This is a genomic window from Pantoea sp. X-Soil-TKNS-1280 (assembly GCF_059730475.1).
In genome coordinates, this window is record NZ_AP035962.1 from 3272539 (window position 1) to 3387881 (window position 115343).

Below are 115343 nucleotides of genomic sequence, written 5' to 3' on the forward strand. Positions count from 1 at the left end.
ACCGCTTTCCGAGCCGATCAACTCAGCAACGATCACATAGGTCCATGCCCAGCCCAGCACCAGCCGCAGCAGCTCGGCAATGCCGGGAGCGGCTCCGGGGATCAATACCCGACGCACGATGGAACGATTGCTGCAGCCCAGTGTATAGGCCGCCTCAACCAAATCACGCCGCGCGCTGCTGACGGTCACCGCCACCATCAATACGATCTGGAAAAAGGAGCCGATAAAGATGACGAGGATTTTCTGCATTTCACCAATACCGGCCCACAGGATCAGCAACGGCACAAAGGCCGATGCCGGCAGATAACGACAGAAGGAGACGAAGGGTTCGAGAAAGGCTTCCCACATTTTGTACGCGCCCATCATGATACCGAGCGGCACCCCGATCAGGGCCGCCAGCAGGAATCCAGCCAGCACGCGCATCACCGTCATGCCAATATCCAGCGAAAAGTTATATTCGGTGAATAGTGACACGCCCTGTTGCAGCATGGTTATCGGATCGGCAAGGAAGGTTGGCGATACCATGCCACTGAAGGTCACCAGCGCCCACACCGCGACGAACAGCACAAAGAAAGCCACGCCAAGGCCGATACGCAACCGGGTTGAGATCGCTTTTAACGGCACCATCAGCGGATTGTGCCAGCGGCGAGGTGCATCTGGCAGCGCTTCGGGCGGCGTTACGGGTTGGCTTTTACTCATCTCCATCTCCTGTCTCCCTGATTACTGCACGAAGCTGGCGTCGTACAGGCTCTTCACGTCCGGCATTTTTTTAATCACGCCCGCGCGCAGCAGCAGTTTGCCCGCTTCATCACTAAAGGTTTCAATTTCACCGCTAAAGAATTTTTTGTTCTCTTCAGGACCGGCCCAGCGCAGGTAGCTGGCGGATTCAGCAAACTCTTTGCCGGTGGACTTCACCGCTGCCCCCATGATTTCGTTGGATTTATCCGGCTGCTGTTTGATCATCTCCAGCGCATCGTAGTAGCTGGCCACCAGCGCTTTCGCCGCCTGTGGATGCTCTTTCAGGAAGGTGGGAGTACAACCGAGCGTATCCATCACCATCGGGTAATCCAGCGTGGTGGCGAGGATTTTGCCCGCTTTTGGCTGGTTACGAATCACTGACAGGTAAGGTTCATAGGTCACGGCCGCATCGTTTTGCCCGGCAGCGAACGACTGGGCTGCCGCCTGGGGTGCCATCGTCGCCAGCTTAACGTCTTTCATGGTCAGGCCGTTTTTATCCAGCATCCACGCCAGCAGGAAGTATGGTGACGTGCCCGGCGCATCGACGGCGATGGTTTTGCCTTTCAGATCTTTGATGCTGGTGATATCGCTGCGGGTTGCCAGGCCATCAGCCCCGTAGGATTTATCCAGCTGGACGATTTGCTTGATCGGCACACCGGCCGCGTTCCATGAAATATAGGTTTCGACTGTGGTGGCCGCACATTGAATGGTGCCGGAAGCCACCGCCAGATGACGGCTGCTTTGCGGGATCATTTTTACATCGACATCAAGGCCATGCTTTTTGAAGATACCGGCTTTATCTGCCAGCGTCAGCGGAGCAAATCCGGTCCAGCCGGAAATACCGATCGCCACTTTAGTATCCGCAGCCTGTGCGCCGAGCGCAGACCCCAACATAACGGCTACGGTTAACGCACGAACTGCATGTTGCACTGGCTTACCCATCTTCCACTCCTGTCAAAAGGTGATGAAAAACTACAGTTGTATAGGCTTATCTATACAAGCAAAGCAATGGCTGTGCCAGAAAGCAGATCGAGACTGTGCGGCAGCGCACGCGATGATCGGAAAATGCGTTGCACCGTCGCGGAGCAAGCCAGGGAGCGCATTAACCACTTTGGTGCGGTTATACTCTCCGCATCTTAGTTGAAGAAGGAATGCCGTATGACGGTTAAATTACGTCCGCTGGAGCGGGAAGATCTGCACTTTGTGCATCAGTTAGATAACAACGCCAGCGTGATGCGTTATTGGTTCGAGGAGCCGTATGAAGCCTTTGTCGAGCTGTCGGACCTGTACAACAAGCATATTCACGACCAGACCGAACGTCGTTTCGTGGTCGAGCATGATGGACAGAAAGCCGGGCTGGTGGAGCTGGTCGAGATTAATCACGTACATCGCCGCGCCGAGTTTCAGATCATTATCGATCCGGCTCATCAGGGCAAAGGACTGGCAACCCAGGCGGCGAAGTTAGCGATGGACTATGGCTTTTCGGTGCTGAATCTCTACAAGCTCTATCTGATTGTCGATCAGGAGAATGAGAAGGCCATCCACATCTACACCAAACTGGGTTTTGAAGTGGAAGGCGTGTTGAAACACGAGTTTTTCATCAACGGTGCGTACCGTAACACCATCCGCATGTGTATCTTTCAGCATCAATATCTGGCGCAGCATAAAACGCCAGGCGCGATGGTGAAGCCAACCGCGCAATAAGCCCGGCTCTGGGGTTTACCCGCGTGCGCCCACCCGGTTAAGAAATGCTTTGGGGTGCTCAGGCTTCAGGTCATACATGCCGCCGTTGAACGGATCGACCAGCAACCAGCCGGGAAAACCGAGCAGCGGAATGTTCCCCAGCAAATACCACAGGTTGGCGCTGCCTTCGATCGGCATCGTCACCGGAACATAACCCGGATTCTCCAGCATCACCAGATAGTGTTTCTTACCGAAATAGCTGCCGGTGGATTTCGCCAGTTCAATGGTTTGGGGCGTAAAGCCCTGCGCCACGGCATGCCCGGTCTCATCCTGCACGGTGAAACGCGCGCCCTGTGGCACGGAGTCAATTCTTACCGATTGCGTTTGGGTGCCTACAATGGTCGCACAGCCGCTTAACAGCAGCGCGCAGGCAGGAAGGAGATGTCGCAGGTTCATAGCAGGTCCGCTTCAGGGTCAGAAGGAACAGTCTAAACTGCCCTTCCGCCCTTTTCACTCGCCTCAATCGCGCTATCAGTGGCGCTTTTCGGCGTCTTATTGCGGTTGACAACAGGCGGCAATCGCCGCGATATCCTGCGGCGTGGTGCGACAGCAGCCGCCAATCAGGCGGGCACCGGCCTGCTGCCACTCCGGGAATTTGTCATGCAGCGTGCAGCCCGAGGGTGCCGAGTGCCAGGTTTTACTGCTGGCATCGTACTGTTCGCCCGAGTTCGGATAGACCAGCAGCGGCTTATCACACAGCGCCTGCAAGCTACGCAGCGCCGGGGTGACGCTCTCCAGTGCGACACAGTTGATTCCCAGCGCCACCACCTGCGGGGCCGTATTGAGCAGCGCCGCGACTTTGCTGAGCGGGGTGCCATCGCTGATATGCTGCGCATCACGCAGCGTGAAGGAGAACCAGGCACTGCTGTCCGGGAACTCCGCCAGCAGGCTGACCAGCGCCTCGGCTTCCGCAAACGACGGCAGCGTCTCACAGGCCAGCAGATCGACGCCCGCCTCGAGCAAGGCCGCGATGCGTGGACGATGGAACGCCTTCATCTCGTCTTCAGGCAATGCATAATCGCCCCGGTATTCCGCCCCATTGGCGAGAAACGCGCCATAAGGCCCTACCGACCCGGCCACCAGCAGTGGCGCGCTGCTGCCAGACGCCGCACGATAATCATCCCGCGCACGTTTTGCCAGCGTGGCACTCTGGCGGATCAGCGCCAACGCCTGAGTTTCATCCAGGCCACGCTGAGCAAAGCCCTGTGGCGTCGCCTGGTAGCTGGCGGTAATGGCGCAATGGGCACCGGCAGCAAAATAATCGTAATGGACCTGATAGATCAGTTCAGGATTTTCCATCAGCACCTTCGCCGACCATAACGCATCGGCCAGATTACAGCCGCGTGCTTCCAGTTCGGTTGCCAGCGCCCCATCAAGGATCAGGGTGTCGGTTTGAGATAGCGCCTGCGCTATCGGGTTACGCCACATCGTTGGCCTCCTCAGCCTGCAAAGATGATTTACGTCGTTGCGTGACATGGTATGCGGCATAACAGAAGAGAACAAACGGAATCCCGCACCACAGCGCAATCCGTTGTGACGGGTCAAAAGCCAGCCCGACACAAGCCAGCCCGCACAGCAGGAAACCGAGAATCGGCGTCAGCGGATAGAGCGGCGCACGATACACCAGATCCTTTAAGGTTCCCCCCTGCTGGAGGTGGCGGCGGCGGAACATATAATGTGAAGCACAGATACTGAGCCAGACTGCCACCACGGCGAAACCGGAGATGGCAGACAGCGCGACAAACACCGTATCCGGGGCAATCACGCTGGAGAACAGCGCCAGCAGGCCACCTATCATACTGATGGTAAGCGCCAGCACTGGAATGCCGCGGCGATTCACCCGGGCAAAACAGCGCGGCAGGGTGTTCTCATTAGCCAGCGACCACAGCATCCGCCCCGACGCATACAACCCGGAATTTGCCGCCGACAGGATCGCCGTGAGAATCACGAAGTTGAAGATATCAGCCGCCCAGGGAATGCCGATCTTCTCAAACACCAGCACAAACGGACTTTTCACGATCCCGGCTTGATCCATCGGGATCAGCGCCGCCAGCACCAGCACCGTGCCGATAAAGAAGATGATCAGACGCGCCACCGTGGTACGGATCGCCAGCGGCAGGGCTTTTTGCGGCTGCTCGGTTTCCCCGGCAGCGATACCGATCAATTCCGTGCCCGAGAAGGCAAAGTTGACCGCCACCATCGTCATCAGAATCGGCAAAGTGCCGTGCGGTAACCAGCCCGATGCGGTGAGATTATGCAGGCCGGGCGCTGCGCTGCCGTCCTTCATCGGGATAAAACCAAACATCGCCCCTGCGCCGAGAATAATAAAGGCGACAATGGTGATCACCTTGATAATCGAGAACCAGAATTCCCCTTCGGCAAAGAAGCGGGTCGAGACGATATTCAGCAAATAGATGGCGATACAGAACACCAGACACCACACCCAGACCGGGATGGTCGGAAACCAGTACTGCATGCAAAACCCGGCTGCGGTGAGGCTGGATCCCAGCGCTACCGTCCACGTCAGCCAGTAGAGCCAGGCAACGGTATAACCGGTGGCCGGGCTGAGGTAACGCGCAGCATAGACATGGAAAGCCCCGGTTTCCGGCATCGCCACCGCCAGCTCACCGAGACACACCATCACCAGCCACACCACCAGCGCACCAATCAGATAGGCCAGCAGCGTACCAGCGGCACCGGTGGTTGAGATGATGTAGCCGGTATTAAAGAACAGGCCAGTACCGATAACGCCCCCCAGCGACAGCATCACCAGATGCCGCACTTTCATGGTGCGTTTAAAGTTTTCCTGCGGAGGATTTTGCTCGGATTGCATTATTTTTATCCATATGGACGTCTAAACATCTACATGGATACAGGGTTATACGCGCCAGCGCCGGGAAATGCAACGTGGTAAAAGGTAAGGATTTTATCAGGTGGGTGCGGCCCCGCACGGGCGGGGCACTGCGTCAGCCGCCGAAAACGCCCTGCAAATAACGCTCCAGCGCGATGCGTGAGCTAAAGCCATGGGGAATCCCGTAATGTTCCTGAGTATCGCCCGCCAGATAGAGAGGAAATTGCGTGTAATGATCGCAGGTTTTCATTTCTGATGCCGGTTCAGCGAAGTTCAGGCTTTTCTCTTTCAGCGTGGGGTGAATGATCAGTGCCGTGCGCCCCATACGCGCTTCACGGTTGACGTAAACATAGTTGTCGCCACGACGATAGCCATAGATTTTCGGCGTCAGGGTATCCATTTCGAACCCTGCTTTCTCCAGTACGCGCGCAACCTCATCCGGTCGTAAATACATGCTTGCTCCTCTCTGCTCTAGCCTCGCAACCTTACAACAGCGGTGTGGCACAAGGCTTTCGGAATTTTCCATAAAGCCAGGCGAAAACCAGCGTTTGATGATGGCTCGTCTACACTAAGTATTACTTTTTAAATCAAAGGGAGCGAAAAATGTTTAATCGAACCAGTAAAAACGATGACATTGATATCAATCAGGATGTGAACGAGCTGGCAGATTCGCTGGAAGCGTTACTGAAATCTTACGGCAGCGAAGCCAAAGATGAGGTAGAAGGCGCGCGCAGCAAAGCCCAGTCACTGCTGAAACAAACCCGCGCCAAACTGAATGGCAACAACCGGGTTTCACAGGCTGCGCGCGATGCGAGCTATCAGGTTGATGCTTATGTTCATGATAAACCCTGGCACGGTGTCGGCATCGGTGCCGCCGTCGGCCTGGTCATTGGGGCGTTGCTGGTATCACGCCGCTAACCATCACATCCCTTCAGAGAGCCTCGCACAGTGCGGGGCTTTTTTATTCGCCCGTAGCAGCATCAACGTCAAAAGCGCGCGATGAATCGCGCCGCTACGAGACCATGCAATGGTCCAGTGATTGTGCAAATTCACGTCAAAATTTGCCTTAAATGCCCCACCCTCACCTTGCTCAAAATTTTTTTTCGCTCGCCAGGGCGCATGATCCCTGGCCTTAGGCGAAATCTGAGCTTCGAAATCACAAAACCCTATATCTGGTGGGCTTGACCGCCACAACCACTACATCTAGTATTCACTCCATCAACTCGCTACCAGATATCAGCAAGGATGAGGCTCGCAGCAGAAGGATTTTTGCTTCGTATCTCGCATCCTGACCACAACCAGAGGGAAATACGAATCATGCGCATTATTATTTACACCAAAAACAACTGTGTCCAGTGCAACGCCACAAAAAATGCCATGGACCGTAATGGCATCGATTACCAGCTGATTAACCTCGACTCACAACCTGAAGCCATCGACAGCCTGAAATCCCTCGGCTATCGCCAGGTGCCGGTGGTCATGACCCAGGATGATCACTGGAGTGGTTTCCGTCCCGATAAAATCGCCAGCCTGCGCCAGCTCGCTGCTGTCGGGGGATAAGGCGATGTTTCCACTGGTGTATTTTTCCAGCCAGTCGGAGAACACGCACCGATTCATCACCCGTCTGGGCCTGCCTGCACAACGCATCCCCGTTGATAGCACGCAGCAACTGCATATTGACCAACCCTATATCCTGGTGGTGCCCAGCTACGGCGGCGGCAGCACGCGAGGTGCGGTGCCCAGACAAGTGATCCAGTTCCTCAATGATGAAGCTAACCGACGCGGTATTCGCGGGGTGATTGCTGCCGGTAACCGCAACTTTGGTGCAGGGTTCTGCCTGGCAGGCGACATCATTGCGCAGAAATGTCAGGTTCCCTATCTCTACCGCTTTGAGTTGATGGGAACCCCCGACGATATCGCTAATGTAAAAGCGGGAGTAACCCAATTTTGGCAACGACAGACACCCTCAACGGCACCGGGCTTGATTACCACGCCCTGAACGCGATGCTGAACCTGTATGACGCTGATGGCCGCATCCAGTTCGATAAAGATCACGAAGCCACACAGCAATTTTTCCTGCAACACGTTCAGCCGAATACCGTACCCTTCGCCTCAGCGGCGGAGCGTCTGCGCTATCTGGTGGCCGAAGGCTACTACGAAGCGGCAGTGCTGAATCAGTACGATTTCACCTTCCTGTGCCAGCTGCACGACGAAGCCGATGCCTGGGGTTTCCGTTTTCATACCTTCCTCGGCGCGTGGAAGTTCTATACCAGCTACACGCTGAAAACTTTTGACGGCAAACGTTATCTGGAAACCTTTGAACAGCGCGCCTGCATGGTGGCGCTGACGCTGGCACGCGGCAACGAGCAGCTGGCGCGTGAGCTGCTGGCAGAGATGCTGAGTGGCCGCTTCCAGCCCGCCACGCCTACCTTCCTTAACTGCGGTAAACAACAGCGCGGTGAGCTGGTCTCCTGCTTCCTGCTGCGTATCGAAGACAATATGGAATCGATTGGTCGCGCGGTGAACTCGGCGTTGCAGCTTTCCAAGCGTGGCGGCGGCGTGGCCTTCCTGCTGTCAAACCTGCGTGAATCCGGTGCGCCGATTAAGCGCATCGAAAACCAGTCTTCCGGGGTGATCCCGGTGATGAAAATGCTGGAAGATGCGTTTTCTTACGCGAATCAGCTGGGTGCACGTCAGGGGGCGGGAGCGGTATGGCTGAACGCCCATCACCCGGATATCCTGCGTTTCCTCGATACCAAACGCGAAAACGCCGACGAGAAGATCCGTATCAAAACGTTGTCGCTCGGCGTGGTAATCCCCGATGTCACTTTCCGTCTGGCGAAAGAGAACCGCGAGATGGCGCTGTTTTCGCCCTATGATGTGGAACGCATCTACGGCAAAGCATTTGGCGATATCAGCATCAGCGAGCATTACGATGAAATGCTGGCCGATGACCGTATCCGCAAAACCTTTATTCAACCGCGTGATTTCTTCCAGACGCTGGCGGAGATTCAGTTCGAATCCGGCTATCCCTACATCATGTATGAGGACAGCGTAAACCGCAGTAACCCAATCGCTGGTCGCATCAATATGAGCAACCTGTGTTCGGAGATTTTGCAGGTCAATAGCGCCAGCGAGTACCACGACGACCTCAGCTATCGCCGCGTTGGCAAGGATATTTCCTGTAACCTCGGCTCACTCAACATCGCCCATGCCATGGATTCCCGCAATCTGGCACAAACGGTGGAGGTGGCGGTACGCGCGCTGACCGCCGTATCCGATATGAGCGAAATAAATTCAGTGCCGTCAGTGGCGGAAGGTAACCGTCGTTCACACGCGGTCGGTCTCGGTCAGATGAACCTGCACGGTTATCTGGCGCGTGAAGGGATGGCCTATGGTTCGGAAGAGGCACTGGACTTCACCAATCTCTATTTTTACTGCGTCACTTATCACGCGGTACGTACTTCGAACCTGCTGGCGCAGGAGCGTAAACAAAGTTTCGATGGTTTTGCGCAGTCAACCTATGCCAGCGGCCATTATTTCGACAAGTACACTGAACGCGCCTGGCAGCCGCGTACCGCACGCGTGGCGCAGCTGTTTGCCGATGCCGGTATCGCGTTGCCGACCCAGGCCGACTGGCAGGCTCTGCGTGATGCCGTGATGACACATGGTTTGTATAACCAGAACCTGCAGGCGATCCCGCCAACCGGTTCCATCTCTTATATCAACCACGCCACCTCAAGCATTCACCCGATTGTGTCGCGTATTGAGATCCGTAAAGAAGGCAAAACCGGCCGCGTTTATTACCCGGCACCGTTTATGACCAACGACAATCTGGATTTCTATCAGGATGCGTACCAGATAGGGCCAGAGGCGATTATCGATACCTACGCTGAAGCCACGCAGCATGTGGATCAGGGGCTGTCGTTGACGCTGTTTTTCCGTGATGACGTCACCACGCGCGATATCAACAAAGCGCAGATTTATGCGTGGAAGAAAGGTATCAAAACGCTTTATTACATTCGACTGCGCCAGATGGCGCTTCAAGGCACAGAGGTGCAGGGCTGCGTTTCCTGCGCCCTGTGATGAAAACTATGCGATTAAATCAAATTCAAGCGATTAACTGGAACCGCATTCAGGACGAGAAAGACCTTGAGGTGTGGAACCGTCTGACCAGCAACTTCTGGCTACCGGAAAAAGTGCCGTTATCTAACGATCTGCCCGCCTGGCAGACGCTGGATAAACAGCAGCAGCAGCTGACCATTCGCGTGTTTACTGGCCTGACACTGCTCGATACCATTCAAAACGTGATTGGCGCGCCAGGGCTGATGGAAGATGCGCTGACGCCCCATGAAGAAGCGGTGCTGTCCAACGTCAGCTTTATGGAAGCAGTGCATGCGCGCTCCTACAGCTCGATTTTTTCCACCCTGTGCAACACAGCGGATGTGGATGCCGCCTATCGCTGGAGTGAAGAAAACGCAGCGCTGCAAAACAAAGCGAAAATTGTGCTGGAGCATTATCGCGCTGACGATCCGCTGAAAAAGAAAATTGCCAGCGTGTTTCTCGAATCGTTCCTGTTTTACTCCGGCTTCTGGTTGCCAATGTACTGGTCAAGCCGCGGTAAGCTGACTAACACCGCCGATTTGATTCGTCTGATCATCCGTGACGAAGCGGTGCACGGTTATTACATCGGTTATAAGTATCAGAAAGCACTGGAAAATGTGGATGATGCGCGCCGTGAAGAGTTACAGCAATTTGCCATCGAACTGCTGCTGGCCCTGTACGAAAACGAGGTGGTGTATACCGAAGCGCTGTATGCCGATGTGGGCTGGGCGGAAGAGGTGAAAACCTTCCTGCATTACAACGCCAATAAGGCGCTGATGAACCTCGGTTATGAAGCGTTATTCCCGGCTGAGCTGACCACGGTCAACCCGGCGATTCTGTCTGCGCTGTCACCCAATGCCGATGAAAACCACGATTTCTTCTCGGGTTCTGGCTCCTCCTACGTGATGGGTAAAGCGGTCGAAACCGAAGACGAAGACTGGAACTTTTAATCCTTTCATATCGGGCTGGCCTCAGCCCGATATTTCCCCTTGCTGCTGTTGGTTATTTTCCCGTTATTTACCCTTTATAACTTCATTCTATTGTCATTTTATCGTCATTCAAATGGTCCATATATCGCCAGCTAAAGCGTGATTTATCGCCTTTCAGCCAATTATTTCCGTCCAGATGGCATAAATTCGGCAAAAAATTAGGAAAAAATTGATCCTCCCTCATCCCTTGTGAGCACTGGAATTGCACGCCATTTCATCCAGCAGCGTACGCCGAATATCGGCCGAAAGGGTTGTCAGATATTCTCATTATGTTACGGTATAGGCCGCTTAATTTTAATCAGGGCCACAACAAGAAATAGCGAAACATCAATTAACCAGGAATTTAATTACTGCATGGCAATTAAACTCGAAGTAAAGAATTTATATAAGATATTTGGTGATCACCCGGAAAGGGCATTTAAACATATTGATAACGGTGAGGGTAAAGAGGCAATCCTGGCGAAAACCGGACTCTCTCTCGGTGTTAAGAATGCCAGTCTGGCCATTGAAGAAGGCGAGATCTTCGTCATCATGGGGCTTTCAGGTTCAGGTAAGTCCACCATGGTTCGCCTTCTCAATCGTCTGATCGAGCCGACACGCGGCCAGGTGATTATTGACGGTGTCGATATTGCGAAAATATCGGAAGCCGAACTGCGCGAAGTGCGCAGAAATAAGATCAGCATGGTATTTCAGTCATTTGCCCTGATGCCACATATGACGGTATTAAATAATACCGCCTTCGGCATGGAATTAGCGGGCGTCGCATTGCAGGAGCGTCAGGAAAAAGCGCTGGAAGCATTGCGTCAGGTTGGATTGGAAAATTATGCCCATGCGTACCCGGATGAGCTTTCCGGTGGTATGCGTCAGCGTGTTGGATTAGCCCGCGCACTGGCAATCAATCCCGATATATTGTTGATGGATGAAGCCTTCTCCGCACTCGATCCGCTTATTCGTACTGAAATGCAGGATGAGCTGGTGAAATTGCAGGCAAAACATCAGCGTACCATTGTGTTTATTTCCCACGATCTCGATGAAGCGATGCGTATTGGCGATCGTATTGCCATTATGCAGGGCGGCGAAGTGGTGCAGGTCGGCACGCCGGATGAAATTCTTAATAATCCAGCCAACGATTATGTCCGTACCTTCTTCCGTGGCGTCGATATCAGCCATGTATTTAGTGCCAAAGATATTGCGCGTCGTACTGCCGGGGCACTGATCCGTAAAGCGGCCGGTCTTGGTCCACGCTCAGCGATTAAGCTGCTGCAGGATGAAGATCGCGATTTTGGTTATGTGCTGGAAAAACAGAAATTTATTGGCGTGGTTTCAACTGATTCGCTGAAAGCGGCGTTAGCGGCTGGCGATGGGCTGGACAGCGCACTGCTGGACATTCCGGCGGTTCCTGCGGACACCTCACTGAACGATTTGCTCTCCCATGTGGCTCAGGCACCTTGTGCCGTGCCGGTAGTGGGTGAAGAAAATCAATATGTTGGTGTTATTTCGAAAAGCACGCTGCTGCGCGCTTTAGATCGTGAAGGAGCCTGAGAATGAGTGAACAAAACAGCAATCCGTGGGATAGCGCCAGCCAGGCAACCCCTGATAACAGCGCGGCGGCCAGCAGTAGCGATCCCTGGTCAACCGGTGCCAGCAGCACGCCTGCCGATAGCGGTGCTGCCGCTGCCAGTAGCGGTGGTCACGACGCAGCCAGCAGTGCAGCAAGCAGCGATTGGCTGAGCAGTGCGCCTGCGCCGCAGCCCGAGCATTTTAATATCATGGACCCGTTCCATAAGACCATGATCCCCCTCGACAGCTGGGTGACCGAGGGCATCGACTGGGTGGTTAACCACTTCCGTCCGGTGTTCCAGGGTATCCGCGTCCCGGTGGATTACATTCTCAGCGCCTTCCAGCAATTGCTGCTGGGGATGCCGGCGCCGGTAGCGATTATCGTGTTTGCTCTGATTGCCTGGCAGATCGCCAGCCCGGCAATGGGTATCGCCACCCTGATTTCGTTGGTGTTAATTGGCGCGATTGGCGCCTGGTCGCAGGCAATGGTGACGCTGGCGCTGGTACTCACCGCCCTGCTGTTCTGCATCATTATTGGTTTGCCACTCGGTATCTGGCTGGCACGCAGCGAACGTGCTGCCCGTATCATCCGGCCGCTGCTTGATGCGATGCAAACCACCCCGGCCTTCGTCTATCTGGTGCCGATTGTGATGTTGTTCGGTATCGGTAACGTCCCGGGAGTGGTAGTGACCATTATCTTTGCGCTGCCGCCGATTGTGCGTCTGACCATTCTGGGGATCAAACAAGTCCCGGCTGATCTGATTGAAGCCAGTGAATCCTTTGGTGCCAGCCCGCGTCAGATGTTGTTCAAAGTGCAGCTGCCGCTGGCAATGCCGACCATTATGGCCGGGGTTAACCAGACGCTGATGCTGGCGTTGTCGATGGTGGTGATCGCCTCGATGATTGCCGTCGGTGGTCTTGGTCAGATGGTACTGCGCGGGATTGGTCGTCTTGATATGGGCCTCGCCACTGTCGGCGGTGTCGGTATCGTGATTCTCGCCATTATTCTCGACCGTCTGACCCAGTCAGTCGGACGTGACAGCCGCAGCCGTGGCAATCGCCACTGGTACAGCACCGGCCCGATCGGCCTGCTGATGCGTCCTTTCAGTAAAAACAAGTAATTCATTTGGGCGGCACCTTGTGGCCGCCCGTCTCCGACGCCACACGTAAAATAAGGAATGACTATGCGCAAGACAGCCCTATTCGCTGCCGTCCTGACGACGTTCGCCGTGACGCACGTGTCCGCCGCCGACCTGCCGGGTAAAGGCATTACCGTTAAGCCGGTGCAGAGCACCATCTCAGAAGAAACCTTTCAGACGCTGCTGGTAAGCCGCGCGCTGGAAAAACTGGGCTATACCGTAGATAAGCCAAGTGAGGTCGATTACAACGTCGGTTACACCTCAATTGCCGAAGGTGATGCCACCTTTACCGCCGTGAACTGGCAGCCGCTGCACGATGATATGTACAAAGCCGCCGGTGGCGACCAGAAGTTCTACCGTGAAGGCACCTATGTGACGGGCGCGGCACAGGGCTATCTGATCGACAAAAAGACGGCAGAAAAATATCACATCAACAATTTTGCCCAGTTAAAAGATCCGAAGATTGCGAAATTGTTCGATACCAATGGTGACGGCAAGGCTGACCTGACCGGATGTACGCCGGGCTGGGGCTGCGAAGCAGTGATTAATCACCAGATCAATGCCTATGGCCTGAGCAATACCGTGGAACATAACCAGGGTAACTACTCCGCGATGATCGCCGATACCATCACCCGCTTTAAGCAGGGTAAACCGATTCTGTACTACACCTGGACGCCGTACTGGGTGAGTGACGTACTGAAGCCGGGTAAAGATGTGGTATGGCTACAGGTGCCGTTCTCATCACTGCCAGGCGAGCAGAAGAATGTCGATACCAAGCTGGCCAACGGTGCCAACTATGGCTTCCCGGTGAATACCATGCACATCGTTGCTAACAAAGCCTGGGCTGAGAAAAACCCGGCGGCAGCGAAACTGTTTGCTGAGATGAAACTGCCGATCACCGATATCAATGCGGAAAATGCCGCGATGCATAGCGGGCAGGCTTCGGAAGATGACATCAACCGTCATGTCAACGGCTGGATCAAAGGCCATCAGGCTGAGTTCGATAAGTGGGTGCAGGATGCACTGGCCGCCGCGAAATAAATGTTGCAGGCCGTAGCAGCGCAATTTATTGCGCGTTTTTATCCCGGCGTTGTTGCCAGAGAAGCGCGATAAATCGCGCCGCCACACGGGAGCCGAATCACCCTATTGGTGATTCGGCTCCCTAATCGATTCGGACGTTATAGCGTACTGGTACGTCCTGTTAATTAACACAACAATGAAATAGTTTTTTGGGTTACTATTACCCTATTATGATTATTTGCCTGCTCATCTCGCTATGAATGCTTCCCATCAGGGCCTCAATTCTGCCCTGGTCGCACTGATGTCGGTCGCGACTGGCCTTGCCGTCGCCAGTAACTATTATGTCCAGCCGCTGCTGGATACCATCGCCCACCAGTTTAATCTCTCCGTCAGCCTTGCCGGTTTTATCGTCACCACTGCCCAACTGGGTTATGCCTGCGGCCTGCTACTGCTGGTGCCATTGGGGGATATGCTGGAACGCCGTAGTCTGATCGTGTCGATGAGCCTGCTGGCCGCCGGTGGCATGATGATCACCGCGCTCTCCCCTTCTCTGCCCTTCATGCTGCTGGGCACCGTTGTCACCGGGTTATTTTCCGTGGTGGCGCAGATGCTGGTGCCCCTCGCCGCCACCCTGGCTGCGCCCGAAAAGCGCGGCAAGGTGGTCGGGACGGTGATGAGTGGTTTGCTGCTGGGTATCCTGCTGGCACGTACCGCCGCTGGGGCACTGGCACAACTGGGCGGCTGGCGCTGCGTCTATTGGACTGCCAGCGTATTGATGATCCTGATGGCGCTGGCGCTGTGGCGCTTTCTGCCACGCTATAAACAGCATGTGCCGCTGAATTATCCGCAGCTGCTGCGCTCCATCTTTAGCCTGTATGCCGGTAATCGGGTGATCCGTACCCGCGCATTAACTGGCTGCCTCAGCTTTGCCAACTTCAGCATGCTCTGGACCTCAATGGCGTTTCTGCTCTCTGCCCCACCTTATGGCTTTAATGAAGGTGAAATTGGCCTGCTGGGGCTGGTCGGTGCGGCGGGCGCGCTGGCGGCACGTCAGGCGGGTGGCCTCGCCGATAAGGGCAAAGCCAAACTCACCACCAGCGCCGGATTGCTGATTATGCTGGTGGCCTGGCTGGTGACCGCACTGGGCGCACAGCATTTGCTGGCGCTGATTATCGGTATCCTGCTGCTCGATTTAGCTGTTCAGGCAGTGCATATCACCAACCAAAGCGTCATTTATCGCCACAAACCCGAGGCACGTAATCGCCTCAATGCCGGTTATATGACCAGTTATTTTATTGGCGGCGCACTGGGTTCCATCATCTCAGCGAACGCATTTCATCATGCAGGCTGGTATGGCGTTTGTGGGGCTGGTGTGCTGTTCACCATAATTAACCTATTGATTTGGTGGCGCAATGCGCGTTTCGAAAGTGTTTAGAAAACGTAAAGACCGGACCAAATCAATGAGCGATACTGTTCATCAATGATTGGGTTTGTTATGGTTAGCCAGAGAGTTATTCATCAGGGTTATTTTTTCTCGCGAAATTATTCAACAGTAAAAAGATTTCGCGAGGCGAATTGATAGCATCCCTTGTCTGCGAATCTGCAGCCATAGGATCGGGCCATGTGCCCGGGGTCAGGGAGCGGCCTCGAATCGCCTGGTGTTGACAGTGTGATCCTGCTAACAATCACATGCGGGAATTATGACTACGCTTAATCTGTCACCATCATTACTATACCAGTTGCAACTAGTGAGGTTTTTTTAGAATGGAAAGTTCGTTTACTCCCATTGAGCAGATGCTAAACATCCGTGCTACTCGCCACAAAGATTTTCCACTGCAGGAAATCATCCTGACGCGTCTGTGCATGCATATGCAGGGCAAACTGCTGGATAATCGCAACAAAATGTTGAAGGCGCAGGGAATTAACGAAACCTTATTCATGGCGCTGATCACCCTGGACGCGCAGGAAAACCAGAGCATCCAGCCATCAGAACTGAGTTCCGCACTGGGTTCTTCCCGTACCAACGCCACGCGTATTGCTGACGAACTGGAAAAACGCGGCTGGATTGAGCGTCGTGAAAGCGATAACGATCGCCGTTGCCTGCATCTGCACCTGACAGAAAAAGGTAACGAATTCTTACGTCAGCTGCTGCCACCGCAGCACCAGAGCCTGCAATATCTCTGGTCCTCCCTCTCCTCAGACGAGCAGGGCCAGCTGGAAGCCATTACCCGTAAGCTGCTTAACCGCCTCGACAAAATGGACGAAGACCAACTCATCGCCTCTCTGTCGCGCTAATAGCAAGAAGTGCGACACAATCACCTGTCGAAACCGATATTTTAATCCCCTTTTATCCGGCCAGCGTGTTAAACGCTGGCTTTTTTCGACTCGGGACCCCGTGTTGATGGATCAGCACATCCCGAAAAAATGGAAAACGTGGAGAATCAAATGAGTGCGACAGCGGAAGCCCAAAGCCCGCAACAGCCAGCAAATAAAAAGAAGAAGCGCAAAGGTGTGCTGATCCTGCTGGCAATCGTGTTTGTATTAATTGGTGTGGCATATCTGGCTTACTGGTGGGTGGTACTGCGGCATTTTCAGGAAACCGATGATGCTTATGTCTCCGGTAACCAGGTGCAGGTGATGGCACAGGTTTCTGGTAGCGTGAATAAAGTCTGGTTCGATGATACCGACTTCGTAAAAAAAGGTGATGTGCTGGTATCGCTCGATAAAACCGATGCCGAACAGGCATTCGAGAAAGCCCAGACGGCGCTGGCCACCAGCGTTCGTCAGACGCATCAGTTGATGATCACCGGCAAGCAGGATCAGGCCACCATTGCATTGCAGAAAACTGCGCTGGAACAGGCGGAGGCGGACCTGAAACGCCGTGAGCCGCTGGGTGCGGCTAACCTGATTGGCCGTGAAGAGTTACAGCACGCCCGTGATGCTGTGGCAACCGCCAAAGCACAGCTCGATGTGGCAGTGCAGCAGTTCAATGCGAATCAGGCGATGATCCTCAACACCTCGCTGGAAAACCAGCCCGCTGTCAAACAGGCATCTGCTGAACTGCGCGATGCCTGGCTGGCACTGCAACGCACCGATATTCGCAGCCCGATGGATGGTTATGTCTCCCGTCGTAGCGTTCAGGTAGGTTCGCAAATCTCCACCAGCACGCCGTTGCTGGCGGTGGTTCCGGCTACCAATTTGTGGGTGGATGCTAACTTCAAAGAGACCCAGCTGGCAGACGTTCGTATTGGACAGCCTGCGACAGTGGTCAGTGATATCTACGGTGATGATGTGGTGTACCAGGGGAAAGTGGTTGGCCTCGATATGGGCACCGGTAGCGCCTTCTCGTTGCTGCCAGCCCAGAACGCCACCGGTAACTGGATCAAAGTGGTTCAGCGTCTGCCGGTGCGTATCGAACTGGATGCCAAAGAAGTGGCGGATCATCCACTGCGTATCGGTCTGTCCACCCTGGTGAAAGTGGATACTTCGAATAAAGAGGGTGCAACCCTGGCCAGCAGCGTACGTGCTCAGGCCGCTTATGAAAGCAATGCGCTGGCAATCGACCTGACACCGGTTAACCAGATGATCACTGACATCGTTCGTGCCAACGCCGGCTGATAACGCGGGAGGCTGTTATGGCACAAAAACCGCTTGAAGGCGCGCCGTTAGTCCTGATGACCATCGCCCTGTCGCTGGCGACGTTCATGCAGGTACTCGACTCGACTATCGCCAACGTGGCGATTCCGACCATCGCCGGTAATCTCGGTGCCTCGAACTCGCAGGGCACCTGGGTGATCACCTCCTTCGGGGTGGCAAACGCCATCTCGATCCCGATCACCGGCTGGCTGGCGAAACGCGTGGGTGAAGTGAAGCTGTTTACCTGGGCGACCATTTTGTTCGCCCTCGCCTCCTGGGCGTGTGGTATGTCAGAAAGTCTGTCGATGCTGATTTTCTTCCGTATCATCCAGGGGGTCGTGGCAGGCCCGTTAATTCCTCTGTCGCAGAGCCTGCTGCTGAACAACTACCCACCCGCAAAACGCAGCGTGGCGCTGTCGTTATGGGCAATGACGGTGATCGTCGCGCCGATCTGTGGACCGATACTTGGTGGCTGGATTAGCGATAACTATCACTGGGGCTGGATCTTCTTCATCAACGTGCCGATTGGCGTGGTGGTGGTGATTCTGACGCTGCAAACCCTGCGTGGTCGCGAAACCGCAACCGCCGTCCGGCCGATTGATATGGTCGGTCTGGTGCTGCTGGTGGTGGGTATTGGCTGTCTGCAGGTGATGCTGGACCGTGGCAAAGAGCTGGACTGGTTTAGCTCGACGGAGATTATCGTGCTGACGGTCGTCGCCGTGGTCTCCCTTTTGGTGCTACTGGTGTGGGAACTGACCGATGACCATCCGATAGTCGATCTTTCGCTATTTAAATCGCGTAATTTCACCATCGGTTGTTTGTCGATCAGCCTCGCTTACATGCTCTACTTCGGCTCGATCGTGTTGTTGCCCCAGCTATTACAGGAGGTGTACGGCTACACCGCCACCTGGGCTGGGCTGGCCTCAGCACCGGTCGGGGTGATTCCGGTGATCCTGTCGCCGATTATCGGGCGCTTTGCGCATAAGCTGGATATGCGCCGTCTGGTGACCTTCAGCTTTATTATGTATGCCGTCTGTTTCTACTGGCGCGCGTATACCTTTGAGCCGGGGATGGATTTTGGTGCGTCGGCGTGGCCGCAGTTTATTCAGGGCTTCGCAGTGGCGTGTTTCTTTATGCCACTGACCACCATCACGTTGTCGGGCTTACCGCCGGAACGTATGGCGGCAGCGTCCAGTCTGTCCAACTTCGTGCGTACGCTGGCGGGTTCCATCGGAACCTCGATCACCACCACCATGTGGACCGATCGCGAATCGATGCATCACAGCTATTTGTCGGAGTCGGTCAATCCGTACAACGCCAATTCGCAGCAGATGTACGATCAGCTGGAAAGTCTCGGTATGACCCACCAGCAGGCCTCTGCGTATATCGCGCAGCAGATCACCAACCAGGGCCTGATAATCTCAGCCAACGAGATTTTCTGGGCCTCAGCCGGGGTGTTTATCATTCTGCTGGTGTTGATCTGGTTCGCGCGTCCGCCTTTTGGGGCGGGCGGTGGCGGCGGTGGCGCACACTAAGCCAGAAAGCAAAACGGGCCATTCGGCCCGTTTTTTTATGCATTCTGTCGCCACCATTCGGCAAGCAGTATGCCGGTTGCCACCGACACGTTAAGGCTTTCCACGTTGCCGGTGCCGCCAATCGACAGGCTCATGTCGCCCTGCTGGAATGCGCTGTCGGACAAACCTTCACGCTCCTGACCCAGCACCAGCACCATTTTGGCGGGCAATTCAGCCTTCGCCAGCGGCGTACCTTCATGGCTTGAAGTGGTCACAATGGTGTAGCCCGCTTTACGGAACGCTTCCAGGCCCTCGGAGAAGCTCTCACCACTGATCGCCTGGACATGCTCGGCACCGCCTTCTGCGGTTCGTACCGCTGCACCTGATTCCAGCAGCGATGCGTCATTGACCAGCAGGCCTTTCACACCAAAGTGCGCGCAGCTACGCATGATGCCGCCGAGGTTATGCGGGTTGCTGACATCTTCCAGCGCCAGCACGCAATCTTTGGCTTCGGCCTGACTTAACCATTCAGAAACCGCCATGCCCATGCGTTTTTTGATAATGAAGCAAACGCCGCCATGATGTTCAGTGCCTGAGGCTTTCGCCAGTTCGGCATCTTCAACCACGTGATAGGCTTTACGATTGGCCGCCAGCCAGCGCAAGGTTTCGCGGAAGCGCGGCGTCACGCTCTGCACAAACCAGGCACGTACGATGCTTTCAGGACGACTCTGGAACAATGCCTGACAGGCATTTTCACCGTAAACGCGCGTCTCTTCCTGACGCTGACGGCGAATCTGCTCCGGATCGATGGCAGGCTTGCTGCTGCCCGCCTCATCAGACAGGCTTTCTTCGCTAACCGGTGGACGCGAAACAGTGCGCCACGGAGAATCTTCATAGCCACGCGAGGGTTCGCGGTCGTTACGACGACCGGCGCTGCGGCCACCTTCTTCACTATTACGTCCGCCACGAGGACCGGCGTTACGGCCACCCTCTTCATTATTACGTCCGCTACGAGGCCCGGAACGACGATTATCTTCCTGGCGCGCAGCAGTACGGCCGCCTTTGCCGGTACGGGGGTTTGGCGCACGCGAGCCTTTCTGGCCCTCATCCTCACCACGTACATACATCACTTTTACCTTGCCGCTTTTGCCTTTAAATTCGTCGTTCATCTGTTCCTCCAGCATTGAGAGCGCGAAGATTACCTGATGTGTAGGCGCTTAGCTATCAACTATTGAACCTATTGGGCAATCCAGATTGAGCATAGCACTCAACCCTTTCATAATGCTCGGCAATCGTAAGTTTTACAGGTCCGGTTGAGGTAACTATGAATACGGTATGCGCCTCCTGTCAGGCAACCAATCGCGTGCCCGATGCACGCATTGCCGATGGAGCCAAGTGTGGCCGCTGCGGCGGTGAGTTGTTCAACGGTGAAGTGGTCAGCGCGACGGCCGCGACGCTGGATAAATATTTGCAGGATGATCTGCCGGTAGTGGTCGATTTCTGGGCACCGTGGTGTGGTCCTTGTGTCAACTTCGCACCGGTGTTCAAAGATGTCGCCGATGAGCGGCGTGGTAAAGTGCGTTTTGTAAAGGTTAATACCGAAGCAGAACCGGCACTCAGCTCGCGTTTTCGCATTCGCAGCATTCCCACCATCATGCTGTTTAAGAACGGTGAAATGGTCGATATGCTCAATGGTGCCATGCCCAAAGCACCCTTTAATGAATGGCTCGACGAATCGCTGTGATCCTGCCCCTGGCCAGCCTTGCGCTGGCCATATTACCTTTCTGCGGCAATTCCATTACAATTGCGTTTTTTCTGCCCGCCTGAGTGTTATGTCTGAAAATGCTGTCCTGCGTTTGCGTTCGCAACGCCTTGCCCGCGCCACGCGCCCCTTTCTGGCACGAGGAAATCGTGTTATCCGCTGTCAGGGCTGTCTTCTGCCGCATAAACATTGCGTCTGTGCCAGCTTGCAACCGCAAACCGCGCGTAGCCGTTTCTGTCTGGTGATGTTTGATACCGAACCAATGAAGCCGAGCAACACCGGACGCCTTATCGCCGACATCTTGCCAGATACGCTGGCATTTGGCTGGTCGCGTACCGAGCCGGATGCTGCATTATTACAGGCGGTGCAGATGAGTGAATATCAGCCTCTGGTGGTGTTCCCCGCTTCCTATGCCGATCCTGGCCGTGCGGTATTGACCGAACCGCCAACCACCGGCAAGCCACCGCTGTTTATTATGCTCGACGGCACCTGGACTGAAGCCCGCAAAATGTTCCGCAAAAGCCCATGGCTGGATGCATTTCCGGTGATGTCACTGAATGTCACCACGCCTTCGCGTTACACGCTGCGTGAAGCACATGGTGAAGGCCAGCACTGCACTGCTGAAGTCGCCGCCGCCTTGCTGGAGCAGGCGGGTGATGCAGCAGCGGCCAACGCTTTGCAACAGCATTTCGAACAGTTCCGTCAGGCATATCTGGCCGGAAAGCCGCATCATCCTGTACACGCCCTGGACGAAGCCCTGTAGCAGACTGCGATCGGTGAATCGGCAAACGCCACCAAAAGCGTTTACAATCATGCAAATCCCCATGTCAGGAGTGCATGATGAGCCAACGCGGACTGGAAGCGCTGTTACGACCTAAATCCATTGCGGTAATTGGTGCCTCGGTGAAACCCGGTCGTGCGGGTTACTTTATGATGCGTAACCTGTTGGCGGGGGGCTTTAGCGGCCCGGTATTACCGGTGACGCCCAAATATAAAGCCGTGAGCGGTGTATTGGCCTGGCCGGACATTGCCAGCCTGCCCTTCGCCCCGGATCTTGCTGTCATCTGCACCCATGCCCGACGCAACCTCGAACTGCTGCAACAACTGGGCGAAAAAGGCTGTAAAGCCTGCATTATCCTCTCTGCACCGGCCAGCCAGCTGGAAGAACTGAAAGCCTGCGCCAGCCAGTGGCAGATCCGCCTGCTCGGCCCCAACAGCCTTGGATTGCTTGCGCCCTGGCAAGGTCTGAATGCCAGCTTTTCCCCGGTGCCGATCGCGAAAGGCCGCATCGCCTTTATTTCGCAATCGGCGGCGGTGTCGAACACCATCCTCGACTGGGCACAACAGCGTAACCTTGGGTTTTCCTGGTTTATTGCCCTCGGTGACAGCCTTGATATTGATGTTGATGACCTGCTCGATTTTCTCGCGCGCGACGGCAAAACCAGCGCCATTCTGCTGTACCTGGAACATCTCAGCGATGCGCGCCGCTTTGTTTCTGCCTCGCGCAGCGCCTCGCGTAATAAACCCATTCTGGTGATCAAAAGTGGCCGCAGCCATCAGGCCCAGGCGATGATAGGCACCCATAGCGGGCTGGATGCCGCCTGGGATGCGGCCATCCAGCGTGCCGGTCTGCTGCGCGTGCAGGATACCCATGAACTGTTTTCTGCCGTTGAATCACTCAGCCATATGCGTCCGCTACGCGGCGATCGTCTGATGATCATTAGCAATGGTGCGGCCCCGGCAGCCCTGGCGCTGGATGAGCTTTACGCGCGCAATGGCAAACTGGCGACACTGAGCGAAGAGACCTTGCAGGCGCTGGCGGCGCTGCTGCCGGAGGGAGTGGGACGCGGCAATCCTCTTGACTTGAAAGATGATGCCACTCCGGAACGCTATGTCACCTGCATTGAGAAGCTGCTTGATAGCCACGAGCTGGATGCGCTGATGATCATCCACGCACCAAGCGCGGTCTCACCTGCCAGCGAAACTGCCGCGCAAATCATTGAGGCAATTGCCCGCCATCCGCGTGGCAAACAGGTGACATTGCTGACTAACTGGTGCGGCGAGTTCTCCTCGCAGGACGCACGGCGTGCCTTCACCAGGGCGGGCATCCCCACCTGGCGCACCCCGGAGGGGACTGTCACCGCGTTTATGCATCAGGTGGAGTATCGTCGCAATCAGAAGCAACTGCGTGAAACGCCCGCGCTACCCCCAGGGCTAACGCAGAATAGCGCTCAGGCGCACCAGCTGATTCAGCAGGCGCTCGATCAAGGCATCACCACGCTGGATACCCACGAGGTGCAGCCCGTGCTGGAAGCCTATGGTCTGGCAACTTTGCCGACCTGGATTGCAGCTGACAGCGCTGCGGCAGCCAATATTGCCGGACAGATTGGCTATCCCGTGGCACTCAAACTTCGTTCGCCAGATATCCCGCATAAATCCGAGGTGCAGGGGGTGATGCTTTATCTGCGCAGTGCCGCAGAAGTGAAGCAGGCTGCTGAAGCCATTTTTGACCGTGTGCGCCAGACCCATCCGCACGCGCGTATTGATGGCCTGCTGGTACAGAGCATGGCGAATCGCGCTGGTGCACAGGAGCTGCGCGTGGTGGTCGAACAGGATCCGCTGTTTGGCCCGATTATTTTGCTGGGCGAAGGCGGCGTTGAATGGCAGCCAGATAAACAGGCCGCCGTTGCCCTGCCGCCACTCAATATGACGCTGGCGCGTTATCTGGTGATCCAGGCGATGAAGAGTGGCAAAGTGCGTAGCCGCAGCGCCCTGCGGCCGTTAAATATTCCGGCGCTTAGCCAGTTACTGGTGCAGGTTTCTAACCTGGTGGTGGATTGCCCGGAGATTCAGCGACTGGATATTCATCCACTACTGGCCGCCGGTGATGAATTTACGTTGCTGGATGTCACGCTCCAGCTGGCCCCTTTCCACGGCGATAACGAAGCCCGGTTGGCGATTCGTCCCTATCCTCATCACCTAGAGGAGCAGTTCGCGTTGAAGGATGGTCAGCATTGCCTGTTCCGCCCCATCCTGCCTGAAGATGAACCGCTGCTGCGTGACTTTATTGCGCAGGTGACCAAAGAAGATCTCTACTACCGCTATTTCAGTGAGATCAACGAATTCACTCATGAGGATTTGGCCAATATGACGCAGATCGATTATGACCGTGAAATGGCGATTGTGGCGGTGCGTCAGCAGGCAAATCAACAAGAGATTATTGGGGTGACGCGTGCCATTTCTGATGCCGATAACATTGATGCTGAGTTTTCCGTCCTGGTGCGTTCGGATCTCAAAGGGCTGGGCATGGGCAGACGCCTGCTGGAGAAGATGATTCGCTATACCCGCGATCACGGTCTGCAACAATTGAACGGTATCACCATGCCACACAATACCGGCATGATTACGCTGGCACGAAAACTTAACTTTCGTGTGAATATTCAATTGGATGACGGAATTGTCAGCCTCAATTTACCCTTAAATGATGGCATCGACTAACCTTGTAGAGAAAGGTAAAAATCCCCCCGGGCCCGCCGGTTGATGTTATTATCGCGCGTTAGGATCATGATTTGATGGCAAAAGGCCATGCGATGAACAGAGAAGAAGTGCACCGTGATGTTGTCTAAATTCAAACGCAATAAACACCAACAACACCTCGCACAGCTGCCTAAACTGTCACAATCCGTGTCGGATGTGACCACGCTTTACTCGCCTGCTGAATTTCGCGAAACCCTGCTGACGAAAATTGCCGCTGCAGAAAAACGTATCTGTATCGCTGCGCTTTACCTGGAAAATGATGATGGTGGACGTGGCATTATGCAGGCACTCTATGCTGCGCGTCAGGCACGTCCTGAACTGGATATCAGTATTCTGGTGGACTGGCATCGTGCGCAACGTGGCCGCATCGGCGCAGCACGAGGCTTCACCAATGCCGACTGGTATTGCGAGATGGCGACGCAGCATCCGGATATCGCCATTCCGGTGTATGGTATTCCGGTGAACACCCGTGAAGCGCTGGGCGTACTGCATTTGAAAGGCTTTATCATTGACGACACGCTGTTGTATAGCGGTGCCAGCCTGAACGATGTCTATCTGCATCAGCATGATAAATACCGTTATGACCGCTATCAGCTAATCCGCAACCCGCAGCTGGCCGATACCATGTATCAGTGGATCTGTGAGAATCTGAAGCAATCAGATGCGGTGCACCGTCTTGATCAGTCAGAACGCCCTTCCAGCCCGGAAATCAAAAATGAAACCCGCCAGTTCCGCCAGGATCTGCGTGGCTTCAACTATCAGTTTACCGGTAATGCGGGCAACGAAACGCTGACAGTCACACCATTGGTGGGCCTGGGCAAACGTAGCCTGCTGAATAAAACCATCTTCCATTTAATGCCCTGTGCCGAGCGTAAACTCACCCTGTGTACGCCTTATTTCAATCTGCCCGCTATCCTGGTGCGTAATCTGATCCATTTACTGCGTCAGGGAAAAGAGGTTGAGATCATCATCGGGGACAAAACGGCCAACGACTTTTATATTCCACCTGAGCAGCCCTTTAAGATTATCGGTGCGTTGCCTTATCTCTACGAGATTAACCTGCGCCGTTTCCTCAGCCGCCTGCAATATTACGTCAACAATGGTCAGCTGACGGTGCGCCTGTGGAAAGATGGTGAAAATAGCTACCATCTGAAAGGCATCTGGGTGGACGATGAATGGATGATGATCACCGGCAATAACCTCAATCCACGCGCCTGGCGGCTCGATCTGGAAAATGCGGTGTTGATCCATGACCCGCTGAATCAGCTGGCTGAACAACGCGAACGGGAACTGGCATTGATCCGTACACATACCACGGTGGTGCAGCATTTCCGTGAACTGGAGAGCATTGCCGACTATCCGGCAAAAGTGCGCAAGTTGATTCGTCGTCTGCGCCGGATCCGAATCGATCGTCTTATCAGCCGTCTGCTGTGAGACCCTGGCCGCTCAGTGAGGAGCGGCCAGCCATGTTATAACTTAATCCCCTTCCCTTTGCGATGCAGCATCAGTGACACCAGAAACGCTAATGCACCCATTGCTGACACATACCAGAAGAAACTGGTTTCCACGCCTTCTTTTTTCAGCAGCAACGCAATGTACTCGGCAGAACCACCAAAAATAGCATTTGCCACTGCATAAGATAAGCCGACACCCAGTGCTCGCACCTCCGGCGGGAACATCTCTGCTTTAAGTATGCCGCTGATAGCGGTATAGAAGCTGGTGATGATCAACGCTACCATCACCAGAAGAAATGCCAGCCAGCCACTCTGCACATTTTGTAGCAGCGTCAGAATCGGTACGGTACAAATCGCTGCACCCGCACCAAAAATTATCATGGAAGCACGGCGGCCGATTTTATCGGATAACGCGCCGATAATCGGCTGAATCAACATAAATACCAGCAACGCCCCGGTCATTAATGCACTCGCGCTGCGTGCATCCATCCCGGCGGTATTGACCAGGTATTTTTGCATATAGGTAGTAAAGGTATAAAAACTGAGTGAACCACCGGCAGTAAAGCCCAGCACCATCAGAAAAGCACGAGAGTGATTGCGCAGCAGACCAAGGATACTGCCAGCATCACGATGTTCGCGGTGTTTTTTCTCTGAAGTTTCATTGAGCGAGCGACGCAGCCAGAGTGCGACAACTGCCAGAATAGCGCCCAGGAAGAATGGGATACGCCATCCCCAGCTATGTAGTTGTTCATCACTGAGAATTTGTTGCAGCACCACCACGGTAAGCACTGCCAGTAACTGCCCACCGATTAAGGTCACATACTGGAATGAGGCGTAGAACCCTTTGCGTCCTTCCAGCGCCACTTCACTCATATAAGTGGCGCTGGTGCCATATTCTCCACCCACGGACAGCCCCTGAAACATGCGCGCCAGCAGCAGAATCGTGGGAGCGGCAATGCCAATTTCCCCATATCCGGGCAGACAGGCTATCACCAGTGAACCGAGACACATCATACAAACCGAGATCAGCATGGAGTTTTTTCGTCCGTGGCGATCAGCAATATAACCAAATAGCCAGCCACCGATAGGACGCATCAAAAATCCTGCGGCAAATACACCTGCGGTTTGCAGTAATTGCGTGGTGGTATCGCCCGATGGGAAAAATATATGGGCGAAATAGAGTGAGAAGAACGAATAAACATAGAAATCGAACCACTCCACCAGGTTGCCTGATGAAGCACCAACAATCGCCCAGATGCGTTGTTTGCTAATGGTCGTCGTGTCGTGTGGTACCACTTTTTGTTGTAGAGAGTCTGTCATGCTTTCCTCTTTTCCTTGCGGATAATAAACGCCAAAGCATTGAGTAAAGCATTTGTTGGCCCGTCAGGTGAAGCGGGCAAATATCCGAATGACAAAATGTGACCGGGAAGAGGTTTGTGGGGCAATTTTCAGACGTAAAAAAGCCCTGAACTTTCGTTCAGGGCTTCTTCACTTGATTGATGCCTGGCAGTTCCCTACTCTCGCATGGGGAGACCCCACACTACCATCGGCGCTACGGCGTTTCACTTCTGAGTTCGGCATGGGGTCAGGTGGGACCACCGCGCTACAGCCGCCAGGCAAATTCTGTTTATCCGCACCGCCCTCGCAGGCCGCACGAATCAATCCGTTCGAACAATGCTGAAAATCTTCTCTGGTCTCTCACCAAAACGCCTCTGGCGTTGTAAGGTTAAGCCTCACGGGTCATTAGTACCGGTTAGCTCAATGCATCGCTGCACTTACACATCCGGCCTATCAACGTCGTCGTCTTCAACGTCCCTTCAGGACTCTCAAGGAGTCAGGGAGAACTCATCTCGGGGCAAGTTTCGTGCTTAGATGCTTTCAGCACTTATCTTTTCCGCACTTAGCTACCGGGCAATGCCATTGGCATGACAACCCGAACACCAGTGGTGCGTTCACTCCGGTCCTCTCGTACTAGGAGCAACCCCCCTCAATTCTCCAGCGCCCACGGCAGATAGGGACCGAACTGTCTCACGACGTTCTAAACCCAGCTCGCGTACCACTTTAAACGGCGAACAGCCGTACCCTTGGGACCTACTTCAGCCCCAGGATGTGATGAGCCGACATCGAGGTGCCAAACACCGCCGTCGATATGAACTCTTGGGCGGTATCAGCCTGTTATCCCCGGAGTACCTTTTATCCGTTGAGCGATGGCCCTTCCATTCAGAACCACCGGATCACTATGACCTGCTTTCGCACCTGCTCGAGCCGTCACTCTCGCAGTCAAGCTGGCTTATGCCATTGCACTAACCTCCTGATGTCCGACCAGGATTAGCCAACCTTCGTGCTCCTCCGTTACGCTTTGGGAGGAGACCGCCCCAGTCAAACTACCCACCAGACACTGTCCGCAGCCCGGATTACGGGCCTACGTTAGAACATCAAACATTAAAGGGTGGTATTTCAAGGTCGGCTCCACGCAGACTGGCGTCCACGCTTCAAAGCCTCCCACCTATCCTACACATCAAGGCTCAATGTTCAGTGTCAAGCTATAGTAAAGGTTCACGGGGTCTTTCCGTCTTGCCGCGGGTACACTGCATCTTCACAGCGATTTCAATTTCACTGAGTCTCGGGTGGAGACAGCCTGGCCATCATTACGCCATTCGTGCAGGTCGGAACTTACCCGACAAGGAATTTCGCTACCTTAGGACCGTTATAGTTACGGCCGCCGTTTACCGGGGCTTCGATCAAGAGCTTCTCCTTACGGATAACCCCATCAATTAACCTTCCGGCACCGGGCAGGCGTCACACCGTATACGTCCACTTTCGTGTTTGCACAGTGCTGTGTTTTTAATAAACAGTTGCAGCCAGCTGGTATCTTCGACTGGCTTCAGCTCCGGGAGCAAGTCCCTTCACCTAATGCCAGCGTGCCTTCTCCCGAAGTTACGGCACCATTTTGCCTAGTTCCTTCACCCGAGTTCTCTCAAGCGCCTTGGTATTCTCTACCTGACCACCTGTGTCGGTTTGGGGTACGATTTCGTGTTACCTGGAGCTTAGAGGCTTTTCCTGGAAGCAGGGCATCAGTTACTTCACCACCGTAGTGGCTCGTCATCACGCCTCAGTGTTAAAGAAGACCGGATTTGCCTGGTCTTCACACCTACACGCTTAAACCGGGACAACCGTCGCCCGGATAACCTAGCCTTCTCCGTCCCCCCTTCGCAGTAACACCAAGTACAGGAATATTAACCTGTTTCCCATCGACTACGCTTTTCAGCCTCGCCTTAGGGGTCGACTCACCCTGCCCCGATTAACGTTGGACAGGAACCCTTGGTCTTCCGGCGAGCGGGCTTTTCACCCGCTTTATCGTTACTTATGTCAGCATTCGCACTTCTGATACCTCCAGCAGACCTCACAGTCCACCTTCAGCGGCTTACAGAACGCTCCCCTACCCAACAACGCCTAAGCGTCGCTGCCGCAGCTTCGGTGCATGGTTTAGCCCCGTTACATCTTCCGCGCAGGCCGACTCGACCAGTGAGCTATTACGCTTTCTTTAAATGATGGCTGCTTCTAAGCCAACATCCTGGCTGTCTGTGCCTTCCCACATCGTTTCCCACTTAACCATGACTTTGGGACCTTAGCTGGCGGTCTGGGTTGTTTCCCTCTTCACGACGGACGTTAGCACCCGCCGTGTGTCTCCCGTGATAACATTCTCCGGTATTCGCAGTTTGCATCGGGTTGGTAAGCCGGGATGGCCCCCTAGCCGAAACAGTGCTCTACCCCCGGAGATGAGTTCACGAGGCGCTACCTAAATAGCTTTCGGGGAGAACCAGCTATCTCCCGGTTTGATTGGCCTTTCACCCCCAGCCACAGGTCATCCGCTAATTTTTCAACATTAGTCGGTTCGGTCCTCCAGTTAGTGTTACCCAACCTTCAACCTGCCCATGGCTAGATCACCGGGTTTCGGGTCTATACCCTGCAACTTAACGCCCAATTAAGACTCGGTTTCCCTTCGGCTCCCCTATGCGGTTAACCTTGCTACAGAATATAAGTCGCTGACCCATTATACAAAAGGTACGCAGTCACACCCCGAAGGATGCTCCCACTGCTTGTACGTACACGGTTTCAGGTTCTGTTTCACTCCCCTCGCCGGGGTTCTTTTCGCCTTTCCCTCACGGTACTGGTTCACTATCGGTCAGTCAGGAGTATTTAGCCTTGGAGGATGGTCCCCCCATATTCAGACAGGATACCACGTGTCCCGCCCTACTCATCGGACTCACAATCTGTGCATTTTCGTGTACGGGGCTGTCACCCTGTATCGCGCGACTTTCCAGACGCTTCCACTAACACACAAACTGATTCAGGTCCTGGGCTGTTCCCCGTTCGCTCGCCGCTACTGGGGGAATCTCGGTTGATTTCTTTTCCTCGGGGTACTTAGATGTTTCAGTTCCCCCGGTTCGCCTCGTTAACCTATGTATTCAGTTAACGATAGTGCACAAGTGCACTGGGTTTCCCCATTCGGACATCGCCGGCTGTTGCGGTTCATATCACCTTGCCGGCGCTTTTCGCAGATTAGCACGTCCTTCATCGCCTCTGACTGCCAGGGCATCCACCGTGTACGCTTAGTCGCTTAACCTCACAACCCACAGGCGTTTTGCAACGCTTATGAATCGTAAGCTTTTGAGAGACTCGAACGCGTCGCTTTCATTTCTTATTACGGAGAAATGACACAACGCGTCGTTTCAAATTTTCAGCTTGTTCCGGATTGTTAAAGAGCAAATACTTCGCAGCACACCGTTTCCGGTACGCTCTGAAGTATTGAAGTACTGTAATGGTGGAGCTAAGCGGGATCGAACCGCTGACCTCCTGCGTGCAAGGCAGGCGCTCTCCCAGCTGAGCTATAGCCCCATACAGTTACTGCAGAGACCACTACTACCACTCAACCGAGTTCACATTCTTCAGACAAAAGAAGAATGCAATTTCTGCTCAGGCAAGGCATGCGGAAGGGAAGTTTACGTCGGTAAACGACCGCGCGCATAACGCAGCATGAGAAGAAATTTGGTAGGCCTGAGTGGACTTGAACCACCGACCTCACCCTTATCAGGGGTGCGCTCTAACCACCTGAGCTACAAGCCTGTAGAGGTTTTTCTGCTCGTTACTTTTCTATCAGACAATCTGTGTGAGCACTTCGAAGGAAGGTATCTTCAGGTAAGGAGGTGATCCAACCGCAGGTTCCCCTACGGTTACCTTGTTACGACTTCACCCCAGTCATGAATCACAAAGTGGTAAGCGCCCTCCCGAAGGTTAAGCTACCTACTTCTTTTGCAACCCACTCCCATGGTGTGACGGGCGGTGTGTACAAGGCCCGGGAACGTATTCACCGTAGCATTCTGATCTACGATTACTAGCGATTCCGACTTCATGGAGTCGAGTTGCAGACTCCAATCCGGACTACGACGCACTTTATGAGGTCCGCTTGCTCTCGCGAGGTCGCTTCTCTTTGTATGCGCCATTGTAGCACGTGTGTAGCCCTGGCCGTAAGGGCCATGATGACTTGACGTCATCCCCACCTTCCTCCGGTTTATCACCGGCAGTCTCCTTTGAGTTCCCGACCGAATCGCTGGCAACAAAGGATAAGGGTTGCGCTCGTTGCGGGACTTAACCCAACATTTCACAACACGAGCTGACGACAGCCATGCAGCACCTGTCTCACGGTTCCCGAAGGCACTAAGGCATCTCTGCCAAATTCCGTGGATGTCAAGGCCAGGTAAGGTTCTTCGCGTTGCATCGAATTAAACCACATGCTCCACCGCTTGTGCGGGCCCCCGTCAATTCATTTGAGTTTTAACCTTGCGGCCGTACTCCCCAGGCGGTCGACTTAACGCGTTAGCTCCGGAAGCCACGCCTCAAGGGCACAACCTCCAAGTCGACATCGTTTACGGCGTGGACTACCAGGGTATCTAATCCTGTTTGCTCCCCACGCTTTCGCACCTGAGCGTCAGTCTTCGTCCAGGGGGCCGCCTTCGCCACCGGTATTCCTCCAGATCTCTACGCATTTCACCGCTACACCTGGAATTCTACCCCCCTCTACGAGACTCTAGCCTGCCAGTTTCGAATGCAGTTCCCAGGTTAAGCCCGGGGATTTCACATCCGACTTGACAGACCGCCTGCGTGCGCTTTACGCCCAGTAATTCCGATTAACGCTTGCACCCTCCGTATTACCGCGGCTGCTGGCACGGAGTTAGCCGGTGCTTCTTCTGCGGGTAACGTCAATCGATGAGGTTATTAACCTCATCGCCTTCCTCCCCGCTGAAAGTACTTTACAACCCGAAGGCCTTCTTCATACACGCGGCATGGCTGCATCAGGCTTGCGCCCATTGTGCAATATTCCCCACTGCTGCCTCCCGTAGGAGTCTGGACCGTGTCTCAGTTCCAGTGTGGCTGGTCATCCTCTCAGACCAGCTAGGGATCGTCGCCTAGGTGAGCCGTTACCCCACCTACTAGCTAATCCCATCTGGGTTCATCCGATGGTGTGAGGCCCGAAGGTCCCCCACTTTGGTCTTGCGACGTTATGCGGTATTAGCTACCGTTTCCAGTAGTTATCCCCCTCCATCGGGCAGATCCCCAGACATTACTCACCCGTCCGCCACTCGTCACCCAAGGAGCAAGCTCCTCTGTGCTACCGTTCGACTTGCATGTGTTAGGCCTGCCGCCAGCGTTCAATCTGAGCCATGATCAAACTCTTCAATTTAAAGTTTGATGCTCAAAGAATTAAACTTCGTAATGAATTACGTGTTCACTCTTGAGACTTGATATTTTTTAAGTCCGTAGACTTTTGATATCAATCCTGCGAGTGCCCACACAGATTGTCTGATAAATTGTTAAAGAGCAGTGCGAGCAGCGGATTAACCGTCTGTCGCGAGGTGGCGTATATTACGCTTTCCTCCTTCAGAGTCAATCACTTTTTTCAGCGATTTTCTCCGGCGGGATGAATCACTTCGTCCCTCGCTGACCGTCTGCGTTGCCGCTTTGCCGTGTCAGTGGAGGCGCATTATAGGGAGATAATTCTGAGTGACAAGCGCTAATTTAAACTTTTTGCACGACAGCTCACTTTCCAGGCGAAGCGTTGCAAAATCCAGCAAAAACCTGTGCGAAAGGCATAAAAAACGGGCCCGCAGGCCCGTTAATGGTTATTTCTTACTGATGTGCGACTATCACATCATCTTTCACATCCATCTCGATGGTTTTACCCGGCACTAACGCCCCAGAAAGAATCTGTTGCGCCAGCGGGTTTTCAATTTGCTGCTGGATAGCACGTTTCAGTGGCCGCGCCCCGTAAACCGGATCGTAACCGTTCTCACCCAGCAACCGGATGGCTGCGTCCGAAATGTGCAACTGGTAACCACGCTCTTCAAGACGTTTATACAACCGCTGCAGCTGAATCTGCGCAATAGAAGCAATGTGTTTTTCACCCAGAGGATGGAACACTACCACTTCATCGATACGGTTAATAAACTCCGGACGGAAATGGTGCCCGACAACCGACATCACCATTTCTTTCATCTCAGGATAATCCAGCGCACCAAACCGCTCCTGAATCAAATCCGAGCCGAGGTTAGAGGTCATGATCACCACCGTGTTACGGAAATCGACCGTACGCCCCTGCCCATCGGTTAAGCGACCATCATCCAGCACCTGCAACAGAATGTTGAAAACATCCGGATGGGCTTTCTCTACTTCATCGAGCAAAATCACCGAATAAGGACGACGACGAACGGCCTCGGTCAGATAGCCACCCTCTTCATAACCGACATATCCTGGAGGCGCACCCACCAGACGCGATACGGAGTGTTTCTCCATAAACTCAGACATATCGATACGCACCATGGCGTCGTCACTGTCGAACAGGAAGTTTGCCAGCGCCTTACACAACTCGGTTTTACCCACACCTGTTGGTCCCAGGAACAGGAAAGAACCAATTGGCCGGTTTGGATCAGACAAGCCGGCACGACTACGACGAATCGCATTCGATACGGCTTCTACCGCTTCATCCTGGCCAATCACGCGCGAATGCAGCTCCTGCTCCATCCGCAGCAACTTATCACGCTCCCCTTCCATCATGCGGGCGACCGGAATACCAGTCCAGCGCGCCAGTACATCAGCAATTTCCACATCGGTCACGCGGTTGCGCAGCAGCTTCATAGTCTTGCCTTCAGACTGAGTCGCCGCAGCCAATTGTTTCTCCAGCGCCGGAATTTTGCCGTACTGCAGCTCGGACATCTGCCCCAGATCGCCAACACGGCGCGCCTGCTCCAGAGACAAACGCGCCTGCTCCAGTTCAGCCTTGATGTTCTGTGTGCCAGTCAGAGACGCTTTCTCTGCTTTCCACTCCTCTTCCAGCTCGGCGTATTCACGCTCTTTCTGGTCAAGCTCGCTCTCCAGCATTTCCAGACGTTTGACACTGGCGTCATCCGACTCTTTCTTCAGTGCCTGCTGTTCCAGCTTGAGCTGGATAATGCGGCGGTCGAGACGATCAAGTGGCTCCGGCTTAGAGTCAATTTGCAGACGAATGCTTGAAGCCGCCTCATCGATCAGGTCGATAGCTTTATCCGGTAACTGGCGATCGGCGATATAACGATGTGAAAGCGTTGCCGCAGCAACTATCGCCGGATCGGTAATTTGCACATGGTGGTGCAACTCATAGCGTTCTTTCAGGCCACGCAAAATCGCGATGGTATCTTCAACACTCGGTTCCGCCACAAACACTTTCTGGAAACGACGTTCCAGCGCAGCATCTTTTTCAATGTACTGACGATACTCATCCAGCGTAGTGGCACCGACGCAGTGCAACTCACCGCGAGCCAGAGCTGGCTTAAGCATGTTACCGGCATCCATTGCGCCGTCAGCTTTACCGGCACCGACCATGGTATGCAGTTCGTCGATAAACAGGATGACGTTGCCTTCCTGCTTCGCCAGATCGTTCAGGACCCCTTTTAAACGTTCTTCAAACTCACCACGATATTTCGCACCCGCCACCAGCGCTCCCATATCCAGCGCCAATACCCGACGGCCTTTCAGGCCTTCAGGCACTTCGCCATTGATGATGCGCTGAGCCAAACCTTCAACGATAGCGGTTTTACCGACACCGGGTTCACCAATCAGTACCGGGTTATTCTTGGTACGACGTTGCAGAACCTGAATGGTGCGCCGAATTTCCTCGTCACGACCAATCACCGGGTCAAGTTTGCCCAGTTCGGCGCGTTCCGTCAGATCGATGGTGTATTTCTTTAATGCCTGACGCTGATCTTCAGCCCCTTGATCGTTCACGTTCTCTCCCCCTCGCAATTGCTCGATAGCCTTAGCGAGTTTTTCCGACGTTGCACCAGCCGATTTAAGTAAATCAGCCAGCGAGCCACGTGAATCCAGGGCCGCCAAAGCAAATAATTCAGATGAAATAAAATTGTCGCCGCGCTTTTGCGCCAGCTTGTCGCACAGGTTAAGCACACGGACTAAATCCGCAGACGGCTGGACGTCGCCGTCAGTGCCTTCAACTTGTGGTAATCGATTAATAGCCTGTTCAATGCTGGTGCGTAGCCCAGCGACATCGGCACCCGCTGCGCTGAGCAACGGACGCACCGATCCGCCTTCCTGATTGAGCAACGCGCTCATCACATGAAGGGGTTCTATGAATTGGTTATCGTGTCCCAGAGCAAGGGACTGTGCATCGGCCAGGGCCAACTGGAATTTGTTGGTAAGACGATCCAGACGCATGTTTCCTCCCATTACAGGTCAAAATGCTACTGGAGATTAAATGAGGTCATCCCTCAAATTTTCAAGGTTAATGACCTGAGTTGTGAGCAAAAAATACGCTAACTGGATCGTCTTGTGGCGTAAGGTTATCTCAGCCAAATCAAAGTTGCCATACGCCCGGTGATACGATCGCGTCGGAAGGAGAAAAAATCGTCGCTTTCATGCCAGGTACAGCGTTGTTCGCCGCTGATTGAACGCACACGAGCAGCCTGCAAGCGCTGACGTGCCAGCAACCAGATATCAGCAAAATATTTTTCGCCGACGGGGCGAAATGCCTGATCGGCACGCTCGTCATGCGCCATAAATGCCGAACGCACCTCCGCACCCACTTCGAAAGCCTGCGGACCAATGGCAGGTCCCAGCCAGGCATGAATCTCTTGTGCGGGACAGTGAAACTGTGCCAGCGTCTGCTCCAGTACACCGTGACATAAGCCACGCCAGCCGGCATGAGCAACCGCCACTTCGCTACCGTCACTGGCACAAAAGAGCACCGGCAGGCAATCTGCCGTCATCACGGCACAGACCACGCCCGTTTCACGCGTAATCGCAGCATCCGCATCAGGTAGCGCTACGCTAGCAGGTAAACGCACCGCCTCCTGACCGTGAACCTGATTGAGCCATTGGGGCATCGCCGGTAACTGTGCCAGAGCAACCAAACGCTGGCGATTAAGGAGCACATGTTCCTGATTGTCACCAACGTGACTGCCAAGATTGAGGGCGTTCCAGGGAGCCTGGCTGACGCCACCGTGACGTGTAGTTGAACATGCCCGAACGCGCGCCGGTGCTGGCCAGTCCGGGATGATCAACTCATTCATAGCCAGTCCATCTGATCGCGGAACATATCGGTATCAGCTTTCAGGGCATCAATCAAATCGACCATGTCCTGCGGCAGTGGCGCATGCCACTCCATTTCAATCCCGGTGATCGGATGGTAGAGACGCAACATGGTTGCGTGCAATGCCTGACGATCAAATCCACGCAGGGTTGCGATAAATTCATCAGATGCCCCTTTTGGTGGACGTGGACGACCACCGTAAAGCGGATCCCCCACCAGCGGATGGTTGATATGGGCCATATGAACGCGGATCTGGTGTGTACGACCGGTTTCCAGACGCAAGCGCAGGCGGGTATGCGCACGGAAGTGCTCCATGATGCGGTAATGGGTCACCGCCGGTTTCCCCATCGGGTGCACTGCCATATGAGTACGTTTGGTGGAGTGACGCGCCATGGGCTCATTAACAGTACCGCCTGCGGTCATGGTGCCAATCGCAACTGCTTCGTACTCACGGGTGATTTCACGCAGCTGCAGCGTTTCCACCAGATGCGTTTGCGCAGGTACGGTTTTAGCCACCACCATCAGACCGGTGGTGTCTTTGTCCAGACGATGGACAATGCCCGCACGAGGAACATCCGCAATCGCCGGGTAATGATAAAGCAATGCGTTAAGCACAGTCCCGTCCGGATTACCGGCTCCCGGATGCACCACTAAACCACGCGGTTTGTTGATAACAAGAATATCGTCGTCTTCATACACGATATTGAGCGGGATGTTTTGCGCTTCCCAGCGTTGCTCTTCTTCGATTTCAGCGCTGATCGACACCTGCTCGCCGCCCAGAACCTTCTCTTTCGGTTTGTCGATGACGGTGCCATTGACGCTGACGCGACGCTCAAGGATCCATTCTTTTATGCGAGAACGTGAATAATCAGGGAACAATTCCGCCAAAGTCTGATCTAAGCGTTGTCCAAGTTGTGCTTCGGACACCGTTGCGGTGAGTTGAACTTGTTGTGCCATATACAGCTTCTTCGTTAACGTTGGGTTTTCACGGCGATGCCGTTTAATATAATGTGCTATCGTACCTGGTCATTACCGGGAGCTACACGGACAGCTTCCGCCATAACACTTTGAGGATAATCATTTCGTCATGACGCGTATGAAACATCTGGTGGCTGCTGCCACACTGAGCCTGGCACTGGTGGGTTGTTCCAGCTCAAAGGACACAGTACCGGACAGCCCGCCGTCTGAGATTTACGCCACAGCTCAGCAAAAACTGCAGGACGGTAACTTTAAAGCGGCGATTAAGCAACTGGAAGCGCTGGATAACCGTTACCCGTTCGGTCCATATTCTCAGCAGGTACAGCTGGATTTGATCTACGCGTATTACAAAAATGCCGATCTGCCGCTGGCGCAAGCCGCGATCGCTCGCTTTATGCGTCTGAATCCGACTCATCCGAACATCGACTATGTCATTTACATGAAAGGTCTGACGGATATGGCACTGGATGATTCAGCACTACAGGGCTTCTTCGGTATCGATCGTTCTGACCGCGATCCGACTCATGCCCGTGACGCGTTCCGCGACTTTTCTCAGTTGCTGCGCGGTTACCCGAACAGCCAGTATGCCGCCGACGCCCAGAAACGCCTGGTCTTCCTGAAAGAACGTCTGGCGAAGTATGAACTTTCAGTGGCGCAATTCTATACCAAGCGCGGTGCTTATGTCGCTGTTGTTAACCGTGTAGAAGGCATGATGAAGGATTACCCGGATGCAGAAGCGACTCATGAAGCGCTGCCGCTGATGGAAAATGCCTATCGCCAGCTGCAACTGACTGCTGAAGCGGATAAAGTGGCAAAAATTATTGCCGCCAATAACGCCTGATCAATGGCAAATAAAAAAGCAGCCTTCACTGGCTGCTTTTTTTTGGTGAAAATTCAGACTAAAAACAAAATTTCTCACCCGGTTAACTCGTCAATCTTGCCCCGTTCCCCCCTCCGCTTCAAGCTTTTTCCGCCACTTTCCCGGCCTTTCTCACAATTTGCTGGAATTGACAAAAAGTGACATTTTTACGTGATTTAGATCACACATTTTCCCGGTTTCCGCGGTATGCTGGACCTACCCAGACGGAAATGACAGAGAGGTTTGAATGATGATTCTGAACATTACCAGTAAACAAATGGAAATCACTGCGGCTATCCGCAACCATGTCGAAGACCGTCTCGCCAAGCTGGAAAAATGGCAAACTCACCTGATAAACCCGCACATCGTGTTATCGAAAGAGCCGAAAGAATTTGTGGCCGACGCCACGATTAACACGCCAAATGGCACGCTGGTCGCCAGCGCGAAACATGATGATATGTACACCGCAATCAACGATCTGATTGCGAAGCTGGAACGACAGCTCAACAAAGCGCAACACAAACCCGAAGCGCGTCGTGCCACCAGTAGTGTGAAAGATTTTACGCCTGCGGGATAAACACCCATTTTCTCAGCAACGCGCCTCCGGGCGCGTTTTTTATTGACAGCCTCAAATCAGTGCGGTTAATCTCGGGTCACTTTACTTTCGGAAACCACCATGAAACATCTGCCGTTCTTCTTCGCATTCTTTTTTACCTTCCCCTGATTGGGAGGCGATTCGTCATGTGAAAATGAATGCGAAGACGAACAACAAAGCCTCCCAACCGGGAGGCTTTTTTATTGGACAGCTTACAGGTGAGCCCTATGACCCCCGATAACCCACTGCTGGCATTACGTGACAAAATCAGCGCCGTTGATGAGAAGCTGCTGACACTGCTGGCCGAGCGCCGCGCGCTGGCCATTGAAGTTGCCCAGGCAAAACTGGCAACCCATCGCCCAATCCGTGATGTCGAGCGCGAGCGCGCCCTGCTGGAAAATTTGATTATGCTGGGAAAAAAACACCAGCTTGATGCGCATTACATCACGCGTCTGTTCCAGCTGGTGATTGAAGATTCGGTTCTGACGCAGCAGGCATTGCTGCAAAAGAACCTTAATCATCCCCATGCGCTGGCGCCGCGTATCGCTTTCCTTGGTCCGAAAGGTTCCTATTCGCATCTTGCTGCACGCAAATATGCAGCACGACATTTTGATTCGATGGTGGAAATGGGTTGTCTCAAATTCCACGACATCATCCAGCAAGTGGAGAGCGGCCAGGCTGACTATGCGGTGATGCCGATTGAGAATACCAGCTCTGGCTCCATCAATGACGTTTACGACCTGCTCCAGCAGACGTCGTTGTCGATCGTTGGCGAGCTGACCATTCCCATCGAACATTGTGTGCTGGTGAGCAGCAATACCGATTTGCAGCAAATTGAGACTGTCTACAGCCATCCGCAACCGTTCCAGCAGTGCAGCCAGTTCATCAACCGTTTCCCGCAATGGAAAATCGAATACACCGAAAGCACCGCTGCAGCGATGGAAAAAGTGGCTGCGATGAACTCACCGAAAGTGGCGGCTCTCGGCAGCGAAGCCGGTGGCGAGCTGTATCAATTGCAGGTACTGGAGCGTGATCTGGCTAACCAGCAGCAAAACCACACACGTTTTATCGTACTGGCGCGCAAGTCCATTGATGTCTCCGACCAGGTACCGGCCAAAACCACGCTGATTATGGCCACCGGGCAGCAGGCAGGTGCACTGGTTGAAGCGTTACTGGTATTACGTCAGCACAACCTGATCATGAGCAAACTGGAATCACGTCCGATTAACGGCAATCCGTGGGAAGAGATGTTTTACATTGATGTGCAGGGCAACCTGCAATCTGACAGCATGCAACGCGCGCTGGAAGAGCTGCGTGGTTTAACCCGCTCACTCAAGGTACTCGGTTGTTATCCGGGCGAGAATGTGGTGCCGGTGGAGCCGCGCATCTAAGCAAAAGGGCATCCGGATGGATGCCCTTTTCTGTTATTGCCGACTGTCGTTAGCCGAACGTAGCATGCTACGGCTTTCAACCAGGAAGCGTTTCGCATAGTCACCAAACCAATGTTCTACGCGTTCAAAGCTTTCGATGAAGGCCTGCTTGTCTCCATGTTCCAGCAAGGTTATCGCCTCACCAAAACGCTGGTAATAGCGTTTAATCAGCGCGATGTTGCTCTCCGAGGACATAATGATATCCGCGTACAGCTGTGGGTCCTGCGCGAACAATCTGCCGACCATTGCCAGTTCCAGCCGGTATATCGGTGACGACAGCGCCAGTAATTGATCCAGATTGACGTTCTCCTCAGCCAGATGGAGACCATAAGCAAAGGTTGCGAAGTGACGCAATGCCTGGATAAACGCCATATTTTGGTCATGCTCAACGGCACTGATACGATGCAACCGCGCACCCCAGACCTGAATCTGCTCCAGGAACCACTGATAAGCTTCCGGCTGACGTCCATCGCACCACACCACCACCTGTTTCGCCAGGCTGCCGCTATCCGGGCCGAACATCGGATGCAGGCCAAGTACCGGTCCGTTATGGGCAGCCAGCATCGCCTGCAGGGGACGGTTCTTCACCGAGGCCAAATCAACCAGGATGCAATCTTCCGGTAGCGTTGGCAGCTGCGCGATAATTTGCTCGGTAAGATGTATCGGTACGCTGATGATAACCATACCGGCATCTTTCAATAACTCGTCAGCCTGTTCCCAGTCACCTTTGTCGAGCAGACGTACCTGATAGCCCGACAGGGTGAGCATTTTTTCAAACAGACGTCCCATCTGACCACGGCCACCGACGATCACCACCGGACGCAGCGTCGGACACAGGGTTTTAAAGCCTTTGTCGTTTTCACTGGTATAGGATTCACGCATCAGGCGGCGCAGGACATCTTCAATCAAATCCGGCGGTACACCGAGCGCCTCAGCTTCCTGACGACGCGAAGCCAGCATGCTCGCTTCGCGCTCAGGTACATAAATCGGCAAGCCATAACGGCTTTTCACTTCACCTACTTCTGCTACCAACTCAAGCCGCTTAGCCAGCAGCCCGAGCAGTGCTTTATCAACTTCATCTATTTGATCGCGTAGCGCGGTCAGTTCAGCCACCATGACTCATTACACCTCGTGTGACAGACGCGCCGACAGCACTCCCTGCAAATCCTGATGGATTTCACGCAGCAAGGTTTCAGTGGTGTCCCAGTTGATGCAGGCATCAGTGACAGACACACCGTATTTCATCTCACTACGCGGCTGCTCGGAAGACTGGTTGCCTTCGTGGATGTGGCTTTCCAGCATCAGGCCGATAATGGAACGGTTGCCATCTTTAATCTGGGCAATAGCCGATTCGGCTACACCAGGCTGGCGGCGATAGTCTTTGTTAGAATTGCCATGGCTGCAATCTATCATTAAGGCCGGACGCAGTCCCGCTTTCAGCATCTCTTTTTCGCACTGCGCGACATCTTCCGGGCCGTAGTTCGGTGCTTTGCCACCGCGCAGAATCACATGACCATCCGGGTTACCCTGGGTCTGTAACAGACAAACCTGCCCTGCCTGGTTGATGCCCACGAAGCGATGCGGCATGGCTGCTGCGCGCATAGCATTGATCGCAGTGCCAAGGCTGCCGTCGGTGCCATTTTTGAATCCAACCGGCATGGAAAGACCTGACGCCATTTCACGGTGAGTCTGCGACTCGGTAGTACGTGCACCAATCGCTGACCAGCTGAACAGGTCACCAAGGTATTGCGGGCTGTTAGGATCGAGCGCCTCAGTGGCCAGCGGTAGTCCCATTTCTACCAGGTTAACCAGCAGCTGACGCGCAATGTGCAGCCCGGCTTCCATATCAAACGAGTTGTCCATGTAAGGATCGTTGATTAACCCTTTCCAGCCGACGGTGGTACGGGGTTTCTCAAAATAGACACGCATAACGATGTACAGCTGATCCTTCAACTGTTCAGAAAGAGTTTTCAAAAGATGGGCGTATTCAAGTGCAGCTTCGGTATCGTGGATTGAACAAGGGCCACACACCACCAACAGACGCGGATCGCGGCCCGCGATGATGTCGGAGATGGTCTGACGGGAAGTCGCAATTTGCGCTTCCTGAGCAGCACTGAGCGGAAATTTCGCTTTCAACTCTCCCGGGGTGATTAAAATTTGTTCATCGGCGATATGCACATTGTTCAGCGCGTCTTTTTGCATGATTGCGATCCTTTTTACTCGTTTATGCGTGTTGGGATCCTCACTGAGGATGGCGTTCACTTTACCATAAGTCGTAAATCATGCAATCCACAGATGTACACTTTTATTACCACACATAAAAACCAACAAAGGAATTTCAAATAAAGTTGTTTTATTTCATATATTTAATAACAAAAAACACTCAACAACACCACATCGTGGTGTAAACTATTAATTACACTCATTGCAGAAATTTAATACCTTCGTTGGCATCATCTGGGCTAACATTCTGTTAAATAGACTTTTTCGGGATCGATCTTATGGCAATTCCTCATGTACATCTCCGCCCCTATAATTTGCAGGATGCAGAGGCTTTTACCGAGGCGGTGAATGCATCACTTCCCAGCCTTAGCCCATGGATGGAGTGGGCACATGATGACTATCGTAATGATGAAGCCGTCAGTTGGATCAATTTCACCCATCTTCAGCGGGCCAGAGGTGAAGCCGAAGAGTTCGCCATTGTCGATGGTAATGATCAATTGCTTGGCGGGGCTGGGTTCCGTTTTGCCCGCCAACCCGGAGAGTTCTGTGCTCTGGGTTATTGGGTACGCTCATCCGCCCAGCGCCAGGGCGTCGCGACACGGGCGGTGGCGCAGCTGATTGAATTAGGCTTTCAATCACCCGAGGTGAAGTTACTGGAAATTCTCGCCGCTGCTGATAACCTGGCCAGTCGCGCAGTGGCAGAACGCAGCGGGTTTAGTTTCATTGATTATCGCTACGGGTTAATCGTGCTGGAAAGCGGCCCGGTGAATACCGCCATTTATCATTTAGAACGTAGATAAAAAAAGGGGCTGGCAGATGCCAACCCCTTGTTTGCTATTAACTTTGAGATGTCGCTTTCGCGAGCTCTTAGCTAAGACGCTCTTTAATACGAGCAGACTTACCAGTACGCTCACGCAGGTAGTACAGTTTGGCTTGACGCACAGCACCACGACGTTTAACAGCAATGCTGTCAATTACCGGAGAGTGAGTCTGGAAGACACGCTCAACGCCTTCGCCGTTAGAAATCTTGCGAACAGTGAATGCAGAGTGCAGACCGCGGTTACGAATAGCGATAACCACGCCCTCGAATGCCTGCAGACGTTTCTTAGAACCTTCAACGACCCATACTTTCACTTCCACGGTATCACCCGGACGGAAGGAAGGTACGTCCTGTTTCATCTGCTCTTGTTCAATTTGCTTGATAATGTTGCTCATAATTAAATCTCTTATCCTGGGTAAACTGATAGTCAGGGAAGATTACTCTTCCGCCTCATCGTTTTGTTGCTGCTGATGTTCCCGCTGGAACTCAGTAAGCAACCTTGCTTGCTCTACAGTCAGAGCCAGGTTTTCCAGAAGTTCAGGTCTTCTCAGCCAGGTACGGCCTAGCGACTGTTTCAGACGCCAGCGGCGAATATCGGCATGGTTCCCCGACAGTAATACTGCCGGTACATCCATCCCTTCTAACACTTCAGGTCGGGTATAGTGCGGGCAATCCAGCAAACCGTCCGAGAACGAATCCTCATCGGCTGACGCCTGTTTCCCCAGAACGCCGGGTATAAACCGGGCGACGGAGTCAATCAACGTCATGGCTGGTAGCTCACCGCCACTGAGTACGTAATCACCGATTGACCATTCTTCATCAATTTCGGTTTGAATAACGCGCTCATCAATCCCTTCATAGCGACCACATACCAGAATCAACTTCTGATGTGTCGCCAGTTCGCAAACGCCCTGTTGGTCAAGTTTGCGCCCCTGAGGTGAAAGATAAATCACCCTGGCCCCTTCTCCCGCCGCCGCTTTCGCTGCGGAGATGGCGTCCCGTAAAGGTTGCACCATCATCAGCATTCCCGGTCCGCCGCCGTAAGGACGATCATCCACGGTACGGTGCCGGTCGTGCGTGAAGTCACGCGGACTCCAGCTCTCAATGCTGAGCAGGCCATTTTTTACTGCCCGGCCAGTTACCCCGAAATCGGTAATAGCGCGAAACATCTCTGGAAACAGGCTAATAACACCAATCCACATCGCGTTCGCCGTTACGTTACCGGTTGATCCGGAGGTCAAAAACCAGGATCCCAATCTACTTCAATAGTGCCAGTAGAGAGATCGACTTTCTTGATAACCTGTTCATCAAGAAACGGTATTAACCGCTCCTGTGCACCGAATGCATCTTTCAGGTTTGCCTTTACGACGAGAACGTCGTTCGAGCCGGTTTCCATCAAATCAATGACTTTACCCATTTCGTAGCCTTCGAGGTTTACTACTTTGCAACCCATCAGGTCTTTCCAGTAGTAATCACCCTCTTCCAGCGCTGGCAGTTGCGCGGAGTCAACCGTAATTTCGCAATTGGTTAACTGTGCCGCTGCATCCCGATCGTCAATGCCTTTGACTTTGATGATCAGATCCTGATTGTGGTGCTTCCAGCCCTCCAGTTCGACCAGCTGCCATTGACCGGCGTGCTGAATCAACCAGGGCTGATAGTCAAAGATACTTTCGGCTTCTTCGGTGGAAGAAAACACTTTGAGCCAGCCCCGAATGCCGTAAGCGGCACCCATCTTCCCCAATACGATTGGGTTAGCGGGAGGCTGTGCGGCAGGTTTTCTGCTCATGCTCACCACCGTGACAGATTAAGCTGCTTTTTTTGCTTCTTTGATCAGCGCGTTAACGCGATCAGAAAGCGTTGCGCCCTGGCCAACCCAGTGCTCAATACGGTCCAGATCCAGACGCAGACCTTCAGCCTGACCAGCAGCGATCGGGTTGAAGAAACCTACGCGCTCGATGAAGCGACCGTTACGAGCATTGCGGCTGTCAGTAACGACGACCTGATAGAACGGACGCTTTTTCGCGCCGTGACGTGCCAAACGAATAGTTACCATAACATCCTCATTAGTTAATAAAACAACCGGGCCCCATCGAGGAACGGGGCCCGGGTGCAATATATAAAGCCCGAAAATTCTACTCATTTTGGCGCAAAAAGCAACCTGAGCATCTCACTTTTCCGGCATTTTACCGGTCGCCTTAGCGACCGGGGAATCCTGGCGGCATCATGCCTTTCATGCTGCGCATCATTTTCGCCATGCCGCCCTTCTTCATTTTCTTCATCATGCGCTGCATGTCATCGAACTGCTTCAGCAGTCGGTTAACATCCTGCACCTGCATGCCTGAACCCAGAGCGATACGGCGTTTGCGTGAGCCTTTAATGATTTCCGGCTTCTCACGCTCTTTGCGTGTCATCGAGTTGATGATGGCTTCCATACGCACCAGAAGTTTATCGTCCATCTGCGATTTCACATTATCCGGCAGTTGGCCCATGCCAGGCAGCTTGCCCATCAGGCTTGCCATCCCACCCATGTTGCGCATCTGCTTTAGCTGATCAAGGAAATCGTTAAGGTCAAAGCCATCGCCGGTTTTCAGTTTCTTCGCCAGCTTTTCCGCTTGCTCGCGGTCAACTTTGCTTTCGATATCTTCAATCAGCGACAGCACATCGCCCATACCCAGGATGCGCGATGCAATACGATCTGGGTAGAACGGCTCCAGGGCTTCAGTCTTCTCACCAACACCCATGAATTTGATCGGCTTGCCGGTAATATGGCGAATCGACAACGCCGCACCACCACGTGCATCACCATCGACTTTGGTCAGAATCACACCGGTCAGCGGCAGCGCTTCATTAAATGCTTTCGCGGTATTCGCGGCATCCTGACCCGTCATGGCATCAACAACAAACAGGGTTTCTACCGGATCAATCGCGGCATGTACCTGCTTGATTTCGTCCATCATCGCTTCATCAACGTGCAGACGGCCCGCGGTATCCACGATCAGAACGTCGTAGAATTGCAGACGAGCTTCTTTCAGCGCGTTATTCACGATATCGACAGGCTTCTGGCTCAGGTCAGACGGGCAGAAATCCACGCCAACCTGCTGCGCCAGCGTTTCCAGCTGTCTGATCGCCGCCGGGCGATAGACGTCAGCAGAAACGACCAGTACTTTTTTCTTGTGCTTCTCACGCAGGAATTTACCCAGCTTGGCAACGCTGGTGGTTTTACCCGCACCCTGCAGACCCGCCATCAATACGACGGCCGGCGGCTGAGCAGCCAGGTTGAGTGCATTATTTTCTGCACCCATCGCCTCGACCAGCTCATTGCGAACAATTTTGATGAATTCCTGACCTGGGGTCAGGCTCTTGTTCACATCATGACCAACCGCGCGCTCTTTCACACGGTTGATAAATTCACGTACGACTGGCAGCGCAACATCCGCTTCCAGCAGCGCCATACGCACTTCGCGCAGCGTGTCTTTAATGTTGTCTTCGGTCAGCCTTCCGCGGCCGCTAATATTGCGCAGGGTTTGCGACAAACGATCGGTTAAATTATCAAACATGCTCTCTCACTTAAAAACATAGCGAGGCCGCCAGGGCGACACAATGCGGCGGATTATAACACGAAGCCAGGCCGATCTCTGCAATTGCCCTTCAGATCGTTTGGAGCCTGATGCGGCTAACGTTATACTGCTTTTTTCCTTATCTGACCGACACCTGACAGGATCTATGTTTGTTTCTGCGATCGTGGCGCTGTTCGCCTACTCTATCAGCCTTGCTCTGATCATACCCAGCCTGTTGAAACGCAACGGTGGCTGGCGACGCCTTGCGGTACTTTCCGCCTGTGTGGCGCTGATTGCCCACGCCATCGCGTTGCAACAGCGTATTTTTGCCGTCGATAACGGCCAAAATCTCAGCCTGTTGAACATAGGTTCGCTGGTGAGCCTGCTGATCTGTTCGATTATGACCATCGTGGCGTCACGCAATCGTGGCTGGCTGCTGCTACCTATCGTTTACAGCTTTGCGTTGATTAATCTGGCCTTTGCCACTTTCGTGCCCAATGCGTTTATTACCCATCTGGAAACCACGCCGGGCATGATGATTCACATCGGCCTGTCGCTGTTTGCCTATGCCACCCTGATCATTGCCGCCCTTTATGCGTTGCAGCTGGCGTGGATTGACTACCAGTTAAAAAATAAAAAGCTGGCGTTCACCCAGGATATGCCACCGCTGCTCACCATTGAGCGCAAAATGTTCCACATCACTCAGGTTGGCGTCGTGCTGCTGACGCTGGTGCTGTGCACCGGTCTGTTCTATATGCACAATCTGTTCAGCGCCGAGAATGTGGACAAAGCGGTACTCTCAATCATTGCCTGGTTCGTCTATATCGTTCTGCTCTGGGGACACTACCACGAAGGCTGGCGCGGTCGCCGTGTCGTCTGGTTCAATTGCAGCGGTGCGATTTTGCTGACCATGGCCTACTTCGGCAGCCGTGTACTGCAGCACCTGCTAACTCAATCGTCTCACTAAAGGAATTTTTGCGTTGGAACATGTTTCAACCACCACGCTGATCATCACCCTGGTCATCATGGTGCTGGTCTCGGCCTATTTCTCCGGTTCAGAGACCGGCATGATGACGCTCAATCGTTACAAGCTGCGCCATCAGGCTAAAAACGGGCAGCGCGGCGCACGGCGCGTCGAAAAATTACTGCGTCGGCCAGATCGACTGATCAGTCTGGTGCTGATCGGGAATAACCTGGTCAACATCCTCGCCTCGGCGTTAGGCACTATCGTCGGCATGCGTTTATACGGTGATGCTGGCGTCGCGATAGCAACCGGCGTACTGACTTTTGTGGTGCTGGTGTTCGCTGAAGTGCTGCCCAAAACCATCGCCGCGCTCTATCCGGAGAAGGTCGCTTATCCCAGTAGTTTCCTGCTCGCTCCACTGCAATATGTGATGCTGCCATTGGTATGGCTGCTCAACACCATTACACGCATTCTGATGCGCATGGTTGGTATCAAAACGGATGGCTCCATCAGTTCGGCGTTAAGTAAGGAAGAGTTACGCACCATCGTCCATGAATCACGCAGCCTGATGTCACGCCGTAATCAGGATATGCTGCTGTCAGTGCTGGATCTGGAAAAGGTGGGCGTTGAAGACATCATGGTGCCGCGTAACGAGATTGTCGGCATCAACATTAATGACGACTGGAAATCGATTGTTCGTCAGCTCAGTCATTCACCGCATGGTCGTATCGTATTATTCCGCGACTCGCTGGATGATTGCGTCGCCATGCTGCGGGTCCGTGAAGCCTGGCGCATGATGACCGAGAAAAAAGAATTTAACAAAGAGACACTGCTGCGTGCCGCCGATGAAATCTACTATGTGCCGGAAGGTACCCCACTTAACGTGCAGCTGGTTAAATTCCAGCGCAATAAGAAGAAAGTGGGTTTAGTGGTGGATGAGTATGGCGATATCAAAGGTCTGGTCACCATCGAAGACATTCTTGAGGACATTGTTGGCGATTTCACCACCTCAATGTCTCCGACGCTGGCCGAAGAGGTCATGCCGCAGAACGACGGTTCTGTTCTGATTGAAGGCAGTGCAAATATTCGTGAAATCAACAAGGCCTTCAACTGGTCATTACCGGAGGAAGAAGCCCGTACCATCAACGGTATGCTGCTGGAAGTGCTGGAAGAAATCCCTCAGGTTGGCACCCAGGTACAAATTGGTAAGTACGATATTGATATTCTTGATGTGCAGGACAACATGGTGAAACAGGCACGTATTACGCCGCATACACCGCTAAAGTCTTCCATCGGTTCCTGAACTGAAGCATAAAAAAATGCCGCGATTATCGCGGCATTTTTCTTTCTGCATCAGCAAAAAACTAGATATGCAGTTCTTGCAGTTTTTCTTTCGGCAGTTTCAGATCTTCGTTGTAGTTAACGCCGATCTCGCTTGCCAGCACGTTGCGGGCAATCTGCTGCGCTTCATCCAGCGAATGCAGTTTGTAGCTACCACATTGATATTCGTTCAATTCCGGGATCTGGTTCTGTTCTTTTACTTTCAGAACGTCTTCCATCGCCCCTTTCCACGCTTTTGCCACACGCTGCTCGTCCGGCGTGCCAATCAGGCTCATATAAAAGCCGGTACGGCAACCCATCGGCGAAATATCAACGATTTCCACGCCTTCACCATTCAGGTGATTACGCATAAACCCAGCGAAGAGGTGCTCCAGCGTATGGATGCCGCGCTCAGTCAGGATTTCCTTGTTCGGCCGGCAGAAACGCAGGTCAAAAACGGTGATGGTATCGCCATGAGGAGTTTTCATGGTTTTTGCTACGCGTACTGCGGGCGCCGCCATGATGGTGTGATCTACAGTAAAACTATCCAGCAGTGGCATATTGTCACCTCCTGTTTTGAGAATTTTTTTTAAAACGATGAAACTTTTCTGTTCGCCCAACGTCTGAATACATGAAAGACGCGCATTTGTTATCATCATCCCTGACAACAGAGATGTTAATTCGGCCACAGTGATGTGGCCTTTTCTTTTTTACCCTTCCCGGCTGGCGAGGTAGCTGGCAAAATCCAACGTATCGCTCTGTTCCAGCTTCTCTTGCGCGAGCACTGAATCCTGCGCCTGGCGAGTAAAGTCATCCTCACTCAGAACCTGTAACGGCTCTTCGCATAACAAATGACGATATTGTTCAGCCAACGCCACTCCGGTCCCGGTCAAACCATTTTCCTTCATTGCATGAAGGATACGCGCCGAATAGGTTAGCTCAGGATCGTCAAACGATGCCACCAGTTGATCGCAAACCTGTTGATATTGCGTGCTGCCATGATTGCTGTCGAGCACTTCTGCTACGCGACTCAAATCAGCAAACAGGGCCTTACCTACCTCAACCAGCGTATGCTGCGTTTCACTGCAACCCACGGCAATCACCTGCCCCGGCTTACGGCCTTCCAGCACCACTCGATTCCAGTTTTTACGGCTGCACAGCAATTCATCTGCGCTCATTTCCGGCGCATCGGCCAGCGTACACCAAATCAGGAACAAATCGAGGAAACGCACCTGGGTCGCATCAACGCCAATCGCTGAGAAGGGGTTGATATCCAGCGAACGGACTTCAATATATTCAATGCCGCCACGTTGCAGCGCATCCGACGGTGCTTCACCGGAACGTGTCACACGCTTCGGCCTAATCGGCGCGTACAGCTCGTTCTCAATCTGCAGCACATTGGTATTTAACTGCAGCCAGTTACCATCGGCATCTTTAGTACCCATGGCCGCATACTCTTCCGATGGCGTTTTGATCGCAGCTTTTAGCGCCGCAACATAGCCATCCAGTGAGTTAAAGGTGATACCCAACCCACTTTGCGATTTATTGGTATATCCAAGGTCGCTCAGGCGCAAGGAGGTTGCATACGGCAACCACAAGGTCCCTTTGTCGTTCGTTTCAAACGGCAGATTGGTTTCGCGGCCTTGCAGGAAGCTCGAGCAAATTGCCGGCGAAGCACCAAACAGATACGGGATAACCCAGCCGAAGCGATAATAGTTACGGATCAGGCGCAGATAACCGGCAGAAATGGTCTCTTTACCACTTTCCGCATCTTTGACATCCGCCCACTCCTGCCAGAACGACAGCGGCAGTGAGAAGTTGTAATGGATACCTGAGATCGTCTGCATCAACGCGCCATAGCGATTTTTCAGCCCCTGGCGATACAGTGTCTTCATTTGGCCAATGTTGGAACTACCGTATTGCGCCAGCTCGATGTTATCGGCATCGTCAATAATGCACGGCATGCTAAAGGGCCACATGCGCTCCTGCCCCAGCTCACGCGCCACGTGGCGGTGAATATCGCGCAAGAAACTGAGCATGTGATCGATGTTCTGATCTACAGGCGTGATGAACTCCAGCAGCGTCTCGGCAAAATCGGTAGTAATCCAATCATGCTTCAGCGCTGAACCCAGAGACTCTGGGTGCCCGGTCGTTGCCAGATGACCATCCGGGTTGACACGCAAGGTTTCGCGTTCAATACCACGGCCGATACCCTTTAACGCGTCGGGATGCGCTTCCAGCCAGGAGAGCGCTTTTGATACGTCCGGGATCACATTAACCTCCCGCTGTGCGAATAATTTATTTTTGTTCAGCATAATGTTAACCGTAGCCTCGAATCTGTGCGAATCAATGCCACCATTGCAAACCTTGTAAGGTGACCATCGCGATAACGATGTAACGCAGTGTTTTACCGATGGCGAGAAACAGCAACGCCGGAAGCCAGGCAACGCGCAACCAGCCTGCGAAGACGCAGAGCAGATCGCCCACCACTGGCAGCCAACTAAATAACAGGGCTGCAGGTCCCAATCGGTGTAACCACGTCATTGCTGTGTTATGCCATCGCCCCTGCCCTTTCGGCGGCATCAGGCGACCAAGAAGAATGTTAGTCAGGCCACCCAGCGTGTTTCCCACTGATGCAGCCAATAGTAGCCCATAGACCGATCCCTTTTGGGCGATCAACAAGGCTACCAGCACCGCCTCTGAGCTTCCCGGAAGGAGGGTGGCACTCAGAAAGCTACTGCCGAATAACGAGCCATAGGTCAGAAATTCATTCACAGTAAACGGACATCAACCACATCCATACCTGCTGCTTTTGCTGCCTGAACACCAAAATCAGCATCTTCAAATACCACACAGCGCGCGGGCGCGACGCCCATTAACTCGGCGCAGCGTAAAAAGGTATCAGGTTGCGGTTTATGGCGCTGTACATCATCAGCGCCAACGACGGCGGTAAAAAGATGATAAACACCTAATTGTGTGAGCAGGGCTTTAGCCAGGCTATGTTCACTGCCAGTGCCAACCGCCATCGGGCGACGTCCGTGATAAGCTTTCACCACCTCCATCAGCGGCAGAGGACGCACGCTATCCAGCAGCATTGCTTTAAAGGCCACGGTTTTTTCCGCCGCCAGCAAATGGGGATCGTGCGTAGCATGGTTTTGCTCAATGATGAATTGCGCCAGCTGCCAGGTGGGCGCACCGTTAAAGCTCACCATTTTTTCCTCATCCATGGTGAAACCATAGCGGCTAAGTACCTGATGCCAGGCTTTTCGATGTGTCGGCTCAGAATCGAGAATCGTGCCGTCCATATCGAAAATCAGGGCGTCATATTGGTCGTACATTGTCACTCCGGGCGTCCAGCAAACGAGCCATTACTTTAACGTAATGCGTTCAGGTTGTCGCCAGGCGCGCTTAACAGCAAATGCTTTGAAAGCATTAGTATTTTTGGTTTTAAGATAAAGGCGAGAAAGTGGTGCCGCAGATAAATGGCGGTTAAAACAGGGCTTTTTTTACAGCGTAGTAATAAATCGGGGGGATATGGTGCATCCAGGAGGATTCGAACCTCCGACCGCTCGGTTCGTAGCCGAGTACTCTATCCAGCTGAGCTATGGATGCATTGGAGAAACTTTGTTGCGATGGAAGAACTGAAACAATCGGGTGATGAGACAAAGAATGGTGCATCCAGGAGGATTCGAACCTCCGACCGCTCGGTTCGTAGCCGAGTACTCTATCCAGCTGAGCTATGGATGCATTGAGATATTTTCTTACGATGGACTAACTGAAATCAACCTGGGAATGATACGAAGAATGGTGCATCCAGGAGGATTCGAACCTCCGACCGCTCGGTTCGTAGCCGAGTACTCTATCCAGCTGAGCTATGGATGCATTTCTGAAAATTCTTGTACAACGCAGGGTGCTAACAACTCACCTCGAAAGGAACTGCTCGTTCACTCTTTACGACATCTTTTTCGATGGTGCATCCAGGAGGATTCGAACCTCCGACCGCTCGGTTCGTAGCCGAGTACTCTATCCAGCTGAGCTATGGATGCATCGAAAAATGGCGGTGAGGCGGGGATTCGAACCCCGGATGCAGCTTTTGACCGCATACTCCCTTAGCAGGGGAGCGCCTTCAGCCTCTCGGCCACCTCACCTTACGCGTTCTTCCGAACCGTGCTTCTGAACTTTGTTTCTGCTCATCGGCACTGCGTGGCGCACATATTACTTTCCCGCACTTATAAGTCAAACAATTTTTCCCACTACAGGTTCGTTTGCACAAATGACAGACAATCCGCGCATTTTGCCGACAAAAAGAGTGATTAATCAACAGTAAAAGGGGGATACAGATAACAAAATGGGAAAGAAAAAAATGGGAGGGGAAGAAGTTGCAGGCAGGAAAAATCGGTAGCGCCTCGCAGCAAGGCGAGGCGCTGAATCCGTTAGTAACTCGTAGGCTGAGCTTTTTCTGCCTGAATGCGCTGATAGATCTCTTCGCGATGCACCGAAACTTCTTTAGGTGCATTGACGCCAATACGGACCTGGTTACCTTTAACTCCCAGCACCGTTACAGTCACCTCATCGCCAATCATGAGGGTTTCACCAACTCGACGAGTTAGAATAAGCATTCTTTGCTCCTTGAAAGATTAAAAGAGTCGGGCCTGTTCGGGTTCCCGGCCATATCCATCATATAACGCTGAACAATGTCTATGACAAATACACCATTGTGGTTTGCCACGCCAATACATTCTGCTGATAGTTAGTTTAGCCGAAATACACTGCCTCAACCTGACTTTGTCATTACCTGGTGCACATCGCGTTAAAAAGCGCCGGAACGTTCCGTTCCTGGCGCTCTCCACGATGCTTAGTTTTATTTCGTTACAGTCGATTGCTGACCCAGTCCTGCACACCCGCCAGCGCGCCAGACAGCGCCTGTGGATTCGTACCGCCCGCCTGAGCCATATCCGGGCGACCACCGCCCTTCCCGCCCACCTGAGCAGCCAGTTCACCCACCAGTTCGCCCGCTTTCACGCGATCGGTCAGGTCTTTGGTCACACCCGCGATCAGCGACACTTTACCTTCTGCTACGGTCGCCAGCACGATAATGGCAGAACCAAGCTGATTTTTCAGGTCGTCCATCATGGTACGCAGCATCTTAGGTTCTACATTGCTAAGTTCACTCACCAGCAGTTTAGTCCCTTTAACATCCACGGCCTTGCTGCTGAGTGAGGCACTTTCCTGTGCTGCCTGCTGATCACGCAGTTGCTGCAATTCTTTTTCCAGGGCACGAACATGGTCCACCAGTCCGCGGACTTTCTCATTCAGATTACTGCTATTGGCTTTCACCAGATGCGCGATGTCCTGCAACTGGTGGCTTTGTGCATTAACCTGCGCCAGAGCCCCTTCGCCAGTCACCGCTTCGATACGACGTACACCCGCAGCAGTACCCGATTCAGACAAAATACGGAACAGGCCAATATCACCGGTGCGCGCAGCATGCGTACCGCCACACAGCTCGGTTGAGAAATCTCCCATGCTCAGCACACGAACACGTTGATCGTATTTCTCGCCAAACAGTGCCATGGCACCCTTCGCTTTGGCAGCCTCAAGATCCATGATATTGGTTTCAACGGCCAGGTTACGACGGATCTGCGCGTTGACGATATCCTCAACCTGACGAATCTCCTGCGGCTTCATCGCTTCAAAATGAGAGAAGTCGAAACGCAGGTATTTATCATTGACCAGCGAGCCTTTCTGCGCGACATGCTCACCTAAAACCTGTCGCAATGCGGCATGCAACAGGTGTGTCGCTGAATGGTTCAGACGGATGCGGGCACGGCGTTCTTCATCAACCTGAGCACTCAGGCGATCGCCGACACGCAGCTGGCCGGTAGTTAGCTTACCGATATGACCAATGGCCTGACTATACTTCTGTGTGTCCTGCACGCTAAATTCAGCATTATTCCCAGCCAGTACGCCGGTATCACCGACCTGGCCACCAGACTCGCCGTAGAATGGGGTCTCATCAAGCACCACTACCGCGTCCTGGCCTGCACTCACCTGCTCAACCGCTTGCCCATCGACAAACAACGCCTGTACGGTAGAGGTCAGTGCCAGCTGGTCATAACCTTTAAAGGCCGATGCAGAATCAATACGAATCACATTGTTGTAATCCGCACCAAATCCACTGGCTTCACGTGCACGCTGGCGTTGCTGCTCCATCGCCACTTCAAACCCAGCTTCGTCGATCTTCAGATTGCGCTCACGGCACACATCCGCAGTCAGGTCTACCGGGAAGCCGAAAGTATCATAAAGGCGGAATACAGTTTCACCATCCAGCGTATCGCCTTGCAGCTTCGCCAGTTCTTCGTCCAGCAGCGCCAGACCACGCTCCAGCGTTTTCGCAAACTGTTCTTCTTCCGCTTTCAGGACGTTCTCAACCTGAACCTGCTGACGTTGCAGGTCTTCACCTGCCGAGCCCATTACCGCAATCAGAGGCGCAACCAGCTTATAGAAGAAGGCATCTTTCGCGCCAAGCATGTTGCCGTGACGTACCGCGCGACGAATGATACGACGCAGTACATAGCCACGGTTTTCGTTCGAAGGAATCACGCCATCAGCGACCAGGAAAGCACAGGAACGGATATGGTCAGCGATCACTCGCAGTGATTTGTTGCTGAGATCAGTCGCACCTGTCACTTCAGCCACTGACTTAATCAGTCTGGCGAAAAGGTCGATTTCGTAGTTGGAGTTAACGTGTTGCAGAACCGCAGCAATACGCTCCAGCCCCATACCGGTATCGACTGAAGGTTTCGGTAATGGCTGCATGGTACCGTCTGCCTGACGGTTGAACTGCATGAATACGATATTCCAGATTTCAATATAGCGGTCGCCATCTTCTTCCGGGCTGCCCGGCGGGCCACCCCAGATATGATCGCCATGATCGAAGAAGATCTCGCTGCACGGACCACATGGGCCGGTATCGCCCATCTGCCAGAAGTTGTCTGATGCGTAAGCGCTGCCTTTATTGTCCCCGATACGAATAATACGTTCGTGCGGAATACCAATATCTTTGGCCCAGATGTCATAGGCTTCATCGTCAGTTTCATAGACGGTGACCCAAAGGCGTTCTTTTGGCAGCTTAAACCACTGCTCGCCCGTCAGCAGTTCCCAGGCATAGGCAATCGCGTCTTTTTTGAAATAGTCGCCAAAACTGAAGTTGCCCAACATTTCAAAGAAGGTGTGATGACGCGCGGTATAACCCACGTTTTCGAGGTCATTGTGCTTACCGCCCGCACGAACGCAGCGCTGCGCTGTGGTCGCACGTGAGTAATCGCGCTTATCCTGACCGAGGAAAACGTCTTTAAACTGGTTCATCCCGGCGTTGGTAAACAGCAGCGTCGGGTCGTTGTTCGGTACGAGGGAGCTGCTGGCTACAACCTGATGTCCCTTGCTATGAAAAAAGTCGAGAAACGCTTGACGGATCTCAGCAGTGCTCTTGCTCATAAATTTCCTGGAATCACGCTAACGAACGTTACCTCTCGTCTGGCAAGCCGCATGCGCCCGGCCCACCACTGACTGAGGAACAAAAAGTGGGAATAAGATAAATTTTCTTCAGTGGGAAGTAAAATCCCATTGCCTTTCAGTCGTCAAAATTTCTGAAAATTGCCTGAATATCTTCCATCAGAAAGCCTTTTGTCATCAGAAATCGCTGGACTTTGCTTTTCCCGGCCCAGTCCTGTGGCAACGGATCGCCAAACTTACGTTTCGCCAGCCCGGCTGCACACGCGATCCAGTTGACCTCGGTATCAAACAGCGCCTGGTCAACTTCATCGCGCGCAATGCCTTTTTGTTGCAGCTCCATGCGAATACGTTGCGGGCCATATCCTCTGCCGCTGCGACTGAGGATAAATCGCTCGGTAAAACGCTGATCGTTTAACCAACCATTCTGCTGACACCAGTCGGCAACCTGCTCCAGCAACTCATCAGGAATGGGTTCGGCTTTTTCCTGTTGCTGCATCCAGGCAGCCCGCTGGCTGGAAAGTTGTAGCTTGCGCTTCAGTTCTTCACGGCTATGGTCACGTTGTGACAGGATACGCATGGCGCGGTCCAGCAAGCGCGAGAAAGTTGGCGCGGGTGTCGGAGATGATGACATATGACTTACCTTTTTCAGACCGTAGCGCAGGGTAAAGCAAGAGATTCAAGAGGGAAAGTGCTGGCGGGGTAAAAACAAAACGGGAGCAGAACGCTCCCGTTGTGGTATCAGAAATCTTCGTTCGTTTCGCTGGCTTCTTCGTAATCGTCAGCGGAAACATCCGCAGCACCGGCACTGGCCGTTGCACCGGTCAGCAGCATGTCACGCAGCTTCTGATCGATTTCATTCGCAATCGCCGGGTTTTCCTTCAGGAAATTGGTCGAGTTTGCTTTACCCTGGCCGATTTTGTCACCGTTGTAGCTGTACCAGGCACCGGCTTTCTCAACCAGCTTGTGCTTCACGCCCAGATCAACCAGTTCACCAAAGGTGTTGATACCTTCGCCATACATAATCTGGAATTCAGCCTGTTTGAACGGTGCAGCAATTTTGTTCTTCACCACTTTCACGCGGGTTTCGCTACCCACCACTTCGTCGCCCTCTTTAATGGCACCGATGCGGCGAATATCGAGACGTACGGAAGCGTAGAATTTCAGCGCGTTACCACCGGTGGTGGTTTCCGGGTTACCGAACATCACACCAATCTTCATACGGATCTGGTTGATGAAAATCAGCAGCGTATTAGACTGCTTCAGATTACCCGCCAGCTTACGCATCGCCTGGCTCATCATACGAGCGGCCAGACCCATGTGAGAGTCACCGATCTCGCCTTCAATTTCCGCTTTCGGCGTCAGGGCAGCAACGGAGTCAACGATGATGACGTCAACGGCACCGGAACGCGCCAGCGCATCACAAATTTCCAGCGCCTGCTCACCGGTATCCGGCTGCGAACACAGCAGGTTATCAATATCAACGCCCAGCTTCTTCGCGTAGACCGGGTCAAGCGCATGCTCGGCATCAATAAAGGCGCAGGTTTTGCCTTTACGCTGCGCAGCGGCAATGACCTGCAAGGTCAGCGTAGTTTTACCAGAGGATTCCGGACCATAAATCTCAACGATACGGCCCATCGGCAGGCCGCCTGCGCCCAGCGCGATGTCCAGCGAAAGTGAACCGGTGGAGATGGTTTCAACATCCATCGAGCGGTCTTCACCCAGGCGCATGATGGAGCCTTTACCAAACTGTTTCTCGATCTGGCCCAGCGCGGCAGCTAAAGCCTTCTGTTTGTTCTCGTCAATCGCCATTTCCACTCCTAATCATGCCGGGTAAGCGGACATCTCTGTATGTCTGCTCGCGTTCTGTTGCCGGTAATTATACTGTACAGTCATACAGTATCAAGTTTAATTTGTCAGAAATTCATCATGCAGCGTTTGCAGTGCCCAGGCGACAGACTGACGACGCACCGCATCACGGTCGCCAGCAAAGTGCTGACACTGCGCCATCAGTTGCCCATCCGGCCCGGCAAAGCCAAACCAGACAGTACCGACGGGTTTATCCGCAGTGCCGCCATCCGGTCCCGCTATACCGCTGACAGCAATAGCATACTGCGCACCCGCCTCTTTGCAGGCCCCCGCCGCCATTTCGCGCACGGTCTGCTCGCTCACGGCACCAAATCGGGCAAGGGTACCGGCCTGCACACCCACCATTTGTTGTTTGGCGTCATTGCTATAGGTCACGAAACTGCGCTCAAACCAGGCGGAACTGCCGCTGATATCAGTGAACACTTTTGCAATCCAGCCACCGGTACAGGACTCAGCCGCTGTGATGGTTGCCTTGCGCGTTTTCAGCTGCTCGCCAATACGACGACTCAACTGCTGTAACTGTTCATCGTTCATCGTCTTCTCCTTGTCTGGCGCTCACGTTAACAGTAAATGGTGCAGCGGAGGACCCTTTTCAACCCCAATGTACCGTTTTGCGCGTGCGCTTCCAGAAGCTTCAGCGCGTTTTCATTGCCACCATAAAAAGACGCGGGAAGGCCAGCAAAACCTTACCATCGGCGCGAGTCGGATAAGCGTTAATCAGCGCCTGATGATATTCCGCTAAAAACGCCTGTTGCTGATTTTCATCCAGCCCGGCAAGGAAAGGACGTAAGCCGGTGGCTCGCAGCCAGGTAATAATCGCCTGGGCATCCGCCATGATGTGGTAGTAGGTGGTACGCCAGATATCCACCTCACAACCCGCATCGCTCAGCAAATCATAATACTGTGCAGTGGTCAGTAAGCGCTTACGTTCAGCTGCCTGCTGGGAGATATGCGGCAGCCAGCGCTCACCCGCAGCCACCTCGCGCATCAGGCGATGTGAAGGTTCCTCAAGGTTATCCGGCATCTGAATTGCCAGTGAGCCGCCGATAGCGAGCTGGCTCACCAGATGTGGCAGCAGCGAAGAATGATCGCCCAGCCATTGCAATGACGCATTGGCGTAAATCACCTGCTGCGGCTGCCTGGCCTGCCAGGTGCGAATATCAACCTGTTCAAAGAGACAATCCGGAAGGCGTTCACGCGCCTGCACCAGCATCGCTTCCGAGCTATCAATGCCGCAGACGACGGCCTCTGGCCAGGCCTGCGCCAGTAGCTCGGTACTGTTGCCCGGCCCGCAACCTAAATCCGTTGCGTAGCGCACCTCAGGGGTGTTGACCCGCGCCAGTAACTCATAGGCCGGTCGGGTTCTCTCTGATTCAAACTGACGATATAGCTGTGGATTCCAGTCTTGCATTGGCACGCTCCTGTTTTATCCCAAGAACTAAACACTACTCGTTTTTGCCATCCCCCGAAAAGAAAAGTGCGATAGCTCACTTTTTGCGTGCTGTTATCTGGTGAGTTTAGCCAATGGCGATTAAGTTAAAACAGTGTTTCATTTTTAATGATAAGGAGTTTGCTATGGTTGCACAACCCGCACTGGCTGGCGTCTGGTGTCCGTCAGTAACCCCTTTTGATAACGACGGTAACGTTGATATTGATGCTCTGGGCCGTCACTTCACCCGGCTCAATCCTTCAGGCATTGATACACTTCTGTTAATGGGCAGCATTGGGGAGTTTGCTTCGCTCACGCAACAGGAGCGACTACGCCTGATTCGCGAAGCGCGTCAGCTATCCCCACTCACGATGGTCGCTAACGTTTCCAGCACCTGCGTGCCTGATATGCTGCAACTGGCTGAGGCCGCGTGGCAGCATGGGTTTGACGCGGTGATGGTGCTACCTCCTTATTACTATGGACAGACGCAAAAACAGTTGCTGAGTTATTTCAAAGCCCTGGACCAGCAATTAGGTGGGAAGTGGTTTGCCTACAATTTTCCGGCGCGTACCGGTTGTGATTTAACCCCCGCGCTGGTAGCGGAGCTGGCAGCAGAACTGCCGAATTTTATTGGTATCAAAGATACGGTGGATTGTCTGTCGCACAACCGTGCGCTGATTGAAGAAACAAGAAAGGTCCGCAGTGACTTTACTGTGTTATCCGGCTATGACGAATATCTGTTACCTAACCTGCTGGCAGGCGGTGCAGGGGTGATTTCCGGGCTGAATAATATTGTGCCAGAGCTGTTTGCCGGGGCGATGCAGGCATGGCGGGCAGGCGATTTACATCAGTTAACCGCAATTCAGCAACGCATTGGTCAGCTGATGGCGATTTATACCCTGGGGGACGATTTTGTCACGACGATCAAAACCGCCGTCGCGCGTCGTTATGAATCGATGACCACCCGATCCCGCAATTATGGCGGAGAACTCAGTGCCGCCCAGTGCGCAGCGATAGATCGACTGCTGGCATAAGAGAACAACGCGGACGGCACAGCGCCGTCCGGACCTCAGTTCTTTTTCACGAACTCAGATTTCAGTTTCATCGAGCCAAAACCATCGATCTTACAATCGATATTGTGATCACCTTCAACCAGACGAATGCTTTTCACTTTTGTGCCGATTTTCAACGTTGAGGAGCTGCCCTTAACCTTCAGATCCTTGACCACAGTGACGCTGTCGCCATCCACCAGCAGGTTACCATTAGCATCACGCACAACCAGACCATCAGCAGCCACATCATCCGCCGCCAGCGACCAGATATGTCCACATGACGGGCAGTTCAGCTTCTCGCCATCCTGCCAGGTATAGTCGGCCTGACATTCAGGGCAGGCGGGTAAGGTATTCATAAGCGCTCCTCAGAGAAAAGATCGCGGCGAAGGTGGTGCCGCAAAAGGGGCGATATCTTATCTCCTTACTATTAGTAAGGACAGCATTAAAATATCGCGCCCTGACGCGCTTTGCTGACCGCTTCGCCCAACTGCCACACCGCCATTGCATAATGCGTGCTGTGATTGTAGCGGGTTATGACGTAGAAATTGGGCAGCCCGTACCAGTACTGATAACTGGTACCGAGATCGAGGCGCAACAAACTGGCCTGATTGTTGCCGTCCAGCGATCCCTGCGGTGTGAGGCCACTTGCCGCCAGAGTGCTAACCGGGTACAGGGTTTTGAAACCATTCTCCAGTGCCGGAGCCTGCCCGCTGGCCGGGACAGCGACGGTTTCCCCCGGACGCCAACCGTGTTCTTTGAAATAATTAGCCACGCTGCCGATAGCATCCACCGGGTCCCACAAATTGATGTGTCCATCCCCGTTAAAATCCACCGCATATTGTTTATACGACGATGGCATAAACTGTCCGTAGCCCATTGCGCCCGCGAAAGAACCGCGCAGATCAAGCGGATCATCCTGCTCGGTACGTGCCATCAACAGAAACGTTTCCAGCTCGCTGCTAAAGTAAGCTGCCCGGCGTGGATAGTTGAAAGAAAGCGTTGCCAGCGCATCCAGTAAGCGGGTTTTCCCCATCACCCTACCCCAGCGGGTCTCAACACCAATAATGCCGACGATAATTTCCGGTGGCACGCCATAGACCTGCTGGGCGCGTTGCAGCGCATCCTGATATTGATTCCAGAAGGCAACACCATTTTGCACGTTATCAGGGGTAATGAATTTATTACGATAGCGAATCCAGGCACCATTTGGGCCGGTTGGCGGAGTGTAGCTCGGTGCCTGTTGGTCCATCAGGCGCAGCACATAATCCAGCCGTTTCGCCTGGCCAATCACCGCATGTAATTGCTGGCGATCAAAACCGTGCTTCGCCACCATCTGATCAATAAATTGCTCAGCGGCAGGATTCTCCGCGAAATCACCAAACATTGGCTGGATAGCGTGTGATTGATCCAGTAGAAAACCACCCTGAGGTGCAGAAACGACGGCGGGCTGCTGGGATGTTTCAGGCTTGCTACTACAGGCGGCAAGCAGGGTAATGAGCGGGAGAAGGGCAACCTTAAAACGCATTGGATTTCCATAAGCCAGATGAAACCGGAGTCCACATATTAATCGTTCAGGTTAATGACTTACAGGGCAATATCTTAAATTTACGTCAGTTATCTCTGTCAGGGTGCCGCCCGGCGAAATTTGCGACCCGCTTCCGCACTTTACCATTTACAGCATTTTTTCTTTTTTCCTGCCGCAGCAATTTGCTATGGTCGGCAACCGAAAGGCCAGCAGGCGGATGAAGGAGATGCTGCAAAAATGGTAACATCGCCTCTTTCGTTATCGCGCCAGCGTGATAACGCACCTTCCCTGTAGCGATAACCTATTACGGGCACTCAAAAAGTAAATGCAAAGCGAGAAAGAGATGAAAGGAGCAGAGCAAATGGACTTCACCGCCCATACGCCCATGATGCAGCAATACCTGCGTCTGAAGGCCGATCATCCTGATATCCTGCTGTTCTATCGCATGGGTGATTTTTATGAGCTGTTTTACGATGACGCAAAACGCGCTTCACAGCTGCTGGAAATCTCACTCACCAAACGCGGTGCGTCTGCAGGCGAACCCATTCCCATGGCAGGCGTTCCCTATCATGCGGTTGAAGGCTATCTGGCGAAACTGGTCCAGTTAGGTGAGTCGGTGGCGATTTGTGAGCAGATTGGTGATCCCGCGCTGAGCAAAGGCCCGGTAGAACGCAAAGTGGTGCGTATTGTCACCCCCGGCACCATCAGCGATGAAGCATTATTGCAAGAGCGCCAGGATAACCTGCTGGCGGCTATTTTTCAGAGCCAGCGCGGTTTTGGCTATGCCACGCTGGATATCAGTTCCGGGCGCTTCCGGTTAAGCGAACCTGGCGATCAGGAAACCATGGCCGCCGAATTGCAACGCACGAATCCGGCTGAATTGCTCTACCCCGAAGATTTTCAGGCGATGCCGCTCATAGATCAGCGCCGTGGCCTGCGCCGCCGTCCGCTCTGGGAATATGAAATCGATACCGCGCGCCAGCAGTTGAATCTGCAATTCGGCACGCGCGATCTCAATGGGTTTGGCGTCGAACAGGCGCATCTGGCACTGCGCGCGGCAGGTTGTCTGCTGCAATATGTCAAAGACACCCAGCGCACCTCCCTGCCCCATATCCGCTCACTCAGCATGGAGCGTCAGCAGGATAGCGTGATTATGGATGCCGCCACACGTCGCAACCTCGAAATCACGCAGAATCTGGCCGGAGGGACGGAAAACACCCTCGCTGCGGTTCTGGATAAAACCGTTACCCCGATGGGCAGCCGCATGCTGAAACGCTGGCTGCATATGCCATTGCGTGATGTCGAAACCATCGCACGTCGTCAGCAATCCATTGCGGAATTACAGGCGCACAGCGAAGAGTTACAACCCGTGTTACGCCAGGTAGGCGATCTGGAACGTATCCTCGCCCGTCTGGCGCTGCGCACCGCCCGCCCACGCGATCTGGCCCGTATGCGCCACGCTTTTCAGCAGTTGCCGGAACTGAATGCCTTACTGGAACAGGCCGAGGCTCCTCAACTTATTCAGCTGCGTACGCAGATGGGGGATTTCAGTGAACTACGCGAACTGCTGGAGCAGGCGATTATTGAGTCTCCGCCGGTATTAGTCCGTGACGGAGGTGTGATTGCACCCGGTTATAACGCTGAACTCGATGAGTGGCGCGCACTGGCTGATGGGGCCACCGATTATCTCGATCGTCTTGAAATCCGCGAACGGGAAAAACTCGGGCTGGATACCCTTAAAGTCGGCTTTAACGCCATTCATGGCTATTACATCCAGGTCAGCCGTGGTCAGAGCCATCTGGTACCCATCCACTATGTGCGCCGTCAGACGCTGAAGAATGCTGAACGCTACATCATTCCAGAACTGAAAGAGTATGAAGACAAGGTCCTGACCTCAAAAGGCAAAGCACTGACGCTGGAAAAAGGCCTTTACGACGAGCTTTTCGATCGCCTGCTGCCGCACCTGGAAGCGCTGCAATTAAGCGCTGCCGCACTGGCCGAGCTTGATGTGCTGGCTAACCTGGCGGAACGTGCCTGGACGCTCAACTATTGCCGTCCGGTGCTACAGGATAAAGCCGGTATCCGCATCACCGGCGGTCGTCACCCGGTTGTTGAGCAGGTGCTGAAAGAACCCTTTATCGCGAATCCATTATCGCTCTCCACTCAGCGTCGTATGCTGATCATCACCGGACCGAATATGGGTGGTAAAAGTACTTATATGCGCCAGGCGGCATTGATCGCGCTGATGGCGTGGATCGGTAGCTTTGTTCCGGCTGAGGAAACGGTGATTGGCCCCATCGACCGTATTTTTACCCGTGTCGGTGCAGCTGACGACCTGGCCTCAGGACGCTCTACCTTTATGGTGGAAATGACCGAAACCGCCAACATCCTGCACAACGCTACCGAAAACAGCCTGGTACTGATGGATGAAATCGGTCGTGGTACCTCAACCTATGATGGCCTGTCGCTGGCCTGGGCCTGCGCCGAAAGCCTGGCCAACCGCATTAAAGCGATGACGTTGTTCGCTACCCACTATTTCGAGCTGACCACGCTGCCAGAAAAAATGGAAGGTGTGGTTAACGTGCATCTCGATGCCGTGGAACATGGTGACACCATCGCCTTTATGCACAGCGTCCAGGACGGCGCAGCCAGTAAAAGTTACGGTCTGGCTGTAGCGGCGTTAGCGGGTGTACCGAAAGAAGTCATCAAACGTGCACGCCATAAACTGAAGGAACTGGAAGCCCTTTCGGGCAGTTCAGCAGCCTCGACGGTAGAAGGTTCGCAGCTGCCGCTACTGGTAGCAGACACGTCACCGGCAGTTGAGGCACTGGAAGCGCTCGATCCCGATACCCTGACACCACGTCAGGCTCTGGAGTGGATCTATCGTCTGAAAACGCTGGTGTAGAAGCAGCAGGATGGCGGCAGCCCGCCACCATCCTGAATAACAGGCATAAAAAAACGGTGACCAGATGGTCACCGTTTTTATGTAGCGATTACGGTTTATTCACGAAACAGCGCTTCGATATTCAGGCCCTGAGTCTGCAGGATTTCACGCAGACGGCGCAGACCTTCCACCTGAATCTGACGGACACGCTCACGGGTCAAACCGATTTCGCGGCCAACATCTTCCAGCGTTGCCGCTTCATAGCCCAACAGACCGAAACGACGCGCCAGCACTTCACGCTGCTTGGCATTGAGTTCAAACAACCACTTAACGATGCTTTGTTTCATATCATCGTCCTGCGTGGTGTCTTCCGGGCCGTTATCTTTTTCGTCGGCCAGGATGTCCAGCAACGCTTTTTCGGAATCACCACCGAGTGGCGTATCAACCGAGGTAATGCGCTCGTTGAGACGCAGCATACGGCTTACATCATCAACCGGTTTATCCAGCTGCTCGGCGATCTCTTCGGCACTCGGCTCATGATCGAGCTTGTGAGAAAGTTCACGCGCAGTACGCAGATAAACATTTAACTCTTTAACAATGTGGATAGGCAGACGAATGGTACGGGTTTGGTTCATGATCGCCCGTTCAATGGTCTGACGAATCCACCAGGTGGCGTAAGTCGAGAAGCGGAACCCACGTTCAGGGTCAAACTTCTCTACTGCGCGAATCAGGCCGAGATTCCCCTCTTCAATCAGGTCAAGCAGAGCCAGACCACGATTGCTATAACGACGGGCAATCTTCACCACCAGGCGCAGGTTACTTTCAATCATGCGGCGGCGAGAAGGAATATCGCCTCGTAATGCGCGGCGGGCAAAGAACACCTCTTCTTCCGCCGTTAATAATGGAGAATAACCAATTTCTCCGAGGTAGAGCTGCGTCGCATCCAAAACGCGTTGCGTCGCACCCTGTGACAACAACTCTTCTTCCGCTACATCGTTATCACCAGGTTCGTTCTCAACGAGAGCCTTCTCATCAAAAACCTCAGCTCCGTTCTCCTCGAATTCCGCATCTTCGTGTAACTCGTTAACTTTCAGCGTATTCTGGCTCATAAGCGGCTCCTACCCGTGATCCAAGGGCAGAACACCTGGGTTCTGCCGGATTATCGTTGCGGTAAGTAACGCAACGGATTTACGGATTTCCCCTTGTAACGAATTTCAAAATGCAATCTTACTGAACTGGTTCCGGTGCTACCCATGGTAGCGATTTTTTGCCCAGCTTTAACTTCCTGTTGTTCCCGGACCAGCATAGTGTCGTTATGGGCGTACGCACTCAGGTAGTCATCATTGTGTTTGATGATGATTAAATTACCGTACCCACGGAGCGCGTTGCCTGCGTATACCACCCTACCCGAAGCAGTGGCGACAACAGGTTGTCCACGCGAACCGGCGATATCGATCCCTTTGTTTCCGCCTTCCGCAGCGGAGAAGTTATCGATGATCTTCCCATCAGTCGGCCAACGCCAGCTTCCCACTGGGGTTGTGCTATCCGTTGTGCTGCTGACTGTGGGCGGTGCGATAACCGGAGCTGTGGTCGTTGCCACATTATTTGCCCCTTTCGACGGCAGCAATTTGCTGCCTGAAGAATTACCCGAATCATCAGAATACGTAATAACAGGTTGCTGTGCAACCGGGGTTGATTTAATTTGCGAAGAACCCGGTGTAACGGGTACGCCGCCCTGAGTTGCATCGGCCGCAGTGATAGCGTTACCACCGGTAATTGACTGTCCGGATCCATTACCAACCTGCAACGTTTGCCCGGCGCTCAGGCTATACGGGGCGGCGATGTTGTTGCGTTGAGCCAAATCGCGAAAATCGTTGCCGGTAATCCAGGCAATATAGAACAGGGTATCGCCACGCTTGACGGTGTAAGTCTCACCGCCATAACTACCTTTAGGAATATTCCCATAATTGCGGTTGTATACAATATGACCATTTTGCGTCGTCACATTATCATTACCACTAATCATTCCGCCCGACGCGGGCGCAGAAGGTACACCACCACTTAACATTCCGCCACGAGGCATTGTCGGTACACCGCCGCCAGAGGCGTCGCTCATACCACCGTTTCCACCAATCTGACTAATGGGTGCCTGTGTGTTATCGCTGGAGCTACAACCTGCCAGCCAGAAACCGACCACTGTCAGTGCCGCCAGACGGCGTAATTGAAATATTGTGCTTCCCGTGCTCATTGATCCCCCGTGATGGCAATCCTGGATATAACTGTGACTGCGTTAGCCGCATTTTACACTGCGTAATGCGTCCGAAACGGCCTTTCGCTTTGATTAACAAGGATAGTAGCAAGATCAACTGCGCCATGCTATGTAACAGTTGTGAACAAGTACGAAGCGCTTCAGGCCAGATCGCCCTGTACTAAAGGCACAAAGCGGACGGGTTCGATGATCTCTTCAATCATCTCATCTCCCTGACGACGCAGACGTTTCAACACTTGCTGATCTTCTCCAACCGGCAGCACCATTCTGCCGCCGTCGCGCAATTGCGCTATCAGCGCAGTCGGAATTTCAGGTGGTGCAGCGGTGACGATAATGGCATCGAACGGACCGCGTGCCGCCCATCCCTGCCAGCCATCACCGTGGCGTGTGGAAACATTATGGAGATCGAGCTGCTTCAGCCGACGTTTCGCCTGCCACTGCAACCCTTTGATGCGTTCAACGGAATAAACGTGGTTAACCAGATGGGCCAGAATGGCAGTTTGATAGCCGGAACCGGTGCCGATTTCCAGCACACATGCGTCGGCATTCAATTCCAGCAGCGCTGTCATGCGCGCCACCATGTAGGGCTGTGAAATGGTTTGCCCGCTGCCAATCGGCAGTGCGACATTGTCCCAGGCTTTGTGTTCGAAGGCTTCGTCGATAAAACGCTCACGCGGCACATCGGCGATGGCTTTCAGCAGATGTTCATCATGGATGCCCTGCGCGCGCAGTTGCGCCAGCAGGGTTTCGACGCGCCGACTCACCATGCCAAATCCACCTCCGCCTGAGTCAGCCATTCGCTTAACACCAACTGCGCCGCTGGCGCGGTCAGGTCAACATGCAATGCGGTGATGGAAACGTAGCCGGCATCAACCGCCGCAAAATCAGTATCCGGACCCGCATCCAGCTTTTCGCCCGGCGGCCCGATCCAGTACAGGGTGTTACCACGCGGATCCTGCTGACGAATCACCTGATCGGCCGGATGTCGGCTGCCGCAACGCGTCACGCGGAAGCCTTTCACTTCTGACAGGGGTAAATCAGGTACATTGATATTCAGGATGCGGCCGGTACGCAGCGGCTCACGCGTCAGGGCGCGCAGCAACGCGCAGGTCACTGCGGCTGCGGTGGCGTAATGCTGATGACCATTGAGGGATACGGCCAGCGCCGGTAGTCCGAGATGACGTCCCTCCATGGCAGCGGCTACGGTGCCAGAATAAATCACGTCATCACCGAGGTTCGGCCCGGCATTGATACCGGATACCACGATATCCGGGCGCGGTTGCATCAGGGCGTTAACCCCGAGAAACACGCAATCGGTCGGGGTGCCCATTTGCACGGCGATATCACCGTTTTCATGGGTAAAGGTACGAAGCGGCGTCTCCAGCGTCAGCGAGTTTGAGGCACCACTGCGATTGCGATCGGGTGCGACCACCTGCACCTCAGCAAACTGGCGCAGCGCGCGCGCCAGAGTCTGAATGCCTGGCGCATGAATGCCGTCATCATTACTCAGCAATATCCGCATCGTTACCTTCTTGTTGGAGAAGCTCACGCACCACACTGGTGGCATAACTGCCCGCAGGCAGCCAGAACGCCATCTCCAGCGTCACATCATCCCACCAGTTCCAGCGCAACTCTTTTGGCACTACGCGCATTGCACGTCGTGCCGCATCAACACGTTCACGCTCAAGCAGTGTAATCAATTCTGCCGCACCTGCCAGGCTCTGCTGTTCAAATTCAAGCGCTTCCGCCTGAGTACCCCAGCCACCACGCCCGGCTAACGGGGCGGTGATACGCAGCTCATCCTGGTCCACACGCTGTTGCAGTTCGGCCAGTTCTTCGGCCTGCGCGACAAACCAGCTACCACGCCCGGTCAGCTGCAAGGCATCACCGCTGATGACCGCATCAAGGCTATTGTCACGCTGTAAGCGGGCGCTGGTCACCTGATTAAACAGATGGCTACGTGTCGCCGAAAGCAGCAGGCCTTTTTTGTTACGATCGCGCGGGCGAAAGCTATCCTGCGCCCACTGCCGGGCCTGCGTCAGATTATTACCATCGCGTCCGAAACGCTGCTCGCCAAAATAATTCGGCACACCGCTTTTCTGAATTTTCTGTAAACGCTGTTCTATCTCGGTACGATCCGAAATTTGACGGATCACCAGGCGAAACGCATTTCCCGCCAGCGCACCGGTACGTAGTTTACGCTTGTGACGCACAACCTGCAGAATTTCCACACCTTCAAGCTGAAATTCAGACAGATCGGGCATCGCGTTACCCGGTAAACGGAAGCAAAGCGTCTGTTCCGTCACCGCATGACGGTCCTTCATCCCGGCATAGCTGAGATCGCGTACGTGCACACCTAAAAATTTCGCCAGCGCTTCCGCGACAAAACGGGTGTTACAACCGATTTTACGGATACGCACCAATAGCTGTTCACCTTCGCCATCATAGGGATAACCGAGATCCTCGATAACGACAAAATCTTCCGGATTGGCTTTAATCACCCCGGTCGCGCGCGGTTCACCATGCAGGTACAGCAATTCACTCATGCCGTTTCTGCCTTAACCAGCAATGCAACCGCTTCACAGGCAATGCCTTCGCCACGCCCGGTAAAACCCAGTTTTTCTGTAGTTGTGGCTTTGACGTTGACCTGATCCATATGGCAACCAAGATCTTCGGCGATATTCACGCGCATTTGCGGGACGTGCGGCAGCATCTTCGGTGCCTGGGCAATGATGGTGACATCGACATTACCAATCTGGTAACCCTTCTGCTGGATACGACGCCAGGCTTCACGCAGCAGGCCACGGCTGTCCGCGCCTTTATAAGTGGGATCGGTATCGGGAAACAGTTTGCCGATATCGCCCATCGCCACCGCTCCCAGCAGGGCGTCAGTCAGCGCATGTAACGCCACATCACCATCGGAATGTGCAATAAACCCCTGTTCGAAGGGAACTCGCACCCCGCCAATCACCAGAGGCCCCTCGCCTCCGAAGGCGTGCACGTCAAAACCGTGGCCGATACGCATCATGCGCTCTCCTGTAACTGAATCTGGGTAAGATAGAAGGCCGCCAGCGCCAGGTCTTCTGGCCGCGTCACCTTGATGTTATCACTGCGACCACTCACCAGTTCGGGATGGTAGCCGCAGTATTCCAGTGCTGATGCCTCATCGGTAATGGTCGCCCCTTCATTAAGGGCGCGCGTCAGGCAAGCCGTCAGCAGTGCGTGAGGGAAGAATTGCGGCGTCAGCGCATGCCATAAATTTTCACGCTCTACGGTATGCGCAATGGCCGCTTTGCCCGGTTCGGCACGCTTCATGGTGTCACGCACCGGTGCCGCCAGAATCGCCCCCACTTTACTGTGCTGACGCACGGCTAGCAGGCGTGCTAAATCATCGGGATGCAGGCACGGACGCGCCGCGTCATGCACCAGCACCCACTCCCCCTGCTTCACTGCCTGCAACCCCGCCAGCACGGACTCAGCGCGCGTATCGCCGCCGGTGACGCGCAACACGCGGGCATCCTGCGCCAGCGGCAAGGTGTCAAACCACCCATCATCGGGGCCGATGGCGACCACCACCTGTTTTACGGCAGGATGCGCCAGTAACCGCGCGACGCTGTGTTCAAGAAGGGTGAATTGACCGATGGTCAGATACTGTTTCGGGCAGGCCGCCTGCATGCGGCTGCCAATACCGGCAGCGGGCACTACGGCGATCACATCCGCAGAGGAAGAAAGGTTGTTCATGGTTTATCGTTGTTGATTTTGCGCAGCTTGTTGCGCGTTACGTTTGTTCTGGTCCGGCACCAGACGATAGAAGGTTTCACCGGGCTTGATCATGCCCAGTTCATTGCGTGCGCGTTCCTCGATAGCCTCAGAACCGCCGTTGAGATCGTCAATTTCGGCGAACAGCTGATCGTTACGCGCTTTGAGTTTGGCGTTATTCGCCTGTTGTGACGCGACGTCATCATTAACGCGCGTATAGTCATGAATCCCGTTCTTACCCAGCCACAACGAATATTGAAGCCAGCCGAGCAGTACGAGTAGCAATAACGTCAGTTTTCCCATCCCCGCCCCCTGAAAAACGGCTCAATCATCCCATAACTTCGCGCCGGACTCCACTCCAGCAGCGAAAATGCCGTTCACAGGCGTTTGTCCGTACAAATAATGACGCAGATGATGAGAACATCGGCAGGTAAAGTTTTGTAACCAGCCGACGCGTTTGCACATCAGGCACAGCTTACCAGCCGGAGAGAAATGAGAAGAGTAGCCAGAACAGGCATACCACCACGATTGCTGTGACCACCCCGCTCCAGAACAAATGACCACGCAGCATCAGGCTGAAGACAATACCAATCAGCACCGAAACCGGCAGCAGAGCAAGGAAAAATGGCCAGGTATAGAGGAAGAAGAACAGCGTATTGGAGCCGTAGAGCAGGAACGGAATTGCCAGAGCGCACCAGTACGAGAGAAAACCAATCACACCACCCGGTAACGACGAGCGCGGCTCATCCTGGGGGAGTTCATCTTTGCGTGCCAGCATAGGGGTAACGTTCTGCATAGAGTTCCTGTTGACGCGAAGCGCGGCAAACCGTAATGATTTGCCGCTGTCTATTCAGGATCTGATGATATCGCGGTGGCGCAGCAGGTCTAACAATTGGGCGGTCAGTTTTGTAACCAATTGTTCACCATCCAGGTGGATTGCAGGCTGATCTGGCGCCTCATAAACGCTGTCAATGCCGGTGAAATTCCGCAGTTCCCCGGCACGGGCTTTTTTATACAATCCTTTCGGATCGCGTGCTTCGCACACTGCCAGCGGCGTATCGACAAACACTTCAATAAACTGGCCTTCTGCCAGCAGGTCGCGCACCATCTGGCGCTCGGCACGGTGCGGGGAAATAAAGGCGGTCAGTACCACCAGCCCCGCATCTACCATCAGTTTTGCCACTTCACCGACGCGACGAATATTTTCTTTACGATCGTCATCGCTGAAGCCGAGGTCACGGCATAAGCCGTGACGCACATTGTCACCATCCAGCAGATAGGTACTGACACCCAGACGATGCAGCGCCTGCTCCACTGCACCTGCTACCGTGGATTTTCCCGAGCCGGACAGCCCGGTAAACCACAGCACCACGCCCTGATGACCGTGCTGCTGCTCACGCTCAGCGCGCGTCACCGGATGGTCATGCCACACCACGTTTTCATCGTGTTGCGCCATTACTGACCACCCAGCAGATCGCGTGCATTCCAGTGTGGGAAATGACGACGAACCAACGCATTCAGTTCCAGCTCAAAGTCGCTGTACTGACCTGCTTCAGCGCGGCTGGCACTTTGCGGTTCTTCAATCATGCCCGCGCCGACGGTAACGTTGCTCAGACGATCAATAAAAATCATGCCACCGGTGACCGGGTTCTGGCGATACTGATCCAGCACCATCGGTTCATCGAAGGTGACTTCCACCAGCCCGATACCGTTCAGCGGCAAGCTGTCAGCACTGCGTTTTTCCAGCGTGTTGATATCGAACTGATGGATCACTTTTTCCACCCGACCACGCGCTTTCTTACCGGCAATCTTGACATCAAAGCTCTGGCCTGGTTGCAACGGCTGCTCAGCCATCCACACCACGTTGACGGTGGCGGATTGCACCGATTTCAGCTCCGCATCAGCGTCTACCAGCAGGTCGCCGCGACTGATGTCGATCTCATCTTTCAGCACCAGGGTGATAGCCTCGCCAGCGCCTGCCTCCGGCAAATCACCGTCAAAAGTGACGATGCGCGCGATAGTCGATTCCACCCCCGACGGCAGCACTTTCACGCGCTGCCCCACTTTCACCACGCCTGACGCCAGCGTACCGGCATAGCCGCGGAAATCGAGGTTCGGGCGGTTAACGTATTGCACCGGGAAGCGCATCGGCTGATGATCAACCACGCGGTTCAGCTCTACGGTTTCCAGCACATCCAGCAGCGTCGGGCCGCTATACCACGGCATGCTCTCGCTCTGTGAGGCAACGTTATCCCCTTCCAGCGCCGACATCGGCACAAAGCGGATATCGAGGTCCTCCGGCAGCTGTGCCGCGAAATCGAGGTAATCCTGTTTGATCTGTTCAAACACGTCCTGTTTGAAGGACACCAGATCCATCTTGTTGATCGCCACCACCAGATGCTTAATGCCCAGCAGCGTCGAGATAAAGCTGTGACGACGGGTCTGATCCAGCACGCCTTTACGGGCATCAATCAGTAGAATCGCCAGATCGCAGGTTGAGGCACCGGTCGCCATATTGCGCGTGTACTGCTCGTGTCCGGGGGTGTCCGCGATAATGAATTTGCGCTTCTCGGTGGAGAAGTAACGATAAGCCACGTCAATGGTGATGCCCTGCTCACGCTCGGCCTGCAAACCATCAACCAGCAGTGCCAGATCGAGCTTCTCGCCCTGCGTGCCGTGACGTTTGCTGTCGTTGTGCAGTGAAGACAGCTGATCTTCATAGATCTGACGGGTATCGTGCAGCAGACGGCCAATCAGTGTACTTTTGCCGTCGTCCACGCTACCGCAGGTGAGGAAACGCAGCAGGCTTTTGTGTTGTTGCGCGGTCAGCCAGGCTTCCACGCCGCCCTGATCGGCAATCTGTTGTGCAATAACGGTATTCATCTGCGTCTCCTTAGAAATAACCCTGACGTTTCTTCAGTTCCATCGAACCGGCCTGGTCGCGGTCAATCACGCGGCCCTGCCGTTCGCTGGTAGTGGAGACCAGCATCTCTTCAATAATTTCCGGCAGCGTTCGTGCTTCGGACTCCACCGCACCGGTCAGCGGCCAGCAGCCGAGGGTACGGAAACGCACCATACGCTGTTTGATCACTTCACCCGGTTGCAGGTCGATACGGTCGTCATCCACCATCATCAGCATGCCATCACGCTCCAGCACCGGACGCGGTGCGGCGAGATACAGCGGCACAATCTCGATGTTTTCCAGGAAGATGTATTGCCAGATATCCAGTTCGGTCCAGTTGGAGAGCGGGAACACACGGATGCTCTCACCTTTGTTAATCTGGCCGTTGTAGTTGTGCCACAGCTCCGGTCGCTGGTTTTTCGGGTCCCAGCGGTGGAAGCGGTCACGGAATGAATAGATACGTTCCTTGGCGCGTGATTTCTCTTCATCACGGCGTGCGCCACCAAACGCGGCATCAAAGCCGTATTTGTTCAGCGCCTGCTTCAGCCCTTCGGTTTTCATGATGTCGGTATGTTTGGCGCTACCGTGTACAAACGGGTTGATACCCATCGCCACGCCTTCCGGGTTGCGATGTACCAGCAACTCAGCACCCATCGCTTTGACGGTGCGATCGCGGAATTCGTACATTTCACGGAATTTCCAGCCGGTATCAACGTGCAGCAGCGGAAATGGCAGCGTGCCCGGATAGAAGGCTTTGCGCGCCAGATGTAGCATCACCGAGGAGTCCTTGCCGATGGAGTACATCATCACCGGATTACTGAACTCGGCCGCCACCTCGCGGATGATATGGATACTCTCTGCCTCCAGCTGGCGCAGATGAGTGAGTCGGTTTTGGTCCATAATTTTTCCTCAAGCCAAATTGACAACGGCGGACTCGCGAGCCCCCTGCTGTGCCGAATGTTGAAACCAGGCCAGTTGCCCGTGCAAATTCACAACTTCGCCAATCACCAGCAATGCTGGCGTCGGCGCGGAGGCGGCCAGCGCCTCCAATTGGGCTAAGGTGCCAGTCAGCACCTGCTGATCCTGACGCGTGCCGCGGCCAATCACCGCAACAGGCGTCGCTGGATCGCGCCCGTGTTCAATCAGTCCGGCGGCAATCTCCGCCGCCTTCACCGTGCCCATGTAAATTGCCAGCGTCTGACGCGCGCGCGCCAGTGACGGCCAGTCAATACCGTTGCTGTCTGCCCGGCAGTGGCCGGTGATAAACAACACGCTTTGCGCATGGTCACGATGGGTTAAAGGGATACCGGCATAGGCGGTTGCGCCCGCTGCCGCAGTGATACCCGGCACCACCTGAAACGGGATACCGGCAGCTTTGGCGGCCTGCAACTCTTCACCGCCACGGCCAAAAATAAAGGGATCGCCGCCTTTCAGTCGCACCACGCGTTTACCTTCCTGCGCCAGTTTCACCAGCAGCTGATTGGTCTCTTCCTGTGACACGGAATGGGCACCGGCGCGTTTACCCACGCAGATACGATCGGCATCGCGTCGTACCAGTTCCAGCACCTCATCACTGACCAGGTGGTCATACAGCACCACATCGGCCAGTTGCATCACCTGCAAGCCACGTAGCGTCAATAACCCGGCATCACCGGGACCTGCACCCACCAGGGTGATTTCGCCTGGGTTTCCGCTGTCGTTCTCCAGCTCACGATCCAATGTGCGACGCGCTTCATGAACGTTGCCCGCCGCCATCTGGCTGGCGAACAGGCCATTGAAAGCGCGCTCCCAGAAGCGACGGCGTTCTGACATCTGGCGATAACGTTGTTTCACTTTGTCGCGCCACTGCCCGGCAACGAGGGCCATTTGTCCGAGATTCGTGGGCAACAGGGCTTCAATTTTTTCCCGCAGCAGACGCGCGAGTACCGGTGCGGTACCACTGGAGGAAATCGCCACTACCAGCGGGGAGCGATCAACAATCGACGGGAAGATAAAGCTGCATTTCGGCTGGTCATCCACCACATTCACCAGCTTGTGGCGCGCGTTGGCAGCGTCGAAGACCAGGCCGTTAAGGATGTTGTTATCTGTGGCGGCAATCACGAGGAACACGCCTTCCAGCTGTTCCGCATCAAAGGTTTGCGCTACCCACTCAATGGCCGCAATCTCATGCAGTGCCTGCAGCTCATGGCCCAGCTCACGCGCCGTCACCCGCACATGCGCACCGGCACGCCGCAGCAGTTCAATTTTGCGCGCAGCGATGTCGCCACCGCCGACAACCAGCACCGGACGGTTTTTGAGATCGGCAAAGAGAGGCAGATAATCCACGTTAACCTTGTTAGTTTTACAATAAGTTAACGCGACTATACGTCCCCGCCTTCTGGCAGATGAAATTACGAATTGGAATGAGTAGTTACCGAATGGAATAACGACCCGGGATTGCTGAGAACATTTTGTGCTTAGCAAATGATATTGCTGGTGTTTCGGAGCAAATCAAATTGTGTAATAGCGGTCACAGTTTCATACTGAAGCACAATTTTTTTCACACGACGGGATGTCAGAAAAGGACACACTATGTTTGCCACCCTCCGCCGCGTCCTGCTGGCAGCAGCGATAGCGGGCGGTTTTCCTCTCCTTGCTCAGGCTGCCGGGAACGTACCCGGGCAATTTGCCGAACAACAATTGCGTCATATCGCAACCTATTATCCGGGGCGCATGAGCGGCAGCCCGGCAGAGCTGATGACCGCAGATTATCTGCGCCAGCAATTCACCCAACTGGGTTATCAGAGCAATACCCGTCAGTTCAATACCGGCTATAACTGGCGCGAAAAGCAGGGCCAGATGCGCTGGCATAAAGTGACCGCCACCTCGGTGATTGCCGCCCGCGCGGGTAGCGCACCGCAGGAAATCCTGATTGTGGCGCATCTCGATACCTGGACACCGCTCAACAGCCGTGAAACTGACAACAATATCGGCGGTCTGCGTTTGCAGGGCGTGGATGATAACGCTTCCGGCCTGGGTGTGATGCTGGAGTTAGCCCAGCAGCTCAGCAAAACGCCTTTACATTATGGCGTACGCTTTGTGGCGCTGAGTGCCGGAGAAACCGGTCTGCATGGCATGGATGATTATCTGTCACGCATGAGCGCCAAAGAGAAGAAAGACACCCTGCTGGTGATCGATCTGAACAGCCTGATCGTCGGCGATCATCTCTACTTTAACAGCGGCATGAATACGCCATCGGCGGTGCGCAAGCAAACCAGCGCCCGCGCCGTGCAGCTCGCGCACCGCTTCGGCATCTCTGTTGCCACCCATACGCTGGTGGCACGTGATTTTCCCGGGGAGAATCCTTTTGATAAGGCGGGTATGCCGCTGCTGGATGTCACCGCCAGCAACTGGGCACTGGGAAATAAAGATGGGCAGCAACAGCGCGCGCGCAGCTCCCACTTCCCGGATGGCAGCGTCCGTCATCAGACCGAGCGCGATAACCTGGACTATCTCGACCACTGGCTGCCAGGCCGCATTACCCAACGCACCCATGAGAGCGTGAGAATCCTGTTGCCATTGCTCACCGAGCTGGCGAACCCGACAACATGAGGAACTGATATGTACGTGGTTTATCTGAACTATTTCCGTCCGGTGGAAGAAGTGGAAGCACTACTCGCCCCCCATATCGCATGGCTGGATCGTTATTTTGCCAGCGGTGCATTTATTGCGGCCGGACGTAAAGATCCACGCACTGGCGGAATGGTGATGGTGAAAGAGATGCCACGGGACGAGCTGGATGCGATTCTGGCGGAAGATCCCTTCGTGGCGGTGGCGAATTATGACGTCACAAAGGTGAATGTGACGCGTGCTGGCGAAGCATTTGCTGGATTAACAGGTATTTAATTGATCCGTAGCGGCGCGATTTATCGCGCGATCTTTTAAAAGATGCGCGATAAATCGCGCCGCTACGGGTGAAAAGATTAACCTTCGTGCAGGCCGCACTCACGCTTCAGACCGAAGAAACGCGTTTCTTCTTCCGCCATGCCGGGTTCCCATTTCTTCGTGGTATGCGTATCCCCCACTGACAGGTAACCCTCATCCCACAGCGGATGGTATTTCAGGCCATGCTGTTTCAGGTACTGATGCACCTGGCGGTTATCCCAGTCGATAATCGGCAGAACTTTAAAAACACCACGCTGAATCGCCAGCACCGGCAAATGCGCCCGGCTGCCGGACTGATCACGGCGCAGGCCCGCAAACCAGGTTTGCGCCCCCAGCGTTTCCAGTGCGCGGTTCATCGGTTCCACTTTATTGATCTGGTTGTATTTCTCGATCCCTTCGACACCCTGCTCCCACAATTTGCCGAAGCGTGCTTCCTGCCAGGCGGGTGAGGCTTCAGCACGGAATACCTGCAAATTCAGGTTGAGCTGCTCAGTCAGCTCATCGATAAAGCGATAAGTTTCCGGGAACAGATAACCGGTATCGGTCAGAATCACCGGAATCTCCGGTTTCAGCCGGGTGACCATATGCAGCAACACCGCCGCCTGAATACCAAAGCTGGACGAGAGTACAAACGCACCAGGCAGTTGCTCCAGCGCCCAGTTCAGACGCTCTTCTGCCGATTGTTTTTCCAGCCGGGCGTTGGTTTCTGCCAGCGCCATTACGCGATCAATTTTCGGTAAATCATTCAGTGCGGAAAGATCGAGTACCGTCATACTGCCTCCGGGTCCCAAAAATCACGGGCAGGATCAACCACTGGCTTCACGATGCCCGCGCGAATCACGAAGTCGCCAAAACCTTCTTCACCTTTGCGTTCTTTGGCCCAGCGTCCCACCAGCTCATCAATGCTGGCGAGGATCTCGCCTTCCGTGATGTTTTCACGATACATACGCGGAATACGGGTACCGATACGGTTGCCGCCAATATGCAGGTTGTAACGACCTGGCGCTTTGCCCACCAGACCGATTTCGGCCAGCATGGCACGGCCACAGCCGTTAGGACAACCGGTAACGCGTAGCACTATGTGCTCCTCGCCAACGCCATGACCATGCATGATTTCTTCCACTTTGGTCACGAACGACGGCAGGAAGCGCTCGGCTTCAGCCATCGCCAGCGGGCAAGTCGGGAAAGATACGCAGGCCATCGAGTTTTCACGCTGCGGCGTCACCTGTTCCATCAAACCATGTTCACGGGCGATGGCTTCGATCTGCGCTTTTTGCTTCTCCGGCACCCCCGCCACAATCAGGTTCTGGTTGGCAGTCAGACGGAAATCACCCTGATGCACTTTGGCGATTTCAGCGATACCGCGCTTCAGCGGACGGCCCGGATAATCCAGCAAACGACCGTTTTCAATAAACAGCGTCAGATGCCATTTCTTATCGACACCCTTGATCCAGCCAATACGGTCGCCACGGGTGGTGAATTCGTAAGGACGCGTCGGCGCAAAAGTGATACCAGCTCGTTTTTCCACTTCCGCTTTAAAGGTTTCAACGCCCACGCGTTCCAGCGTGTATTTGGTTTTGGCGTTTTTACGATCGGTACGGTTGCCCCAGTCGCGCTGCGTGGTCACCACGGCGGCGGCAACGTCGAGGATCTTCTCCACCGGCAGGAAGCCGAACTCGCTGGCGGTGCGCGCGTAAGTCGCTTTGTTGCCGTGATCGATCGACAGCCCACCGCCCACCAGCAGATTAAAGCCCACCAGCTTGCCTTTCTCAGCGATGGCAATAAAGTTGAGATCGTTAGCGTGCAGATCCACATCGTTATGCGGCGGGATCACCACCGTGGTTTTAAACTTACGCGGCAGGTAAGTTTCACCGAGGATCGGCTCCTCATCGGTGGTGGCAACTTTTTCCTGATCCCACCAGATCTCCGCATAGGCGCGGGTTTTCGGCAGCAGGTGCTCCGACAACTTTTTCGCCCATTCGTAGGCTTCCTGATGCAGCTCAGATTCCACCGGATTCGAGGTACACAACACGTTACGGTTGACGTCGTTAGCGGTTGCCAGCGCATCAAGACCGACTTCATGCAGCATCTGGTGGGTCGGCTTGACGTTCTTCTTCAGAATGCCGTGAAACTGGAACGTCTGGCGGTTGGTCAGACGGATACTGCCGTAAATGGTTTTGTCGGTGGCGAATTTATCAATCGCCAGCCACTGGGTCGGCGTGATGATGCCGCCCGGCAGACGGCAACGCAGCATCATGGCATGGCGCGGTTCGAGTTTCTGCGCCGCACGCTCGGCACGGATGTCACGGTCATCCTGCTGGTACATACCGTGGAAACGGATCAGCAGGAAGTTATCGCCGTTGAAGCCGCCGGTCAGACCATCATCGAGATCCTCAAGGATGGTGCCACGCAGATAATTGCTTTGCTTTTTCAGACGCTCGGCATCAACAAGTTTGCCTTCAACGACCAGCGGTCCAGGGTGTTTTTCACTCATTAGTAAACGTCTCGCTGATAACGGCGCTCAATGCGCAGCTCACTTAAAAACTCGTCAGCCGTTTCACGATCCATTCCACCGTGCTCGGCCACCACATCCAGTAATGCCTGCTCAACGTCTTTCGCCATGCGATTGGCGTCGCCGCAGACATAAAGGTGCGCGCCTTCTTCAATCCAGCGCCACACTTCCGCACCTTTGGCACGGATTTTATCTTGTACGTAAATCTTCTCTGCCTGGTCGCGTGACCACGCCAGATCGATATGGGTCAGCAGACCGTCTTTGACATACTTCTGCCACTCAACCTGATACAGGAAATCGTCGGTGAAGTGCGGGTTGCCAAAGAACAGCCAGTTTTTGCCGCCCGCACCGTCATTATCGCGCTGCTGCATAAAGGCGCGGAACGGGGCGATGCCGGTACCGGGTCCGATCATGATCACTGGCGTTTCCGGGTTGGCTGGCAGACGGAAGTTGTCGTTATGTTCGATAAACACGCGAATGTCGCTGTCTTCTGCCAGACGATCGGCCAGCCAGGTCGAGGCACCACCGCCACGTACCCGTCCATCGATGTCGTAGCGCACCGCACCCACGGTGATGTGCACTTCGGTTTCGTTCTCAGCCTGAGAAGAGGCGATGGAATACAGACGCGGCGTCAGCGGGCGCAGCAGTCCGGTTAGCTGCTCAGCGTTCAGTTCAGTCGGTGCCTGACGCACCATATCGACAATCGGCAGGCTCTGCGCGTAATGCTGCAGCTTCGGTTTGTCACCCACCAGTGCCAGCAGCGCATCGTTGCGCGCCAGCGCGGCATAGTGTTCAACGATCTGCGGCGTGTTCACCGTCAGCTCGAAATGACGTTGCAGCGCATCAGACAGCGCCAGGGTTTCACCGTGGATAGTCACCGGCTCGTCACCTTTCAGCCACAGCAGTTCCAGCAACTCGTTTACCAGCGCCGGATCGTTTTCATACCAGACACCGAGGGCATCGCCCGGCTGGTAACGCAGACCGGAGTCGCCGAGGTCAATTTCGATATGACGCACGTCTTTATCGGAATCACGCCCGGTGATTTTCTGGTTAACGGCAAAGCTGGCCGTCAGCGGCGCTTCTTTGCTGTAGGGGCTGCTGTGCACTTCGTTAACGCTGCCCGCTGCGGTAATAGCTGCAATGGCGGGTGCTTCCGTCGGCACCCGCGCTTTCAGGATGTCGGTAATTTGCTTACGCCAGGTGCTTCCCTGTTCGGCATAGTCCACATCCGCATCAACGCGATCCAGCAGACGCTCAGCACCCAGCTCGGCCAGGCGACTGTCAAAGTCCTTACCGGCTTTGCTAAAGAATTCGTAGGACGTATCGCCGAGACCAAATACGGCAAAAGCCGCGCCCTTCAACTGTGGGGCTTTTTTCGACATCAGGAATTTATGCAGCGCCACCGCTTCTTCCGGCGGCTCGCCTTCACCCTGGGTGGAGGTCACCACCACCAGCAGCTTTTCCTGCCCAATTTGTTTGAATTTGTAGTCACCGGCGTTGACCAGATTAACGCTCAGTTTGGCGGCCAGCAGGTCATCACGCAGTTGTTCCGCCAGTCGGCGTGCATTGCCGGTTTGTGATGCGGAGATTAACAGGATGGTCGGCACGTCGGCCTGCACCGGCGCAGGGGCAGCCACGGCTCCTGGCGTCTGGTTGACCATGCCCCAGAAATAACCCGAAAGCCATGCCATTTGGGTGGTAGAGAAATCGGTAGTCGCCGCCTGTAAGCGCGCGAGTTGCTCCGGGGTTAGCGGCAGCAGTGAACCTGGGGGTGCCTGAGTCGTCATCGCGTTAAAAATTCCAGTATCAGAAGTCCGGACCGTAAAATGGCGGAAGAGTGAGTAGGTTACCGGCCCGTATATTAACGATTAAATAAACCTTCGACATAATAAATAACCAAAACGACTAAGTGGTTTTTCGGGTAATGCTAACCAGCAAAAGTGGTAAATAAAGCAATGTATATTCAATAAGTTAATTTTCAGCCTGATTGGGTTAAGTGCGTAAAATGCCCTGTTCATCGGTAACGGATGCTAAAAATCTGCATTTCAGGTAGACTTCAGCGGTTTTTATGTTGAGGCCATTATGTCTACCACGTTGTTTAAAGAGTTCCAGTTTGAAGCGGCGCACCGCTTACCTCACGTGCCTGAAGGGCACAAATGCGGTCGTCTGCACGGCCACTCCTTTCTGGTGCGGCTGGAAATTACCGGTGAAGTGGATGCTTATACCGGTTGGGTTATGGATTTTGCAGAACTGAAAGCGGCGTTTGCGCCGATTTACGATCGTCTCGATCATCACTATCTGAATGACATCCCAGGTCTATCCAATCCCACCAGTGAAGTGCTGGCAAAATGGATTTGGGACGAGATGAAGCCGATCCTGCCAGAACTCAGTGCGGTGATGATCAAAGAAACCTGCACCGCAGGCTGCGTCTACCGCGGTTAACGCACCAAACCGTAGCGGCGCGATTTATCGCGCTGTTGTTTTGGTGCTGGAGCTAAAAAGAGCGCGATAAATCGCGCCGCTACGGAATGTGCCTTAAGACTTCTTTACATTCCTATCATCTGGCTGTCATCAACTCCCCCTACGTTGTTGTCTCCTTCATTAAAGATCAAGAGAATCAACAATGAACCTGGTGAAACGCCTTTCCCTGATTGCTGTTTTTATTTCCGCCTCTGCCGCCGTTCAGGCGCAAAACGTGCTTGATTTCCCGCAGCCGAAAAACGTGCCGGATGAGTTTTATGCCGTCACGGAAATCCCGGCGGGTGGCAATATCAAGTATGAAACCGACGCGAAAACCGGCTTTATCGTCGCCGACCGTTTTCAGTCGATGCCGGTGGCTTACCCGGCCAACTACGGTTCACTGACTCAATCGCTGGGTGGCGATGGTGATCCGCTGGATGTAATTTTCTATAGCCGTGCCCCGCTGCAACCGGGTACGTTGATTAAGCTGCGCCCGATTGGCGTGCTGAAGATGATCGATGGTGGCGAAGTGGACGATAAGATCGTCGCGGTGCCCGCCAGCAAAATCGATCCCACCTATGACGATATCAAGACGATGAACGATCTACCGAAGATCGAGCAGGAACGTTTGCAGGCGTTTTTCCGTGTCTACAAACAACTGCCGGATGGTCGTAAGAAAGTGGAACTGAATGGTTTCCAGGATTCGGCGGCAGCGAAAGCAGAAATTAAGCAGGCTTTTGACGCGTATCAGGCGAAGCAGTAACGACGAGGGCGGCGACCGCCGCCCTGATTTATCAGGCGATATTGAGATATTTGTGCGTCTGCATCGACAAGCGCCAGTTGCGGGCAATGCAGGTTTCGATGCACAGTTTGGTCGCCGCATCGCCACGGCTGATTGGCTGTAGCGCAATGATGCGTTTTTTCTCGTCGTGCAATCCTGCCAGCAACGCATCCAGCGCTTCAACATCACGTTCGCGCGCTACAGGATGTTTGATCTCATCCGCCCGCACTAACGCCTGCGGCAGCACATCGTAACCACCGCGCATATTCACTTTCGGTGAAACCGTCACCCAGGTGGTGTCAGTGCAACGAATTTCATGGGTGCCGCTGGTTTCAATCTGGCACTGAAAACCCGCCGCTTCCAGTGCGCTGGTCAGAGGGCGTAAATCGTAAATGGCCGGTTCACCACCGGTGATCACTACATGGTGCGCGGTCCAGCCCTGACGCTGAATGCTCTCAATCAGCATCGCAGCATCGGCGTTGCCCCAGGCATCACTTTCAACCGTTTTGACCAGAATGTCACCGAGCGAAGTCTCCCGATCTGCCAGCTTTTCCCAGGTATGTTTGGTATCACACCAGCTACAACCCACCGGACATCCCTGCAAGCGAATGAACAGTGCCGGAACGCCCGTGTAAAAACCTTCGCCCTGCAGGGTCTGGAACATTTCGTTAATCGGGTAGAACATTTTTTACTCACTTCATCATTTCAAGGCGCAGATTATGGCAGATCTGTCACCGGTAACAACAGCGGCTTTACGCCAAAAATGCAAAAGCCCCGCACAAGGCGGGGCTTCACATCAGGCGATACCGCCTTACGGCAGCATCAGCAGGCGATTAAGCCTGGCCTTTCACTTCTTTCAGACCGTTGAAAGGTGCTTTCGCGCCCAGAGCTTCTTCAATACGAATCAGCTGGTTGTACTTAGCAACGCGGTCAGAACGGCTCATAGAACCGGTTTTGATCTGGCCCGCTGCAGTACCTACCGCCAGGTCAGCGATGGTTGCATCTTCGGTTTCACCTGAACGGTGTGAGATCACCGCGGTGTAGCCAGCGTCTTTCGCCATCTTGATAGCAGCCAGTGTTTCGGTCAGTGAACCGATCTGGTTGAATTTGATCAGGATGGAGTTAGCGATACCTTTATCGATACCTTCTTTCAGGATCTTGGTGTTGGTTACGAACAGATCGTCACCTACCAGCTGGATTTTGTCGCCCAGCACTTTGGTCTGGTAAGCGAAGCCCGCCCAGTCAGACTCGTCCAGACCGTCTTCGATAGACACGATCGGGTACTGTTTGGTCAGATCTTCCAGGAAGTGAGTGAATTCTTCAGAAGTGAACGCTTTACCGCCTTCACCCGCCAGCACGTATTTGCCGTCTTTGTAGAATTCAGACGCTGCGCAGTCCATCGCCAGGGTGATGTCTTTGCCCAGTTCGTAGCCTGCTGCTTTTACTGCTTCAGCGATAACGGCCAGTGCTTCGGCGTTAGAACCCAGGTTCGGCGCGTAGCCACCTTCGTCACCCACCGCAGTGTTCATGCCTTTGCTTTTCAGCACTTTTGCCAGGTGATGGAAAACTTCAGAACCCATACGGATGGCTTCTTTCACAGTTTTCGCGCCAACCGGCTGAATCATGAATTCCTGGATATCGACGTTGTTGTCAGCGTGCTCACCACCGTTGATGATGTTCATCATCGGCAGCGGCATAGAATATTTGCCCGGGGTGCCGTTCAGTTCAGCGATGTGCTCATACAGCGGCTGACCTTTAGAAGCAGCAGCAGCTTTAGCCGCAGCCAGAGAAACGGCCAGAATGGCGTTTGCACCGAAGTTGGATTTGTTCTCAGTACCGTCCAGCTCGATCATGATCTTATCGATGTTCGCCTGGTCTTTGGCATCTTTGCCTTTTACCGCGTCAGCGATCGGACCGTTAACCGCCGCAACCGCTTTGGTTACGCCTTTGCCCAGGAAACGAGATTTGTCACCGTCACGCAGCTCCAGAGCTTCGCGAGAACCGGTTGATGCACCTGACGGCGCAGCAGCCAGACCAACGAAACCACCTTCCAGATGCACTTCTGCTTCTACAGTCGGGTTGCCACGGGAGTCGATAATTTCGCGACCGATGACTTTTACGATTTTGGACATTCGATTTTCCTCAGTACAAGTTAGTCAATCCTAAGACAAACAACGCGCGAAACTTCGCGCGCTGCTCGTGAAACTTACTTCGCTAACCGCTTCTGGTACTCCTGCGCCGCTTTAACAAAGCCAGCGAACAACGGATGACCATCGCGCGGGGTCGACGTGAATTCCGGGTGGAACTGACAGGCCACAAACCACGGATGGTTTGGAATCTCAATGATTTCGACCAGTTGATCGTCACCGGAACGGCCTGCAATGCGCAGACCCGCCGCTTCAATCTGCTTCAACAGCATATTGTTTACTTCATAACGGTGGCGGTGACGTTCAGTGATCACGTCTGAGCCGTACATCTGGCGTACTTTGCTTTCCGGCGTAAGCTGGCACTGCTGGCTACCCAGACGCATGGTGCCGCCCAGATCGCTCTGCTCGCTACGCACTTCGACGTTGCCTTCTTCGTCACGCCATTCGGTGATCAACGCAACCACCGGGTACTTACAGTCTGGCACAAATTCAGTTGAGTTGGCGCCAGCCATTCCCGCCACGTTGCGGGCAAATTCCATCAGTGCAACCTGCATTCCCAGGCAGATGCCGAGGTAAGGCACGTTGTTTTCACGCGCGTATTGCGCGGTCATCAGTTTGCCTTCCACGCCACGGTAGCCAAAGCCACCCGGAATCAGAATAGCATCCAGATCTTTCAGTAATTCGACACCTCGGGTTTCAACATCCTGCGAATCGATCAGCTTGATGTTGACGGTGACACGGTTTTTCAGACCACCGTGTTTCAGGGCTTCAATCACTGATTTGTACGCATCTGGCAGCTCGACATATTTGCCGACCATACCGATGGTCACTTCACCGCCCGGATTCGCTTCTTCATAAATCACCTGCTCCCACTCGGCCAGGTTGGCTTCCGGGGCATTCAGATTGAAGCGTTTACAGATGTAGTCATCCAGACCCTGCGATTTCAGCAGGCCCGGGATCTTGTAGATGGAATCAACATCTTTCAGGGAAATAACCGCTTTTTCCGGAACGTTACAGAACAGCGCAATTTTGGCGCGTTCATTGGCCGGTACAGCGCGGTCAGAACGGCAGATCAGCACATCAGGCTGAATCCCGATGGACAGCAGTTCTTTTACCGAGTGTTGCGTTGGCTTGGTTTTCACTTCGCCTGCGGCAGCCATATACGGCACCAGCGTCAGGTGCATATACATGGTGTGTTCACGGCCTACATCGACCGCCATCTGGCGAATGGCTTCGAGGAACGGCAGGGATTCGATATCCCCCACGGTGCCGCCGATTTCCACCAGAACCACATCGTGGCCTTCGCCACCTTCAATGATGCGTTCTTTAATGGCGTTGGTGATGTGCGGGATAACCTGAATGGTCGCACCCAGATAGTCGCCACGACGCTCTTTGCGCAGCACTTCTGAGTAGATACGGCCGGTAGTAAAGTTGTTGCGGCGCGTCATTTTGGTACGGATGAAGCGCTCGTAGTGACCTAAATCCAGATCGGTTTCGGCCCCGTCGTCGGTGACGAAAACTTCACCGTGCTGAGTGGGGCTCATGGTACCCGGATCGACGTTGATATACGGATCGAGTTTCATGATGGTCACATTCAGACCACGTGCTTCAAGGATGGCTGCGAGGGAGGCTGCGGCAATGCCTTTCCCCAGAGAGGAAACGACCCCGCCGGTCACAAAAATATAGTTCGTTGTCATGCTGAACCTGAGAGTTTAGGTTTAAAGACGATGGAATAACCAGGACGGGAAAACAGTATACCTGAAGTCGTCACCTGCCACAATTGATCAATCACCACCCTCTCCTCCTGCGCAGTGCAGCGAATAACATAGCGGATAGCCAGGGTTGAAATGTTGACGCACGTCACAAAGTTACCGCTCAGCTGAATCGAGTAAGCTTAAGCGGCGATTTTATGCGCAGCGCTGGAATAATCAACAAATCGCCTGCGATACGTTACTGCTTGTTCTCACTGACTTTAACCTGCTGCCAGGCCTCTTCCATCTGCTCAAGGGTGGCATCGCTCATCACCAGCCCCTGCGCGGCAATCAATCCTTCCACCTGGCGAAAACGACGTTCAAATTTGTCATTGGCCTTTTGCAACGCGACCTCGGCTTTGCTGCCGAGATGACGTGAAAGATTAACCGTGGCGAACAGTAAATCGCCGATTTCCTCTTCCAGCTTGTCGTTATCGATCACCGCCTGCTGCGCTTCGTGCATCACCTCATCAATTTCTTCATGCACTTTATCCAGCACCGGACCGAGGCTATTCCAGTCGAAACCGACATTACTGCAACGTTTCTGGATTTTGTGCGCGCGCATTAACGCAGGCAACGCTTTGGGGATGTCATCCAGTGCCGAATGCTGCGCTTTTTCCGCCCGCTCGTGTTGTTTGATGGCTTCCCAGTTTTTAATCACCTGCTGTGCATCATCGACCTGCGTATCGCCGAAGATATGCGGGTGACGGCGTTCAAGTTTGTCGCTGATGGCGTTGCAGATGTCATCGAAGTTGAAACGCTGCTGCTCATTGGCCATCTGCGCGTAAAACACCACCTGGAACAGCAGATCACCCAGTTCCCCGCGCAGATCATCAAAATCTTCGCGCTGGATGGCATCAATCACTTCATACGTCTCTTCCAGCGTATAAGGGGCGATGGAGGCGAAAGTTTGCTGCCGATCCCACGGGCAACCGCGCTGCGGATCGCGCAAGGTTTGCATGATGGTGAGCAGACGTTGGATAGATATCATTGGCAGGCCCTTTGGGGAATAACGCTTTGTAGCGGCGCGATTTATCGCGCTTATTTAAAAGACGCGCGATAAATCGCGCCGCTACGGTTGGTGCATGCTGTTTAATGCAAACGGCGCGCGTCGATAATATCGGGCACCTGATTCAGTCGGGCAAGCACGCGGCCCAGCACCTGCTGGTTGTAAATCTCGATATCCATATCGATGGTGGCCAGCTGTTTACGGGTATCGCTGCGGCTGGAGACGCCGAGGACGTTGACCTTCTCATTCGCCAGGATGGTGGTGATATCGCGCAGCAGGCCGCTACGGTCGTTAGCCGTCACACGTACCACCAGCGAATAACCGCTGGAGTAGCTCTCCCCCCACACCGCATCAACAATACGTTCCGGCGCATGGGAAATCAGCTCTGCCAGTTGGTCACAATCGGCGCGGTGAATCGAGATGCCGCGCCCCTGGGTGATAAAGCCGACGATATCGTCACCCGGAATCGGCTGGCAGCAGCGGGCGATGTGGTGCAACAGGTTACCGACCCCTTCCACCACCACACGGCCACTCTCTTTGCGCGCTGACGATGGCGTGTGCGATTTTTGCGTCAGCTGACGCAGCGCTTCACGGTCTTCCTCTTCGGCACTCGGTTTGTTGAGCTTGCCTTGCAGGAAGTTGACCATCTGGTTGAGACGAATATCACCGCCGCCAATCGCCGCCAGCAGTTCATCCAGCGACGTGACGTTATAGCGCGGCAGCAGCAGCTTCTCCGCCTCACGCAGGCTGATATCCAGCTGAGTCAGCTCAGTATCCAGAATCTGGCGACCGGCGATAATATTCTTGTCGCGATCCTGTTTACGGAACCAGTTATGTATCTTCGAACGACCACGGCTGGTGGTGATATAGCCAAGGTTCGGGTTCAGCCAGTCACGGCTGGGGTTCGGCTGTTTCTGGGTGATGACCTCAACCTGGTCGCCCATCTGCAACTGATAGGTGAACGGGACGATACGGCCACCAATTTTGGCACCGATACAGCGGTGACCAATATCGCTGTGGATATGGTAAGCAAAATCGAGCGGCGTTGAACCCGCAGGCAAATCCACCACGTCGCCCTTCGGGGTAAACACGTAAACCCGGTCGTCAAACACCTGGCTACGCACCTCTTCCAGCATTTCGCCAGAATCCGACATCTCTTCCTGCCAGGTGATCAGCTTACGCAGCCAGGCGATACGTTCTTCATGACCTGCCGCACCACGCGTGTTGCTGCTGGTGGGGCCTTCTTTGTATTTCCAGTGCGCCGCCACGCCCAGCTCAGCATCTTCATGCATCTGGCGGGTACGGATCTGGATTTCAACCGTTTTGCCCTGTGGCCCCAGCACCACGGTATGGATGGACTGATAACCGTTAGGTTTCGGATTGGCAACGTAGTCGTCGAACTCACTCGGCAGGTGGCGATACAGGGTATGCACCGTACCCAGCGCGCCATAGCAATCCTGCAAGCGTTCCGCCACGATGCGCACTGCACGCACATCGAACAACTCATCGAACGCCAGCGATTTTTTCTGCATCTTGCGCCAGATGCTGTAGATATGTTTCGGGCGACCATACACCTCGGCACGCACACCCTCTTTCTGCATCTCTTTGCGCAGGTTATCGACGAAGTTTTCGATGTATTGTTCGCGATCGATACGCCGCTCATGCAGCAGCTTAGCGATACGTTTGTATTCATCAGGATGGAGATAGCGGAAACAGTAATCCTCCAGTTCCCACTTGAGCTGGCCGATACCGAGACGGTTGGCGAGTGGCGCGTAGATGTTGGTGCTCTCTTTGGCCGCCAGCACGCGTTCGTCTTCAGGGGCATCCTTCATTTCACGCAGATGCGCGATACGTTCTGCCAGTTTGATGACCACGCAGCGGAAATCTTCCACCATCGCCAGCAACATGCGGCGCACGTTATCGACCTGCTCGGAAGCCATCGAATCGTTGTGGATCGCTTTCAGCTGACGAATTGCATCCATATCACGCACGCCATGCACCAGCGAGACGATACCTTTGCCGACGGTCTGCTCCAGCTCCTCTTCGCTGACCACATCCGCATTAGCGAGCGGGAAGATCAGCGCGGCGCGCAGGCTGTCGATATCCATACTGAGCATAGTGAGGATTTCTACCATCTCAATACCGCGCCACAGCAGCAGAGCCTGTTCAGGATGGTCGTGCGTTTCGGCTTCACAGTAGCGCCAGGTGTCAGCCAGACGCTGACAGGATTGCGGGTTAGCAATACCTAAACTGGCAATCCACTGGTCGAGGGCAAATTCCCCTGCCGTATTCAAATGCGCACTTCTAACCGCAACCATATCCTCTCCTGCCACAGCGACATGAATGTCGCTTATGTTTTGCTGAACAGCACCATGGATTCGAGATGACCGGTATGAGGAAACATATCCAGCATCGCGACCCTTTCCAAATGGTAGCCTGCTGACAGTAATGTCTGACTGTCGCGGGCAAGTGTCGTTGGGTTACAGGAAACATAGACCACGCGTTCCGGCGCAAGTTTAACAATGTGCGACATCACAGCTGCCGCCCCGGCTCGCGCCGGATCCAGTAACACCTTATTAAATCCCTGCGCAGCCCATGCCTGGCGCGCAACATCTTCCTCCAGGTTGTGCTGGAAAAAGCGGACATTTTTCAGATTATTCAGGTCTGCATTATACGCTGCCTGCCGTACTAATGCTGCAACGCCCTCCACACCCACGGCATTTTCTACGAACTTTCCTACAGGAAGCGTAAAGTTACCCATACCGCAGAACAGATCCAGCACCCGGTCATGCGGCTGTAAATCGAGCCAGTCGATGGCTTTCGCCACCATTTGCTGATTCACCGCATCATTGACCTGAATGAAATCCTGCGGACTGAAGGTCAGCTTCAGGTTGAACGACTGATAATACGGCTCGCTGGCGCTCAGGGCCGTCAGATCATCGCTGCCATCGGCGAGATACAGCATCAAATCATGTTCATGCGAAAAACGTTCCAGTTTTGCACGATCCGTTGCGGACAATGCATCAAGATGGCGCAGCACCATCATCGGGCCATTATCCGCCAGCACCAGCTCAACATGGCCCAGCCGCTTCACCGCATTTAATGTGCTCAGGCTTTGGCGCAACGGCGTCAGCAACGCTTCAAGGTCGGGCGCCAGAATGGGGCACTGAGTTAACTCCACCAGGTCATTACTGGCGGCTTTGCGGAACCCCATCTGCAAACGTTGTTGCTTCGGCTGCCACTGCAATCCCAAGCGGGCACGGCGGCGATACCCCCAGTCAGGGCCGCTGATGATCTCATCGACCGACACCGGCAAAGGCGCATCGTGGCTCAGCATACGTGCCAGCGCTTTGGCTTTACTCTGCTGCTGGAGCGCGACGGAGACGTGCTGCTGCTGACACCCGCCACAAACGCCAAAGTGCGGGCAGCGCGGCGTCACACGTTCCGTACTGGGTTGGCTGATGCGCGTCGCTTTCGCTCTGGCGAACTGACGTTTATCTTCCACTACCGTGACCTCTGCCTGCTCACCCGGCAGTGCGCCGCTGACAAACATCGCTTTACCATTATGGCGCGCTACACCTTGTCCAAAAGGATCAAGGTCTTCAATGGTGACGGTAATGCGTTGCTTTGTCGTCACCCGCTGTTTTGCGGAGTAAAATTGCGCCATAGTGTTGTAAATTCTCTATTCTGATTGGGTTGTGCAGTTTGCACAGGGATAAACTTGCCAGGAGCCGCCAGGCCTTAATTATGACCAAATACAGCCTGCGGGCGCGAATGATGATTTTGATACTGGCACCCACGCTGATGATCGGCCTGTTGCTCAGTACTTTTTTTGTGGTTCATCGTTATAACGAGTTACAGCATCAGGTGCGCGATGCGGGGGCGAATATTATCGAGCCGCTGGCGGTTTCCGCCGAATACGGCATGACCTGGCACAACCGCGATGCGATTCGCGAACTGGTCAGCCTGCTGCATCGACGACATTCCGATATTGTCCGTGCGATTACGGTTTTCGACAACAACAATCACATCTACGTCACCTCGAATAACAATCAAAACCTCAGCTTGTTGCAGAAGGAGGATATCTCCACGCTGGAAGATGGGGTCTCGGTGGAACGCCGGGGCAATCTGATGGTGCTGCGCACCCCTATCGTCGCGGAACGTTATTCAGTGGATGAATTGCCCGGAGAAGACGCTAAACCTGCCGGGAATCCGCTGGGTTATGTGGCGATTGAGCTGGATCTGCAATCGGTGCGCCTTGAGCAATACAAAGAGGTGTTTGTCGCCACCCTGCTGCTGCTGTTTTGCCTGTGCATCGCGATGCTGTTTGCCTATCGCCTGATGCGCGATGTCACCGGCCCGATTCGTAATATGGTCACCACCGTTGACCGCATCCGTCGTGGCCAGCTCGATAGCCGCGTCGAAGGTTACATGTTGGGTGAACTCAGTATTCTGAAGAATGGTATCAACGCCATGGCCATGTCTCTGACCGCGTACCATGAAGAGATGCAGCAGAATATCGATCAGGCCACCTACGATCTGCGTGAAACGCTGGAACAGCTGGAGATTCAGAACGTAGAACTGGATCTGGCGAAGAAACGCGCCCAGGAGGCGGCACGCATCAAATCCGAGTTCCTCGCCAATATGTCGCACGAGCTGCGCACGCCGTTGAACGGGGTGATTGGCTTTACCCGCCAGATGCTGAAAACCGGTCTGAGCACCAACCAGCGCGATTATATGAGCACCATCGAGCGCTCGGCCGCGAACCTGCTGAGCATCATTAATGACGTGCTCGACTTCTCCAAACTGGAAGCAGGAAAACTGGTGCTGGAATCCATCCCCTTCCCGCTGCGCGCAACGCTGGATGAAACCCTGGTGCTGCTGGCTCCCTCGGCACACGAGAAGGGGCTGGAAATCACCGTCTGCCTGGAAAAACAGGTGCCGGACAACGTGATTGGCGACCCGCTGCGCCTGCAACAGATTCTGATCAACCTGATCGGCAACGCCATCAAGTTTACCGAGCAGGGCCATATTGACCTGCGTGTCGAGCTGCGCAATGCCAATGCCACCCGCGTTGCGCTGGAAATTCAGGTGCACGATACCGGCATCGGTATCTCCGGGGAGCAGCAGACGCAATTGTTTCAGGCGTTCCGCCAGGCCGATGCCAGCATTTCACGTCGCCATGGCGGCACCGGACTGGGTCTGGTGATCACCCAGAAACTGGTGCACGAGATGGGGGGCGAAATTGCCTTCCATAGCCGACAGGGGCAGGGGTCCACCTTTTGGGTGCATATTCAGCTCGATCTCAATCCTAACGCCCCTTCACTGCCGCGTGCGCTGGAGGATTTGCGTCCGTCACTGCTGGCCTACGTGGAACCGCATCCGGCGGTGGCGAAAGCGGTGCTTGAGATGCTGAGCGGCACACCGTTGCAGGTCCATCACGTCGAAAGCCTTGAGGCACTGGGGGATGAGCACTTCCCGCTGCTGCTGATGGGTCTGCCGGTGTCGGCTAAAACTACGCCCGTCATACCCGATGAGATGATTAACCATTTGCTAAGCCGCGCTGACTCGGTGCTGCTGGCGTTGCCCAGCGAAATGATGCTGCATGCCGACGAGCTGCGTAAACGTGGTATCGCGGGTTGCCTCACCAAACCGGTGTCACTGACCCGGTTGTTGCCGATGTTGCTCGATTTTCATAGCCGTCAGCGCGAAGCGGTGCCGCGTCACAGCCGTCAGCCACTGACGGTCATGGCGGTGGATGACAATCCGGCCAACCTGAAGCTGATCGGCGCACTGCTTGAGGAGCAGGTTGAACACATTATTTTGTGCGATAACGCCGAACAGGCCATCCGCCAGGCGCGTACCCACGCGCTGGATGTGATTCTGATGGATATTCAGATGCCGGAGATTGATGGTATCCGCGCCAGTGAAATTATCCGCAGCCTGCCGCTGCACGCATCAACACCGATCGTGGCAGTCACCGCCCATGCGCTGGATGGTGAACGTGAGCAGTTAATCAATGCCGGTATGAACGATTATCTGGCGAAGCCGATCGATGAAGACAAGCTTAGCCAGCTGCTGCGGCGTTATACCCCGCAAAGCGTGCCCGTTACCCCGGCTCCTGCGCTGGCCCCGTCGCTGGACTGGGCGCTGGCATTACGCCAGGCGGCAAACAAGGAAGACCTGGCGCGCGATTTGTTGCAGATGCTGCTGGATTTCCTGCCGGACGTGGCTGAACGCGTGGAAGGTTGCATGGAAAACAATGACGTGACCGGACTGCGGGAAATTATTCACAAGTTACACGGCAGCGCCAGTTACAGCGGTGTACCGCGCCTGAAGGCGCTGTGCCAGCAACTGGAAAAGAGCCTGCATCAGGAGAGTGATATCGCCGCGCTGGAGCCGGAACTGCTGGAACTGAGCGACGAAATGGAGAATGTGGCCCGCGAGGCACGCAAATTATTGCTGGGATAAAACCCGGCACCCGTAGCAGCGCGATTTATCGCGCAATTCCGTGCGCGATGCTGCAAAAAGCCGCGCGATAAATCGCGCCGCTACAGGGATTACAACAGATTGCCAACCTTGATGGTAGCCGCCACATTACGTGCCGTCATACGCACATTTTGCGCGGCGTTTGCCAGCGCCTCCTCCAGCGTGCAGATACCAAACAGAACGCTAAACACCGCATCCAGCCCGTGTTCATGCACCACACCGACATCGGCCGTCAGGCTGCCCGCAATGCCAATCACCGGCTTGTTAAACTGTTTCGCCACCTGCGCGACACCGATGGGCACCTTACCGTTGATGGTCTGGCTGTCGATGCGCCCTTCCCCGGTAATCACCAGGTCGGCATCCTGCACCTGTTCGGCTAAGCCCAGCGCTTCGGTGACGATTTCTATACCGCGCCGTAACTCGGCCTGGCAAAAAGCGTGCAGAGCTGCCCCCATCCCCCCCGCCGCACCGCCACCCGCGATATGCAGCACATCAATATCCAGATCACGATGGATAATATCGGCATAGTGCGCCAGCGCCTGATCCAGCTGCTCAACCAGCTCCGGTGTCGCCCCCTTCTGCGGGCCAAAAATCGCCGAGGCACCTTTTTCGCCGGTCAGCGGGTTGGTGACATCGCAGGCCACTTCAAAACGACACTGCCGGATGCGCACATCTAAACGATCGATTTCAATTCGCGCCAGCTGCGGCAACGCTCCCCCGCCGTAGGCAATTTCGTGGCCCTGGTTATCCAGCAGACGAGCGCCTAGCGCCTGCATCATGCCGGATCCACCATCGTTGGTGGCGCTGCCGCCAATACCAATGATGATGTGACCCACCCCTCTGTCCAGCGCGTTTTTAATCAGTTCTCCGGTACCAAATGAGGTGGTGATCAGCGGGTCGCGGCGTGACGCAGGAACCAGCTCCAGGCCACTGGCGGCAGCCATCTCAATAAACGCGGTACGCGTGTCGCCAGATAAACCGTAGAACGCATCAACAGGCTCTCCCAGCGGTCCGGTGACCGTCAGCCTGACAATGCTTCCCTGCGTTGCCGCCACCATCGCTTCTACCGTGCCTTCCCCACCGTCGGCGACCGGTATTTTTACGTAGTCAGCTTCAGGGAAGATGTCGCGGAATCCCGCTTCGATCGCTGAAGCCACTTCCAGGGCGGATAAACTCTCTTTATATGAATCCGGTGCGATTACGATTTTCATAGGCAATCCGAGCGCGGTTGATGACGGAAATCCGTCCTGCTAAGGCAACCAGGCCGTCCGGTATCAGCAGATACCGGACGTGCGAGTTATCGGGTGATCTCAACTTTCGCTAATTTTTCATAATAGCAGGCCAGCGCGCTGTGGTCGGCCGTACCCAGACCATCGACCTTCAGCGCCTGCATCATCTCCATCACCGCAGCGGTGAGCGGCAGATGTGCACCGATACCATGCGAAGTATCCAGCGCATTGGCCAGATCCTTGATATGCAGATCGATACGGAAGCCGGGTTTGAAGTTACGATCGAGCACCATTGGCGCTTTGGCATCCAGCACCGTGCTGCCTGCCAGCCCGCCACGAATCGCCTGATAAACCAGCTCCGGGTCCACGCCCGCTTTGGTCGCCAGCGACAACGCTTCAGACATCGCGGCAATATTCAACGCCACAATCACCTGATTCGCCAGCTTGGTCACGTTGCCCGCGCCAATCTCACCGGTGTGCACCACGGAACCCGCCATCGCTTTCATGATGTCGTAGCATTGGTCAAACACCGCTTTATCACCGCCCACCATCACCGACAACGTACCTTCGATGGCTTTCGGCTCGCCACCGCTGACTGGCGCATCCAGCATTTTGATGCCTTTCTCTGCCAGCGCAGCGTGCACTTCACGGCTGGCCAGCGGCGCGATAGAACTCATGTCGATGACGATCAGGCCCGGTTTGGCACCATCGATGATGCCATTTTCGCCCAGGCACACTTCTTTCACCTGCGGCGAGTTCGGCACCATGGTGATTACCACATCAACCTGCTGCGCCACTTCTTTTGCCGTCTTCGCGCTGGTTGCGCCCAGCTCAATCAGTTCAGCTTCGCTGGTCGCGTTGTTGTCACGTACCACCAGCGAATAACCCGCTTTCAGCAGGTTTTTACTCATCGGTTTGCCCATGATGCCGAGGCCGATAAATCCAATTTTCATGACGTTTGCCCTTTAGTCAGTTACTTCTTAAATTTGTCGCACAGCGCCTGTGTGGCGTTGCGGAAAACACCCAGATCGCTGCCGACGGCAACAAAGCTGGCTCCCCATTCCAGATAACGGCGCGCGTCCGCTTCAACCGGAGCCAGAATGCCGCTCGGTTTACCGGCTGCTTTGGCACGCTCAAAAATGTATTTGATGACTTTCAGTACTTCCGGGTGGGCAGGCTGGCCGAGATAGCCCAGCGCGGCTGAGAGATCACCCGGGCCGACAAAAATGCCGTCCACGCCCTCAACGGCGGCAATCGCATCAATGTTGTCTACCGCTTGCTGGGATTCGATCTGCACCAGCACCGTGATGTTGTCGTTGATGGTGGCGTTATAGTCCGGCAGCGTGCCGTACATGTTGCTACGATGCGAAACCGAGACACCGCGAATACCGGCAGCCGGATAGCGGGTTGACGCCACGGCACGCGTTGCCTCTTCGGCGGTTTCCACGAACGGGATCAGAAAGTTGTAAAAACCAATATCCAGCAGGCGTTTGATGATGATCGGCTCGTTGCACGGCGGACGGACCACGGGCGCGCTGTGACTGCCCTTCAGCGCCATCAGTTGCGGAATGAAGGTGGTGATGTCGTTCGGGGCGTGTTCGCCATCCAGCACCAGCCAGTCAAATCCTGCCAGGCCCAGCACTTCAGTGGTGATCGGATTGGCCAGCGCACACCAGCTACCAATCAGGGTTTCTCCTGCCAGCAAGCGGCGACGAAAAGCATTCGGCCAGGCTGTATTACTCATTATCTTGACTCCTGTAACGGAAAAATTAGCGCACCAGACATGGACGTTTGTTATCAAAGGTCCAGTTGGGCACAAGGAATTGCATCGCCTGGGCGTCATCACGCGCACCCAGACCGTGTTTCTGATACAGCGCATTAGCCTGCATCACCTGATCCATATCCAGCTCTACGCCGAGACCCGGTTTCTGCGGTACCTGCACCATGCCACCTTTGATCTGCAACGGTTCTTTGGTCAGGCGCTGATTGCCTTCCTGCCAGATCCAGTGGGTATCGATGGCGGTAATCGCGCCCGGCGCCGCAGCGGCCACATGGGTGAACATCGCCAGTGATACGTCAAAATGGTTATTGGAGTGCGAACCCCAGGTCAGGCCAAAGTCATGGCACATCTGCGCCACGCGCACTGAACCCTGCATGGTCCAGAAATGCGGATCGGCCAGCGGGATATCGACTGACTGCAACGACAGGGTATGCCCCATCTGACGCCAGTCGGTGGCGATCATATTGGTGGCGGTCGGCAGGCCGGTGGCGCGACGGAACTCCGCCATCACTTCACGACCAGAGTAACCCTGCTCAGCACCACAGGGATCTTCAGCATAAGCCAGCACCCCGTTCAGTTGTTTACCCAGCAGGATGGCTTCGTTCAGCGACCAGGCACCGTTAGGATCGAGCGTAATACGCGCCTGCGGGAAGCGTTTCGCCAGCGCAGTGACCGCCTCGGCCTCTTCACCGCCACGCAGCACGCCACCTTTTAGTTTGAAATCATTGAAGCCGTATTTTTCATAGGCGGCTTCCGCCAGACGTACCACCGTGTCCGGCGTTAACGCCTCTTCATGGCGCAGGCGATACCAGTCGCATTTATCGTTTTCCTGGCTCTGATACGGCAGCGAGGTTTTCCGGCGGTCACCGACGTAGAACAGATAGCCGAGCATTTCTACGCGGTCACGCTGCTGACCTTCTCCCAGCAGCGACGCCACATTAACGCCGAGGTGCTGGCCCAGCAGATCGAGCAGCGCCGCTTCGATGCCGGTCACCACATGGATAGTGGTGCGCAGGTCAAAAGTCTGAGAGCCACGCCCGCTGGAATCGCGGTCGGCAAACGTGCTGCGCACCAGATTGAGAATGTTTTTGTATTCACCAATGTTTTTCTGTACCACCAGCGCCGCTGCATCTTCCAGCGTCTGACGAATTTTTTCGCCGCCCGGAATCTCCCCAACCCCGGTATGACCCGCATTGTCTTTGATGATGACGATGTTTCGGGTGAAGAACGGCGCATGCGCACCGCTCAGGTTGAGCAGCATGCTGTCGTAACCGGCCACCGGGATGACCTGCATGGATGTGATTTTCGGTGTCTGACTCATTTCCTGCTCCTTATGCTTTGCTGCGACCGAAGGCCGGACGCTTACGGTCGAACGACCAACCGGGAACCAGATATTGCATTGCCGTGGCGTCATTACGCGCGCCTGCCGGCAGAGATTTGTACAAAGCGTTAGCTTGTTGCAAACGATCCCAGTCCAGCTCAATGCCGAGGCCAGGCTTATCCGGTACGCCGATTTTGCCGTTGCGGATTTGCAGCGGTTCTTTGGTCAGGCGCTGGTCGCCCTCCTGCCAGATCCAGTGGGTATCGATGGCAGTCGGTTTACCCGGTGCCGCTGCGCCCACATGGGTGAACATCGCCAGTGAAATGTCGAAATGGTTATTGGAGTGGCAGCCCCAGGTCAGGCCCCAGTCGTCACATAATTGCGCGACGCGCACGGCCCCGCTCAGCGTCCAGAAATGCGGATCGGCCAGCGGGATATCGACGGAATTGAGCATCACCGCGTGGTTCATCTCGCGCCAGTTGGTGGCGATCATATTGGTGGCGACCGGCAAACCGGTGGCACGGCGGAACTCCGCCATCACTTCACGACCGGAATAGCCCTGCTCGGCACCGCAGGGGTCTTCCGCATAAGTCAGCACATCTCCCATGCCTTTACACAGGCCAATCGCCTCGTCGAGCAGCCAGGCACCGTTGGGATCGACCGTGATGCGCGCATCCGGGAAACGTTTTTTCAAAGCCGCCGCCGAGGCAATTTCCTGCTCGCCCGGCAGCACGCCGCCCTTGAGCTTGAAATCTTTAAAGCCGTATTTATCCTGCGCCGCTTCAGCCAGACGCACCACCGCTTCGGGGGTCAGCGCCTCCTGGTGCCGCAGGTGATACCAGTCATGGCTGGCCCCTGCGCCGCTCAGGTAAGGCAAATCGGTTTTACGCCGATCGCCGATATAGAACAGGTATCCCAGCACCGTTACTTCATCACGCTGCTGGCCGGGACCGAGCAGTTCCGCCACCGGAACACCAAGGCATTGCCCCAGCAAATCAAGCAACGCAGCTTCCAGCGCGGCCACCGCATTGACGCGCAGTTCGAAGGTCCACGCGCCTTTGCCAAAGGTATCAAAATCAGCGGTCTGATTACCTTTGTGCACCTGCTGCACCAGCCGGTTCATACGCGCCACCTGCTGGCCTTTCACCTGCGGAATGGCCTCAACCAGCGTCTGATAAATGGTTTCGCCGCCTGGCGCTTCACCGACGCCGGTATGCCCGGCGCTGTCCGTCAGCACCACGATGTTGCGGGTGAAACAGGCGCTGTGCGCGCCCCCGATGTTGAGCAACATGCTGTCGTAACCGGCAACCGGGATCACCTGCATATCAGTAATCACCGGCGTACTTTGCGTATTCATGCTCTGTCCTTATGCCCGATGTTTCAATTCGATACGTTTGATATCCCCGGCAATCACCAGGAAACTGAACGCGGCGACGAAGGCGTGGATACCGACATAAATCAGCGCCCATTCGAACGAACCGCTGGTGGCAATGATGTAGCCAATGGCAATCGGCGTCACAATCCCGGAGAAGTTACCGAACATGTTGAACAGACCGCCGCTCAGGCCACTGATTTCTTTCGGTGCGGTATCCGCCATCACCGCCCAGCCCAGTGCACCGATGCCTTTACCAAAGAAGGCCAGCGCCATCACAAATACCACCACCCATTCGGTATTGACGTAGTTACACATCACCATGCTGATCGACATCAGCATGCCAACCACAATCGGAGTCTTACGGGCAATATTCAGGGAGCCGGTTTTGCGCATCAGGTAATCCGAGATCACCCCACCGAGTACGCCGCCGAGGAAACCGCATATCGCCGGAATCGACGCGACAATCCCCGCCTTGAGAATTGACATCCCGCGCGCCTGCACCAGATAAACCGGGAACCAGGTAATAAAGAAGTAGGTCAACGCGTTGACGCAGTACTGGCCGAGATAGATACCCAGCATCATACGAGAGGTCAGCAGTTGTTTGATTTGATAGAACTTCTCGCTCCAGCTGACCTTATGCTCGGACTTTTTCGCGTCCATATTGATCAGTGCGCCGCCCTGCTCCATATATTCCAGCTCGGCTTTGTTCACGCCTGGATGATCGTTCGGATCGTGAATCACCTTCAGCCAGATAAAGCTAAGGATGATGCCCAGCCCCCCCATGAACCAGAACACATGCGCCCAGCCCACTTCGGAGGTCAGCCAGCCCATAATTGGCGCGAAAATCACCGTGGCGAAGTATTGGGCGGAGTTAAAGATAGCCACTGCGGTGCCGCGCTCCTGCGCCGGAAACCACGCAGCCACAATGCGGCTGTTGCCGGGGAAGGAAGGCGCTTCCGCCAGACCCACCAGGAAACGCAGCATAAACAGCGAAGCGATAATGCCGAAGCCGCTGAACAGATCAACGAAGCCTTGCAGGAAGGTAAACAGCGACCAGGTAAAGATGCTCCAGAAGTAAACGCGTTTCGAACCAAAGCGGTCGAGCAACCAGCCGCCAGGGATTTGGCCGATAACATAAGCCCATGAGAACGCGGAGAAGATATACCCCAGACCCACCGAGTCGAGGCCAATATCTTTGGACATAGCAGAACCGGCAATCGAGATGGTTGCACGGTCGCCGTAGTTGAATGAGGTGACGATAAATAACATCACCACAATCCAGTAACGGGCATTGGTGCGCTTTTGCACCGCTTCCGCTGTCTGGCTAAAACTATTCATGATGCACTCCTGAAATATAGCAGACGCTACATTCACTCTGACTGCATACACATCGCGTTGGGTATCAGAATGATGTTGGGTTAAACACGGCGATTTTTTTATAGGCAATACGATGATGCGTCGTGACTCATAACCTAACGTTGGATAACGAGAGTCAGTATAGGAACAGCGGGAAAGCGAAACACTGGATGAAAGCCTGATGATTTAACGACATGTGGACGTATTTTATGGCATTTGCACATAACGCTGCGGCGTGGCTCACGGAACTGTCAAATTCCACCCCATAGCGGTTAATTAATACACAGCTTCGTCATGCTTTGTGAGTCCCTTCACTTGTGTTTGGTTAAACGACCCAAATTGAGGCAATAAAATCACTGAAAGCCAGTCAGTTGCACAATGTATCGCGCAATACCCCTGCATATACTAAGGCTGGCAAAAAAACGATGAAGTGACGGAAGCAATCAATGACACCGCGCTGCCACGCACAGCGCGATTGAACGGAAGGTGAGTAATGAACCGACCTGTGAGCGAGAAACCGCTTTATATAAAAGTACACGATAGCGACAACGTCGCCATTGTGGTCAATAACCAGGGGCTGCCGGCTGGCACCCGCTTTGCAGATGGTCTGCAACTGATTGAGCATGTGCCCCAGGGCCATAAAGTGGCGCTGGTGGCTATTCCTGAGCAGGGTGAGATTGTGCGTTACGGTGAAGTCATCGGCTATGCCTTGCGCGCCATTGCCCAGGGCAGCTGGATCGACGAATCCCTGGTGGCGCTGCCGGAAGCGCCACCGCTTGCCAGCCTGCCGCTGGCAAACAATGTCCCGGCGACCTTACCCCCACTGGAAGGTTATACCTTCGAAGGTTATCGCAATGCCGATGGCAGCGTGGGGACGCGTAACTTACTTGGCATTACCACCAGCGTGCACTGCGTTGCCGGGGTGGTGGATTATGTGGTGCAGATTATCGAACGTGACCTTCTGCCCCGTTATCCCAATGTCGATGGTGTAGTGGCGCTCAACCACCTTTACGGCTGCGGCGTGGCGATTAACGCTCCGGCAGCCGTGGTACCGATTCGCACCATTCATAACCTGGCGCTGAACCCCAATTTTGGCGGCGAAGTGATGATCGTCAGCCTCGGTTGCGAAAAACTCCAGCCAGAACGTCTGCTGACCGGCACGCCCGATGTTCAGGCCATCTCACTGGATGACCACGATATTGTGCGTTTGCAGGATGAACGGCTGGTGGGATTTGGCGCGATGGTGGATGAGATTTTGCAGGTTGCCGAACGCCATCTGAAACGGCTTAATCAACGCCAGCGCGAAACCTGCCCGGCATCAGAACTGGTGATCGGTACGCAATGTGGCGGCAGCGATGCGTTTTCCGGCGTCACCGCCAATCCATCCGTGGGGTTTGCTTCTGACCTGCTGGTGCGTTGTGGTGCGACGGTGATGTTTTCTGAAGTCACCGAAGTGCGCGACGCCATCCATCTGCTGACGCCACGCGTCGTTGATGAGACGGTAGGTAAACGCCTGCTGGAAGAGATGGCCTGGTATGACAACTATCTGAGCATGGGACAAACCGACCGTAGCGCCAATCCTTCTCCCGGCAATAAAAAAGGCGGACTGGCCAATGTGGTGGAGAAAGCGCTGGGTTCGATTGCAAAATCCGGCCGCAGCCCGATAGTTGAAGTTTTGTCGCCCGGCCAGCGTCCGACTAAACGCGGTTTGATCTATGCCGCGACACCCGCCAGCGACTTTGTCTGTGGTACGCAGCAGATGGCCTCGGGCATTACCTTGCAGGTGTTCACCACTGGCCGCGGTACCCCTTATGGCCTGGCGGCGATTCCGGTTATCAAGATGGCAACGCGCAACGCACTGGCTGAGCGCTGGCATGACCTGATGGATATTAACGCGGGCACCATTGCCACCGGCGAGGAAAGTATTGAACAGGTTGGCTGGCGACTGTTTGAACTGATTCTGGATATTGCCAGCGGACGCAAGCAAACATGGTCAGACCGCTGGGGGATCCGCAATCAGCTGGCGGTGTTTAATCCAGCGCCAGTGACCTGATAAAACCTGACAAACATTTATACGTAGCGGCGCGATTTATCGCGCTGTTTTTTTTTGCAATTAAGTCAAAAGCGCGCGATAAATCGCGCCGCTACGTAATTACAGCAGTTTACCCCAGCTTTCCACCCACGGCGTAGTGACGGATTCCGGCTCCGGGTCTTCTGTCGCATCCACCGTTAAGACGTCGCCGATGCGTTTGGCACTCTGCTCCTGCAACAGGGCATCAAACGTCTTACCTGCACCGCAGAAGTTATCGTAGCTACTGTCACCCAGCGCAATCACGCCATAACGCAGCGCCGGCTGATAGCCGAGCTGATCTTTTACCGCGTGATACAGCCCGGCGATACTGTCAGGAAAATCACCCTGCCCGGTGGTTGAGGTGATAATCAGCACCACATCCTGTTGGTAATCCTGCCACTGCGCCAGTGAAGGATCTTCAAAGACTTTGACCTCATGGCCCTGCGCCTGCAACACCGGCTCTGCTTCTTCCGCCACCAGCAACGCATTGCCGTATACCGTACCTACAAAAATGCCAATCTTTGCCATTGTGCTGCTCCTTTATTCTGTTGGCTTATCCTGGACTGCCTCGTCGGCAAACTCAACCCTGGGAACATCAGGCATCTGCTCCTGCCAGCCAAACTGCTGCAGCATCTGCTGCCAGACCGAATCCAACCCGGCGCGGATCACCAGCGGCTCACCCGTTACCGGATGATTGAGGCTCAGTGCGCTGGCATGCAGCATCAGACGATCCATACCAAAATGCGTCGCTGCACCACGGTTCTGACGCAAGTCGCCGTGGGTGGTATCGCCAATGATCGGATGACGCAGGTGCGCCATATGGCGACGAAGCTGATGTTTACGCCCGGTGCGCGGTTGCATCTCCACCAGGCTATAGCGTGAGGTGGCGTAACGGCTAATCGCCACCGGCATCTCGACATGCGTCAGCAGCTGATAATCCGTCACGGCCGGCTGCGGACCACGTGGTTCTGTGGCGAATTTATCGGCAATTTTATCCAGTTCTTCCACCAGCGGATAATCCAGCGTACCACTTTCACTCAGCCAGCCTCGCAACACTGCATGGTAGGTTTTGCGGATTTGGTGCTGCTCAAATTGCTGCGATAGCAACCTCCCCACCTCGCTCGACAGTCCCATCAGCAATACGCCGGAGGTTGGACGATCCAGACGGTGAGCAGTAAAGACATGCTGACCAATCTGGTCACGCACCGTCTGCATCACCACCACTTTTTCTTTGCGATCGAGCCAGCTGCGGTGCACCAGCCATCCCGCAGGTTTATTGACGGCCACCAGCCACTCATCCTGGTAAATAATTTCCAGCATCAGGCAGAAGGTTCCGCAAATAAGGCGTCGAGCTGGCTTAGCGTCAGCAATAGCATCGGATGGCCCGGTGTAGTGGGAGGGAGCGCCATTTCAAAATAGTGCGCGACAGCAAAATTTTGCGGCAACGGCGCATCAGCGGCAATTAACGCCTGCATACGGGGGATTAGCACCCATTGCAGCCACTCAAGCGGTGCCAGTGTATCCAGACAGAAGGGTTGTGTGCTGGCAAAAGCTGCCTCATCAGGGCATTGCGTCTGCCAGTGGTCGTGCTCGCGCATCACCGCTTCGACCTGCTGCAGCCGCTGCAAAATAAGTTGTTGCGACGACATGCGCCACCTCCAGAGAAAAATCGGGCGGCAAGCATATCACTTGTCGGGCCATGCTCAAAAAGTGCATAAAAAAAGGGAGCACTGTGACTACAGTGCTCCCGGTTCGTTTGCAGCATTCCCGCCACCGCTGTGCTCCCTGCTCATCCATGACAACTTTTCCCGTGCTATCCATCGCTTGTCATCATGACATTGGTCCTTAGCATCCTGGCCCGCCACATCCCGCGTGGCTCTCATTCTCCATCCTGGAGGTGTCCCTTACTCAATCCTGAGTGTCCTGCTTCGTCCTGAAGCCTTCCTTGTGACGCAAACTCCGTTACGTTCCTGCCTTCCTGGCTGATGCTCTCCTGAACATCACTTAATCCATGGCTTCCTGCCAGTGGTGACTATTCTGGCAGAAACTATCGCGTTAACAAGGTACTAAGGACCGTTACCTCAGCCCGTTATCTTTTTATTTTAGGACAGTTGCCATAAACTCATGATTCACAATATTTTTACAAGCCTGCCGTCCGGAAGTCTTCAGTAAAATTTGCCGATCTCTCACACGCCATGTAAGAGATCTCTCACAAAGCGACAGGCCAAAGTCTGCAAATCAGTCGCTAACCGGTTGTAATTCATTAAGAAACATCTGAATTCCAGGGGACAGTATCTGCCGTTTTTTACTGCCAGGATGCTCCAGAATAACTTCACCGGTAAGATTACACAGTGAAATGACATCCTGCTCAGAATCGGTAGTGGCGATAAATAATGTCGGACTTTGCTTCAGGCGACGTTTCATCACCAGATGACCAATTAAATTCTCCTGCAGCCGTGTGAAATCCTCTTCACTCCACACCTGTAACAAGGTAATGGATTGCTGCTGAAAACGCGCAGTCATATCACCCGCAAACTGCGTGGTGTAAAAAGCGGTAATTGCAGGCTGAAGTTCGATATCCAGCGCGCGCTCAACGGCGGCAAGTGTAGCCGGTAAGGTAAACGGCTGTGGTTGCCACAATACCCGGTCATCCAGCGTGGTCTGGATGCAGGGGGAAGGAACACCCAACAATTCGCTGCTCGCAGGTAAATGTCCGGTGTTCTGACGCCATTGCGCACAATAACGGTCGGTAAAATCGCGCAAAGCATCCGCGGTTTGCTGCATCATTCATCTTCTCGCTTCTGATAGGTTACACTTAACCCCTTTGATGGATTTTAGTGGTAACCGTTATGTCTACTGAACAACAGGATCAGGTATTAAGTAGCCTGACCTTGGGTAAACCCACAGCGTATGTCGATCATTACGACAATTCACTGCTGCAGGCGGTGCCGCGCAGCCTGAATCGCGAACCGCTGGGGCTGTTTCCCGATAATCTGCCGTTTCACGGTGCAGATATCTGGACGCTGTACGAACTTTCCTGGCTTAACAGCAAAGGTGTACCGCAGGTGGCGGTGGGTGAAGTGGTCCTCAACGCCGCGAGCCGCAACCTTATCGAGTCAAAGAGCTTTAAACTCTATCTTAACAGTTTTAATCAGACGGTTTTTGCCGACTGGGGTGACGTCCGCCAAACGCTGGAGCGCGATCTCAGCGCCTGTGCCGAAGGTGAGGTGAGCGTAGCATTGTTCCGCATCAGTGAAATCGAAGGTCAGCCCATCGGCCATTTTAACGGTGAGGTCATCGACGAACAGGATATTGAAATCCGCGATTACGCTTTTAATGCTGAACATCTCGCCCAGGCCGCAGGCAACGACATCATCGAAGAAACGCTGGTCAGCCATGTTCTAAAATCGAACTGCCTGATCACCCATCAACCCGACTGGGGTTCCGTGATGATTCGCTATAAAGGGCCACGCATCGATCGTGAGGCCTTGCTGCGCTATCTGGTCTCGTTCCGCCAGCACAACGAGTTTCACGAGCAGTGTGTCGAGCGTATTTTCAATGATATTCAACGCTTTTGCCAGCCAGAAGCCTTAACCGTCTACGCGCGCTACACACGCCGCGGGGGTCTGGATATCAATCCGTGGCGCAGCAACGTTCCTTTCTCCCCAGGCTATTCCCGTCTGGTACGCCAGTAACAGATTGCGAGACGCCTCGCAGGCCGCAGCACGGATGCGCGGTTCCACTTGAGCATTCACCGCTGACAAGGCTACTCTGTCGAAGGCGCGGGCAATAAAGCATACGCGACCAGGGATAATCGTCACTGTGCCCAGCGAGTCGGGCATAGCGTCATCAGTCACGCACTTGCGTGTAAAGGAGTTCTCTTGATTACTCACATTAGCCCTCTTGGCTCCATGGATCTGCTTTCCCAGTTGGAAGTCGATATGCTGAAGCGCACCGCCAGCAGCGACCTGTACCAGCTGTTTCGCAACTGTTCACTCGCGGTGCTCAATTCTGGTAGTCAGACCGACAGTAGTCATGAACTGCTTTCCCGCTTCGAAAGCTTTGATATCAACGTATTGCGCCGCGAGCGTGGCGTTAAACTCGAACTGATCAACCCCCCCGAAGACGCATTTGTCGATGGTCGTATCATCCGCTCATTGCAGGCCAACCTGTTTGCCGTATTACGCGACATCCTGTTTGTAAACGGGCAACTTTCTGCGGCAGAACGTTTCCAGAACCTGGATGCGGACGATTCAGCCCACATTACCAACCTGGTCTTTTCGATCCTGCGCAACGCCCGCGCACTGCATGTAGGTGAATACCCCAATACCGTGGTGTGCTGGGGTGGCCACTCCATTAACGCGGTGGAATATCAGTATTGCCGTAACGTGGGTACGCAACTGGGTTTGCGTGAGCTGAACATCTGTACCGGCTGTGGACCGGGTGTGATGGAAGCGCCAATGAAAGGTGCCGCCGTCGGCCATGCCCAACAACGCTACCGCGACAGCCGTTTTATTGGCCTGACCGAACCGTCCATCATTGCCGCTGAGCCACCGAATCCGCTGGTCAATGAACTGATCATCATGCCGGATATCGAAAAACGCCTCGAAGCCTTTGTGCGTATTGCACACGGCATCGTGATTTTCCCGGGTGGTGTCGGTACCGCAGAAGAGTTGTTGTATCTGCTGGGCATTCTGATGAATCCGCAAAACAACGATCAGGTGCTGCCTCTGATCCTGACCGGTCCGCAGGAAAGCGCCGATTATTTCCGCGTTCTGGATGATTTTATTGTCAGCACGCTGGGCGAAACCGCGCGTAAACATTACAAAATCATCATTGATGATGCCGCCGAAGTGGCGCGTCTGATGAAAAAAGCCATGCCGCAGGTGAAGGAATATCGTCGTGAAACCGGCGATGCTTACAGCTTTAACTGGTCCATTCGTATCGTGCCGGATCTGCAACTGCCGTTCCTGCCAACCCACGAAAACATGGCTAACCTGAATCTGTATACCAACCAACCCGCAGAAAAACTGGCAGCGGACCTGCGTCGGGCTTTCTCGGGTATTGTCGCCGGTAACGTGAAAGAAGTGGGCATTCGCGAAATCCGGGAAAAAGGACCGTATAAACTTCACGGCGATCCGGACATCATGCATCGTATGGATGAACTGCTACAGGGCTTCGTGGCCCAGCATCGCATGAAGCTGCCGGGCACCGCTTACATCCCCTGCTACGAAATCATCAAATAACTCAGGAAGGCAGCCTGCGGGCTGCCGCTATCATCATGTCTTTACACCTTCTTATTGTTGATGCCCTGAACCTGATCCGTCGTCTGCATGCCGTTCAGGGCTCGCCATGCCGCGATGCCTGCGTGGCTGCGTTACATCAGTTACTGGGCCATACCCAACCTACCCACGTCGTGGCGGTGTTTGACAGTGCGGAGCGTCAGCCTGGCTGGCGTCATACGTTGCTGCCGGACTATAAAGCCGGTCGCCCGCCGATGCCGGAAGATTTACAACGGGAAATGCCCGCTATTCAGCAGGCATTTCAGGCGGTGGGCGTCAGTTGCTGGATTGCCGATCAGGATGAGGCCGATGATCTGGCCGCCACACTGGCAGTAAAGATGGCAGATGCTGGACATCAGGCAACCATTGTCTCGACTGACAAAGGATACTGCCAGCTACTGGCACCTAACATCCGTATCCGTGATTACTTTCAGAAACGCTGGCTGGATGTGCCTTTTATTGAACAGGAATTTGGCGTAGCTCCTGCGCAATTGGTGGATTACTGGGGGTTATGCGGCATCAGCAGCAGCAAAATTCCAGGTGTGGCCGGAATCGGACCAAAGAGCGCACGCGAATTACTGTTGCAGTTTGGCTCGCTGGAAGCGATTTATCAGCAGTGGGATCAGGTACCGTCGAAGTGGCAGGGAAAATTGCAGACGCATCGTGAAATGGCAGAGATTTGCCGCCAGGTTGCCACCCTGAAGCGCGATCTGGTTTTGCAGGGCAATCTGAACACCCTGCGTTACAGCCCTCAATAACTCAGGTTACAGGTATCGAACCCGTAACCTGAAGCCCTGTGTATTTGCATTAAGCCGTAGCGGCGCGATTTATCGCGCTGATTTTTCCCGCATCTCGAAAAAATATCGTGATAAATCAACCAACTACAGATTTTACTAACCCTCCTGGCATTAAAAATCCAGGAAAGGATCATCTTTCATCGCGACGCCCACCTGCCGCCGCCCAAATCCGGCGCACATGTACCGTGACTTCTTCACGATCGTGATACAGCTGGCGCGCCTGAATCTGGGCGTTGATGCCCTGTTCTTTCAGGGTGGCATCGATCATCGCGAGATTCTGCGTCACTTCTTCATAGCGCTTTTTCATTGGCAGTTTGAGGTTGAAGATAGCTTCGCGGCACCAGCCATTCACCAGCCACTCACTCATCAGGCTGGCAACGCGCACCGGTTTTTCCACCATATCGCACACCAGCCAGCTGATGTTGCTACGCGGCGGTCGGAAGCGGAAGCCATCTTCACGGCAGTGCGTCACCTGTCCGGTATCCATCAGGCTGGGAGCCATGGGGCCGTTATCCACCGCGTAGACCATCATGCTGCGCTGGACCAATTGATAGGTCCATCCGCCTGGACAAGCCCCCAGGTCCACCGCCCACATGCCGCTGGCCAGACGCTCATCCCATTCGTCTGCCGGGATAAAGACGTGAAACGCCTCCTCCAGCTTCAGAGTGGAGCGGCTGGGCGCATCTGACGGGAATTTGAGACGAGGAATGCCCATATAGAATGGGGAGTTATTTTGCGGTAATGAATAGCCAACATAGCAGGTGCCCGGCGCAATAAAGAACACATGGACCACCGGACGTTTCGGGCTTTCATAATTGAGCAAAATACGATTTTCACGCAGGCTGGCACGCAGCGGTACGGTAAATTTGCGGCAGAATTTGGTCAGCTCTTTCGCTTCGTTGGTGTCCGGTACTTCCACCCGCAGCTCACCGCCCTTTTCGACCACGCCCATCAACATCCCGACAATCGGGGAAATACGATCGTCCGGCGGCAGGTCACGCAGCATTTCACCGACCACCACCATCTGACGGGCGAAAATCAGTTCTGCAAAAGGCAGCTGACTGATCAGTTTTTCCGCATCTTCTTGCTGATAGCACTCGAACAACACGTAACCCGCATCGTCTTTGACTCGCGGGAAACCATAGATTTCGCGCTCCGCAGCCTTAGCACTGATCTCTGCTGCACACTCTTTCTCAAAGCCGGGACGGCAATAGAGTAAAACTTTATTCATGGCGTTCTGCCTTTCGTTTCAGACGCAGTGCGCCAATCAACATCAAAAACCAACCAATCAGGAAGCCAAGGCCACCGACTGGCGTGATAAATACCCAAAACTTCAGGTGCGACAGCGCCAGACAATAGAGGCTGCCGCTGAACAAAACGGTACCGAGCGCCAGTGCGGCGCTGCTCCAGTAAAACCAGATATTGGCACGACGTAACATCGCCGAGGCAAGACCAATAATCGCCAGCGTATGATACGCCTGATACTCAAGGCCGGTATGAATCCACGCCATCTCGGCTGGGCCGAGGGATTTGCTCAGCACATGGGCACCAAAAGCACCAAAAGCCACCAGCGTGAAGCCGCTGATGGCTGCAAAAATAAACATGGCACGACTGGACATCTAACAATCCTCAGAGTGTATACGCACGTCACTGTGCAAAAATCAACGCGTTAGTGATCGTAACGAAAACGAAACTTCTCTTGTTCGGTTGCGGCTTTGGCCAGGATCCACTGTCGAAAGGCGGCTATTTTACCCAGTTCTGCCTGGCTGTCATGACAAACCAGATAAAAAGCATTTTTACTGACCAGTACGTCATTAAAAGGACAGACCAGACGACCGGCTTCGATTTCACTTTGCGCCATCACATTATTGGCTAGCGCGACACCCTGGCCGTGAATAGCTGCCTGTAACACCATGGCGCTATGGCTGAAAATCGGACCCTGCTGCACATTAATGTGCTGCAAGCCTAGCTGACGCGTATAAGATTGCCAGTCCCGCCGCGAAGCATCATGCAGCAGCGTAAAGTGCGCTAAATCAGCCGGTGATTTCAATGGATGGTCGCCTGTCAGCAGCAATGGCGAGCAAACCGGCAACAAATATTCGGCGTAAAGTTTTTCCACCCGCAATCCTGGCCAGTTACCGCGGCCATAGAAAATCGCCACATCCACATCGTCCGCCAGTTTCTCTTCATCACGATCGACGGCCTGAATACGCACATCGATGCCCGGATAAGCTGTATTAAAGCTGGAAAGACGTGGCACCAGCCACTGAATCGCAAAACTTGGCAGCAGGCTCACGGTCAATGCGCCTTTGGCGCTACGCGCCTGGAGTTTACGCGTCGCATCGTTCAGCGCGGAGAAAATCTCCTTAATATCCAGATAGTAGCTTTGCCCTTCTTCAGTCAGCAAAAGCGAACGATTCCTCCGGCGAAACAGCTTAAGACCGAGGAAATCTTCCAGAGATTTAATCTGATGACTTACAGCTGCCTGGGTAACAAACAGCTCTTCAGCAGCTTTAGTGAAGCTCAAATGACGTGCCGCCGCATCGAAGACACGTAAAGCATTGAGCGGGGGAAGGCGTTTTGACATGGTTTTCCGTATCCGGGTCAACAGAGTAATACTGCAACTTATGAGAAGTTGTCAGGTATTAGTTTTATTAATCCGAGACATTATAAATTGTCCGTTGAGGAAGCTCCAGCAAATACCTATAGTTGCCGCACTTCCTGAGCCGGAACGAAAAGATTTCTGGAAACGTGCGTTAATTCGCAGACTTCTGGAGAGCTTTTGGCTTGTGGTCGTGATGTTGTGTTTGCATTTTGATCTGACGATTGCAGATCAAACTTTTAATTCCTGTAGATTTACCCTGTCTGTCCATAGTGATTTTACATAGCACCGCAAATTGCGGTGCTTTTTTTTATCTGTCACTTACTGGCCCATCTCAACCATCTCTTTGACATCTGAGCGGTTAATCTGCTGCTGGTTGCCATTGGCATCTTTATAGCTGATCATACCGGTATCATCGTCAACTTTGGGTTTGCCTGAAGCAACAATGGTGCGACCATCATTGGTATGCATCACGTAATTGCTTGAACAGGCGGCCAGGGTAAAGGCCATGGTACATACGGCCAGCACTGCGGCGAGTTTTTTCATTTTCTATCTCCTTGCAGATTGATTGCATCAAACCACCCGCGGGACGCTGAACAGAGGCAGCTTAAAAAAGTGAAATCGACTGGTTAAGGTCGATTCTAAATGCGGGTTTAGGTTTAAACCTTGCAATAATTAGCATAACGCACTTTTCCAGCTTTGCCAGGTAACAGACCGACTTTCAGTCTGGTCCTAAATTCATCACAACAGGCCGGATATGACTATTTTTACACCTTCCGCTTTTCGCCAGCAGTTTCCAGCGCTGGCCGATGCTGGAGTTTATCTCGATAGTGCCGCCACCGCCCTGAAGCCACAGGCGGTGATTGAGGCCACTCAGCAGTTCTATTCCCTGAGCGCCGGAACCGTGCATCGCAGCCAGTTTGCAGCCGCGCGCGCCCTGACCGAGCAATACGAGCAGGCACGAGGTCTCGTCGCCCGCTGGCTAAATGCCGCAGACGATCGCCAGATCATCTGGACGCGCGGCACCACGGAAGCCATCAATCTGGTGGCAAACAGCTGGCTGTCTTCGCGCCTGCAACCCGGCGATGAAATCGTTGTCAGCGAAGCAGAACATCACGCCAATCTGGTGCCGTGGCTGATGGTGGCAGAAGCGAAGGGTGCCAAAGTGGTGAAATGGCCGCTGGGCGCGGATCGTCTGCCCGACATACAACAGTTGCCCGGATTATTGAATGCACGTACCCGGTTGCTGGCGATAGGTCAGATGTCGAATGTCACCGGCGGTTGCCCGGATCTGGCGCAGGCAATTCGGCTGGCGCATAACGTGGGTGCCAAAGTGATGGTGGATGGTGCCCAGGGCGTGGTGCATTGCGCACCTGATGTTCGGGCACTGGATATCGATTTTTACGCCTTCTCGGGTCATAAACTCTATGGCCCGATGGGCATCGGCGTGCTGTATGGCAAGGCAGAACTGCTGGAAGCCATGTCGCCATGGCAGGGCGGCGGTAAGATGCTGACCCAGATAGATTTTAACGGTTTCACGCCGCAGCCGGTGCCATGGCGCTTTGAAGCCGGCACCCCCAACGTCGCCGGAGTCATCGGTTTAAGCGCTGCCCTGCGCTGGCTTAGCCAGCACAATGCGGAAAAGATGGAAATGTGGAGCCAGCAGTTGGCAAGCCTGGCGGAAGAGCAGCTGAGCGCCCTGCCCGGTTTTCGCAGTTTTCGCTGTGGCAGCAGCAGCCTGCTGGCATTTGATATCGCGGGCATCCACCACAGCGATATCGTTACGCTGCTGGCAGAACACGGCATCGCCCTGCGCGCGGGTCAGCA

General features: G+C 54.2%; 102 protein-coding genes, 7 tRNA genes, 3 rRNA genes and 1 other annotated feature (2 of these 113 only partly in view). Of the genes, 36 read left to right on the forward strand and 76 right to left on the reverse strand.

All coding sequences use genetic code 11. The features are described 5' to 3' along the window. On the reverse strand, positions 1–699 hold the 5' portion of the coding sequence (locus tag AC6I8X_RS15195; RefSeq protein ID WP_299449661.1) for an ABC transporter permease. 147 nt of this gene lie to the left of the window's left edge; the window shows 699 of its 846 coding nt (coding positions 1–699); the start codon lies at positions 697–699; its stop codon lies beyond the left edge, outside the window. Between the two features lie 21 nt (positions 700–720). After that, the gene (locus AC6I8X_RS15200; protein WP_409521665.1) at positions 721–1680 is read right to left on the reverse strand and encodes an ABC transporter substrate-binding protein; all 960 of its coding nucleotides are present in this window, start codon (positions 1678–1680) and stop codon (positions 721–723) included. A 216-nt stretch (positions 1681–1896) separates the two neighbouring features. On the opposite strand from AC6I8X_RS15200, the gene speG reads away from it, so the two are divergent. Beyond that, entirely contained in the window at positions 1897–2442 is a 546-nt protein-coding gene (speG, locus tag AC6I8X_RS15205; protein WP_299449660.1) for a spermidine N1-acetyltransferase, read from the forward strand. 15 nt (positions 2443–2457) lie between these two features. On the opposite strand, the gene AC6I8X_RS15210 is transcribed toward speG, so the two are convergent. From AC6I8X_RS15210 to AC6I8X_RS15225, 4 genes are all read right to left on the reverse strand, one after another. Beyond that, complete coding sequence (locus AC6I8X_RS15210; protein WP_299449659.1) at positions 2458–2877, reverse strand: hypothetical protein; 420 nt, start codon at positions 2875–2877, stop codon at positions 2458–2460. A gap of 96 nt (positions 2878–2973) precedes the next feature. Beyond that, positions 2974–3909, reverse strand: a complete 936-nt coding sequence (gene mmuM / locus AC6I8X_RS15215) for a homocysteine S-methyltransferase (RefSeq protein ID WP_497840058.1) — start codon at positions 3907–3909, stop codon at positions 2974–2976. Continuing rightward, complete coding sequence (gene mmuP, locus AC6I8X_RS15220) at positions 3899–5314, reverse strand: S-methylmethionine permease (RefSeq protein ID WP_313683325.1); 1416 nt, start codon at positions 5312–5314, stop codon at positions 3899–3901. Before mmuP ends, mmuM begins: the two co-directional genes overlap by 11 nt. A 133-nt stretch (positions 5315–5447) precedes the next feature. Further along, positions 5448–5786, reverse strand: a complete 339-nt coding sequence (locus AC6I8X_RS15225) for a DUF2002 family protein (RefSeq protein ID WP_084876393.1) — start codon at positions 5784–5786, stop codon at positions 5448–5450. Positions 5787–5935: 149 nt separating this feature from the next. Here AC6I8X_RS15225 and AC6I8X_RS15230 point away from each other — a divergent pair, with 149 nt between their 5' ends. From AC6I8X_RS15230 to emrB, 12 genes are all read left to right on the forward strand, one after another. Further along, a complete protein-coding gene (locus AC6I8X_RS15230; protein WP_313683324.1) occupies positions 5936–6250 on the forward strand; it encodes a DUF883 family protein in 315 nt (104 codons plus the stop codon). Between the two features lie 399 nt (positions 6251–6649). Further along, positions 6650–6892 carry a redoxin NrdH gene (locus tag AC6I8X_RS15235; RefSeq protein WP_084876395.1) on the forward strand — a complete coding sequence of 81 codons (243 nt, stop codon included), beginning with the start codon at positions 6650–6652 and terminating at the stop codon, positions 6890–6892. A 4-nt stretch (positions 6893–6896) separates the two neighbouring features. Continuing rightward, positions 6897–7331: a class Ib ribonucleoside-diphosphate reductase assembly flavoprotein NrdI gene (gene nrdI, locus AC6I8X_RS15240; RefSeq protein ID WP_299449651.1), complete on the forward strand. Its 435-nt coding sequence runs from the start codon at positions 6897–6899 to the stop codon at positions 7329–7331. A 5-nt stretch (positions 7332–7336) separates the two neighbouring features. Continuing rightward, positions 7337–9418 carry a class 1b ribonucleoside-diphosphate reductase subunit alpha gene (nrdE, locus tag AC6I8X_RS15245; protein ID WP_299449674.1) on the forward strand — a complete coding sequence of 694 codons (2082 nt, stop codon included), beginning with the start codon at positions 7337–7339 and terminating at the stop codon, positions 9416–9418. An 8-nt stretch (positions 9419–9426) separates the two neighbouring features. Next, entirely contained in the window at positions 9427–10386 is a 960-nt protein-coding gene (gene nrdF, locus AC6I8X_RS15250; protein WP_313683323.1) for a class 1b ribonucleoside-diphosphate reductase subunit beta, read from the forward strand. Between the two features lie 393 nt (positions 10387–10779). Next, positions 10780–11967, forward strand: a complete 1188-nt coding sequence (gene proV / locus AC6I8X_RS15255; RefSeq protein ID WP_332665212.1) for a glycine betaine/L-proline ABC transporter ATP-binding protein ProV — start codon at positions 10780–10782, stop codon at positions 11965–11967. 2 nt (positions 11968–11969) lie between these two features. Further along, positions 11970–13106, forward strand: a complete 1137-nt coding sequence (proW, locus tag AC6I8X_RS15260; protein WP_299449647.1) for a glycine betaine/L-proline ABC transporter permease ProW — start codon at positions 11970–11972, stop codon at positions 13104–13106. A gap of 63 nt (positions 13107–13169) precedes the next feature. After that, positions 13170–14165: a glycine betaine/L-proline ABC transporter substrate-binding protein ProX gene (gene proX / locus AC6I8X_RS15265; RefSeq protein WP_313683321.1), complete on the forward strand. Its 996-nt coding sequence runs from the start codon at positions 13170–13172 to the stop codon at positions 14163–14165. A gap of 235 nt (positions 14166–14400) precedes the next feature. Then, complete coding sequence (locus tag AC6I8X_RS15270) at positions 14401–15579, forward strand: MFS transporter (RefSeq protein WP_313683320.1); 1179 nt, start codon at positions 14401–14403, stop codon at positions 15577–15579. Positions 15580–15908: 329 nt separating this feature from the next. Further along, positions 15909–16439, forward strand: coding sequence for a transcriptional repressor MprA (mprA, locus tag AC6I8X_RS15275; protein WP_084876402.1), 531 nt, complete (start codon positions 15909–15911; stop codon positions 16437–16439). A gap of 150 nt (positions 16440–16589) precedes the next feature. Next, on the forward strand, positions 16590–17762 hold the full coding sequence (gene emrA / locus AC6I8X_RS15280) for a multidrug efflux MFS transporter periplasmic adaptor subunit EmrA (RefSeq protein ID WP_299449637.1): 1173 nt from the start codon (positions 16590–16592) through the stop codon (positions 17760–17762). Between the two features lie 17 nt (positions 17763–17779). After that, on the forward strand, positions 17780–19315 hold the full coding sequence (emrB, locus tag AC6I8X_RS15285; RefSeq protein WP_313683319.1) for a multidrug efflux MFS transporter permease subunit EmrB: 1536 nt from the start codon (positions 17780–17782) through the stop codon (positions 19313–19315). A gap of 35 nt (positions 19316–19350) precedes the next feature. Here emrB and AC6I8X_RS15290 read toward each other — a convergent pair whose 3' ends face one another. Beyond that, complete coding sequence (locus AC6I8X_RS15290; RefSeq protein WP_497840059.1) at positions 19351–20463, reverse strand: tRNA/rRNA methyltransferase; 1113 nt, start codon at positions 20461–20463, stop codon at positions 19351–19353. A 155-nt stretch (positions 20464–20618) separates the two neighbouring features. Here AC6I8X_RS15290 and trxC point away from each other — a divergent pair, with 155 nt between their 5' ends. The 4 genes from trxC (at position 20619) to pssA (ending at position 26027) form a co-directional block, all read left to right on the forward strand. Continuing rightward, the gene (gene trxC, locus AC6I8X_RS15295) at positions 20619–21038 is read left to right on the forward strand and encodes a thioredoxin TrxC (protein ID WP_084876407.1); all 420 of its coding nucleotides are present in this window, start codon (positions 20619–20621) and stop codon (positions 21036–21038) included. Positions 21039–21126: 88 nt separating this feature from the next. Beyond that, positions 21127–21819, forward strand: a complete 693-nt coding sequence (locus tag AC6I8X_RS15300) for a tRNA-uridine aminocarboxypropyltransferase (protein ID WP_299449630.1) — start codon at positions 21127–21129, stop codon at positions 21817–21819. 77 nt (positions 21820–21896) lie between these two features. Next, complete coding sequence (locus AC6I8X_RS15305) at positions 21897–24554, forward strand: bifunctional acetate--CoA ligase family protein/GNAT family N-acetyltransferase (protein ID WP_497841046.1); 2658 nt, start codon at positions 21897–21899, stop codon at positions 24552–24554. Positions 24555–24671: 117 nt separating this feature from the next. Then, the gene (pssA, locus tag AC6I8X_RS15310; RefSeq protein ID WP_497841047.1) at positions 24672–26027 is read left to right on the forward strand and encodes a CDP-diacylglycerol--serine O-phosphatidyltransferase; all 1356 of its coding nucleotides are present in this window, start codon (positions 24672–24674) and stop codon (positions 26025–26027) included. Positions 26028–26062: 35 nt separating this feature from the next. On the opposite strand, the gene AC6I8X_RS15315 is transcribed toward pssA, so the two are convergent. The 9 genes from AC6I8X_RS15315 to rluD all read right to left on the reverse strand — a co-directional run bounded on the left by AC6I8X_RS15315 (position 26063) and on the right by rluD (position 37640). Beyond that, the gene (locus AC6I8X_RS15315; protein WP_313683318.1) at positions 26063–27367 is read right to left on the reverse strand and encodes an MFS family transporter; all 1305 of its coding nucleotides are present in this window, start codon (positions 27365–27367) and stop codon (positions 26063–26065) included. Between the two features lie 181 nt (positions 27368–27548). Further along, positions 27549–27664: ribosomal RNA gene (gene rrf / locus AC6I8X_RS15320) — 5S ribosomal RNA — on the reverse strand. 105 nt (positions 27665–27769) lie between these two features. Continuing rightward, positions 27770–30674: ribosomal RNA gene (locus tag AC6I8X_RS15325) — 23S ribosomal RNA — on the reverse strand. Positions 30675–30870: 196 nt separating this feature from the next. Beyond that, positions 30871–30946 (reverse strand) — tRNA-Ala (locus tag AC6I8X_RS15330). Between the two features lie 151 nt (positions 30947–31097). Continuing rightward, positions 31098–31174 (reverse strand) — tRNA-Ile (locus AC6I8X_RS15335). 73 nt (positions 31175–31247) lie between these two features. Beyond that, positions 31248–32789, reverse strand: a 16S ribosomal RNA gene (locus AC6I8X_RS15340). The 16S, 23S and 5S rRNA genes sit together here with 2 tRNA genes alongside, the layout of an rRNA operon. 446 nt (positions 32790–33235) lie before the next feature. Continuing rightward, complete coding sequence (gene clpB, locus AC6I8X_RS15345) at positions 33236–35809, reverse strand: ATP-dependent chaperone ClpB (protein WP_310618270.1); 2574 nt, start codon at positions 35807–35809, stop codon at positions 33236–33238. Between the two features lie 125 nt (positions 35810–35934). After that, on the reverse strand, positions 35935–36663 hold the full coding sequence (gene yfiH / locus AC6I8X_RS15350; RefSeq protein ID WP_313689901.1) for a purine nucleoside phosphorylase YfiH: 729 nt from the start codon (positions 36661–36663) through the stop codon (positions 35935–35937). Further along, a complete protein-coding gene (gene rluD, locus AC6I8X_RS15355; protein ID WP_084876414.1) occupies positions 36660–37640 on the reverse strand; it encodes a 23S rRNA pseudouridine(1911/1915/1917) synthase RluD in 981 nt (326 codons plus the stop codon). Before rluD ends, yfiH begins: the two co-directional genes overlap by 4 nt. Positions 37641–37770: 130 nt before the next feature. Here rluD and bamD point away from each other — a divergent pair, with 130 nt between their 5' ends. The 4 genes from bamD to pheA all read left to right on the forward strand — a co-directional run bounded on the left by bamD (position 37771) and on the right by pheA (position 40506). Further along, positions 37771–38502, forward strand: coding sequence for an outer membrane protein assembly factor BamD (gene bamD, locus AC6I8X_RS15360; RefSeq protein WP_208716228.1), 732 nt, complete (start codon positions 37771–37773; stop codon positions 38500–38502). A gap of 268 nt (positions 38503–38770) precedes the next feature. After that, positions 38771–39097 carry a ribosome-associated translation inhibitor RaiA gene (gene raiA, locus AC6I8X_RS15365; RefSeq protein ID WP_021507319.1) on the forward strand — a complete coding sequence of 109 codons (327 nt, stop codon included), beginning with the start codon at positions 38771–38773 and terminating at the stop codon, positions 39095–39097. Between the two features lie 98 nt (positions 39098–39195). Further along, positions 39196–39320: a sequence feature (Phe leader region), on the forward strand. Continuing rightward, complete coding sequence (gene pheL, locus AC6I8X_RS15370) at positions 39197–39244, forward strand: pheA operon leader peptide PheL (RefSeq protein WP_100703679.1); 48 nt, start codon at positions 39197–39199, stop codon at positions 39242–39244. It overlaps the preceding feature by 48 nt. Positions 39321–39342: 22 nt before the next feature. After that, positions 39343–40506 carry a bifunctional chorismate mutase/prephenate dehydratase gene (gene pheA, locus AC6I8X_RS15375; RefSeq protein ID WP_313689658.1) on the forward strand — a complete coding sequence of 388 codons (1164 nt, stop codon included), beginning with the start codon at positions 39343–39345 and terminating at the stop codon, positions 40504–40506. Between the two features lie 33 nt (positions 40507–40539). Here pheA and tyrA read toward each other — a convergent pair whose 3' ends face one another. Together tyrA and AC6I8X_RS15385 are read right to left on the reverse strand one after the other, a co-directional pair. Further along, complete coding sequence (gene tyrA, locus AC6I8X_RS15380; protein ID WP_084876417.1) at positions 40540–41661, reverse strand: bifunctional chorismate mutase/prephenate dehydrogenase; 1122 nt, start codon at positions 41659–41661, stop codon at positions 40540–40542. A gap of 6 nt (positions 41662–41667) precedes the next feature. Continuing rightward, the gene (locus AC6I8X_RS15385; protein WP_084876418.1) at positions 41668–42747 is read right to left on the reverse strand and encodes a 3-deoxy-7-phosphoheptulonate synthase; all 1080 of its coding nucleotides are present in this window, start codon (positions 42745–42747) and stop codon (positions 41668–41670) included. A 299-nt stretch (positions 42748–43046) separates the two neighbouring features. On the opposite strand from AC6I8X_RS15385, the gene AC6I8X_RS15390 reads away from it, so the two are divergent. Next, positions 43047–43568, forward strand: coding sequence for a GNAT family N-acetyltransferase (locus tag AC6I8X_RS15390; protein WP_497840060.1), 522 nt, complete (start codon positions 43047–43049; stop codon positions 43566–43568). 67 nt (positions 43569–43635) lie between these two features. Here the strand turns inward: AC6I8X_RS15390 and rplS are convergent, their stop codons facing one another. The 5 genes from rplS to ffh all read right to left on the reverse strand — a co-directional run bounded on the left by rplS (position 43636) and on the right by ffh (position 47145). Beyond that, positions 43636–43983: a 50S ribosomal protein L19 gene (rplS, locus tag AC6I8X_RS15395; protein ID WP_299460431.1), complete on the reverse strand. Its 348-nt coding sequence runs from the start codon at positions 43981–43983 to the stop codon at positions 43636–43638. Positions 43984–44025: 42 nt separating this feature from the next. Beyond that, complete coding sequence (gene trmD, locus AC6I8X_RS15400; protein ID WP_299460494.1) at positions 44026–44790, reverse strand: tRNA (guanosine(37)-N1)-methyltransferase TrmD; 765 nt, start codon at positions 44788–44790, stop codon at positions 44026–44028. 35 nt (positions 44791–44825) lie between these two features. Continuing rightward, positions 44826–45374 carry a ribosome maturation factor RimM gene (rimM, locus tag AC6I8X_RS15405; RefSeq protein WP_299460428.1) on the reverse strand — a complete coding sequence of 183 codons (549 nt, stop codon included), beginning with the start codon at positions 45372–45374 and terminating at the stop codon, positions 44826–44828. A gap of 18 nt (positions 45375–45392) precedes the next feature. Further along, on the reverse strand, positions 45393–45641 hold the full coding sequence (gene rpsP / locus AC6I8X_RS15410) for a 30S ribosomal protein S16 (RefSeq protein WP_013510204.1): 249 nt from the start codon (positions 45639–45641) through the stop codon (positions 45393–45395). A 142-nt stretch (positions 45642–45783) separates the two neighbouring features. Next, positions 45784–47145 carry a signal recognition particle protein gene (gene ffh, locus AC6I8X_RS15415; protein WP_299460425.1) on the reverse strand — a complete coding sequence of 454 codons (1362 nt, stop codon included), beginning with the start codon at positions 47143–47145 and terminating at the stop codon, positions 45784–45786. Positions 47146–47311: 166 nt separating this feature from the next. On the opposite strand from ffh, the gene AC6I8X_RS15420 reads away from it, so the two are divergent. Then, positions 47312–48112: a cytochrome C assembly family protein gene (locus tag AC6I8X_RS15420; protein WP_208716237.1), complete on the forward strand. Its 801-nt coding sequence runs from the start codon at positions 47312–47314 to the stop codon at positions 48110–48112. Between the two features lie 13 nt (positions 48113–48125). Next, positions 48126–49412: an HlyC/CorC family transporter gene (locus AC6I8X_RS15425; RefSeq protein ID WP_299460422.1), complete on the forward strand. Its 1287-nt coding sequence runs from the start codon at positions 48126–48128 to the stop codon at positions 49410–49412. A 61-nt stretch (positions 49413–49473) separates the two neighbouring features. Here the strand turns inward: AC6I8X_RS15425 and luxS are convergent, their stop codons facing one another. From luxS to tam, 15 genes are all read right to left on the reverse strand, one after another. Then, the gene (gene luxS / locus AC6I8X_RS15430) at positions 49474–49989 is read right to left on the reverse strand and encodes an S-ribosylhomocysteine lyase (RefSeq protein WP_084876445.1); all 516 of its coding nucleotides are present in this window, start codon (positions 49987–49989) and stop codon (positions 49474–49476) included. A gap of 150 nt (positions 49990–50139) precedes the next feature. Further along, positions 50140–51744, reverse strand: a complete 1605-nt coding sequence (gshA, locus tag AC6I8X_RS15435) for a glutamate--cysteine ligase (RefSeq protein ID WP_299460418.1) — start codon at positions 51742–51744, stop codon at positions 50140–50142. A gap of 31 nt (positions 51745–51775) precedes the next feature. Then, on the reverse strand, positions 51776–52204 hold the full coding sequence (locus AC6I8X_RS15440; protein ID WP_299460416.1) for a YqaA family protein: 429 nt from the start codon (positions 52202–52204) through the stop codon (positions 51776–51778). Then, entirely contained in the window at positions 52201–52767 is a 567-nt protein-coding gene (yqaB, locus tag AC6I8X_RS15445) for a fructose-1-phosphate/6-phosphogluconate phosphatase (RefSeq protein WP_497840061.1), read from the reverse strand. Before yqaB ends, AC6I8X_RS15440 begins: the two co-directional genes overlap by 4 nt. Before the next feature lie 197 nt (positions 52768–52964). After that, positions 52965–53041, reverse strand: a tRNA-Arg gene (locus AC6I8X_RS15450). 58 nt (positions 53042–53099) lie between these two features. Beyond that, positions 53100–53176, reverse strand: a tRNA-Arg gene (locus tag AC6I8X_RS15455). Positions 53177–53234: 58 nt separating this feature from the next. Then, positions 53235–53311: transfer RNA gene (locus AC6I8X_RS15460), tRNA-Arg, on the reverse strand. A gap of 87 nt (positions 53312–53398) precedes the next feature. Continuing rightward, positions 53399–53475: transfer RNA gene (locus tag AC6I8X_RS15465), tRNA-Arg, on the reverse strand. Positions 53476–53484: 9 nt separating this feature from the next. Then, a tRNA-Ser gene (locus AC6I8X_RS15470) sits at positions 53485–53577 on the reverse strand. A 285-nt stretch (positions 53578–53862) separates the two neighbouring features. Continuing rightward, positions 53863–54048 carry a carbon storage regulator CsrA gene (gene csrA / locus AC6I8X_RS15475; RefSeq protein ID WP_013510212.1) on the reverse strand — a complete coding sequence of 62 codons (186 nt, stop codon included), beginning with the start codon at positions 54046–54048 and terminating at the stop codon, positions 53863–53865. 250 nt (positions 54049–54298) lie between these two features. After that, on the reverse strand, positions 54299–56926 hold the full coding sequence (gene alaS / locus AC6I8X_RS15480; protein WP_313686701.1) for an alanine--tRNA ligase: 2628 nt from the start codon (positions 56924–56926) through the stop codon (positions 54299–54301). 136 nt (positions 56927–57062) lie between these two features. Beyond that, positions 57063–57575, reverse strand: a complete 513-nt coding sequence (locus AC6I8X_RS15485; protein WP_313686703.1) for a regulatory protein RecX — start codon at positions 57573–57575, stop codon at positions 57063–57065. Positions 57576–57682: 107 nt separating this feature from the next. Further along, a complete protein-coding gene (gene recA, locus AC6I8X_RS15490; protein ID WP_497840062.1) occupies positions 57683–58753 on the reverse strand; it encodes a recombinase RecA in 1071 nt (356 codons plus the stop codon). Between the two features lie 96 nt (positions 58754–58849). Further along, the gene (pncC, locus tag AC6I8X_RS15495) at positions 58850–59344 is read right to left on the reverse strand and encodes a nicotinamide-nucleotide amidase (RefSeq protein WP_313686707.1); all 495 of its coding nucleotides are present in this window, start codon (positions 59342–59344) and stop codon (positions 58850–58852) included. Positions 59345–59444: 100 nt separating this feature from the next. Further along, positions 59445–60221, reverse strand: coding sequence for a trans-aconitate 2-methyltransferase (gene tam / locus AC6I8X_RS15500; protein WP_497840063.1), 777 nt, complete (start codon positions 60219–60221; stop codon positions 59445–59447). A gap of 164 nt (positions 60222–60385) precedes the next feature. On the opposite strand from tam, the gene AC6I8X_RS15505 reads away from it, so the two are divergent. Beyond that, positions 60386–61273, forward strand: a complete 888-nt coding sequence (locus tag AC6I8X_RS15505; protein ID WP_313686711.1) for a dihydrodipicolinate synthase family protein — start codon at positions 60386–60388, stop codon at positions 61271–61273. Between the two features lie 35 nt (positions 61274–61308). Here AC6I8X_RS15505 and AC6I8X_RS15510 read toward each other — a convergent pair whose 3' ends face one another. Together AC6I8X_RS15510 and mltB are read right to left on the reverse strand one after the other, a co-directional pair. After that, complete coding sequence (locus AC6I8X_RS15510; RefSeq protein WP_497840064.1) at positions 61309–61647, reverse strand: zinc ribbon domain-containing protein YjdM; 339 nt, start codon at positions 61645–61647, stop codon at positions 61309–61311. 86 nt (positions 61648–61733) lie between these two features. Beyond that, on the reverse strand, positions 61734–62816 hold the full coding sequence (gene mltB, locus AC6I8X_RS15515) for a lytic murein transglycosylase B (protein WP_313686714.1): 1083 nt from the start codon (positions 62814–62816) through the stop codon (positions 61734–61736). A 361-nt stretch (positions 62817–63177) separates the two neighbouring features. Here mltB and mutS point away from each other — a divergent pair, with 361 nt between their 5' ends. After that, entirely contained in the window at positions 63178–65721 is a 2544-nt protein-coding gene (gene mutS / locus AC6I8X_RS15520) for a DNA mismatch repair protein MutS (RefSeq protein WP_497840065.1), read from the forward strand. A gap of 95 nt (positions 65722–65816) precedes the next feature. Here the strand turns inward: mutS and rpoS are convergent, their stop codons facing one another. From rpoS to cysG, 13 genes are all read right to left on the reverse strand, one after another. Further along, entirely contained in the window at positions 65817–66809 is a 993-nt protein-coding gene (gene rpoS, locus AC6I8X_RS15525; protein WP_013510222.1) for an RNA polymerase sigma factor RpoS, read from the reverse strand. Positions 66810–66859: 50 nt separating this feature from the next. Next, positions 66860–67948 carry a murein hydrolase activator NlpD gene (gene nlpD / locus AC6I8X_RS15530; RefSeq protein ID WP_416411832.1) on the reverse strand — a complete coding sequence of 363 codons (1089 nt, stop codon included), beginning with the start codon at positions 67946–67948 and terminating at the stop codon, positions 66860–66862. A gap of 161 nt (positions 67949–68109) precedes the next feature. Continuing rightward, positions 68110–68736 carry a protein-L-isoaspartate(D-aspartate) O-methyltransferase gene (locus AC6I8X_RS15535; protein WP_084876460.1) on the reverse strand — a complete coding sequence of 209 codons (627 nt, stop codon included), beginning with the start codon at positions 68734–68736 and terminating at the stop codon, positions 68110–68112. After that, positions 68730–69491 (reverse strand): 5'/3'-nucleotidase SurE, encoded by a 762-nt coding sequence (surE, locus tag AC6I8X_RS15540; protein ID WP_084876461.1) that lies wholly within the window; start codon positions 69489–69491, stop codon positions 68730–68732. Before surE ends, AC6I8X_RS15535 begins: the two co-directional genes overlap by 7 nt. Beyond that, the gene (gene truD, locus AC6I8X_RS15545) at positions 69472–70515 is read right to left on the reverse strand and encodes a tRNA pseudouridine(13) synthase TruD (protein WP_497840066.1); all 1044 of its coding nucleotides are present in this window, start codon (positions 70513–70515) and stop codon (positions 69472–69474) included. Before truD ends, surE begins: the two co-directional genes overlap by 20 nt. Continuing rightward, a complete protein-coding gene (gene ispF, locus AC6I8X_RS15550) occupies positions 70512–70994 on the reverse strand; it encodes a 2-C-methyl-D-erythritol 2,4-cyclodiphosphate synthase (protein WP_299460491.1) in 483 nt (160 codons plus the stop codon). The genes truD and ispF overlap by 4 nt, the downstream gene beginning before the upstream one ends. Continuing rightward, on the reverse strand, positions 70994–71710 hold the full coding sequence (ispD, locus tag AC6I8X_RS15555; RefSeq protein WP_313685474.1) for a 2-C-methyl-D-erythritol 4-phosphate cytidylyltransferase: 717 nt from the start codon (positions 71708–71710) through the stop codon (positions 70994–70996). Before ispD ends, ispF begins: the two co-directional genes overlap by 1 nt. 3 nt (positions 71711–71713) lie before the next feature. After that, positions 71714–72031, reverse strand: a complete 318-nt coding sequence (ftsB, locus tag AC6I8X_RS15560) for a cell division protein FtsB (RefSeq protein WP_013510229.1) — start codon at positions 72029–72031, stop codon at positions 71714–71716. Positions 72032–72203: 172 nt separating this feature from the next. Continuing rightward, entirely contained in the window at positions 72204–72524 is a 321-nt protein-coding gene (locus tag AC6I8X_RS15565; protein WP_084876464.1) for a DUF3561 family protein, read from the reverse strand. A 54-nt stretch (positions 72525–72578) separates the two neighbouring features. Continuing rightward, positions 72579–73184: an adenylyl-sulfate kinase gene (cysC, locus tag AC6I8X_RS15570; RefSeq protein ID WP_299460346.1), complete on the reverse strand. Its 606-nt coding sequence runs from the start codon at positions 73182–73184 to the stop codon at positions 72579–72581. Further along, positions 73184–74611: a sulfate adenylyltransferase subunit CysN gene (cysN, locus tag AC6I8X_RS15575; RefSeq protein WP_313685480.1), complete on the reverse strand. Its 1428-nt coding sequence runs from the start codon at positions 74609–74611 to the stop codon at positions 73184–73186. Before cysN ends, cysC begins: the two co-directional genes overlap by 1 nt. 10 nt (positions 74612–74621) lie before the next feature. Then, positions 74622–75530, reverse strand: coding sequence for a sulfate adenylyltransferase subunit CysD (gene cysD, locus AC6I8X_RS15580; RefSeq protein WP_084876467.1), 909 nt, complete (start codon positions 75528–75530; stop codon positions 74622–74624). Positions 75531–75539: 9 nt separating this feature from the next. Continuing rightward, positions 75540–76955 carry a siroheme synthase CysG gene (gene cysG, locus AC6I8X_RS15585; RefSeq protein ID WP_497840067.1) on the reverse strand — a complete coding sequence of 472 codons (1416 nt, stop codon included), beginning with the start codon at positions 76953–76955 and terminating at the stop codon, positions 75540–75542. Between the two features lie 246 nt (positions 76956–77201). Here cysG and AC6I8X_RS15590 point away from each other — a divergent pair, with 246 nt between their 5' ends. Then, positions 77202–78221 (forward strand): aminopeptidase, encoded by a 1020-nt coding sequence (locus AC6I8X_RS15590; RefSeq protein WP_313685486.1) that lies wholly within the window; start codon positions 77202–77204, stop codon positions 78219–78221. A gap of 9 nt (positions 78222–78230) precedes the next feature. Further along, a complete protein-coding gene (locus tag AC6I8X_RS15595) occupies positions 78231–78515 on the forward strand; it encodes a YciI family protein (RefSeq protein WP_497840068.1) in 285 nt (94 codons plus the stop codon). A gap of 77 nt (positions 78516–78592) precedes the next feature. Here AC6I8X_RS15595 and AC6I8X_RS15600 read toward each other — a convergent pair whose 3' ends face one another. From AC6I8X_RS15600 to cysJ, 3 genes are read right to left on the reverse strand one after another with little or no spacing between them, the layout of a single operon-like run. After that, positions 78593–79327 (reverse strand): phosphoadenylyl-sulfate reductase, encoded by a 735-nt coding sequence (locus tag AC6I8X_RS15600; RefSeq protein ID WP_084876471.1) that lies wholly within the window; start codon positions 79325–79327, stop codon positions 78593–78595. Further along, positions 79324–81048 carry an assimilatory sulfite reductase (NADPH) hemoprotein subunit gene (gene cysI / locus AC6I8X_RS15605; protein WP_313685492.1) on the reverse strand — a complete coding sequence of 575 codons (1725 nt, stop codon included), beginning with the start codon at positions 81046–81048 and terminating at the stop codon, positions 79324–79326. The genes AC6I8X_RS15600 and cysI overlap by 4 nt, the downstream gene beginning before the upstream one ends. Then, positions 81048–82853 carry an NADPH-dependent assimilatory sulfite reductase flavoprotein subunit gene (cysJ, locus tag AC6I8X_RS15610; protein ID WP_313685494.1) on the reverse strand — a complete coding sequence of 602 codons (1806 nt, stop codon included), beginning with the start codon at positions 82851–82853 and terminating at the stop codon, positions 81048–81050. Before cysJ ends, cysI begins: the two co-directional genes overlap by 1 nt. A 295-nt stretch (positions 82854–83148) precedes the next feature. Between cysJ and queD the strand changes: the two genes are divergently transcribed. Both queD and AC6I8X_RS15620 read left to right on the forward strand, forming a co-directional pair. Then, positions 83149–83508 carry a 6-carboxytetrahydropterin synthase QueD gene (gene queD, locus AC6I8X_RS15615; protein ID WP_084876474.1) on the forward strand — a complete coding sequence of 120 codons (360 nt, stop codon included), beginning with the start codon at positions 83149–83151 and terminating at the stop codon, positions 83506–83508. A 181-nt stretch (positions 83509–83689) separates the two neighbouring features. Then, a complete protein-coding gene (locus AC6I8X_RS15620; RefSeq protein ID WP_497840069.1) occupies positions 83690–84289 on the forward strand; it encodes an inorganic diphosphatase in 600 nt (199 codons plus the stop codon). 31 nt (positions 84290–84320) lie between these two features. On the opposite strand, the gene queE is transcribed toward AC6I8X_RS15620, so the two are convergent. The 6 genes from queE to rlmD form a co-directional block, all read right to left on the reverse strand. Then, positions 84321–84992, reverse strand: a complete 672-nt coding sequence (gene queE, locus AC6I8X_RS15625) for a 7-carboxy-7-deazaguanine synthase QueE (protein ID WP_497840070.1) — start codon at positions 84990–84992, stop codon at positions 84321–84323. Between the two features lie 148 nt (positions 84993–85140). After that, complete coding sequence (eno, locus tag AC6I8X_RS15630) at positions 85141–86439, reverse strand: phosphopyruvate hydratase (RefSeq protein WP_208716268.1); 1299 nt, start codon at positions 86437–86439, stop codon at positions 85141–85143. A 74-nt stretch (positions 86440–86513) separates the two neighbouring features. Then, the gene (pyrG, locus tag AC6I8X_RS15635) at positions 86514–88151 is read right to left on the reverse strand and encodes a glutamine hydrolyzing CTP synthase (protein WP_208716269.1); all 1638 of its coding nucleotides are present in this window, start codon (positions 88149–88151) and stop codon (positions 86514–86516) included. Between the two features lie 253 nt (positions 88152–88404). Beyond that, positions 88405–89196: a nucleoside triphosphate pyrophosphohydrolase gene (gene mazG, locus AC6I8X_RS15640; RefSeq protein ID WP_497840071.1), complete on the reverse strand. Its 792-nt coding sequence runs from the start codon at positions 89194–89196 to the stop codon at positions 88405–88407. Between the two features lie 101 nt (positions 89197–89297). Further along, entirely contained in the window at positions 89298–91532 is a 2235-nt protein-coding gene (gene relA, locus AC6I8X_RS15645; protein ID WP_497840072.1) for a GTP diphosphokinase, read from the reverse strand. Positions 91533–91564: 32 nt separating this feature from the next. Continuing rightward, positions 91565–92881, reverse strand: a complete 1317-nt coding sequence (gene rlmD / locus AC6I8X_RS15650) for a 23S rRNA (uracil(1939)-C(5))-methyltransferase RlmD (RefSeq protein WP_313688032.1) — start codon at positions 92879–92881, stop codon at positions 91565–91567. Between the two features lie 80 nt (positions 92882–92961). Between rlmD and barA the strand changes: the two genes are divergently transcribed. Further along, a complete protein-coding gene (barA, locus tag AC6I8X_RS15655) occupies positions 92962–95685 on the forward strand; it encodes a two-component sensor histidine kinase BarA (RefSeq protein ID WP_313688034.1) in 2724 nt (907 codons plus the stop codon). A gap of 89 nt (positions 95686–95774) precedes the next feature. On the opposite strand, the gene AC6I8X_RS15660 is transcribed toward barA, so the two are convergent. From AC6I8X_RS15660 to AC6I8X_RS15685, 6 genes are all read right to left on the reverse strand, one after another. Continuing rightward, entirely contained in the window at positions 95775–96914 is a 1140-nt protein-coding gene (locus tag AC6I8X_RS15660) for a glycerate kinase (RefSeq protein WP_497840073.1), read from the reverse strand. An 86-nt stretch (positions 96915–97000) separates the two neighbouring features. Further along, positions 97001–97885 carry a 2-hydroxy-3-oxopropionate reductase gene (gene garR / locus AC6I8X_RS15665; RefSeq protein ID WP_084876482.1) on the reverse strand — a complete coding sequence of 295 codons (885 nt, stop codon included), beginning with the start codon at positions 97883–97885 and terminating at the stop codon, positions 97001–97003. 20 nt (positions 97886–97905) lie between these two features. After that, on the reverse strand, positions 97906–98676 hold the full coding sequence (garL, locus tag AC6I8X_RS15670) for a 2-dehydro-3-deoxyglucarate aldolase (RefSeq protein ID WP_299460287.1): 771 nt from the start codon (positions 98674–98676) through the stop codon (positions 97906–97908). 25 nt (positions 98677–98701) lie between these two features. Continuing rightward, positions 98702–100033 carry a glucarate dehydratase gene (gene gudD, locus AC6I8X_RS15675; protein ID WP_497840074.1) on the reverse strand — a complete coding sequence of 444 codons (1332 nt, stop codon included), beginning with the start codon at positions 100031–100033 and terminating at the stop codon, positions 98702–98704. 10 nt (positions 100034–100043) lie between these two features. Next, a complete protein-coding gene (locus AC6I8X_RS15680) occupies positions 100044–101390 on the reverse strand; it encodes an enolase C-terminal domain-like protein (RefSeq protein ID WP_497840075.1) in 1347 nt (448 codons plus the stop codon). 9 nt (positions 101391–101399) lie between these two features. Next, positions 101400–102746, reverse strand: coding sequence for an MFS transporter (locus tag AC6I8X_RS15685; RefSeq protein ID WP_299460278.1), 1347 nt, complete (start codon positions 102744–102746; stop codon positions 101400–101402). Positions 102747–103257: 511 nt separating this feature from the next. Here AC6I8X_RS15685 and garD point away from each other — a divergent pair. Beyond that, the gene (gene garD / locus AC6I8X_RS15690; protein ID WP_313686501.1) at positions 103258–104817 is read left to right on the forward strand and encodes a galactarate dehydratase; all 1560 of its coding nucleotides are present in this window, start codon (positions 103258–103260) and stop codon (positions 104815–104817) included. Positions 104818–104916: 99 nt separating this feature from the next. Here the strand turns inward: garD and AC6I8X_RS15695 are convergent, their stop codons facing one another. The 4 genes from AC6I8X_RS15695 to syd form a co-directional block, all read right to left on the reverse strand. After that, entirely contained in the window at positions 104917–105363 is a 447-nt protein-coding gene (locus AC6I8X_RS15695) for a flavodoxin (protein ID WP_497840076.1), read from the reverse strand. 12 nt (positions 105364–105375) lie between these two features. Beyond that, a complete protein-coding gene (truC, locus tag AC6I8X_RS15700) occupies positions 105376–106155 on the reverse strand; it encodes a tRNA pseudouridine(65) synthase TruC (RefSeq protein WP_313686505.1) in 780 nt (259 codons plus the stop codon). Beyond that, on the reverse strand, positions 106155–106484 hold the full coding sequence (locus tag AC6I8X_RS15705; protein ID WP_299460267.1) for a YqcC family protein: 330 nt from the start codon (positions 106482–106484) through the stop codon (positions 106155–106157). Before AC6I8X_RS15705 ends, truC begins: the two co-directional genes overlap by 1 nt. Positions 106485–107073: 589 nt before the next feature. Beyond that, on the reverse strand, positions 107074–107622 hold the full coding sequence (gene syd / locus AC6I8X_RS15710; RefSeq protein WP_313686509.1) for a SecY-interacting protein: 549 nt from the start codon (positions 107620–107622) through the stop codon (positions 107074–107076). Between the two features lie 62 nt (positions 107623–107684). Here syd and queF point away from each other — a divergent pair, with 62 nt between their 5' ends. From queF to xni, 3 genes are all read left to right on the forward strand, one after another. Next, a complete protein-coding gene (gene queF / locus AC6I8X_RS15715; RefSeq protein ID WP_313686511.1) occupies positions 107685–108530 on the forward strand; it encodes an NADPH-dependent 7-cyano-7-deazaguanine reductase QueF in 846 nt (281 codons plus the stop codon). A 186-nt stretch (positions 108531–108716) separates the two neighbouring features. Further along, on the forward strand, positions 108717–110081 hold the full coding sequence (ppnN, locus tag AC6I8X_RS15720) for a nucleotide 5'-monophosphate nucleosidase PpnN (RefSeq protein ID WP_084876493.1): 1365 nt from the start codon (positions 108717–108719) through the stop codon (positions 110079–110081). 35 nt (positions 110082–110116) lie between these two features. Then, positions 110117–110875: a flap endonuclease Xni gene (xni, locus tag AC6I8X_RS15725; protein WP_497840077.1), complete on the forward strand. Its 759-nt coding sequence runs from the start codon at positions 110117–110119 to the stop codon at positions 110873–110875. 169 nt (positions 110876–111044) lie between these two features. On the opposite strand, the gene rlmM is transcribed toward xni, so the two are convergent. The 4 genes from rlmM to AC6I8X_RS15745 all read right to left on the reverse strand — a co-directional run bounded on the left by rlmM (position 111045) and on the right by AC6I8X_RS15745 (position 114062). Next, positions 111045–112145, reverse strand: a complete 1101-nt coding sequence (gene rlmM / locus AC6I8X_RS15730) for a 23S rRNA (cytidine(2498)-2'-O)-methyltransferase RlmM (protein ID WP_497840078.1) — start codon at positions 112143–112145, stop codon at positions 111045–111047. After that, positions 112138–112533, reverse strand: coding sequence for a DUF423 domain-containing protein (locus AC6I8X_RS15735; RefSeq protein ID WP_208716287.1), 396 nt, complete (start codon positions 112531–112533; stop codon positions 112138–112140). The genes rlmM and AC6I8X_RS15735 overlap by 8 nt, the downstream gene beginning before the upstream one ends. 50 nt (positions 112534–112583) lie before the next feature. Then, complete coding sequence (locus AC6I8X_RS15740) at positions 112584–113501, reverse strand: transcriptional regulator GcvA (RefSeq protein ID WP_084876498.1); 918 nt, start codon at positions 113499–113501, stop codon at positions 112584–112586. Positions 113502–113837: 336 nt separating this feature from the next. Continuing rightward, a complete protein-coding gene (locus AC6I8X_RS15745; RefSeq protein ID WP_013510266.1) occupies positions 113838–114062 on the reverse strand; it encodes a YgdI/YgdR family lipoprotein in 225 nt (74 codons plus the stop codon). 211 nt (positions 114063–114273) lie between these two features. Here AC6I8X_RS15745 and csdA point away from each other — a divergent pair, with 211 nt between their 5' ends. Further along, on the forward strand, positions 114274–115343 hold the 5' portion of the coding sequence (gene csdA, locus AC6I8X_RS15750; protein ID WP_497840079.1) for a cysteine desulfurase CsdA. The gene runs 136 nt beyond the window's last position; only the first 1070 of its 1206 coding nucleotides appear in the window; its start codon is at positions 114274–114276; its stop codon lies beyond the right edge, outside the window.

What these genes read in the sequence shown, in the direction of transcription:
- AC6I8X_RS15200 (WP_409521665.1), bottom strand. Translation starts at nt 1,680, where the DNA reads ATGGGTAAGCCAGTGCAACATGCAGTTCGTGCGTTAACCGTAGCCGTT.
- speG (WP_299449660.1), top strand. Translation starts at nt 1,897, where the DNA reads ATGACGGTTAAATTACGTCCGCTGGAGCGGGAAGATCTGCACTTTGTG.
- AC6I8X_RS15210 (WP_299449659.1), bottom strand. Translation starts at nt 2,877, where the DNA reads ATGAACCTGCGACATCTCCTTCCTGCCTGCGCGCTGCTGTTAAGCGGC.
- mmuM (WP_497840058.1), bottom strand. Translation starts at nt 3,909, where the DNA reads ATGTGGCGTAACCCGATAGCGCAGGCGCTATCTCAAACCGACACCCTG.
- mmuP (WP_313683325.1), bottom strand. Translation starts at nt 5,314, where the DNA reads ATGCAATCCGAGCAAAATCCTCCGCAGGAAAACTTTAAACGCACCATG.
- AC6I8X_RS15225 (WP_084876393.1), bottom strand. Translation starts at nt 5,786, where the DNA reads ATGTATTTACGACCGGATGAGGTTGCGCGCGTACTGGAGAAAGCAGGG.
- AC6I8X_RS15230 (WP_313683324.1), top strand. Translation starts at nt 5,936, where the DNA reads ATGTTTAATCGAACCAGTAAAAACGATGACATTGATATCAATCAGGAT.
- AC6I8X_RS15235 (WP_084876395.1), top strand. Translation starts at nt 6,650, where the DNA reads ATGCGCATTATTATTTACACCAAAAACAACTGTGTCCAGTGCAACGCC.
- nrdI (WP_299449651.1), top strand. Translation starts at nt 6,897, where the DNA reads ATGTTTCCACTGGTGTATTTTTCCAGCCAGTCGGAGAACACGCACCGA.
- nrdE (WP_299449674.1), top strand. Translation starts at nt 7,337, where the DNA reads ATGCTGAACCTGTATGACGCTGATGGCCGCATCCAGTTCGATAAAGAT.
- nrdF (WP_313683323.1), top strand. Translation starts at nt 9,427, where the DNA reads ATGCGATTAAATCAAATTCAAGCGATTAACTGGAACCGCATTCAGGAC.
- proV (WP_332665212.1), top strand. Translation starts at nt 10,780, where the DNA reads ATGGCAATTAAACTCGAAGTAAAGAATTTATATAAGATATTTGGTGAT.
- proW (WP_299449647.1), top strand. Translation starts at nt 11,970, where the DNA reads ATGAGTGAACAAAACAGCAATCCGTGGGATAGCGCCAGCCAGGCAACC.
- proX (WP_313683321.1), top strand. Translation starts at nt 13,170, where the DNA reads ATGCGCAAGACAGCCCTATTCGCTGCCGTCCTGACGACGTTCGCCGTG.
- AC6I8X_RS15270 (WP_313683320.1), top strand. Translation starts at nt 14,401, where the DNA reads ATGAATGCTTCCCATCAGGGCCTCAATTCTGCCCTGGTCGCACTGATG.
- mprA (WP_084876402.1), top strand. Translation starts at nt 15,909, where the DNA reads ATGGAAAGTTCGTTTACTCCCATTGAGCAGATGCTAAACATCCGTGCT.
- emrA (WP_299449637.1), top strand. Translation starts at nt 16,590, where the DNA reads ATGAGTGCGACAGCGGAAGCCCAAAGCCCGCAACAGCCAGCAAATAAA.
- emrB (WP_313683319.1), top strand. Translation starts at nt 17,780, where the DNA reads ATGGCACAAAAACCGCTTGAAGGCGCGCCGTTAGTCCTGATGACCATC.
- AC6I8X_RS15290 (WP_497840059.1), bottom strand. Translation starts at nt 20,463, where the DNA reads ATGAACGACGAATTTAAAGGCAAAAGCGGCAAGGTAAAAGTGATGTAT.
- trxC (WP_084876407.1), top strand. Translation starts at nt 20,619, where the DNA reads ATGAATACGGTATGCGCCTCCTGTCAGGCAACCAATCGCGTGCCCGAT.
- AC6I8X_RS15300 (WP_299449630.1), top strand. Translation starts at nt 21,127, where the DNA reads ATGTCTGAAAATGCTGTCCTGCGTTTGCGTTCGCAACGCCTTGCCCGC.
- AC6I8X_RS15305 (WP_497841046.1), top strand. Translation starts at nt 21,897, where the DNA reads ATGAGCCAACGCGGACTGGAAGCGCTGTTACGACCTAAATCCATTGCG.
- pssA (WP_497841047.1), top strand. Translation starts at nt 24,672, where the DNA reads ATGTTGTCTAAATTCAAACGCAATAAACACCAACAACACCTCGCACAG.
- AC6I8X_RS15315 (WP_313683318.1), bottom strand. Translation starts at nt 27,367, where the DNA reads ATGACAGACTCTCTACAACAAAAAGTGGTACCACACGACACGACGACC.
- clpB (WP_310618270.1), bottom strand. Translation starts at nt 35,809, where the DNA reads ATGCGTCTGGATCGTCTTACCAACAAATTCCAGTTGGCCCTGGCCGAT.
- yfiH (WP_313689901.1), bottom strand. Translation starts at nt 36,663, where the DNA reads ATGAATGAGTTGATCATCCCGGACTGGCCAGCACCGGCGCGCGTTCGG.
- rluD (WP_084876414.1), bottom strand. Translation starts at nt 37,640, where the DNA reads ATGGCACAACAAGTTCAACTCACCGCAACGGTGTCCGAAGCACAACTT.
- bamD (WP_208716228.1), top strand. Translation starts at nt 37,771, where the DNA reads ATGACGCGTATGAAACATCTGGTGGCTGCTGCCACACTGAGCCTGGCA.
- raiA (WP_021507319.1), top strand. Translation starts at nt 38,771, where the DNA reads ATGATTCTGAACATTACCAGTAAACAAATGGAAATCACTGCGGCTATC.
- pheA (WP_313689658.1), top strand. Translation starts at nt 39,343, where the DNA reads ATGACCCCCGATAACCCACTGCTGGCATTACGTGACAAAATCAGCGCC.
- tyrA (WP_084876417.1), bottom strand. Translation starts at nt 41,661, where the DNA reads ATGGTGGCTGAACTGACCGCGCTACGCGATCAAATAGATGAAGTTGAT.
- AC6I8X_RS15385 (WP_084876418.1), bottom strand. Translation starts at nt 42,747, where the DNA reads ATGCAAAAAGACGCGCTGAACAATGTGCATATCGCCGATGAACAAATT.
- AC6I8X_RS15390 (WP_497840060.1), top strand. Translation starts at nt 43,047, where the DNA reads ATGGCAATTCCTCATGTACATCTCCGCCCCTATAATTTGCAGGATGCA.
- rplS (WP_299460431.1), bottom strand. Translation starts at nt 43,983, where the DNA reads ATGAGCAACATTATCAAGCAAATTGAACAAGAGCAGATGAAACAGGAC.
- trmD (WP_299460494.1), bottom strand. Translation starts at nt 44,790, where the DNA reads ATGTGGATTGGTGTTATTAGCCTGTTTCCAGAGATGTTTCGCGCTATT.
- rimM (WP_299460428.1), bottom strand. Translation starts at nt 45,374, where the DNA reads ATGAGCAGAAAACCTGCCGCACAGCCTCCCGCTAACCCAATCGTATTG.
- rpsP (WP_013510204.1), bottom strand. Translation starts at nt 45,641, where the DNA reads ATGGTAACTATTCGTTTGGCACGTCACGGCGCGAAAAAGCGTCCGTTC.
- ffh (WP_299460425.1), bottom strand. Translation starts at nt 47,145, where the DNA reads ATGTTTGATAATTTAACCGATCGTTTGTCGCAAACCCTGCGCAATATT.
- AC6I8X_RS15420 (WP_208716237.1), top strand. Translation starts at nt 47,312, where the DNA reads ATGTTTGTTTCTGCGATCGTGGCGCTGTTCGCCTACTCTATCAGCCTT.
- luxS (WP_084876445.1), bottom strand. Translation starts at nt 49,989, where the DNA reads ATGCCACTGCTGGATAGTTTTACTGTAGATCACACCATCATGGCGGCG.
- gshA (WP_299460418.1), bottom strand. Translation starts at nt 51,744, where the DNA reads ATGCTGAACAAAAATAAATTATTCGCACAGCGGGAGGTTAATGTGATC.
- yqaB (WP_497840061.1), bottom strand. Translation starts at nt 52,767, where the DNA reads ATGTACGACCAATATGACGCCCTGATTTTCGATATGGACGGCACGATT.
- csrA (WP_013510212.1), bottom strand. Translation starts at nt 54,048, where the DNA reads ATGCTTATTCTAACTCGTCGAGTTGGTGAAACCCTCATGATTGGCGAT.
- alaS (WP_313686701.1), bottom strand. Translation starts at nt 56,926, where the DNA reads ATGAGCAAGAGCACTGCTGAGATCCGTCAAGCGTTTCTCGACTTTTTT.
- AC6I8X_RS15485 (WP_313686703.1), bottom strand. Translation starts at nt 57,575, where the DNA reads ATGTCATCATCTCCGACACCCGCGCCAACTTTCTCGCGCTTGCTGGAC.
- recA (WP_497840062.1), bottom strand. Translation starts at nt 58,753, where the DNA reads ATGGCGATTGACGAGAACAAACAGAAGGCTTTAGCTGCCGCGCTGGGC.
- pncC (WP_313686707.1), bottom strand. Translation starts at nt 59,344, where the DNA reads ATGAACGATGAACAGTTACAGCAGTTGAGTCGTCGTATTGGCGAGCAG.
- tam (WP_497840063.1), bottom strand. Translation starts at nt 60,221, where the DNA reads ATGCAAGACTGGAATCCACAGCTATATCGTCAGTTTGAATCAGAGAGA.
- AC6I8X_RS15505 (WP_313686711.1), top strand. Translation starts at nt 60,386, where the DNA reads ATGGTTGCACAACCCGCACTGGCTGGCGTCTGGTGTCCGTCAGTAACC.
- AC6I8X_RS15510 (WP_497840064.1), bottom strand. Translation starts at nt 61,647, where the DNA reads ATGAATACCTTACCCGCCTGCCCTGAATGTCAGGCCGACTATACCTGG.
- mltB (WP_313686714.1), bottom strand. Translation starts at nt 62,816, where the DNA reads ATGCGTTTTAAGGTTGCCCTTCTCCCGCTCATTACCCTGCTTGCCGCC.
- mutS (WP_497840065.1), top strand. Translation starts at nt 63,178, where the DNA reads ATGGACTTCACCGCCCATACGCCCATGATGCAGCAATACCTGCGTCTG.
- rpoS (WP_013510222.1), bottom strand. Translation starts at nt 66,809, where the DNA reads ATGAGCCAGAATACGCTGAAAGTTAACGAGTTACACGAAGATGCGGAA.
- nlpD (WP_416411832.1), bottom strand. Translation starts at nt 67,948, where the DNA reads ATGAGCACGGGAAGCACAATATTTCAATTACGCCGTCTGGCGGCACTG.
- AC6I8X_RS15535 (WP_084876460.1), bottom strand. Translation starts at nt 68,736, where the DNA reads ATGGTGAGTCGGCGCGTCGAAACCCTGCTGGCGCAACTGCGCGCGCAG.
- surE (WP_084876461.1), bottom strand. Translation starts at nt 69,491, where the DNA reads ATGCGGATATTGCTGAGTAATGATGACGGCATTCATGCGCCAGGCATT.
- truD (WP_497840066.1), bottom strand. Translation starts at nt 70,515, where the DNA reads ATGAGTGAATTGCTGTACCTGCATGGTGAACCGCGCGCGACCGGGGTG.
- ispF (WP_299460491.1), bottom strand. Translation starts at nt 70,994, where the DNA reads ATGCGTATCGGCCACGGTTTTGACGTGCACGCCTTCGGAGGCGAGGGG.
- ispD (WP_313685474.1), bottom strand. Translation starts at nt 71,710, where the DNA reads ATGAACAACCTTTCTTCCTCTGCGGATGTGATCGCCGTAGTGCCCGCT.
- ftsB (WP_013510229.1), bottom strand. Translation starts at nt 72,031, where the DNA reads ATGGGAAAACTGACGTTATTGCTACTCGTACTGCTCGGCTGGCTTCAA.
- AC6I8X_RS15565 (WP_084876464.1), bottom strand. Translation starts at nt 72,524, where the DNA reads ATGCAGAACGTTACCCCTATGCTGGCACGCAAAGATGAACTCCCCCAG.
- cysC (WP_299460346.1), bottom strand. Translation starts at nt 73,184, where the DNA reads ATGGCGCAACACGATGAAAACGTGGTGTGGCATGACCATCCGGTGACG.
- cysN (WP_313685480.1), bottom strand. Translation starts at nt 74,611, where the DNA reads ATGAATACCGTTATTGCACAACAGATTGCCGATCAGGGCGGCGTGGAA.
- cysD (WP_084876467.1), bottom strand. Translation starts at nt 75,530, where the DNA reads ATGGACCAAAACCGACTCACTCATCTGCGCCAGCTGGAGGCAGAGAGT.
- AC6I8X_RS15590 (WP_313685486.1), top strand. Translation starts at nt 77,202, where the DNA reads ATGTTTGCCACCCTCCGCCGCGTCCTGCTGGCAGCAGCGATAGCGGGC.
- AC6I8X_RS15595 (WP_497840068.1), top strand. Translation starts at nt 78,231, where the DNA reads ATGTACGTGGTTTATCTGAACTATTTCCGTCCGGTGGAAGAAGTGGAA.
- AC6I8X_RS15600 (WP_084876471.1), bottom strand. Translation starts at nt 79,327, where the DNA reads ATGACGGTACTCGATCTTTCCGCACTGAATGATTTACCGAAAATTGAT.
- cysI (WP_313685492.1), bottom strand. Translation starts at nt 81,048, where the DNA reads ATGAGTGAAAAACACCCTGGACCGCTGGTCGTTGAAGGCAAACTTGTT.
- cysJ (WP_313685494.1), bottom strand. Translation starts at nt 82,853, where the DNA reads ATGACGACTCAGGCACCCCCAGGTTCACTGCTGCCGCTAACCCCGGAG.
- queD (WP_084876474.1), top strand. Translation starts at nt 83,149, where the DNA reads ATGTCTACCACGTTGTTTAAAGAGTTCCAGTTTGAAGCGGCGCACCGC.
- AC6I8X_RS15620 (WP_497840069.1), top strand. Translation starts at nt 83,690, where the DNA reads ATGAACCTGGTGAAACGCCTTTCCCTGATTGCTGTTTTTATTTCCGCC.
- queE (WP_497840070.1), bottom strand. Translation starts at nt 84,992, where the DNA reads ATGTTCTACCCGATTAACGAAATGTTCCAGACCCTGCAGGGCGAAGGT.
- eno (WP_208716268.1), bottom strand. Translation starts at nt 86,439, where the DNA reads ATGTCCAAAATCGTAAAAGTCATCGGTCGCGAAATTATCGACTCCCGT.
- pyrG (WP_208716269.1), bottom strand. Translation starts at nt 88,151, where the DNA reads ATGACAACGAACTATATTTTTGTGACCGGCGGGGTCGTTTCCTCTCTG.
- mazG (WP_497840071.1), bottom strand. Translation starts at nt 89,196, where the DNA reads ATGATATCTATCCAACGTCTGCTCACCATCATGCAAACCTTGCGCGAT.
- relA (WP_497840072.1), bottom strand. Translation starts at nt 91,532, where the DNA reads ATGGTTGCGGTTAGAAGTGCGCATTTGAATACGGCAGGGGAATTTGCC.
- rlmD (WP_313688032.1), bottom strand. Translation starts at nt 92,881, where the DNA reads ATGGCGCAATTTTACTCCGCAAAACAGCGGGTGACGACAAAGCAACGC.
- barA (WP_313688034.1), top strand. Translation starts at nt 92,962, where the DNA reads ATGACCAAATACAGCCTGCGGGCGCGAATGATGATTTTGATACTGGCA.
- AC6I8X_RS15660 (WP_497840073.1), bottom strand. Translation starts at nt 96,914, where the DNA reads ATGAAAATCGTAATCGCACCGGATTCATATAAAGAGAGTTTATCCGCC.
- garR (WP_084876482.1), bottom strand. Translation starts at nt 97,885, where the DNA reads ATGAAAATTGGATTTATCGGCCTCGGCATCATGGGCAAACCGATGAGT.
- garL (WP_299460287.1), bottom strand. Translation starts at nt 98,676, where the DNA reads ATGAGTAATACAGCCTGGCCGAATGCTTTTCGTCGCCGCTTGCTGGCA.
- gudD (WP_497840074.1), bottom strand. Translation starts at nt 100,033, where the DNA reads ATGAGTCAGACACCGAAAATCACATCCATGCAGGTCATCCCGGTGGCC.
- AC6I8X_RS15680 (WP_497840075.1), bottom strand. Translation starts at nt 101,390, where the DNA reads ATGAATACGCAAAGTACGCCGGTGATTACTGATATGCAGGTGATCCCG.
- AC6I8X_RS15685 (WP_299460278.1), bottom strand. Translation starts at nt 102,746, where the DNA reads ATGAATAGTTTTAGCCAGACAGCGGAAGCGGTGCAAAAGCGCACCAAT.
- garD (WP_313686501.1), top strand. Translation starts at nt 103,258, where the DNA reads ATGAACCGACCTGTGAGCGAGAAACCGCTTTATATAAAAGTACACGAT.
- AC6I8X_RS15695 (WP_497840076.1), bottom strand. Translation starts at nt 105,363, where the DNA reads ATGGCAAAGATTGGCATTTTTGTAGGTACGGTATACGGCAATGCGTTG.
- truC (WP_313686505.1), bottom strand. Translation starts at nt 106,155, where the DNA reads ATGCTGGAAATTATTTACCAGGATGAGTGGCTGGTGGCCGTCAATAAA.
- AC6I8X_RS15705 (WP_299460267.1), bottom strand. Translation starts at nt 106,484, where the DNA reads ATGTCGTCGCAACAACTTATTTTGCAGCGGCTGCAGCAGGTCGAAGCG.
- syd (WP_313686509.1), bottom strand. Translation starts at nt 107,622, where the DNA reads ATGATGCAGCAAACCGCGGATGCTTTGCGCGATTTTACCGACCGTTAT.
- queF (WP_313686511.1), top strand. Translation starts at nt 107,685, where the DNA reads ATGTCTACTGAACAACAGGATCAGGTATTAAGTAGCCTGACCTTGGGT.
- xni (WP_497840077.1), top strand. Translation starts at nt 110,117, where the DNA reads ATGTCTTTACACCTTCTTATTGTTGATGCCCTGAACCTGATCCGTCGT.
- rlmM (WP_497840078.1), bottom strand. Translation starts at nt 112,145, where the DNA reads ATGAATAAAGTTTTACTCTATTGCCGTCCCGGCTTTGAGAAAGAGTGT.
- AC6I8X_RS15735 (WP_208716287.1), bottom strand. Translation starts at nt 112,533, where the DNA reads ATGTCCAGTCGTGCCATGTTTATTTTTGCAGCCATCAGCGGCTTCACG.
- AC6I8X_RS15740 (WP_084876498.1), bottom strand. Translation starts at nt 113,501, where the DNA reads ATGTCAAAACGCCTTCCCCCGCTCAATGCTTTACGTGTCTTCGATGCG.
- AC6I8X_RS15745 (WP_013510266.1), bottom strand. Translation starts at nt 114,062, where the DNA reads ATGAAAAAACTCGCCGCAGTGCTGGCCGTATGTACCATGGCCTTTACC.